We start from the raw sequence: 90,000 nt of genomic DNA, 5'->3' as shown, positions 1-90,000 counted from the left end.
GAAAATACCGCCTCCTGCAACGTAGTCTTTGATTTTATCACCGAAGGATGCGTGAGTGGAATAGAGGTTTGGCGCAATGACAAAGGGATAGGCGCTGATATCTTCATCTGGGTGTACAAAGTCGACAGCTAGATTTAAACCTCTCAAAGCTTCATATAATCGGCTTAACTGATGAATATATTTCAAGGTGCGGGGTTTTGCGTCCAATTCCAGCGCCCACCAGTTCTCCCAATCAAAAACGACCGCTATATCAGCTATGAATGATGTGCCGACAATCGCTTGTAATTCCTTTAGCTCATTGCCCAACTGACAGCTTTCTTTGAACACACGACTTTCGCTCGGTTGACCGTGGGGAACGACAGCGCTATGAAATTTTTCAGCACCACCTCGTGATTGACGCCACTGAAAGAACATGATTCCGTCTGCACCATGGGCAATCGCTTCATAACTCCATAAGCGCATTTGGCCGGCTTTTTTGGCACCGTTGACTGCGCGCCAGTTTACGGCACTAGGTGCTTGTTCCATGATCAAAAATGGTTTTTTCTTCAAACTGCGGGTCAGATCGTTGGCAAGAAATTGCGGGTAGGGCATGTCGGAAAATGGATTTGGATAACTGTTCCAACTTACAACATCCATTTCAGGAGCCCATTGAAAGCCGTTAACATATTTGTGCAGCCCCATGAGATTTGTCATAAAAGGGATATCCCTTGAGTAAGCTGCAATCGCTTCTTTTTCGATTTGATAGATTTCAAGATTCATTGCTGAAATAAAGCGGCGATAATCCAGTTGTTGGGCAGGATTTTTGAAGGTTGGCATTTGTTCAGGCAGATAGATTTCATGCCAATCACCATAGCTCTGACTCCAAAAGGTTGTCGACCATGCACGATTCAATTCGTCGATCGTCTGATACTTATCCTGGAGCCATTGTTGAAACCTTGAGCGACAACGATCACAATAGCATTCGTGGATGTGGCAAGTATACTCATTATTGATATGCCACATGACAATGGCTGGATGCTGATGATACCTTTTGGCTACTGCAGTGGACAACGTGGCAGCGTAGCGGCGATAGATCTCTGAAGTTGGACAATAATGTTGGCGGGAACCATGGACCAAACGATTGCCGTGAACAGTCATAGGCATCATATCTGGATATTTATTGACCAACCAGGCTGGTGGGGAAGCAGTGCCATTTGCCAAGTCGATCATGATGTTGTTTTCATGTAATAAATCAATCAGCCAGTCAAGAAATGTAAAGTCGAATGTGGTTTCATTCGGTTGGATCGATACCCAACCAAAGATATTGATACTGACATAATTGACGCCAACTTCCTTCATCAAAGCCATATCTTCTAAAATGATCTCTTTCGACCATTGTTCAGGATTGTAATCCGCACCATAGTACATCTGTGTTTGTTTCTTCACCATTTGTTCACCTCATAGGAAAGATAGTTGATAGGTTTATGATACCAAAACTAGCAGTCGTTGTTAGCGCTATCAATAAAATGCTTTAAATGTTGCAAAAATAGAAAAATTGTTCAAAAGTTTTATTCGTGATATCTGCTGTCAACAATGATTCAGATCTGGCTGATTCATCAAACTTGCTGTTCTTTTATTAAAGATATACAATGAATGATAGCTTGGAATAAGAGTTTATACGTGAATATGAAATTAAAATGTTGTTTTTTTATTTTGTTGTTTTGATTGAATATAAGGTATTTATTTTGATTATGAGCACAAAGCGAATAAATGACAAGAATCGATTTCAAATATGCATATTTATTATGAATCTGATCATCGAATGGAGCATTTTCAGTTATTCTATCAAAGGAGCGAATAAAATGACCAAACCTATCCAACTGTTTTCTGAAATTGGTCGATTGAAAACAGTGATGTTGCATCGACCAGGAGTGGAACTTGAGAATTTGATGCCTGACTATCTGGATCGATTTTTATTTGACGATATTCCTTTTTTACAACAAGCACAAAAGGAACATGATTTCTTTGCAGATACATTGAGAAAGAATGACGTTCAGGTTTTATATTTAGAAGATTTGGCCGCAGAAACATTGGTCTCATCTGAAGCGAAGGAAATGTTTTTGAATAGCTATTTGGACGAAGCGATGATCCAAGAAGATTTTATGCGTAAAGAAGTCTTTGATTTCTTTATGTCGATCAAAGATCCTCGGGTATTGATCGATCATACGATGGCTGGGCTGAAAAAGAATGAGCTAACAATTCCGCCACGCTTGAATTTAACTTCTCTTACTTCTCTTGTTGAAGAATCCTATCCATTTCTAATCGATCCGATGCCCAATCTTTATTTTACCCGGGATCCTTTTGCTACGATTGGCAATAGTGTGTCGATGAACCGTATGTACGCACCCACACGTAGAAGAGAAACCCTCTACGGCAATCAAATTTTTCATCACCATCCACTATTTGCAGAAAATCAAACCAATTTCTTGTATCATCGTGATGACACGACCCGTATTGAGGGAGGCGATCAATTGATTTTATCGGATAAGTTGGTGGCTATCGGGATTTCTCAACGGACGGAAGTGGCTTCAATTGAAAAAATAGCCCAGACCATTTTTGACACGGAACCAAGTTTCGAACATATTTTGGCTTTCAATATTGGCGAAGAGCGCAAATTCATGCATTTGGATACAGTTTTTACAATGGTGGATGTCGATAAATTCACGATTCATCCCGAAATAGAAGGGGAGCTTTCAGTCTACTCGATTAGCAAACATCAAGGTGGCGTCCAAATTTTTGAGGAGCGAGATACTTTGGAGAATATCTTGTGTCGTTATTTAGATTTGCCAGAAGTTGCGTTGATTCGCTGCGGAGGGGATGATCTAACTGCAGCTGCTAGAGAACAATGGAATGATGGGTCAAACACACTGGCGATCGCACCCGGAGAAGTTGTCGTCTATGACCGGAATATTGTGACCAATCAGCTGCTAAAGTCAGCAGGAGTCAAACTGAATGAAGTGCCTGGCAGTGAATTGGTGAGAGGACGTGGCGGCCCCCGTTGTATGAGTATGCCATTTGTACGAGAGGTTTGAATTGTCTGTTATTTAAACCTACACTTTAATGATCTGCAAAAATCAATAGCTAAGAAATTGCATAGAAAAAAATAAAAGAAAGATTTGAAAGGTTGCGGCTTTTCTCATCTTTCTTATTTTTTATTAAAAACCTCCCTTTTGAATTGAAAAGGATTACTTTGCGTGAATTTGTGTAGTTTTTGTGACTTTTATATGTAAAGACTATAAAAAAACAGAGTAAACCTTGTTCTGATAAGAAATCTATGGTACGTTTATATTAGAAAACGTGAATAGGTGAAGGTATTTGCCACTTATTGATTTTTGACACCCTACGATCAGCGAATGCCACATGCATGATTTGTAGTGGTTTTTTTTGTGGGGAAAAAGAGAAAGCAGGTGAGAAAATGGCAGTCGATGCAATTCGCTTATTACAAGAAGCCGAACAGTTTGCAGAAGCGAAAAATAAAGAAGCGGAAGCGGATAAAAAACAATTAGCTGAGGAAAGAGCGCTTCGATTGGAGTCTTTTCAAGAGGAGTTAGCCCAAAAAGAAGCACAGGATAAAGCACAGATCAAAGAAAAGATTGCTGCAGAACTGATGCAGTCGAAAGAACCATTGATGGAAAAAACACAAGCGGAAGTGCAAACCCTCCGTTCAGTGCCCGAATCATTGAAAGAAGAAGCATTAGCAATAATAATAAATAAGGTTGTGACATAAATGGCAATTGCAAAAATGCAAAAGTTCAGTCTGTTGACCTTTTACGAACAGAAAGAAGCTGTGTTATCACAGCTGCAAGACTTTCAAGGCGTAGAATTGCTCGCTTCAGAGAAGTATTATGCTGCTGAAGAAACAACGGGTGTATTGACCGCTATACGCGAGGAACAAGCAGAAGAACTAGAAAATCAGTTTGGCCAAGTCAACTGGGCTTTACAATTTATCGAAGAGTATGTACCAAAACAAAGTATGCTGACTAAACTGCGTCAGCCTATCAAACAATATACCATTCAAGAATTGGCGCATGTCGCCCACACCTATCCTTGGCAAGAACTTTGCCAAACCCTTCGTAAACATGACAAACGTCTTCGATTGATTGATCAAGAAAAAAGAGATGTATTGGCACAAGAAGCAGAGTTGTCGATTTGGAAGTATTTTAAAGAACGGCCCAGCGTGCTGAATGACTTACAAAAGGCTGGCGGACAACTAGGAATGATCCCAAATACTGAGGTGGACGCGTTTCTTCAAGAAAGTGAAAACATACCGCTGCTCTATGTCGAAACGATCTATCAGTCTCAATCAACAGCTTATATCTTGGTTCTTTTTCATAAAGATATCAAAGACAAAGCCAATAGCCTTTTGAAAAAAGCGGCTTTCGAACAGTATATTTACCCATACGCAGGAATCCCCGAAGAGGACTTGGCGACGTTAAAAAACAAATCCCACACATTGATCGATGAAGAAAAAACCATCAAATCTACATTACAGGCAATGGTTTCAGAGCAAGCACAATTAAATATCGTGGCTGAATATTTAGATGGTGCCATCAAGCGGGCAAAAAGCAATGAACTGCTCTTGCGCTCAACCCATGCTGTTTCAATTTCCGGCTGGATCCCTGTAGATGCGGTCAAATCTTTGGAAGCACGAATAAAGAAGGGCACCAATGAAAACTATTACCTCGAATACCAAGAAGTGACAGAAAAAGAAGTGGCAGACGTGCCGATATTACTGGAAAATGCACGTTGGGTCAAACCTTTTGAAGGACTTGTTCGGATGTACAGCTTGCCGCAATATGATGAGTTGGATCCGACACCATTTATGGCACCATTTTATATGGTGGCATTCGGGATGATGGTTGCTGATTTTGGTTATGGGTTGCTTTTGTTCTTGGCGACAGTGATTGGTAAGCGTGTCTTTCATTTAAGCAAAGGCCTTTCCGAGAATTTGACGTTGTTCCAATTGTGTTCCATTCCGACGATTATCTGGGGCTTGATCTATGGCAACTTCTTTGGATTTGAATTTTCATTCCAATTGTTATCTGCCCAAGATGATGTCAACCAGATTTTGGTGCTGTCCGTGATCTTTGGTTATATTCAAATCATGTTTGGTTTGGCATTGAAATTTTACGTATTGTGGAAAAAGAAAGATCAAAAATTAGAAGCATTGTTCCAAGCTGGATCATGGATGGTCTTTCTTGTCAGTGTGGTCTTTGTCGCTTTAGGCATGATGCTTTTCCCGAATACCCCGATGCAAACAGTCGGCTTGGTCTTATTGACTGCGAGTTTAGTGGCAGTCGTGATCGGTGGCAGTTTTGAAGGCAAAACCTTGGCTGGCAAAATCGGTACTGGTTTGTATAGCTTAATGGATGTCACCAACTATGTCGGCGATTTGATTAGTTATACGCGTCTGATGGCATTAGGTGTGGCTGGCGGTAGTATTGCTTCGGCTTTCAACTTGATCATTAGCTATTTACCTGTACCAGCACGCTTTACTGTCGGCATCTTGTTGTTCGTAGCATTGCATGGCTTAAATATCTTTTTGAGCTATCTAAGTGCCTACGTTCACGGTATTCGCTTACAGTATTTAGAGTATTTTGGCAAGTTTTTTACCGGAGGCGGACGTGCCTTCGATCCCTTTAAATCAAATGAAAAATATGTAGAAGTTGTCTCAGAACATGAGATACAGGAGGAAAAGAATGGAAAATTGGATTAGTTTCTTTTATGAGTATGGCGGCATCGTCTTTGCAGCCTTAGGTGTAGCAACGGCTACAATTTGCGGCGGGATTGGTTCAACGATCGGTGTCGGAATGACCAGTGAGTCAGCGGCAGGATTGATTGCAGAACAACCAGAAAAGTTTGGGCAAGCATTGATTTTAGAATTGCTTTCAAGTACACAGGGATTATACGGATTCGTTATTTCCTTTATGATCTTTGGACAGATCAGTGGCGGTATGGCTTTTGAAAGAGGATTATACTTGTTTATTGCTTCATTACCAATTGCATTGACTGCCATCGTAGCAGGGAAATGGCAGGGAAGAGCAGCTAGTGCAGCAATGCAGATTTTGGCTAAGAAACCAGAACACGTGACCAAAGGGATTATCTTTGTGGCGATGATGGAAACGTATTGTATTTTAGGGTTCGTTATTTCCTTCTTGCTTGTCTTAAATTAAGAGGAGGGAAAATGAATGTCTGATATTACAAAATTGACGGATAAAATAAAAGCGGATGCCGAGAAAAAGTATCAACTGCAAATCAAAGAAGCAAAGAAAGAAAATGAGCAGCAAGAACGGATTCGCCGCGGTCAAATGGAACAGGAGATGGCGGATAGACTGGCTTTTTATGAGAAAGAAAAGCGAGCAGCGATGTTCTTAGAAATTTCTGATGTGCATATCCAATCGCGAAACAAAGTGTTGTCAGCCAAACAGGCGGTCTTAGATGAGTTGTTTGCAGAAGCATTGGAACGACTAAATCAAATCGACGCAGCAGGATTTGTTCGTTTTGTGGAAAGTGGCTTGAAACAAGCCAATCTAACTGGAGAGATCGAACTTGTCTTAGGTGAAAAAACAGCGAGTCTTTTAGATGCTACTGCCGTTTCAAATCTGAAAGCAAATCTTAGCGACAGCCAGTTGCAGGTTTCATCAAAGCAAATTCCCCGAAAAGGCGGCTTTTTGCTGCGGCAAGGGGCGATTGAAATGAACTTTACTTTTGACGCATTACTTGATGCCAACAAAGAAGAATTGAGCAATACATTACTGCAAATGATTTTTGAACAGTAAGTAGGTGGATGAAGATGAATGACATCAAATACAACACCCTCAATACACGGATTCGAACCTATGAGTCTCAGTTGTTTGATCGAACCCGTTACGAGCGGATGTTGAGTGCGAATGCTGCTGAGGAAATCTATGGAATGCTGCAAGAAACCGTCTATGGTGATTTTATCAATGAGGATGATCGTGTCCATGATTTTGAACAAGTATTGACCGCAGAATTAAAGCGTGTCTATGAAACCATGTATCAATTGGCACCAGATCGTAGGATCATTGACTATTTTGCATTGAAATATGACTACCAGAACTTAAAAGTGCTGGTTAAAGCCAGTTACATGCAAACCGATTTTTCTTCATTTTTGGTACCGATCGGCACACAACCATTGTCAGTCTTAAAGGACTTAGTGGCCACAAGAAAAAGCAACCAAGTTGCACCAGAAATGGTCGCTTGTATCGAAGAAGTTTTTTCTTATATTGAAAACTATCATGAAGTCCAGTCGATCGATATTATTTTCGATAACCATTATTGGGCGCAGCTATGGTCATTAGGCAAGGACTATGATGATGAAACGCTGCAAAAGCTGATCCAAAGACAAATCGATATCTTTAATATTTCCACGGTTTTAAGGAGTTATGCTATGAAGCGCAAACGTGGGTTTATCAGTGCGGTGTTGGCTGATAACGGGACTTTGCCTGCCAGTGAATTATTGACTGAAATCACTACGTCTTTAGAGGCATTTGTCGCTTATTTACAAAATACGCCGTATAAAAAATTGATCAATGCAAGCTATGAAGAGTTGATTGAAAAGAAAACATTGAATACCTTTGACTTGCGCAAAGACAATTTTTTGATGGGAAAACTGAAAGAACAAAAAATCGTTCCCTTTGGGCCAGCGGCTTTGATTGGTTATCTGTATGCCAAAGAAATCGAGAGCAAGAATCTGCGGATTCTCTTGATTGGCAAAATCAACAAAGTACCTGAAGAGATTTTAAGAAGTCGGGTGCGTGATAGTTATGAATAAGAAAATCGCTATGATGGGTGGTAAAAATTCGATCCTGCCGTTCAAAGGACTTGGCATCGATATTTATCCAGTAGATGATCTGCAACAAGCTGCCCAACAATTAGAAGCAATGGCTGATGATTATGGCGTGATTTTTTTGACCGAGCGGTTGATTGAGCAATTAGAATCGATCGTTCGCCGTTATGAAGAATTGCCAACGCCAGCAATCATTCCGATCCCCAGCAGTACTGGCAGCTTAGGAATCGGTATGGCAAGGATTCAGCAAAATGTAGAAAAGGCTGTAGGAATGAATATTTTAGATTCCTGACAGACCAGCTAGCCAGCTAGGAGGAATGAATGTGGCATTTGGCACTATTGAAAAAGTTTCGGGACCATTGGTCACCGCCTCAGGATTAAGCGGAGCAAAAATCCATGAAATATGCAAAGTCAGTGATAAAGGTCTGATCGGAGAGATCATTGAAATCAAAAAAGGACTTGTTTCTATCCAGGTGTATGAAGAAACCGCAGGAATCGGTCCCGGTGAACCAGTTGAGACAACCGGTGCGCCATTGTCTGTAGAGTTGGCGCCAGGGTTATTGGCGCAAATGTTTGATGGTATCCAACGACCATTGGATACATTTATGAGTCAAACAGAAAGTGATTTTCTGGAACGTGGCGTAACTATCGATCCGCTGAATCGACAAAAGAAATGGACCTTTGTTCCACAAGTCCAAGTCGGTGATGCAGTGCAAGGGGGAGATATACTCGGATTGGTGCAAGAAACATCTGTGATTGAGCATCGAATCATGGTTCCACCTGGTATAAGCGGCACGGTCAACGAAGTCATGGTGGGGAACTTCGCGATTACTGAAGTGATCTGCCGATTGGATACACCAGAAGGCGAAATGCCTTTAACAATGGTTCAAAAATGGCCCGTGCGAAAACCGCGGCCAGTATCGACAAAACTCAATCCTGGGGAGCCTCTCGTCACGGGACAAAGAGTCATCGATACGTTTTTCCCTGTTGCAAAAGGCGGATCAGCAGCTGTACCTGGACCTTTTGGCGCAGGTAAAACAGTCGTGCAGCATCAGATTGCGAAATGGTCTGATGTAGATATCGTTGTTTATGTGGGTTGTGGTGAACGTGGCAATGAAATGCGAGATGTCATGAATGAATTTCCTGAGTTGATCGACCCGAATACGGGAGAGTCGATCATGGAACGGACGGTACTGATCGCCAATACATCAAACATGCCTGTGGCAGCCAGAGAAGCATCAATTTACACGGGGATCACGATTGCCGAATATTATCGGGATATGGGCTACAGTGTCGCGATTATGGCCGACTCCACATCACGTTGGGCAGAAGCCTTGCGAGAAATGAGTGGGCGATTGCAGGAAATCCCTGGTGATGAAGGCTATCCGGCGTACTTAGGCAGTCGAATTGCTGAATACTACGAACGGGCTGGACGTTTCCAAACATTGGGCACGACACCTCGTCAAGGCAGTATCACCGCGATTGGCGCTGTTTCACCAGCAGGCGGAGATATTTCTGAACCTGTGACACAAAATACATTGCGCATCGTCAAAGTTTTCTGGGCTTTGGATAGTACATTGGCGCAAAAACGTCATTTTCCATCGATTAACTGGATGAATTCTTATTCATTATATGAAGATCAGATCAATACCTATCTCAATCAATTGTTGAGCAGCCGCTGGTCTGAATTAGTCAATGAGGCGATGTCCATTCTGCAAGAGGAAAGTCGTTTAGATGAAATCGTTCAATTGGTAGGGATGGATTCTCTTTCACAAAAAGACCGCTTGACCATGATGACCGCCCGCTCTTTAAGGCAAGATTATTTACAGCAAAATGCCTTTGACGATGTTGATACATATACATCTAGAACCAAACAATTTAAAATGTTGGAAAATATCCTGTTGTTTGATACGCAAGCCAAACGCGCCCTTCAATTAGGGGCATACCTTGATGAGATCATCAAAGGAACGGTTGATTTGCGTGAGCGGATCGCCCGCAGCAAATATGTACCTGAAGAAGAATTGAATCGAATAGATGAAGTCAAACATGACATCAAAGAAATCATGCAAAAAATCATTGAAACTGGAGGTGTTCATTGATGTTAAAAGAATATCGTTCAGTTTCCGAAATCGCTGGTCCTTTGATGGTGGTCGAAAATGTCAAAGGCGTCAAATTTGATGAACTTGTTGAAGTACGAATGGACTCAGGGGAAATCCGTCAGGGACAAGTATTAGAAGTCAGTGATGATAAAGCCGTTGTTCAGATTTTTGAAGGAACCAGTAATCTAAGTGCTGAAGAAAGCAAAGTTCGCTTTTTGGGAAATGGGTTAACATTAGGCGTGTCTTTGGATATGCTTGGACGGGTGTTTGACGGAATTGGCAAACCAAAAGACAATGGGCCGAGAATTTTACCAGAAAAACGATTAGATGTGAATGGGGAAGCCATCAATCCAATGGCCCGCGACTTCCCAGATGAATTTATTCAAACAGGGATTTCAACCATTGATCATCTGAATACCTTGGTGCGGGGACAAAAGCTGCCGATCTTTTCAGCTTCAGGTCTGCCCCATAAAGAAATCGCTGCGCAAATTGCTCGGCAAGCAACGGTGCCAAGTCAAGAAGGTAATTTTGCGATTGTCTTTGCTGCCATTGGGATCCCCTTTGAAGAAGCGGAATTTTTCGTAGATGAATTTCGAAAAACCGGCGCATTGGACCGTTCTGTTTTGTTTATGAACCTCGCCAATGATCCCGCCATCGAACGGATCGCTACACCGAAAATGGCACTGACTGCTGCTGAATATTTGGCCTTTGAAAAAGGCATGCACGTATTGGTGATCATGACGGATATGACGAACTATTGTGAAGCCTTGCGGGAGATTTCTGCTGCCCGCAGAGAAGTTCCAGGTCGTCGTGGTTATCCAGGTTATCTGTATACCAATTTGGCGACACTGTATGAGCGAGCAGGTCGTTTGACCGGGAAGGAGGGATCTGTCACCCAGATTCCGATCCTGACCATGCCTGATGGGGATAAGACCCATCCAATCCCTGATTTGACTGGTTATATCACGGAAGGACAAATCATTTTATCTCGTGATCTCTATAAGCGAAATATCAACCCGCCAGTCGATATTTTGCCAAGTTTATCTAGGTTGAAAGACAAAGGGACTGGTGAAGGCAAGACCCGTGGTGACCATGCAGCAACGATGAACCAAATATATGCTGCCTATTCTGATGGAAAAGCAGCGAAAGAATTATCGATCGTACTTGGAGAATCAGCTTTATCTGATATGGATAAGAAGTATGCCCGTTTCGCTGATCTTTTCGAAAAAGAATATGTCAATCAAGGGTTTGAAACCAATCGAACGATTGAAGAAACGTTAGATTTAGGCTGGAAACTCTTGGCAACTTTACCGAAACAAGAATTGAGCCGTATCAAAGAAGAATATATCGACGCCTATTATCCAACCTCTGAGGATGTGAATGCTTAATGGCGATTCTGAATGTCAATCCTACGCGTATGGAGCTAAGTCGTTTAAAAAAACGACTAACGACCGCAACGCGAGGACACAAATTACTAAAAGACAAGCAAGATGAATTGGTGCGCCAATTCATCCAGCTAGTCAAAAAAAATCAAGAACTGCGGAAAAAAATGGAAACAGCGCTACAAGCCGGGATGGCTGAATATGTTCTGGCTTCCAGCAGTATTCCAGATGTGGTGTTGCAAGAGGCCTTTATGATTCCGTTGAACAAAGTGACACTAGATATTCAAAGTCGAACGATTATGAATATGGATGTGCCTGTGTTGAATGCAGTCTATGAAGAAGAAAGTACAGATGATGACTTTTCCTATGGCTTTGCTAGTACCACGAGTGAGCTGGACTTGTCTTTGTCCCACTTAGATCAAATGTTGCCAGTGATGCTCCAATTGGCTGAAATCGAGAAAACATGTCAATTGATGGCAAATGAGATCGAACGAACGAGACGCCGCGTGAATGCGCTGGAATATATGACGATTCCTAAATTAACGGAAACGATCCAATATATCGAAAGCAATTTGGCGGAAGATGAGCGGGCAACGTTGACCCGCTTAATGAAAGTCACTGACATCATTGCTGAAAATGAAGCAGATCAAGCATAATCTACAACCTAAAACATAAAAGACGCGCTGCCAACCATGATTCCGGTCGGCAACGCGTCTTTTATATTAGGCTTTCAATAGTAGTTGATCATCTTTTAATTCAGCACCACTATTTTGATGGAACATATCCATTAATTCTGGTACCGTTAAGTGTTGTTTTTGTTCGCCATCAATGTCGACAACGATTTTGCCCTGATGGAGCATGATCAGCCGATTGCCATATCGAATGGCATCTTCCATATCGTGGGTGACCATAAATGCCGTCAATTGCTGGGTCCGGATCAATTGGTCAGTCAATGCCATAACGGTCAATGAGGTTTGCGGATCAAGAGCTGCCGTATGTTCATCAAGCAGAATCAATTTTGGTTGTTGCAGGGTGGCCATCAATAACGTAATGGCTTGTCGTTGACCACCAGATAGCAGACCGATTTCTGTTGTCAGACGATTTTCCAGTCCAAGATTTAGGCTAGCTAATTTTTCTTGGAAGAAGGGCCGATTTTTACTTTTGACACCTGTTGAGAATCCGCGGGCTTGGCCTCGTTTGTATGCAAGAGCCAGATTTTCTTCAACGGTCAACCGAACAGCGGTCCCCATCCGCGGATCTTGAAAGACCCGACTGATGGCTTTCGATCGTTTCGTCACGGACAGACGAGTGATGTCTTTGCTGTCTAATGTGATGCGACCTTGAGTAGTTGGAATCGTGCCAGCGATACTATTCAATAGGGTGGATTTCCCAGCACCGTTGCCGCCGATGATCGTAATGAAATCACCTTGGTTCATCTTCAAGTCGATGCCTTTTAAGACATGATTTTCATTGATCGTTCCTTTTTCGAATGTTTGATGCAATTGCTCAATCGTTAACACTGGATTTGTCATGATTGGCCTCCTTTTGTTTTGAGTCCCAATTTTTGTAAGCCTAATTTATTTCGTAATTGAGGCAATGACAGACAAATCACCAATACGATTGCTGATGCCAATTTGATATCATTGGCTTCAACATTGAATTCAAAGACAACTGCCAAAATGAAACGGTAGACGATGGCGCCAATCACGATCGTGATCAAACGAACCAATAAAGATTTATTGGCAAATAGTACTTCTGCGATAATGATAGAGGCGAGACCTATGACGATTGTACCGATACCAGAATTCAAGTCTGCAAACCCGTTGTTTTGCGCCAACAATGCGCCGGAAAGGGCAATACAACCATTCGAAATCATGTAACCAATGATTTTCATATTGTCGGTGTTGATGCCGTTGGCTTCGCTCATCGCTAAGTTATCACCAGTGGCACGCAATGCCAAGCCGATTTCTGTTCTGAAAAAAAGAAACAACAAGAGAATCACAATAGCAGCAAAGAGAAAACCTGCGATGATGACCGCATTATTTTTGGCTAAGCCCATTTCTTGAAACGTTGTAAAGACTGTATCTTGTCCCAATAAAGCAATATTAGGCGCGCCCATCACGCGATTCGTGATGGAGTAAAGGCCGGTCATTGTGATGATCCCAGCTAACAGTGCGGGGATTTTTAATTTCGTGTGCAGCAAGCCAGATACAAGTCCAGCCAGTAGTCCGCCGCAAAAGCCGAATAGACTTGCAACGATAGGGGAGAACCCATTGGTAATCGTAATAGCAGCAATTCCTGCTCCTAAGGGAAAACTTCCCTCGGCAGTCAAATCAGCAATATCCAAAATGCGAAAGGTCAGATAAACGCCAATCGCCAATAGTGCCCAAAGGACACCTTGAGAAGTGGCAGATTGTAATAAGACCAAGAGTGTGTTGAATAAATTCATATTGTTTCCTCAAATCTATGATTTAATTTTTGTTATTCAGGTGCGACAATACTTGATGGATCAATACCTAACGCTTCAGCCATATCTTCATTGATGACCAATTCTAAGTTTTCTGCTGTTTCAACTGCAGTCGTGGCAGGTTCTGCATCGCCGTCTAAAATTTTCGCTGCTAATTTTCCGGTTTGGATACCTAATGATTTATAATCGATACCGTAAGTTGCTAGAGCACCGTCATTGACTTGGTCAACGGAACCTGCAACGATGGGTGTTTTGGTTTCTTTTGCTACTTCACCCACGATGGCAGCAGCAGATGCGAAGGTATTGTCTGTCGGTACATAGATTCCATCCACATCTTTGGCTAAACTTGTCGTGACTTGTTGCACATCATTGGTGGTGTTGGCAGTCAATACTTTCACATCAACGCCTGCTTCTTTCAATGCAGCTTCAGCAAGATCTGCTTGGATCTTAGAATTGGCTTCACCAGCGTTATACATCACACCAATGGTTTTGGCGTCGGGTACGATACTCAATAAAAGAGCGATTTGTTGTTCGATAGGTACCATATCTGAAGTACCAGTGATATTGCGGCCTGGGGCTTCATTTGAATCTGCTAATTTTGCTTCAACCAAATCAGTTACAGCTGTGACGATGATAGGCACATCCGTTGTTTCATTGGCCAAAGAAACAGCGGCTGGCGTTGCAATACCTAATAACAAATCAGGATTGCCTTTTAGCAATTTTTCGCTCATACTTTTTAGATTGTCTTGACTATTTTGGGCATTTTGATAGTCGAATGTGATATTCTCGCCTTCAGTGTAACCAGAGTCTGCCAATCCTTCTTTGAATCCTTCATACGCGGCATCTAATGAGCCATGCTCGACCAATTGCAGTACGCCGACGGTTTTCATATTGTCGTTATCTGCTGACTCGTTGCTGCTATCGCCGCAAGCTGCCAATGCAAGGACGCTCGCTGCTAAAATTCCTGATGTGATCCACTTCTTCATGTTCATGATGATTCCTCCTAAAATATCCTTTTTTCTTTTTGTGTGACCTGAACAAAAAAATCCATTCAGACAATCGTCTAAATGGATGAATAAAATACCAATTGAAATGACATTCATGGCAACCATTTAGAAGAATTTCTACATGGCTGCAAGTTCAAGGTAAAATGCTTTAGCCATCATAGATACAAACAAAACTCGTTTTGTGGTTTGCATCCATAATGAATATGAATACAAACTATCTAAAGTAGCTAAAGTAAAAACTATTCAGTTGTGGGGTACTTGTTGATAATAACATCGTTTGTTCCTCCAAACTTGAATTGTTTATAGTATAGTCAAAAAAAAGAGGGCTGTCAACGGAAAAAAGCAATTATCTGAATATTTTGGAATAACAAGATTCCTTTTTTATTGTTATGGAAGCGGTCCATGTATAGCGAAATCAATAAAAAAAACCTTGATCCAACAAGTAGGGTAGACTTGTTGGAAATCAAGGTTTAATCAATAATTATTCATTTCCGTCCTTATAATAACGAATCGTATCTTTGATTTCATGGATACTATACAATAAATCATCGGTGAAAGTTTTGTTTGTATCGATGTCGATCTTTTCTTCAAACAGTTGTTCATAGGCTTCAATAGATAATTTTTGCCGGGCATCTAATAATGCCTCATGGCTTTTTTTGTTCAGTTGCTGCTGATAGCCCTCAACCAATCGTCCGCTAAAGAATTCGGCAACTGCACCTGATCCATAACTGAAAAGACCGATGCGGTCTCCTTCACTTAGCGTTGTGGCATTTTCAATCAATGATATCAGGCCCAAATATAGGGAACCCGTATATAAGTTACCTACACGGCGACTATAGGTGATCGATTCCTCGTAACGTGTCAATAGACGTTCTTGTTGTACTTGATCTTCCGTTTCAAAGCCCGCCAATAAAGCTTTTTTGCCCATTTTTGTATAAGGAATATGAAAACAAATGGCGGCATAATCAGCGGCAGTTCGCTGGTGTCTACGACAGCTTTCTTGCCAGACTTGCTTGAAAGAATTGATATAGACTTCATTTGATAGATGACCGTCTACCACAGGGTATTGGTGACCGACTGGACGCCAAAAATCATAAATATCTTGCGTCAGCATCACATTGTCATTGTCAAAGGCTAAAATACGTGGTTCTGCTGTGATCAATAATGCTACGGCGCCTGCTCCTTGAGTCGGTTCACCGCCTGAGGCTAAACCATAACGGGCAATGTCAGAAGCAACGACCAATACTTTGCTATCTGGGTTAGCCTGGATATGATTTTTTGCGAATTGGACGCCAGCTGTTGCGCCATAACAAGCCTCTTTGATCTCAAATGAACGAGCAAAAGGTTGGACCCCCAATAGTCGATGCAAGACAACTGCAGAGGCTTTTGATTCATCAATACCGGTTTCCGTCCCCACGATCACCATATCCACCGCAGCTAAATCTTCTTTTGTCAGCATAGGTTTCGCTGCATGCATGGCAAACGTCACGATATCTTGTGTCACTTTACTGACAGCCATTTGGTCTTGACCGATACCAATCGTAAATTTATTTGGATCAACTCCCCGGGCATGAGCCAAATCAACCATATCTATATAATGAGGTGGAACAAAAAAATTAATTTTATCTATACCAACGTTCATCTTGACGCTCCTTTATGTACTTCGCGTTATTTTTCTCACTCTCTTTAAGTTATCACATTTTGTGAAAAAATAAAAAAAGAATTGATTAGAATTTAAACTTTATTAAAGAATCAAAAAATGCCTGCATGATGCTGTCTGAGGTATTCTTTTTTGGAGCATTTAATGATATATTGCAAGAGGAGGTGACGTACGTGGAAGAAGTTGTCATAATCGACGCAATCAGAACGCCAATTGGCAAATACCATGGGTCATTAAAAGAATATTCAGCGGTTGAATTGGGAACTGCTGCAGCAAAAGCAATTTTAGCACGCAATCAAGGGTTGCAAGAAGAAATCAATCAAGTGGTCATCGGCAATGTCCTGCAAGCTGGAAATGGACAAAACCCTGGCAGACAAGTCGCCTTAAAGAGTGGATTATCTGCTGAGATACCGGCGTCAACGATCAATGAGGTCTGTGGGTCAGGTATGAAAGCTATTTTGATGGGAATGGAACAGATCCAATTGAACAAAGCAACCGTTGTATTGACCGGCGGGATCGAAAGTATGACGAATGCACCGTTGTTTAGTTTTTATAATAAAGCGGAGGATCAATATTCAAAACCTGTATCGACCATGATGCACGATGGCTTGACCGATGCCTTCAGCAGTCAACCAATGGGACTGACTGCCGAGAATGTTGCAGAAAGATATGGTGTATCCCGTGAAGAACAGGATGCGTATGCCTATGCTTCACAAATGAAAGCAGTTGCTGCACAAAAAAACAAGCAATTTGCCAAAGAAATTGTTTCTTTGACGAACAGTGAGCGGATAGTTGATCAAGATGAAGGGATTCGTCCTGGGACGACCATTGACCAATTGGCTTCATTAAAAACCGTCTTCAAAGAAAATGGCACGGTCACAGCCGGCAATGCGTCAACTATCAACGATGGGGCAGCGATGGTGTTGCTTGCCTCCAAATCCTATTGCGAGGCACACCAAATTCCTTATCTTGCTGTAGTCAAGGGCATTGTGGAAGTTGGCTATGATCCAGAAATTATGGGTATTTCCCCAATCAAAGCAATCAGCAAATTACTGAAAGAACAACAGGTTTCAATCGACGATATCGCGATTTTTGAGATCAATGAAGCCTTTGCTGCTTCTTCGATCGTGGTGGAAAGAGAGTTAGGGCTAGATCCGAAAAAAGTCAATCGCTATGGCGGCGGGATATCCCTTGGTCATGCGATTGGGGCGACGGGTGCGCGGATTGCAACGACATTGGCTTACCAATTACAAGATACCCAACAAAAATGGGGTGTGGCGTCACTATGTGTCGGCGGTGGCCTTGGCTTGGCCATGTTGTTAGAAAATCCAGCTATTGAAGGACAGTCAGAAACAGAGCAAGTAAAAAAAAAAGCCAAGTTTTATGCGCTAAGTCCTGATGAACGATTGGCACAATTGGTTGATCACCAACTGATCACACCAGAAGAACAAGCAGTTTTCAAGACAATGGCTTTAAACGAAGATATTGCCAATCATTTGATTGAAAATCAAATCAGTGAAGTAGAAATTCCTTTAGGTGCGGGTATAGGGCTGACGGTTGATAGCAAAGCGTATACAGTCCCTTTGGCTACCGAAGAACCCTCGGTGATCGCTGCAATGAGCAATGGTGCTAAGATGGCAGGGGGGATCAAAACGACGGCAACAGAACGGTTGCTTCGCGGTCAAATCGTCCTCATGGCTATCCAAGATAGCGATGCTGTCATTGCGCAAATCCATCAAGCTGAAGCAGCCATCTTTACAGCGGCAGAAGAAAGCTATCCGTCGATTTATAAACGTGGGGGCGGCTTACGACGTATCGAGGTGCGCTCCTTTGACGCAGCCGATTCCAGTCTTAACACCAATTATCTCTCCATTGATTTATTGGTCGATGTCAAAGATGCCATGGGCGCCAACATCATCAATACGATTTTAGAAGGTGTGACGAAAAAAATACGCGAATGGTTTCCTGATGTAGACGTGTTGTTTAGTATTTTGAGCAACTTTGCCACAGAATCATTGGTGACAGCAACATGTGCAGTGCCTTTCTCGGTTTTGTCTAAAACTGGAAACGGTGCAGAGGTTGCAGCAAACATTTGTCACGCGTCAGATTTTGCGCAGCTTGATCCGTATCGGGCTGCCACCCATAACAAAGGTATTATGAATGGTGTCGAAGCTTTGATTTTGGCTACTGGAAATGACACCAGAGCAGTTTCTGCAGCTTGTCACACCTATGCGTCAAGAAATGGTCAGACCCGTGGCTTGGCTACCTGGCGCATGGAAGATACACATTTGGTGGGGGAAATCACCTTGCCATTAGCGATTGCAACAGTTGGAGGCGCCACTCGCATTTTACCAAAAGCTGCCGCAGCCTTGGCATTGACCAACGTTCAGTCCGCTGCTGAATTGGCATCGTTAGCCGCCGCTGTCGGCTTGGTGCAAAATTTGGCTGCCTTACGGGCGTTGGTCTCAGAAGGGATCCAACAAGGGCATATGCGCATGCAAGCGAGAGCCTTGGCCATCGCTGTTGGTGCTGCTGGTGCTGAGATCGATGCAGTGGCGCAAGCATTAGCTAGTGAGAAAATGGATCAAGCCAAAGCGTTGACCATTCTGGAACAGTTACGAAAATAAACCATACAAACAACCCCCAAACCAAATCTGGCTCGGGGGTTGTTTGATCAAGATGATTATCGTTGATTCAACGCAGTAGCAGCGTATGCTTCAATCAAGGGAATCACGTCTAATTTGATTTTATATTTACGTTCCAAAGCACTCGTGATGTCAAATTGATTTGCTTCACCTTCAGAAATTGTTGCCAAAATCCGTTGTTCTTTCGGTGTTTGTTCAACGACCGTTGTTTCGTCGTCTGTTCTTTCCACACTAAATTTAGGGAAAGCCGCAATTTTGTCAGCAAAATCAGTAAAGGACAATCCTGCTACTGTACTTTGTTGAGGTGCTGCAGATTCATTGGTCATTGCTTTTTCAGCAGTTGCTGCATCATCAGCAGCAGGTGCATCAGATGAATCCTCTTCTGGCGTTGATTTCGTCTCAACAGCAGGTTGTGGGGTAACTTGCAACCAATAAGCTGCAATCTCATCCACTAAGTTATCACTAAAACGATCCAATAAACCAGCTTCTTGACGTTGGATCCGTTTGACTACGATTTTAAAATTTTCGTCTAAAGGAACGGCGATTTTTTGTTCTTTCTGGGTTTCTTTCAATAACTCAATCAACAGTTCGTCTTGGTTTTTTGGGTTGATATAGACAGTTGTTGGCAAGTCATGGTTGGCCGCCGTTTTTGCCTCGATAGCAGCAAATAGTTGTTGACGTGCCGTTTCATAAGACGGACGGAATTGTTGTTTCAATTTAGCTAATTGTTTCTTTTTCATAATCTTCTCCTCTCGATCACTATCGATTATAAGGAAAATTGATGCAAATGAACAGAGATTATCATGAAAAAATCAAAAAACTTTTATTTCATCTATCAAAAAACACCTCATCAGTTCAACTGATGAGGTGTTTTGGCGAATGCTTCTAAGTCATGATATTTGGGCATGAGGACCAGTAAATCAGTTGCCCCTCGTGCCACAAGCATCTCTTGCCAGATGAATAAGTCGTAGGAAGAGCCTAATTTTTCCTCCAGCATCTGCTGATAAGCTGTCTCTGACCATTGTCTGGCAGGAAAGTGTTGAATCTTATCAGCAGCGATCAGAAAAACGAAATCTGGATCAAATGTTTGTTTGACTGCTTGTGGTAACGCATCTAAATCTCGTATCGTCATAAGTACTCCTTTTGGCTTGCTTTAGAAGCCTGTGGTATCTGGATTCGAAGCTTTACCCACGACACCATCTAATTGATCGATCGTTTCGATGTCATCGGCGGACAATTCAAAGTCAAAAACGGCTAAGTTTTCTTCGATGCGGCTTGGTGTAACAGATTTTGGTAAAGGCAAGAAGCCGTGTTGCAAGGACCAGCGCAAAGCGATTTGGGCAATTGTTTTGTCGTATTTTGCAGCGAGTTCTTTCATTTCCGGCACATCAAAGATTTTACCCGTACCTAAAGGGCTATAGGCTTCCAATAAAACATTGTGGTCTTGACAGTATTGAACCACTTCAGGCTGCAATTCACCAGGGGCCAAGAAAATTTGATTGACCATTGGGAAAACAGTGGCTGTTTTCTTCAGTTCTTCTAAGTGATGCGGCAAGAAATTGCTGACGCCAATCGCTTTGATCTTGCCTGCTTGGTATAACTCTTCGAAGGCACGCCAAGATTCAGCATTGGCTGTTTGCCAGTTTTCACGAAATGCAACGGGATTTGGCCAATGGATCAAGAACAAATCAACATAATCTGTTTGTAATTTTTCTAAAGATTCTTCAAAAGAAGACATCACTAGATCGTAAGAATGGTTGCCATTCCATAATTTGGTGGTCAAAAAGATTTCTTCTCGCGGAATTCCGCTTTCTTTGATTGCTTGTCCGACACTGGCTTCATTCTTGTACCCTTGGGCGGTGTCAATGTGACGATAACCGGCAGCCAGCGCTTTTTTGACTGAGTCTACAGCCACCTCGCCATTTGGTGTTTGCCATGTGCCAAAGCCTAACTCGGGGATGGTGACATTGTTCGATAATGTATAGCTGTTCATGGATTTCCCTCCTAATATTGTTGGTAACTTTAGTGTAGCAGAGCTGCTGGCATTTTCCAACGGAAGCAACTTTCTTTTGTCCGGATCGAAGAAACTTTATTTGCGCATCTACTTGTCAGAGTGGGTGCTTTTTTTGTACACTAGACGAATGGATAAGGAGCGAAAACAATGGATATATATTTGAAACATGCAATTTTACATATTGTCGATCGGCAGACAGGGGATCCGGTATTTTCGCAAGTTGAATTAGATTTAACGACTGAATATGTGCGGGATTATTTGACGAAAAAGATTCAAAAGCTGGCCAATCCGCAAACGAAAACTGGGAAATTAGTTGAATCATCTGCAATCGCTCAGTTGGTCAAAACTGCAGAAAATGATTTCATTACTGCGAGTGAAGGTATCGTGCAGCGGTGGTATGAGGCCTACAAAGAAAGCGAGGACGCCCCTAGTAGTGATGCTTTCGTGGTTTTGTATGAATTAGATACCAATCTACAAGTTGCTTTTTTGAAAGTCAATTATCAAGATGGCTATACCCATTTTATCGATAATGGTGAAGCGGGGATCGAAAACACATTGATTCTTCATCGGGCGTTATTGGCCGGCAAAACCCAAAAAGCCGATGAAGGCATCACCATTGATGTCAACACTCTGAACTTTGAATTGATTGAAAAAAAATACAGCTTTTCTGGAGAAAAACAATTGTACTTCTCGACAAAAGTCATCGAGACTGAACCACTGCCTTCTTTGGAAGAAAATGTCAAAGTCATCAAAAAAGTGGCTGAAAAAATCGGTGAGAAGTTTGAAACACCATCTTATCACGTGGTGGCAGATTTGAAAGAAGCCGTCTATGATACGATCGAAGAATCTGGTCATATCGATGTCCAAGAAATCGCTGAGAAAGTCTTCAAGGACAATATCACTGCTCAAATGAGTTTCAAAGAAGAAGTGGCGGAAAAAGGATTTGTCGATCAAGCACCGATGTTAAGAGATGTTCGTGAAATTTCTGAGAAAAAATTCGGCAAGCAAAAATTGAAACTGTCTAATGGCATCGAATTGATTGTGCCGCTAGACGTGTATCGTGATCCGAATCTAATTGAATTCATCAATAATCCAGATGGAACGATTTCGGTCACCATCAAAAACGTTGAAGAAGTCATCAATCGTATGTAAAAAAACTGTCCGTACAAATCTGTACGGACAGTTTTTTAGTAAGAAACGATTTTATTTAGTCATTTCAGTTAGTGCGGGTTGCGGTACTTGCTCCTTATCGATTTCTTCCCAGCGCAATACACCTTTACTAGGATTGACGACTAGCTTCAAATAGGCGCCTTCCTTCAAAGGCGTGGACCGATACTCTTCCATTGTGACTGCCTTACTGTCACCTTGGGCATTATACGCAGTTTGTTCATACCGATAGATATTTTCTACGACCCCATCGTTGCTGATTGCGGAATCGTGGTCGCCAGCAGTTGTGATTTGGGTATAATAGTCGCTGCCACCATAATAATACTGATATGTGAATAGGCAACCGCCAATAAAAATTGCTGCCGTCAAAAGACTGGCTATGATTTTTTTCAAGAACACTCACCTCAGCTTCTATTATTCACAAGAATGATGGCTACGTCCAATTCTTAAGAAAAATGAAAGGAAATCTTAGAGTTTAAGAGGAGAGACACATTTCTTGATTTTGACTAATTTTGACCTATAATAAAGGTAGCTTCAAACTTACAAAAGATAAGTAAATAGATTGTTTATCTTTTTAGAAGCAAATCGTTGAATCGATTCTATTCGATTCATTTCTCTAGGAGGGGAAATTATGGCAAAACAACATTATGATCGGACCAAACCACATGTCAATATTGGCACGATTGGACACGTCGATCACGGGAAAACAACATTGACGGCTGCAATCACAACGGTTCTTGGGAAGAAAGGACTTGCCAATCCGCAAGATTATGCAAGTATCGACGCGGCTCCTGAGGAACGAGAACGTGGGATCACCATCAATACTGCCCATGTTGAATATGAAACTGAAAAAAGACACTATGCCCATATTGATGCACCGGGACATGCGGATTATGTGAAAAATATGATTACTGGTGCTGCCCAAATGGATGGCGCGATCTTGGTAGTATCCGCTACGGATGGTCCGATGCCGCAAACCAGAGAGCATATACTTTTGTCACGGCAAGTGGGTGTCAAACATCTGATTGTTTTCTTGAATAAAATCGACTTGGTGGATGATGATGAATTGATTGACCTTGTAGAAATGGAAGTTCGGGAATTGCTTTCTGAATATGATTTTCCAGGTGATGATATTCCAGTCATCAAAGGTTCTGCTTTGAAAGCTCTTGAAGGAGATGCGGCTGCAGAACAAGCCATCCTCACCTTGATGGATACAGTCGACGATTATATTCCAACACCTGAACGTGACACAGACAAACCATTGCTTTTGCCAATCGAAGATGTCTTTTCCATCACAGGTCGTGGGACAGTTGCTTCTGGACGTATCGATCGTGGTACGGTCAAAGTTGGAGATGAAGTCGAAATAATTGGTATCAAACCAGAAACCCGAAGTGCAGTGGTGACGGGTGTGGAAATGTTCCGCAAAACAATGGACTTTGGTGAAGCTGGAGACAACGTGGGTGTATTATTGCGGGGCATTACCCGTGATGAAATCGAACGGGGTCAAGTGTTGGCAAAACCAGGTTCAATTACGCCCCACACAACATTCCAAGCAGAAGTATATGTTTTGACTAAAGAAGAAGGCGGACGTCATACACCATTCTTTAATCAATACCGTCCGCAATTTTATTTCCGGACGACTGATGTGACGGGAAATATTACACTCCCTGTAGGAACTGAAATGGTTATGCCAGGGGACAATGTCACCATCGACGTGGCGTTGATCCATCCAATCGCTGTCGAAAACGGTACAACGTTTTCTATTCGTGAAGGTGGTCGTACAGTCGGTTCGGGGATCGTGACAACCATCGAAAAATAATGTTTTATACAGTGCTTCCATGTTTTTTTGGAAGCACTGTTTCTTATTGCGAAGGGTTTCTGCCATTCGATAGGCAAACATTGTCTTGTTTTTTTCTAAATAATCTTGTGATTTTATTAAGTATTTTGGGCAGAATAAAAAGTGCTAGTCACTCGCAAAAATTCATAGTACGATAGATGCTGAATCACAAATAGATGGGATGTATTTGATGAGAAAAATTCGACGTTTCCTGAAAGTGATATTCACCGGAATCTTGATTCTTGTGGTTTGCGGTGCACTCTTTTGGGGCTATCGCAACTACACAGCATTAAAGCAAGTTTATACGTATGAATCGTTGATTACGCAAGAGGCTGCAGATAATGATATTTCTGCATACAGTTCTTTGGCATTAGCCATCATGCTGACAGAATCAAAAGGACAAGGCGATGATCCAATGCAGAGTTCAGAAAGTGTCTATGGACAACAGAATCAATTCGATTCACCTGAAGACAGTATTACCCAAGGGGTGGCCTATTTGGCAGAATTGATTGAGAAAGCCGATGCACAAGGCTGTGATCTCTGGACAGCTGTCCAAGCATATAACTTTGGCACAGATTATATTGATTATGTAGCCAAAAATGGCGGTGTGAATACGTTAGAATTGGCTGAGTCCTACTCGAAAGACGTGTTATCTCCATTACTTGGCAATGAGGACCAAACAACGTACCGTTATTGGGGCATTCAGTCGTTCTTTTATAATGGGGGTTACCTATACCACAATGGCGGCAATCTTTTTTATGCCGATATCGTGAAAATGAATCAGTGGAAAGTCACAACCACGGCGGGTTTATTTAGTTGATAAATAGATATGAAAATAAAGTGAAAATACTTGAAATTTAAAATGGATATGGTAAACTCAGTATGAGTGATTCCGTCTAATTATTTATCGCACTAATGTTTATTGGTGCGATTTTTTACCTAGTTATATATGGATGCTTACCAATTTGGAGGTGAGTGGATGGCAAGAATTCCTCAAACTGTGATTGATGATATCCGCGAACGCAGCAATATTGTAGATGTTGTTGGTCAATATGTACAACTAAAAAAATCAGGCAAAAACTATTTTGGCTTATGTCCTTTCCATAATGAAAAATCGCCCTCGTTTTCTGTTGCAGAAGACAAACAGATTTTTCATTGTTTTGGTTGTGGACGTGGCGGCAATGTCTTTGGTTTCTTACAGGAGTTAGAAGGTATCAGTTTTCCAGAAGCCGTGGTCAAGACAGCTGAGCTCAATGATATTCCTCTTGATCCGGCTTATGCACAAGCAGAAACGGTAGACGCCAACAGCTCGCAAACAAGTCAGTTGATTGCATTACATGAAAAAGCCCTTGATGTCTATCATCATATGCTGGTCAATACAGCTGCGGGGCAAGAAGCATTGGATTATTTGCTGGGGCGTGGCCTAACAATGGAGCTGATCGATACATTCAAGATCGGCTTTGCACCAAACGAGCGCTCTTTTTTGGAAAAAGTTTTTTTGAACGAAAAGGCCAATGCTGACTTTTTTCCTGATACGGGATTATTCGTTCAGCGAAATGATGGCTCTCTAGCTGACCGATTCTATCAACGAATCATGTTTCCAATCCGCAATCCGCAAGGCAAAACCATCGGCTTTTCGGGGCGTTGGCTCGCCAGTGAAAAAGTGGGCGATCAAGATCAACCCAAATATTTGAATAGTCCGGAAACACCGCTTTTCAATAAACGCGAAGTCCTGTTCAACTTTGATAAGGCCCGTCGTGTGATGAGAAAAGATGGGCAGGTCTTTTTATTTGAGGGATTTATGGACGTGATCGCTGCCTGGCAAGCGGGCATTGAAAATGGGATTGCGTCAATGGGTACTAGTTTAACAAATCAGCAGATTGCTGCAATTGAACGGGCCGCAGAAGAAGTCGTATTATGTTATGACGGCGATCAAGCGGGTGTCGAAGCCACCAATCGCGGGATTGATCTGCTGCAAAGCAATAGTCGCTTACGCATGTCAGTGGTCCGAGTACCTGAACGATTAGACCCAGATGAGTATTTGCGGAAATATGGTCCGGAAGCATTATATAAATTGGCCGTCCATGGCAAAGAAACGGTGTTTGCCTTCAAAATGGATTATCATCGGACCAATCGCAATTTGGCGAATGAAAAGGAACAATTGGATTATGTGCAGGTCGTATTACAGGACTTGCAAAAAGTTGATTCATTATTGGAACAAGATCGCTATTTGACCCAATTGTCGACTGAGTTTCAGATCAGTCGGGAGACGTTGCAGCAGCAATTGCGACAGTCTCGCAAAGAAAAGCCGGTTCAACCGATCCAGCCGATCCAGCCGCCGCTTGCAGATACGATGGTTTTCCAACCTCCGGCGCGCAAGCAAGTCAAAACACAAGTTGAAAAAGCACAAGAATTGTTGCTTTACCGCTTATTTCATGATGAAACCTTGAATCATCGGTTTCGCACGACGGGTATTTCCTTTATTCATGATCGATACCAACAATTGTATCTATTATTTGATGCATTTATGGAAACAGAAGAACAGTTTGTCTTGGCAAAGTTCTTAGATTTTTTACAAGAAACAACAATGAAAAACATGGTGATAGAGATTGCAGATTTGAACGTTTCCGATGAAGGAACTGATCAGGAATTTCAGGATATACTGCAGGTCTTCCAAAAATCGGGCATTGCTGAAGAAATCAATCAAAAAAGAATCCAGCAGCAAGAGGCCCGACAAAAGGGAAATCAGCAATTGGAACTTGAACTTGCAATTGAAATCATCGAATTGACCAAACGATTGAAACAAGCGAATTAGCGAACTGAAAGGGGCTTTCTTTCATGGCAGAAGAAACAAAAAAAACGTACGACAAGGCAGTTGCCGAATACATTCGAGAAAACAAATCTAAAGGACAAGTAGTTTACGACGATATTACCAATCGTTTGGCGACACCATATACTTTAGATGCTGATGCAATGGACAAATTGATCCAAAAATTAGAAGATGCCGGCCTTAGTGTGGTAGATGAAAATGGCGAACCGTCTGTCCATAGCTTAAAGAGCAATGAAAAAAGACAAGATACCCAACCACAAGAAGATTTATCTGCGCCAACAGGTGTGAAAATCAATGATCCGGTTCGGATGTATCTTAAAGAAATTGGCCGTGTGCCATTATTGACTGCTGAAGAGGAAGTTGCTTTAGCACTGAAAATCGAAGAAGGCGATCAAGAAGCCAAACAGCGTTTAGCTGAAGCCAACTTGCGTTTGGTTGTCAGTATCGCCAAACGTTATGTAGGACGTGGCATGCAGTTTTTGGATTTGATTCAAGAAGGCAATATGGGCTTGATGAAAGCCGTAGAAAAATTTGATTACCGCAAAGGATTTAAATTTTCAACATATGCAACTTGGTGGATTCGCCAAGCAATCACTCGTGCGATCGCCGACCAAGCAAGAACGATTCGGATTCCAGTCCATATGGTGGAAACAATCAACAAACTGATTCGTATCCAACGTCAATTGCTGCAAGATTTAGGGAGAGAACCAACACCGGAAGAAATCGGTGCTGAAATGGATCTGCCAACTGAAAAAGTACGGGAAATCCTTAAAATCGCGCAAGAACCAGTCTCATTGGAAACACCGATCGGTGAAGAAGATGATTCGCATCTAGGTGATTTTATCGAAGACCAAGATGCTACAAGCCCAGCGGAGCATGCGGCTTATGAATTATTGAAAGAACAGTTGGAAGATGTTTTGGATACGTTGACTGACCGTGAAGAAAATGTCCTTCGTTTGCGATTTGGGATCGATGATGGCCGTACACGGACATTAGAAGAAGTAGGGAAAGTTTTCGGGGTAACCAGAGAACGGATCCGCCAAATCGAAGCAAAAGCATTACGGAAACTGCGCCACCCATCTCGTTCAAAACAATTGAAAGATTTCTTGGAATAAACCAAGATTTATCGGACTTTTCAAAGCGATGCTTTGGAAAGTCCGATTTTGTTTGTTATAAAAAAAACGATCTTTTGTAAGATAACTTAATAAAAACGTAACCAAGCAAGTGTTGGCTAATGGGGTAGAATGTGATAAATTTAAATTTGTGAATTCAATTTTTCGCCTTATTCAGATGTTAAAAAGGAGCAAATACAGCCAAATGGAAAAGATATGTCCTAATTGTGGATTTCAAGCAAGTGAAATAACCCCTGTTTGTCCTAATTGCGGATGCAAATGGGCAGAAATAGAAGATACGTCAACGGATGCACTGACGGGTGATCAGCCTCTTGGTAATGAGAATGATGATATTCGTTGGTCAGATTATAAACATGTGTCGATTGGTGAAATGGAAGAGCAATTTGGTGAGAGTCATCGTGATCCAAATGAGAAAAATAAAACAACGACGCGCGTTACTGGCTTTCAGTCCAAAGAGGATGTTTCTGAAGAGGATGCAGGAACGCCTTTGTTTGCCCGCAAGCAAACAGAAGAGGATACAAGTGAGACAAGTGAGACAAGTGAGACAACTGAGGCACAAACGGAAGCTGAACAGCTAGCCGCTCATGATGCCGAGATTTTATCCGCCTATATTCGCCGACATAAAGGCGAAGAGGACCTTGATTCGATGGATGCAGAGCCAGCAGATCAACAAGCTGACATTGCTGAAGATGCAAAATCAGCTGTCAAAGACGAACCAGAAGAAAGTGATCAAGCAACGTCAACGAAAGCAGCCAGCACGCTGCCAACTGAAGCACCAACAGCTGAGCCAGTCGCTCCTGTTACAGATACGCGTGACAGTCAAGCAACTGATACTGCAACTGCTCCAAAGAAGAAATCAAAGAAAATCGTCTATCTCGCAGCAGCTGTTTGTTTGATAGCTGCAGGCGGTGGTTGGGTCTATTATCAACAACAGCAAACTGCAGCGCAAGAAGCACAAATTGCCCAAGACACAGCTGATTTAGACCAAATCGAACAAGCCTTGAATGCTATGTATTCAGACCAAGACCATGTCTATTTGAATAGTGATGTGACTGCCGAATCTGTAGAGGCATTGCAGCAGCAATTGACTGCTTTTAAGGACAACGATCGCTACCAAGATTTGGCAACAGAAGCGGACACGATCGCTGATAAAATTGCTGCTCTGAAGGAAATCAACGGCTACTTTGCTGAACCAGCAGTGGTTGAAGATCAATTGAATCAGGTATCATTGAAAGAAGCAGCCGCTATTTCGATGGCCAAAAGAGATGAAAAAGACGGCTTTGATACATTGGTCAATCAAGCAATCACCATGGGACAAACGGAGTACCAAGAAATTCAAGAAGTTCAAAATGCTGTCAAAAGCATGACCGCCTTGATCAAGGATGGGGAAGCACCGGACAGTATCACGCGGTCGAACTACAATGAATTGATGAAGAAGGTCCAAGCATTGCCAATTGAATCAGAGGTGACCACTTTATCGGACTCTCTCAAGACAGTTGATACAAGTTTGACCAAAAGAGAAACTGCAGAAAAGGCCGCCGCGGAGAAAGCTGCAGCCGAGAAAGCCGCCGCGGAAAAAGCTGCTGCTGAAGCAGCGGCTTCCGCTCAAGCTGCCCAAAGTGCAAGCAGCAGCACAACACAAAATGCTTCCGAAGACGAATATGTGTTGTCGCCGAATACCCCTACAAATACCAATAATCAGCCAATTATTCCAGCCCGTCAAAGCGACTTGGCCGATACCACGAACAGTGCATGGAATTGGGCCGATGGTGTGAAAGAAAAAATCATCGCGACAGCGATCGCCAGAGGCTATGTAGTTGAAGGCGGCTATACCTTTGAGCGTGTGCGGATCGTTGATGGGGAAGGTTATTACAACTTCTATGCCACCAACGCAGAAGGCAGTTTACTAAAAGGAACCGGAGACTCGGCCTTGCCAATGTATTTGTTTACTGTGAATGCCAAAACTGGCTATTTTAGAGGCAATGGGAACGATCATACCGTTCGTTAACACAAATTTATCGCCACATACAACCTAGAGATACCATAGAGATGTGAAAAACACTTGTTTCTCCTCCTTGATTTCGATATGATGTAAGATAATCGTTCGCTCAAGGAGGTTTTTGTGTGCAAAAAATAGAAAGATATGATCGGTTTGAAGATGGCGTGATTGCATGTATACCAACAATTTTAGGCTATCTAGGGATTGGTTTTGCAATGGGTGTCGTGGGAAAAGGCATTGGCTTATCGATTATGGACATTATCATCATGTCCATTATTGTCTATGCCGGCAGTGCACAATTTATCATCTGCGCATTATTGGCGATCAATGCCCCCATGACCACGATCGTGGCCACTGTCTTTTTGGTGAATCTACGCCATTTCTTGATGAGTTTATCGGTGGCGCCTTATTTCAAACAAACCCCATTCTTATCCGCAATCGGTATCGGCTCTTTGTTGACAGATGAGTCATATGGTGTGCTGACAACGGCGCTGCAGCAACACAAGCCTGTGACTGCCAAGTGGACCCATGGACTAAATCTGATGGCGTATCTCAGTTGGATCTTTGCAACATTTTTGGGCGGTTTACTAGGTTCATTTATTCCTGATCCTGAACTGTTGGGATTAGATTTTGCATTAGTTGCGATGTTTATCGGTTTGTTTTTATTTCAAGTAGAACGGCCCTTGAAGAAAAAAACCAGACAAACTCTTTTGATTTTGACAACTGTGGTGGTGATATTGGTGGTCAGTATGGTATGGACGACGGCAGAAGTCGCCGTGATCATTGCCACCCTTGCTGGTTGTTTGGTTGGGACGGTGACACATCATGGGTGAGTTTGTTATACTGATGGTAGCTTGCGGTATCGTCACGTGGGTGCCAAGGGTCCTGCCGTTTATCTTTTCTAAGAAAATGGCGTTTCCAGAAACATTTACAGTATTTTTGAGTTATTTGCCACTATGTATATTGGCAGCACTGCTTGTACAGAATTTGTTGGTTTTTCGGGAAGGGCAGTGGCCTTTATTAAAAATCAAAGAAACATTGGCCTGTTTGCCAGCACTGGCAGTTGGGTATTATACGAAAGATCTTATGAAAATCGTTGTGACTGGAATCATCACCATGGCATTGATTCGGTTGGTATTTCCATGAAGAACATTGGCTTTTATTGAAGGAGGAACACATGAAAGATTTATTAGCGTCCGTTTTCAGCGGGCTGATCATTGATGAAAATGATCAAAATTATTTTGTTCAAAAAAGCGGCGTCACATTCCGTTTAGCAAAAGAAGAAGGCGAACATCATTTAGGTGAAGCAGTAGAAGGGTTCGGCTATCAAAACCAAAAGCAGGAAAATGTCATGACGACGGTCATCCCTAAAAGCCGCAAAGGACACTATGCATTCGGTACCGTCACCGGCAGTCGGCGGGATCTAGGTGTATTCGTTGATATTGGTTTGAAAGACAAAGATATGGTCGTTTCATTAGATGAATTGCCAACGATCAGAGAGTTGTGGCCCAAAAAAGGCGACCGTCTGATGGTCAGTCTTCATGTAGATGAGAAAGACCGGATTTGGGCAACGTTAGCAGATGAAAAAATCTTTAAAGCACTTAGCAAAAACGGCAACGAAACAATGAAAAATCAAGACGTCGCAGGAACGATTTATCGTTTGAAATTAGCCGGAAGTTATCTATTGACGGAAGATTTTCATGTTGGCTTTGTACATCCTTCCGAACGCTACCAAGAACCGCGCTTAGGAGAAGTTGTCAAAGGCCGAGTGATTGGTGTGCGTCCAGATGGTGTGTTGAACATATCCTTGAAACCACGCGCATATGAAGCTATATCAGATGATGCAGCTATGATTTTGACTTTCTTGGAACGTGCTGCGGATCATCAAATTCCTTTTACCGATCACTCATCACCAGAAGAAATCTTACAAACATTTGGTATCAGCAAAGGCCAATTTAAACGGGCAATCGGAAATTTATTCAAACAGCGCTTGATTGAACAAAAAGATGGTTATACAAAGTTGATCAAAAAACCTAATTGAGAATGCTTGTATCTTTTCTCGTTCTAATTTATAATGATTACAATAAACATCGAGGTGGTTTCTACCTAGATTATAATAATTATAAATTAGTTATGTGTGGAGGCAGCCATGAATACAACAGCAGCTTTGAAAAAGACCAAAAAGCAATTACATGAGTCAGGTTTTAAATTAACCCCGCAGCGTGAAGCCACGCTGCAGGTTTTGTTAGAAAATGAGAAAGATCATTTATCAGCAGAAGAGATTTTCTTTTTTGTGCGCAAGAAAAACGCTGAAATTGGCTTAGCAACGGTCTATCGAACATTGGAGATATTGACCGATCTGCGTATCGTTGATAAAGTCAGTTTCAATGATGGGGTAGCGCGCTACGATCTGCGTAAAGAAGGCGCCAAGCACTTTCACCACCATTTATTGTGTCTGGAGTGCGGCAATATCGAAGAGGTGGAAGAAGACCTCTTGGGACAGGTGGAAGAAATTGTTGAACAGAAGTATCACTTCTTAGTCAAGGACCACCGTCTGACTTTTCACGGTGTCTGCCAAAATTGTCAGAACAAAGCATAACCCTGTCAAAACAACGTCCGTATGCGTCAGTGACCGAACTATAGTTGGATTCTTGCAGCAAGACCATTCTTGCACGCTCGTTTCATGCTATGCGTCGGTCTTTTTGTTTTTGTGTCGGGATTGCCTTCACCACCTAGCATAACGGGCAAGAATTTGATATGATAAGAAAGTTGAACGAAGGGGTGCGAGATGGAAGAACAAATCATTGATTATCTGCATTATTTAACGATCGAACGCGGTTTATCTCAAAATACCCGCGTCAGTTATCAACGCGATCTAATGCAGTATGCTGCTTTCTTGAGCACACAACAGGTAACGCAATGGCAGCAAGTGGATCGAGTGATTGTATTGACCTTTTTGCAAAGCTTGCAAGCTGCAGGAAAGTCCTCTGCAACAGTCATTCGTATGGTGTCGAGTTTGAGACGATTCCATCAATACTTACGCCAAGAAAGAGTGACGGATCATGATCCGATGCAGCACATTGATTCGCCAAAAAAACAACAAAAATTACCGGATACATTAAGTCTAAAAGAAGTAGAACGCTTGATTGAGTCACCTGACACACGAGAAGTATTAGGTATTCGCGATCGTGCCATTCTGGAAGTCATGTATGCCACCGGATTACGTGTCAGCGAGTTGATCGGCCTAAAGTTAAAAGATCTGCATCTTAGTATGGGGCTATTGCAAACGACAGGTAAAGGGGATAAAGAACGCATCGTTCCTTTAGGTGACTTGGCGATTCAGTGGATCGAAACCTATTTGAGTGACGCCAGACCTTATCTGACCCGCAAAAATACGGAGGAGACCCATCTGTTTGTCAATAATCACGGCCGTCATTTGTCTCGGCAAGGCATTTGGAAAAACCTCAAAAGTCTTGTTCGGCAAGCTGGCATCAACAAAAATGTCACCCCCCATACGTTGCGTCATAGTTTTGCGACGCATTTATTAGAAAATGGCGCTGATCTGCGGACTGTTCAAGAATTGTTGGGCCATGCAGATATATCAACGACGCAAATATACACCCATATCACTAAGAAACGCATGACAGAGGTTTACAAACAGCATTTTCCCCGTGCATAGAAAAAGAGGACCAAGATGGAAGAAATCAATATTAAATTGGCTGTCTTTGAAGGACCGCTAGATCTGTTGCTGCACTTGATCAAGCAATTAGAGATCGATGTCTATGATATTCCAATCGCAGCCATAACTGAACAATATATGGCCTATATCCATACGATGAAGTATTTGGCCCTTGAGGTGGCCGGTGAATATTTAGTGATGGCAGCTACTTTGATGGCTATCAAAAGTCAGATGCTGCTGCCAAAACAAGAATTGGCCGTTGAAGTCGAAGAGTATGAAGAAGATCCCCGCGATGTCTTAGTGGCGCAACTGTTGGAGTATCGCAAATATAAATATGCCGCGGAACAACTGTCAGAAAAAGCAGAAGAACGCAGTTTGTATTACACGAAAGAACCAATGGATGTGGATGAATACAAAGCCCAAGACGATCATTTGACAGCCAATCAATTCAATACGATCGATTTGTTCATGGCGTTTCAAAAGATGATTGAAAAAAAGAAAAATCGCCAAGTCTTAGAAACTAAAATCACCCCAGATGAAAATACCATTGATGAAAAAATGAACACGATCCAAATGGAGATGGCGCATGTCAGTGCCAAAAAAGGCCGGACTTTTGATTCATTTTTTGAATCATACAACAAAAGTGAAGTCGTGGTTACCTTTATGGCTTTGCTGGAATTAATGAAAAAAGGAACGATTCGGGTAGAGCAGAACGATAACTTTTCATCGATCATGCTCTATCCAGCAGGTACAGAGAATGAATAAATTTAGTGAAATCGAAGCGATATTATTTGTCGTTGGTGACGAAGGAATCGGTTTGGAAGAACTGAGCTATCTCGTCAAGGACAGTACAGCAAATGTCTATCAACAAGTGCAAGAACTGAATCAACGCTATCAAGAAAACACACAGACAGCCTTACATATTTTAGAAGTGGGCAATCATTTTATCCTTTCTACCAAGAAGGTCTTTGCCCCTTTGCTCAAAAAATATGCCGAGTCGCCAATGGGCAGCTCGTTGTCGCAAGCAGCCTTAGAAACATTATCGATTATTGCCTACAAACAGCCAATCACGCGGATGGAAGTTGAAGAGATTCGCGGCGTCCAATCCAGTGGGTCAGTGCAGAAGTTGACGGCAAAACGGTTGATTGAAGAAAAAGGCCGCGTCGATGGACCAGGGCGTGCGATCTTATATGGCACCACAGATTATTTTATGGATTATTTTGGCTTAAAGAGTTTGGCTGAGTTGCCAGATATCCAGTCAATGGAAGATGAACTTGAAGAAGATGCCCCTTTTGATCTTTTTTATGACCGCTACAAACAAGTAGAAGGAGAATGAAGATGGAACGTTTGCAAAAAGTGATTGCGCACGCAGGAATCACCTCAAGAAGAAAAGCAGAAGGATTGATCACCGCTGGCCGTGTTCGGGTCAACGGCGAAGTCGTGAAAGAATTGGGTGTCCAAGTCAGCAGCAAAGATACCGTAGAAGTCGATGGTGTACCGATCGAACAAGAACAACATGTATATTATGTATTTTATAAACCCCGCGGCGTCATTTCCGCTGTCAGTGATGACAAAAAACGAAAAGTTGTGCTGGATTATTTTGAAGGTATAACTGCTCGGATCTATCCAGTTGGACGTTTGGACTATGACACGTCAGGGCTATTGTTGTTGACCAATGATGGAGAATTGTCGCAAACACTGATGCATCCAAAACATGAAGTGGATAAAGTCTATGTCGCCAAAGTCAAAGGCGTTGCAGACAAGAAGCAATTGCTGCCATTATCAAAAGGTATTCGGATTGAAGGACGAAAAACTGCGCCTGCACGTTTTGAGATTCTATCGACAGATATGACGGCCCAAACCAGCATCGTCCAATTAACGATCCATGAAGGCCGTAACCACCAAGTCAAGAATATGTTGAAAGCTGTAGGACTGCCTGTTCAAAAGCTAAAACGTGAACTATACGGACCATTGACATTAGACGGTCTGAGACCAGGTGAGTTTCGCGAATTGTCTAAAAAAGAAGTCAGTCAACTGAAAAATAGTGTCAAATAACGATTAAACAAACCAAAGAATTGTCAAACAAAAATGAAAAAAGTCCCAAAGTTGGGCTAATATTAGCCCAACTCTATGTTATACAAAATGTTAGACTTTTACGGATTGGAGAAATCCACTTCTTTATTATAGGACAAAATTAAATAAGAGAATATTCTTATAGCAGCTTTACGAAATTGAATAGAATTCAATCAGTTCAGTTTCTGTTTATTCAATTAATTTCCATAAACTTTCATTAAATAATTATTTCTGAAAAATAGATTGTTGATACTTATCGAAGTTTGGATACAATAATATTAATAAAGCAAGAGCTCATAGAGTTCATTTTAAAAGACAGAGTATATCCTACAAATACTGAAATATTCTTATCTACGATTACCAATGTATACAATCAATAAATGTTTATTAATTAAACTTAGCGAGAAAGGACTAAGTGAGTATGGTAGAAAATAAGACATTCTCTGAAAAAGTACTTGAGTTCAACAAGCAACTTTCACAAAGTTCAATTAGTATGCCAGAAGGATTCAGCCTCATCAATCCTTTCAAAGAAAGTCAAAAAAATCAAGTGAATAAATTGGTAGTTTCTTTTTATTCACATTATTACAATGACGAACTGCCTAGAAAAATGATATTAGGGAGTTCACCTGCGCGTAGAGGAACAGCAGTGACGGGAGTTCCATTTGAAGAGTTAGATCATCTTAACGAACTTGGAGGACTGAATATTAAAGGCTTTTCTGCTAATCGATCTTCATCAGATTTTCTGCAAAATGTAATTGTTAACTATGGTGGTAGAGAAAAATTTTATTCAGATTTTTATATGGGATTTGTTTGTCCTTTAGGAATTACAAAGACTAACTCGAAAGGTAAAGAGGTTAACTATAACTACTATGAGAGTAAGAGAATCGAGGAAGTCCTGTATCCACTAATTTTGAAGTCGATTGAGGAACAGCTCAATTTTGGAATTGACCAATCAACTGGTTATTGTATTGGAAGTGGGGAGAATTTTAAGTTCTTAAATAGAATAAACAAAAAATATCAGTTTTTCGAAGAAATAATACCATTAGAGCATCCTCGATTCATAACACAATATAACTCAAAACGTAAAGACTACTTTATGGATAAGTATTTAAAAGCGTTTTCGAAAAGAGGGAGAGAGTAGTAAGGAGAAAAAACGTTTAGGAAATTTTCTGTTTCGATACACCTAAGACATTTTCGCTTTTGAAGTATCAAATAACGATTAAACAAACCAAAGAATTGTCAAACATTATTTTTTGTGTATAATAGATATGTAACATAAAATAAAGGTTCGTCTTCAGGGGCAGGGTGCAATTCCCGACCGGTGGTAATAGTCCACGACCTATTTCCTAGAAATAGCTGAATCGGTGAAATTCCGATACCGACAGTATAGTCTGGATAAAGAAGATAGAGCGTATTTGATTTGCCTATGGTTATTTCGAATGCCCTCTTTTTTCCCTGTGGAAAAAAGAGGGCATTTTTTGTCAGGCGCCGACAGGAAATGCCAGTGGAAATTTAATAGGTTCGTTTGAAGAGGAATCCTGAACTTAGGAGGATTTTGTACTGATGAACAACAAGACAAGAAAAATGGTAACAATCGCGATGTGTGCAGCAATGGGAACGGTTTTGCAATTTATTGCTTTCCCGATTTTTCCCGCATTCAGTTTTTTGAAAATTGATTTTAGTGACATCCCAGTGATGATCATGATGTTTCTTTTTGGCCCGTTAAGTGGCGTGTTGACTGCATTATTGCGTTCAATATTGCATTTGTTTTTATCTGGATTTTCGCCAACCGATTTAGTAGGTGATACAGCGAGTTTCTTCGCAACTTGCGCGTTTACATTGCCAATGTACTATTTTTTCCGTAAAGGGATTCACCGTAAAAACAAAACAGTTGGCGTGATCAGCGGTATTTTATCGTTAGCGATATTTATGAGTATTGCCAATTTATTTGTGATTACACCGATATACTTGCATCTCTTTGGCATGAATGCCGATCAGTTCTTAGGTATGTCATTGGCTCGTTATGTAGCGATTGGTATTTTCCCGTTTAATTTAATCAAAGGAGCCATCGTCAGTGGGGTCTTTTTGGTTCTGCATGCGAAGTTATTGCCATGGCTGGCACGAAAACAACCACATCATGCAACCGCTCGAAAGTAACGAATGCAAGAAAACAAAACAACCTGCCTATCATCGCCGTACAATACGATGGAAGGCAGGTTGTTTTTTTACTTTTCTAAAAGAATCGCGCGTGTGGGGCATTTGCGATAGGCGGTTTGGACTGTTTCTTGTTCTTCATCTATGATAAACTGTTGGCGGGCGGTGGGTTCTTGAGCAAATAAGACGATTCCGTCTTCATCATAATCGAAAATATTCGGTGCATAGAGGGCACACAGCCCGCAAGCAATACACCGTTCTGGCACGATTTTACAACGTTGTGACATCAGACTTTCCTTTCTGGAGGTACTTATGGATGTATTTATTTTAGCGCTCTTTGCGCATACTGACAAGTTGCGGCCATCCACACTTTATCAATTGTTGATTGGCAAACGTACAAGCTCTGTGTTGAGTTATGGCTGTTTTTATGACCGATTGGGTCTCTTTCAAGCGCTCCCTGATTTGGCTGAGGAAGAATTTAAGCAGCGCATCGATACGTTGCTTCAAAAAGGCGATTTGCTGGCTGATCAAGCGGGGTTGATTCACACTGCAGCGCCAACGGCAGACAACCTTTCCCACTACAAACGACTCATTGAAAAGGCGTCGTTTTATCGATACGGCAGAACTTGGCAGGATTCTTGGCGTGCGCTGCGTTTATTGACTCAAGCGGCTAGCTATCAAGGGGTAACCAATCACTATGTGCCGGTAGAAAACACGCCGATGTATACGGAACCTGTGCGCGCAGTATTGCGCCAAGTCCCCAACCTAAAGGATGACTTGTTTCAAGAACTATGGCACACCTTCGAACAGATGCCTGCGGAAACTGCCGACTTCTTGGCAGGGACATTGACAGGCCCCCAAACATTGGGCAAAACTTTTTTTCAGCTGGTACCGGATGAGTACCAACAAAAACCGTGGGTCCAACTATACACAGCGGTAGCAATCCAGCAATTTCTTGCGTTGATCGAGGAGAAGCAAACATCGATTCTCTATCAAAGTATGCTGCCTTTTTTGCAGCGCAATGCCAATCAAAGTATGTTGGAAACAAAGCGTTTGTTCCAAATGGGTTTATCCGTTAAGGACATCATGGCCCAAAGACATTTAAAAGAAGGAACCGTCAATGACCACTTGATTGAATGGGCCTTGCTAGACAAGGACTTTCCCTATGCGCGGTTTGACCGCCAAATATACCAGCTATTACCCGCAGCCTCATGGCACTATCGCTATCAAGTATTACAGCAGCAGCTGGCTGCAGATTTCTTGCCGATTCGGCTCTTTCAAATTGCACAAAAAAGAGGGATTCTATGTTAGAAAAGGCATTACTGCATTACTTTGGATTGACGAACTTTCGTCAAGGTCAAAAAGAGGTCATCGAAAGTGTGCTGCAACAGCAAAATACCTTGGCAATCATGCCGACAGGTAATGGTAAAAGTTTGTGCTATCAACTGCCAGGCTATCTGTTAGAGGGACTTGTTGTGATTGTTTCGCCGCTGGTCTCATTGATGGAAGATCAAGTCTACGGGTTGCAAAAACAAGGAGAAAAACGCGCCATTGCGTTTAACAGCCAGCTGACGGGTGCGGATCGTCAGTATGTGCTAGACCATTTGAAGGCATACAAATTTTTATTTTTAAGCCCGGAGATGCTATTGCAAGAAGCAGTGCTCAATCGTTTAAGCCAAGTGTCCATCGCTTTATTCGTGGTGGACGAAGCCCATTGTGTTTCGCAATGGGGCATTGATTTTCGTCCGGAATATCTCGATTTGGCTTATGCGAGAAATAAACTGCATTCTCCTACCACACTCGCACTGACGGCAACAGCGACCAAAGAAGTGGAAGCAGATATCCGCCACTATCTTTTGCAAGGTGAGGTTGCTGTGTTTCGCTATTCAATGAATCGCAGCAATATCGGCTTGATCGTTGAGAAGACGACAGATAAGCAAGCAACACTACGCAACTATTTGGCTCGCTTGAATGGCGCTGGAATCATTTATTGTGCGACACGAAATCAAGTTGAAGAGGTCTATCAGTCTCTGAAAAACGATTTTGCCGTTGGATTTTATCATGGTGGACTTGCCAGTGATCAACGGAAAATGCTGCAGCAGCAATTCTCTCAAAACCAATTAAAGCTCTTAGTGGCAACCAATGCATTTGGCATGGGCATCAACAAAAGTGATATCCGTTTTGTCATCCACTATGATTTGCCTGATTCTTTAGAGAATTACAGCCAAGAAATCGGCCGTGCTGGTCGTGATGGCTTGGCAAGCTGTGCTATTTTACTGTATCAACCCCATGATGAGCAGATCCATTATTTCTTTCAGCGGGAAACACAGGAGCAAATCAATCTGTTGCTTGGTGGGCAAGATAAGAATCAAGCAGCATTGACACCATTGCAAGAAAAATGGCTGCAAAAATCCCGCAAGATAGGCGCAGAAAAGTGGCAACAAGTTGTCATCCAAAATGAACAAAACAAACGAGCAAAATTGAGAGAAATGTTAGGTTATATTCACTTAGATACATGTCGCAGGACTTTTTTGCTGCAGTACTTTGGTGAAAAAGCCCAATCAGTCGATCCCTGTTGCGACAATGATGGCTTAGTGGTTGATCATAAAAACGAAACAATCATTTCAAATCAAAAAATGACATGGCAAAGTCTTTTACTAAAAATCTTTAAAGATGTAAATTGATTTGGATTTTGCAGGACAGTTTTCATTGACCTATGGTATAATACATCGGAAAGATAATAGGAGGGAATACGAGTGAGCAAGAAAGACAACAACTACCATTCAGAAAATCAAGAACCGTGGGAACAACCAATATATGATACAGAGTCTGAAGATTCTGCATCAAGATCTCAACATCGACAACAAAAACGGGGGAATTCACTCTTTTTGACGATCGTACTAGTGTTGCTTTTTTTGATCGTAGCAATTCCAGTAGGTGCAGGAATCTGGGTCTTGAATCATAACAATGATACTGCAGTAGTGGCTGATAGCAGTACGTCTGAAAGTACATCTGTATCCTCAACAACCGAATCTTCGACGACTGAATCATCTACAGCATCTTCAAGTACGTCGACAAGCGAGTCATCAAGCTCGTCTAGTTCATCAAGTTCGTCAAGTACATCTTCTAGCAGCAGTTCCGCGACGACGCCATCAAGCAGTGCGTCTTCTGAAGAGCAAAACAATGCGGCTGATGACAATACGCAAACGGATCAAGGAACGACTGAACAATATACGACTGTTCAATCTGGTGAAGGTCCAGAGCAAGTGGCAGCTCGTAATGGTATCTCAGTTGAAACTTTATATCAACTGAATGGCATCGATCCTAATAACTTTATGCTATACCCAGGTGACACCTTACGAATTAAATAAAAAACCGCTTTGGCGGTTTTTTTTCTTGAAAGAAACGAGTGAGCAATGATCAAGGTCCGAAAACGGGTCAATGTATAGAAACGAGGGGCAATCAACAAATGAAAAAAATCAATATTGCGATTGATGGACCAGCTTCATCAGGCAAAAGTACCGTTGCAAAAATCATCGCCAACGATTTAGGGTTTGTTTATACTGATACAGGAGCAATGTACCGCAGTATTACTTATTTGGCATTAAAAACCGGTTGTGGACTCGACGATGAAACTGCCATTGCGGCATTGATTGATCAGTACCCCATCACATTTAAGCCAAAGGAGAAAGGTCAAGATGTTTTCGTTGGCGCAGAAGAAGTAACAGAAGCGATTCGTCAACCGCAAGTCACGAATGCTGTATCTGAAGTATCGGCACATCCTGCAGTACGAAAGAAACTTGTCGAACAACAGCAAGCGATCGCTGCTAATGGTGGTGTTGTGATGGATGGCAGAGATATCGGGACCGCGGTCCTTCCACAAGCAGAGGTCAAGATCTTCTTGGTTGCCAGTGTGGAAGAACGGGCGCAACGTCGCTTTAAAGAAAATCAGCAAAAAGGGATCGATACCACGTTTGATGTGTTGAAAGAAGAAATCCAACAACGGGATTATTTAGACTCCCATCGTGAAGTTTCCCCTTTGAAACAAGCAGATGATGCTGTACGTATCGATACATCTGGGATGTCAATCAAAGAAGTCGTGGCTGCCATCAAACAGACGATGACAAAAAAAGGATATTAAAAAAATAAGTGGGCGTTTCCCACTGTTTTTTTATTTCTGGAAAGAAAAATCGAGAAAATCGAGAGAAAACTGGCGTAAGCAGATTTTTAAGAAAAAAACACAAGAGTTTTTTATGAAAATAAGAGAAATCGCTTTATTTTTTTTACATTCTAATTTAAACTAAAAGATGTAGTGCAATTATGCAGAATTGTTGGTTAGGAGGACATGAGAGATGACAGATTTTGAAAATAAACAGGTTGATAACGGAAATGAATCAATGGAAGCTGCTTTAGATAATTTCCAAGAAGTAAATGTTGGGGATATCGTAAAGGGCGAGGTTTTAGCCATTGAAGATCGCCAAGCGGTCGTTGGGATCGAAGGCGCTGGTGTTGAAGGCGTTGTTCCAGCAAAAGAATTATCTACTGCACCTGTTGAAGACATCAACGAAGTAGTAAAAGTGGGCGATGTCTTAGAATTGGTTGTGATCTCGGCAATCGGTAAAGACAAAGAAAATGGCAGCTATCTTCTATCTAAACGCCGCTTAGATGCCAAGAAAGTTTGGGAAGATATCGAAAAAGATTTCCAAGATGGCAAAATCATCGAAGCGCCTGTGACAAATGTTGTCAAAGGTGGATTGGTCGTAGATGTTGGTGTGCGCGGTTTTGTACCAGCATCAATGGTGGAAGATCATTTTGTAGCTGACTTTGAAGAATATAAAGGCAAAACATTGACCTTTAAAATCGTAGAGATCGAACCTTCAGAAAACCGTCTGATTCTTTCACATAAAGCGGTCGTTGAAGCGGAAAAATCAAAACAAAAAGAAGCCATTTTGGCTGATTTATATGAAGGTCAAGAAATTGAAGGGAAAGTCGCTCGTTTAACTGATTTTGGTGCCTTTGTAGATTTAGGCGGCATCGATGGCTTAGTGCATGTATCAGAAATTTCTCACGGTCACGTAGGCAAACCTTCTGATGTACTGTCAGTTGGCGATAGTGTCAAAGTCCGCGTTTTATCTGTGGATGCCGACAAAGAACGCGTATCCCTATCGATCAAAGATACGTTGCCTGGACCTTGGAACGATATTGAAGAACAAGCAGCTGTTGGCAGTGTTCTGACTGGAACCGTGAAACGCTTGACTAGCTTCGGTGCGTTTGTGGAAGTATTCCCAGGGGTTGAAGGATTGATCCATATCTCACAAATTTCGCACAAACATATTGCGACACCGCATGAAGTCTTGCAAGAAGGGGATGAAGTTCAAGTGAAAGTACTTGAAGTCAATCCTGCTGAACATCGGATCGCCTTGAGTATCAAAGCCCTTGAAAAAAATGAGAAGGCTGATACACAAGAAGACACGTATGAAGAAGATTACCAATTACCGGAAGAGTCAACTGGTTTCACGATGGGTGATATCTTAGGTGATGCGTTAAAAGACAGCGACGAAGAGTAATCGTACGCAGACAGCTTATAACGATTCGAAGTTTGAATTTGTTATAAGCTGGTTTTTTGTTTGCTTAGAAAGCTTGCAACTTTGCGTTCCTTTAGGTAAACTAAGTAAGATTGAATACAAAACCGCATGCAGTTCTATATGCAGGTTTTTTTAATGGAGGGTAAAAAATGTCAAATCCAACAATAGCGATCGTTGGGCGTCCGAATGTGGGTAAATCGACCATTTTCAACCGGATAGCAGGAGAGCGCATTTCGATCGTTGAGGATACTCCAGGAGTGACCCGAGATCGTATATATGCCACAGGTGAATGGCTGGGCAGAGATTTTAGTGTGATCGATACTGGCGGGATCGATTTAGGTGATGAGCCATTTATGGATCAAATCAAACATCAAGCAGAGATAGCAATCGACGAAGCAGACGTCATTGTTTTTATTACAAGTGCCAGAGAAGGCGTCACAGATGCCGACGAAATGGTGGCGCGGTTGTTATATAAGAGCAACAAACCAGTTATTTTGGCTGTCAACAAAGTAGACAATCCCGAGATGCGTGCCGATATTTATGAGTTTTATACATTGGGGCTAGGCGATCCATATCCGATTTCCGGGAGCCATGGTCTAGGCATTGGAGATGTTCTTGATGAAGCAGTCAAACATTTCACCAATGAAGCGGAAGAAGAGGATGATTCAATCATCAAATTCAGCTTGATCGGTCGTCCCAACGTCGGCAAATCTTCGTTGATCAATGCCATTTTAGGTGAAGAACGTGTGATCGTTTCTGAAATAGAAGGAACGACCCGCGATGCCATCGATACCCATTTCACGAGTGAAACAGGGCAAGAATTCACGATGATCGACACGGCAGGTATGCGCAAAAAAGGCAAGGTCTATGAATCAACGGAAAAATATAGTGTGATGCGGGCGATGCGGGCAATTGAACGCTCGGATGTCGTCTTGATGGTCTTGAATGCGGAAGAAGGTATCCGCGAGCAAGACAAGCGTATCGCCGGTTACGCCCATGAAGCAGGGCGAGGGATCATTATTGTTGTCAATAAGTGGGACACATTGAAAAAAGAAACCAATACTTTACGTGATTTTGAAGAAGAAATCAGAGAAGAATTCCAATATCTGGATTATGCACCGATTATTTTCGTTTCAGCAGTCACGAAACAAAGATTGAACAAATTACCTGCATTGATCGAAGAAGTCAGCATGAATCAAAACATGCGTATTCCTTCGGCATTATTGAATGATGTCATCATGGATGCTGTCGCAATCAATCCGACACCAACAGATAAAGGGAAACGTTTGAAGATTTTTTATGCAACACAAGTCGCAGTCAAACCGCCTACTTTTGTTATTTTTGTCAATGAAGAAGAACTGATGCATTTCTCTTATGGACGCTTTTTGGAAAACCAAATTCGCAAGGCATTCACCTTTGAGGGAACACCAATCAGAATCATTCCTCGGAAAAGAAAATAAGAATTCTAACATACTTTGTTTCTTTTTACAAAGAAATCTGTCCTTTTCTAGAAAAAAGCAAAAAAACCAAAAAAAAGCAGGTCAAAAACGTTAAAATCCTTGATATTACAAGGTTCTTATGATAACGTTATATCAGAATATTGATGGTAATCAATATTTGACAAAAACCTTGGACCACTCAAGATTTTTGTTGATGTATGACATCAAAAAAAATATCAGGAGGTGAAACCATCCATGGCAAATAAAGCAGAATTAATCGAAAAAGTTGCATCAGCTACTGATTTAACTAAAAAAGACGCAACTGCAGCAGTTGATGCTGTATTCTCTACAATTCAAGAGGCTTTAGCTAACGGTGAAAAAGTTCAACTAATCGGCTTTGGTAACTTTGAAGTTCGTTCTCGTGCGGAACGCAAAGGACGCAACCCACAAACTGGTGAAGAAATCAAGATCCCTGCTAGCAAAGTACCTGCATTCAAACCAGGTAAAGCTCTTAAAGACGCAGTGAAATAATTTCATTAAAAACCCGTTGGGGCTCTAGGGCTCTAACGGGTTTTGTCTTTTACATATAGCTTAAAGGGGCAATAAGGGGGCAATAAATTGTAGTTTAAAGTCCATCCTTTTCCAAATCTTCCAATATATTTGCGCGCATATTTCTAGTGACGTGTGTGTAGATTTGATTTGTAATCTTGGAATCTTCATGACCAACTCGATCCATGATCGCTTTTAACGGATATCCTTTTTCGGCAAGCCAAGAAATATGAGTGTGGCGAAAAATATGTGAGGATAAATTCTTGTGTTCAAGTCCAACTCTTGCTCCAGCTTTTTTCAAACCAAGGTTGAAAGAATTGATTTGGACTGGAATGCCATTTTTGGTCACAAACAGATAGTTTAGTTTTTCAAATTTTGGATTCTCAATAGCATCCAAACTCACTTCATCAATGGTTCGTTGAACGAGATCGGTTGTCCGTTTCGTGATATCGATCGTTCTGTAAGATGCATTTGTTTTAACAGGTCCTTTGATACCTTTGCGATATCCTTGAGTTCGGTCTATTGATCCATTTACATGCGCTTGGCGATTAACCAAGTCGAAATCATTTGGCTGCATTGCTGTAGCTTCACCAACACGCATCCCCGTTAAGAACATAAATTCTGCCAGTCTAGCCAAACGATAAGTTGATGGCCTACGATAAAGTTCTTCGATCAGCTTCTCCGCTTCTTCACGTTCTAAATATTTGTTTTCAAGCTTCTTGAAGTCTTCACGAGTCTTTGGTCTCTTCTTGATAATCACGTCAGCCATTGGGTTAAAATCCACGTAGCCCATTCTACGAGCGTATTCAAACACCATGTTGAATATAGATTTTATTGTACTTAGATACTCGTCTGAGTAATCAAGTTTGTTGAATACAGTCTGAAGAAGGGGAGCGTCAATGTTGTCCGCCCATACATCCGCACTGATCATACCCTTAACTGATTTTATTGTTGCGTTATATGCCATTTTTGAACTATTTCTAAGCGGCTTTTTATGCCCTTCATACCATTGATCAATTGCATCATGGAACATGATCCGCTCTTTTTTCTTCTCATTAATCGCTTCGTTAATCTTTTTATCTAATAGCTTACGTGCCTTATTAGAGGCTTGAGCAGAATCGCTTGTGAGTATAACACTCTTCTTTTTGGTCTTCTCAGAATACGGATCTTTATATCTTTCCACATACTTGAATTTTCCATCCGCTAGTTTCTCAATCCACACTTTTAACAACTCCTATAATTTGATACAATAGGCATAGCAAATAAGCCTATTTGTTTATTGCTTAGCACGCTCTCGTCCGCCAAGATAGAGGGGCGTGTTTTTTATTCAGTTAAGTTCAAAAGAATCTACTACTACAGCAGGCACTGTAATTTCTCCGCCGATAGCAGAAGAATAAGTATACTCGCCATAAGAGACACCTCGGATTGCAATGTAGTCATCTTCTAATAGGCGATTGTTTGACAACTGATCCTCTGATATTTCAATCAAGATAACTTGATCGTAATTATCATCTATGGCAAATCTAAATTGAGAAACATCTTCTCCTTTAATTACTTGAATGATTTTTCCGTAAAATTTAACTTTTTCAAGCATATACGTATCAGGATTCCTTGCTAAGTTTTCATAAGTAATACCTGTGTCATAACTTGCTTTCTCTTCTTCAGCGGCCTTTCGTTCAGCTTCTTCCGCCTCTTTCTTTTCCTTTTCAGCAGCAGCTTTCTCTTCAGCTTCTTTGGCAGCTTTCTCTTCAGCAGCTTTTTTATCTGCTTCTTCTTTCTCTTGCTTTTGTTTCTTTCTAGTTGCTTCAGCCTCAGCAGCAACTTTCTCTAATGTCGCCTTTGACTTTACAATCACTATTTTCGTTTCTTTCCCGTTTGAAACTTCGTATGTGGTATCCTCCGTCTCTGGAAGTGGAGCTGTCATGCTAAAAGACCCAGAAGCAGTTGGCTCGATTTCTTTTACTAATTCATTGCCTTGATTTACAGTTATTTTACTTTCTGGATCAGCTTTTCCGGACAAGTTAAAATTATTGTTTTCCAAGTAATGTTGAGGTTGGTACACACTAAACTCAATTTTTTCTTTGGTACTTGAAATAGTTGTAGATTCCACATCCTCGCCACTTGCCACAGAAGATTTTTCCGATGCACATCCAACAAAAAATAAAGTGCTAAATAGTAACCCGAAAACTATTCTTTTCATTATTTTTCCTCATTTCTTTGATATAATATATTTGTACAATCTCAGAAATGAGTAGCCCTTATCGGAGCGGTAACTTCGGTAGGGGTATTTTTTATGCGTAATTGCTCATGCTCTCTCGAACATATCCTTCTAAAGTCCACGGAATATTGTAATACTCCATAAATTTAACCGCATTCAATTGCTCTTTCTCAAAATCATATTCGTTTGACCAAATATATAGTAGAATTTCAATCGCGATTCTATTGGCTTCGAATTCTAGCTTCTGTCTTCCATAGTCAGTAGCGTTGTAGTAATCGGATAATTCTTCATGCTTCTTAATACAATGACCCAACTCGTGTGAAATTTCAAAGTCAGAATTCTTTTCGAGTAATCTATTGCTTAAAAAAATTGTTTTTTCACTAGCATAATATATACCGCTTCGATCCATATTGACAAAGATCAAATCCAAATCCATATCATTTACTATTTTTAATAAATGATGATTAACCTCACTCATATACACATCACATCACTTTACTTTTTTTCAGCAGCACGCTTAGCAGCAAGAACTGATTTCAAAAATTCTACTTCTTCATCGGTTACGGGCTCACCGTCAAAAGCGAAGATGCCGTGTTTTTCTGCTAAAGAGTCTCTATCTTCTCTGCCTAACAAATAATCAACAGAGACACCAAAGTAATCAGCAATTTCTTGTAACCTTTCGGCCGAGGGGTTAGTTGTCTTTAATCTATAAAGAACGTTTTTTCCGTACCCCAATTCTTCTTCCACGGTATTTAATGATTTTCCTTGGTTCTTTGCTAAATTTTTTATTCTCTCAAACGTTGTCATATCAATATTCCTTTCATTCAAGAAAAAATATTTAACAAAAAATGTTAAAACAGTTGCTAATTTTAACATAAGGTGTTAATATAATTCTTGTAAACAAGTTTAACGACTACACGGACAACAAAAAACACCATTGATGATTAAACGCCAACCGCCAAGAAAGCTTTAAAATCAATTGTTTTATGTCTTATTTAACTATGGACTAATTTTAACATTAGGTGTTAAAACAGTCAACAAGTTTATATATAAGTTGTTAAATTTGTTTACGAAATATGTGAAAGGAGATTTAGATATGGCAGACATTGCAGAAATTACACAAAAAGACAGGGAAAAAATCAAACGATATGTTGAGAGTTCTAATTTTTTAACTTACACAATGCTTGCGAACAGATTCAATATCGATAAAAGTTACTTGTCTTTGATTCTAAGCGGCAAACGGACTTCTGCGGAAGCAAACAAAATTATTGATTCGATCATCGCAATGTATGAATTGTAAAGGGGGAATCAAATTGAAAAAGCCGACTTTAAAAGAATTGATCATATCTGCTGAAAAAGAAACAAATCCAGACGATTGGTATCGGCAAGGACTTATCCTAGAGAGATTTCATGGAATGTCAAAATCGACTTTGTTGCAATACTGCAAGGAGATGGACGAAATTCCTGAATTCGCAGAAGGCTTGCTTCGCCCGGGGCCTTCAACCACGTTCGTTCATTACCAAACATTCTTATGGTTCTTAAAGTGGAAAGATACTAACAAGTATCTAATCAATAAATTATCGCCTCACGAGGTGCTAGGCGGTGTTACAGCATGACATACACCATACAACAAGAATTGACCATCCACGACCTAGCAAAAGATAAAATCAGATCACTACATGACGAACTAAACGACAAGAAAGTCTGCCTAACCGATCACCAACGAGATCAATTGCTGCGTGAACTGCAAAGGTACCAGGAACTACTGTATGCCAACCGAATTATACGAGTGAAAGAAATGGGGTTGAGCAAATGAAAGGATTAAGACGATCAGCATTCTTGATCACCATATTTTTCTTCGGTGTTTGGGTTGGTAACAATCGTCAGTTACCTGATTGGGCAGTATTTATTTTACCTGTATCGGTTATGTGGTGGTTAATCAAGTATGACGAGATAGCTTATAAAAGGCGGTTGAGGAAAGGGGTATAAGAAATGGAATTAGAGAACGCTATTGATAGCCGAGAAGTTGCCAAAATGGTTGGAAGAAATCACAAAGAAGTTTTGAGGGATATCAGAAATTTAATTAGTTATCTAACAAGCGCAAAATTACAACCCGTTGAATTACTTAAAACATTACCGACCTCAAAGGATGTGATTAATGTAGCGGATTATTTCATTCACAGCGAATATCTGGATGCAAAAAAAGAATATCGTCCTTGTTACCTGATAACAAAAATAGGTTGCGAGTTATACGGCACCAGGATGACAGGCCAGAAAGGTATACATTTCGCAATAGCATACATTGATCGATTCAATCAAATGGAAAAGCATATTCAAAAAGAAGTGACTCATCTGTCAAGTACAAAAGTTCAATTAAAAGCTTTGCTAGAACACGAAGAAAAATTAGAACGCCTTGAAGAAGATGTTACAGATCTAAAGAAAGAAATTGATTTGACCAGAATACAAAAGAAACAATTGTCAGATGTAGTGAAAAGAAATGCTATGAAAGCAGTAGGAGGAAAAAAATCAGAGGCATATAAACCTTTTTACAAAGTTGCGATTGCTGAGAACTGGAGATCAATAAAGAATTACTTTGATGTGGCAAGTTATGAAGAAATACCTCGATTGCGGTTTGAAGAAGCTGTTGAATTAGCTGAGAGTTGGTCGCCATCTGCAGAACTGAAAATGAATATAAAAAAATGCTTACAACAGCTGCAACTGATGTAAGCAAAAATATGAATGTCAAGGAGATTATAACACCATGAATGAAAAAATTACAAACTTAATCACTGCATTAGCACTGGAATGCCGCGCGAATAACGTCACTTTATCACTATGTGCATTTAACGATAAAGGGCTAGCATCATTATCTCAAGTAGGATCGAATACTCAGATTGAAATGTCTATCTTTAATCAGCTTGCCCAATGGGAAGAAAATTTGAAACTTTGCGACTGCCGAGAATGTAAATCTAAGTTATCCCAATTACAGGAAGATGAACTAAAAATTGCAGAAGAAGATAAACAGATAGATTCTAATGATATCTCCGAAAAACTCGCAGCATTCTTCCGAGGTGATCTTGTATGAAAAAAATCACATTAAATAGTTTATCACTTAAACACTTCAAAGGCTTAGATTCTTTTGAGTTTGAACCGTTAGGCAAAAATGCCATGGTAAGTGGTCAGAATGGATCAGGAAAAACAACATTGGCCGATGCCTTACTTTGGCTGCTTTTCGGTAAAGATACTCGAGGAGCAAAATTAAATCCTAAACCTTTGGACGGAAACAATAAGGAAAAACTAGGGTTAGAACCGACTGTTGAAGCAGAAATTGTCATCGATGGAACTACGGCCATTTTAAAACGGGTCCAAGAAGAAAAATGGAACACACCGCGGGGACAACTTGAAAAGGTGCGAGGTAGCGACACAACTAAATACATGATTGACGGTGTTCCGACCATGGAAAAAGAATGGAAAGCATATTTTGAAAAAATTAGTGCTGAAAATATTCTTCAGATGCTTTTCGATTCTACTTTCTTCATGAAGATGAACTGGAAAGATCGCCGTGAGATTCTTGTTAACATGACAGGTTTGACTGATGAAGAAATCATTGCTAAGGATCCAGGGTTGAAAGGAATTGAAAAGATCATAAAGGACCATTCAATTGATGACTACCGCAAGATCCTTGCCTCTCAGAAAAAAGAATTGAAGCGGCAAATTGATGGACTGCCAGCACGAATTCAAGAAGTCACTGATATGTTTGCGAAAGCTAAATCTGATATTGGCGATCTATCACCGGAAGAGATCCAGGAACAAGTTTTTGAATATGAAGCAGATGTATCTAATCTACAGAATAAATTAAATAGCTTTGCAGCAGGCAGCGCATCACTCGATTTTCAACAAGAATTGTCAAGTCTTAAAGTGAAGTTAGCTGAAGCCCAATCCGCTTATCTATCTAGCACAAACATGGAGACAAGATCGCTGCAAGACGACCTAAACAAGCAACAGCGAATCGTAAACGAGATTCGATCGCTAAGGGACGAAGAAGAAAACAAAAAAGACAAGGTGATCAAGCAGTTTTATGAATTAGAAAACTTTCTAACTGAGCATCGAAATAAGTACCGCACTTTAAAAGAAACTGCTTTTGATGAGCATCAAAAGGTATGCCCTACATGTTCTCAAGAACTACCTGCCGATCAAATCGAGGAAATGATTTCCAGATTTAACCAGCAAAAAGCAACTGACATGGAAAATAATATCGCTGAAGGAAAAGCTGCGAAAGAAAAATTACTTTCTTTCAAAGCCACAATTGCTGATCACGAAAAAGAAAGTGTTCGTTTAGAAAAAAGCTTATCTGCAGCAGAAGACACACTAAACAAAATCAATGCTGAGTTAATTTTCATCGAAGGTTCTACAAAGAAATTCGAAGATACTGCTCAGTTTAAAAAGATTCAAGATGAAATTAATATCACTCAACAAAAAATACTGAATGCGACTTCTGATACTGCAGCAGAAGAACAAGAACTAAAAGAACAGATTCGTCAAAAAAGGGTGTTGATTGCCGAAGCACAAGCAAAATTCCAACGACTGGCTAGCTTGTCAGATTACGAAGATCGTATAGATGAACTCAAGCAAGAAGACAGTAAGCTGAAGGCACAGAATCAAGATGTGGAACGATATTTGTTCTTGTTGGATGATTTCACGCGCAATAAAGTGAAATGCCTTGAGGAGTCAATCAACAGCAAATTCGAATTGGTCAAATTCAAACTGTTCAACATTTTGAAAAACGGCGGTCTTGAAGAAGTCTGTGAGGCTACCTATAACGGTATTGAATACGGAACAAGTCTTAACACTGGTGCCAGAATCAATTGCGATTTGGATATCATCAATACTTTGAGCAAAGAATTCGGGTTGAGCGTTCCAGTGTTCGTGGATAATACCGAATCAGTAAATGATCTACATCCAATCAATTCGCAAATGATTGAGTTGCGTGTAACGAAAAATAAAAATCTGAAAGTCGAGGTATCGGAATGAACGAAGTTATTGTATACGCAAAGGTAAACAATGAAAAAGCGCTGATTGGTACTTTTGAATCCACAGAGAATATTTATGATGAAGTCGAAGCAAGACTCGATTCTTTAAATCTATCTTACATGATGGAACGAAGATACTATATCTATGTTCGTACAAGTTTTGATGATTATCGCATGATTTGGGGCGAAAAAAATATGCAAAAAAATGAAAGCCAGATAGGAGAATAAAAAATGACAAATCAAAACTTACCATCAAAGGTGTATAAATCACAGTTAGCAAAAATAAATGACACGTATATGCCGCAAATCGAAAGCCAGTTACATGGCAATGGTATTCACATGACTGAATATCAACGCACTTGTGTAATCAATTCGATTTCATCAATCAACGAAATGCTTGTCAAAGAAGGCATCAGTGTCGGAGATGTTGATCAAAGTAATTTGACACAGACATTAATGCACGTGGCGGCTTTACAGTTGAATGCAACTGCTACTCCGCGTGAAGTGTATTTCATCAAAAGAAAACAAAAAAATAAAAATGGAACGGAAATTCAAATCATCGAAATGGGCATTGAGGGTGATGGAAATGATGCTATACTTTCTCGCTTTGGTAGGAATGTAAAAACTGTCCATCGTCATTGGGAAGTACGAGAACATGATGAATTCACTTATCCAGGATATGCTGGCTTGGCAGTGACGCCTCCGAGTTGGACGCCAAAAGGAAAAGGTAAGGTAATCCGCGTTGTTTATCCAATCGAGTATATCGATGGCCAAGTAGAGTTTTTTATAGCAGAGCGTGAGGATGTTAAAGCAAATTTATTGGCTCATATGTATAACAACTTAATGTGGGACAACAAAAAAACTGAAAAGAAAGAAAAAATCAAAGAATTTTCCGAGGTGCATACTCTTGATGAAATTCTTGATAATAGCGAGATGCAAGAGATAGGCAAAATAAGCCCAGCATGGAAAGAACCTCAAAGTAGAGAATCAATGATCGTACGAAAAATGAGAAACAGAATTGTTAAGAAAATACCTAAGGATTTTTCTAATGCTTATATCGAGTCGATTATTGAATCTGCTGAAGATGATTACCAAACGCGGCAAATGAACCGTAAGGAAGCTGAAATAGTCGATGAAATCGATAAGAATGCAAATTCAGAAGTTTTTGATCCTAAGCCAATCGAGCCTGAAAAACGTCCACAAAACGTGACTGAAGATGGTGAGATTCAAGAAGGGGTATTTACAGAAGTAGATCAAGAAACTTTTGATCTCGGAGAGGATGACCCGTATTGATTTCCATTAAAGTGTTTGGTTCTGGCAGTAAAGGGAATGGCTATCTAATTGATGATGGACATTCCCAACTAATTATTGAGTGCGGTGTCCCATTTACTAATGTTCAACAACAAATGGGACATGATTTTTCAAAAGTAGTAGGAGCACTCATCACACACGAGCATCGAGATCACTGCAAGTATGTGAAGAAATTAATCGATGAGACCAGTGTTTCAATCTTTGCCACGGAGGGAACAACGCAAGCAATGTTCGCCGATGAAAAACTTAGGCTAAAACAATACGATTCTTATCGATTTAACCCACTTTTATACAAAGAAACACAAAAAATTGGTACATGGTACGTAACACCTTTTGAGACGAAGCATGATGTTGCTGAACCGTGTGGCTTTCTAATTGATAACACAGCTGGAGATAGATTGGTTTTTGTCACGGATTCCTATTACGTGAAGTATCGCTTTCCTAATGTTACCCATATGATGATCGAAGCCAATTACTCTAAAGAAATCGTTGATCAGAAAATGAATCGTGGCTTTGATATTAAGCGAAAAGAACGGCTACTTGAAAGTCATTTCGATTTTGATCGAACACTTGATTTCATCAAAACAAACAAAAGTGATCGGCTGCAAGAAGTGTGGTTACTGCATTTATCTGATAGCAACAGCCACGAACAAAAATTCAAAGAGGACACGCAAATGCTTGTTGGCGTTCCTGTTTATATAGCTTAGGTGGTGATAACGAATGAACCTAGGTTATATCAAGCTTTATCGAAAAGTGACTAGTTCATTCGTATGGGCTAACCCTAGCATGTTAAAACTTTGGTTGCTTTGTTTAATGAAAGCTAGTCATGAAGGAAGAAGGTTTTTATTCAATGGGCATGAAGTGTCGTTGTCCAGCGGTCAATTCGTCACAGGGCGCGACGCACTGGGAAAAGAATACAACTTAGGTGCTCCGAGTGACCAGGTCATTGTCAGCCGTACGTTATGGAGATGGATGAAAAAATTCGAGAACGAGGAAATGTTGTCCATCACTTCAACCCCTAAATACAGTGTTATATCAATAAAAAATTGGGATGAATATCAATCGAGTGACCAGCAGTTGTCCAGCGGTCGTCCAGCACCTGTCCAGCAATTGTCCACAAACAAGAATGATAAGAATGATAAGAATGATAAGAATAATAATATCGTGTCGAAGAAATCCAAAAAACGGATTTATCCAGACGACGACCCAAATAAAAAATTGGCAGTCTTATTGTTCAGAAAGATTTCTCAAAATCAAAACATCAAAGAACCTGACTTAGATAACTGGGCCAACACTATTCGTTTAACAATCGAATCGGATAAAAGAGCTGGTAAAGAAGTTCAAGACATGATCGTATGGGCTACACAAGATGAATTTTGGAAAGGGGTTGTTCTTTCAGCTTCAAGCTTGAGAAGAAACTTTGACAAAATGAATGCCCAGATGAATAGGCAGCCAGCGAACAAAAAAATAGTACGAGAAGAAAAACTTCCGGACTGGGCTCAAGGGGAAGTACAAGAAGCTCAAATATCCCCAGAACGCCAAGCTGAAATAGATGCCAAGCTAGCAGCGTACCTGAACAAAACAAAAAAGGAGTGATCCAATGGCTGGTCCTACAGCATTAAATAAACGTGGAAATAAGGTTCATATGGATGGATATGTCTTCGATTCAGAAAAAGAAGCACAGTTTTATCAAAGATTTGTTAAGAATTCTGGTTTTCCATATGAGGTGCATCCGAGATTTAAGCTCACGGAATTAACCGAATTACCAGGGGGCGGAGGAAAGATTTCTCAGATTGCTTATTCCCCAGACTTCATTATCAAAAATTATGATGGTAGCTGGTTGCATGTGATCGATGTGAAAAATAGTCATGGGATGTACGGAATTGATCAATCAAACAAATTACGTTTCAGACTTTTCGCTATCAGATATGGCCATCCGGTAGAGGCGGTGGTTATTCGCAGAAATGATTTCAAAGTGATCACTCAAGGCGTAACCAAACCTTTGAATGATAAGCAACCGTTTATAACCAGAAACTTTAATTATCATTGGAAAGATGCAACTAACTATTAGGAGGAAAAATAAATGACAGTAGAATTTCGACCAACAATCAAATCAATCAATATCGCAAGTGAAGATCTAACCAAAATTACTCTTGAAGTGAAAAATGGATCTTTAAACGGGAAATATGACGCTTTACGAGCATTCTCAGGGAAAACAGTAAATATCACAATCGTTCCTGAATATTACCGGTATTCAATTCCTTTTGATAAAAGTACGAACGCACCTACACAAGAATATGTTGTGAACAATGACGGTACGATTGATTTTGTACAAAAAGAGCAAACGCAGCTAGAAGTTGACGATCAAGGAAATATCGATATTGAAAACCGTCCGTTTGAAGTCACAAAAGATATCGTTGATGAATTCATTCGCGCTGCGAAGTCTTTAGAATTCCCGGGTCACATTAATCCAAGAAGCGTTCTTATCCGTCTAGATGACGGCGAACCAGTTGAAGAAGTAGCGGAAGATTATGAAATGTCAGCAATCACCGTTTTAAATGAACTTGAAAAAGCACGTGAATATTATGCGCCTTATGCTGCAGCTTGGGACAAAAAGCGGAATGAAGTAATCTTTATTGAAAGTGAGCCTGAAACTGACGATTCTGGTGAATCAGAAGAAGATAGCGAGGATGTTTCGGATGAGTTGCATAATGAGCCAGAAATAAACGAAAACCTCTCAGAAGTCGAATCAGATGACAATGAAGACATTTCCGGAATTGACGAAGAAGCTGACGGTGATTTATTAGGACAATCAGATCCTTATGGAAACGAGCCGCCGGAAGATGATGGGGAGGATGATCCTTATTGACCTTCGATGACGGCAAAATAATCATCTTGGAAGATGCTAAATTCTATTGGAGCGTTGGCGTGATCAACCAGGCAAAAGATTTGTTCTTAAAAGGATTTAAGCCCAGCGAAGTTGCTCAAATCATGAATGAAGATCCAATTGACATTGGATTGTTGTATCTGCACTTACTGAAGTCTAAGCAACTCAAGAAGGTGTTTTGATGAAATGTTATCGATGTAAAGGCGAAAGAATTGTTTGGAAAGAAGATAAATATGGTCGGGCAGTAGCTAATAGCTGCCCGATCTGCAACAAGAATGGCATACCAATCAGAAAGGAAACGAGGGATCTCAAGAATGGACATCATAGAGATATTTTGGACCAACGTTGAATGGCATATGAAAAATAAAAATCTTCCGCTCAGGCAATCGCACGAAAATGCTTTAAAGAAAAGAGCAGGGATCCAATTAAGGACAGTTGAGGAAATAGCCAAATGCCTGAAAATAGATGATTACTCAGTTTTGTTCGAAAAGGTAGATTGAGTCAGTAATCGGAAGAAATAACCAAATGAGGAGTGAAGCTAGTGCTTCAAATTTTAGAATTGTTCGGTGGCATTGGCAGCCCTCGAATTGCGTTAAGAAACTTAGGAATACCGACCAAATCTATTGATTATGTGGAGATTGATCAGAAGGCAGTTGATAGCTACAACGCTATTTTTGCAAATGAACTGCCTTTTAAAACTCAATCAGTAATCAATTGGAATCTCAAACCAGATATTTTGATTCACGGATCACCTTGCCAGGATATATCTATTGCTGGGCAAAAATTAGGTGCTGATAAAGGTAGTGGCACACGCTCGAGTTTAATGTGGGAGACGCTGAACATTATCAAACAAATGGGAATTTGGAAGCCAAGGATTGTGATTTGGGAGAATGTCAAAGGTGTGCTACACAAACACATGCGTAAGAATTTTAATCAGTATCTGGATGAAATGGAGAAGCTTGGATATTCAAATAACTTTGAAGTGTTGGATGCAAGAGAGTTTGGCTTACCGCAGTTTCGTCAACGAGTATTTACTATATCGATTTTAGGCGAACCGTTTAATTTTAACGTACTGAAAAGGCAACAGATGAAATCAATACACGAGTTTTTGGAAAACGAAGTATCAAGTGAGTACACGATCAATCAGCCAAGCATGCTAGCCAAAATAAACAACGATTCAACAGGTTTTGGCGGACGACTGAAAAAGATAGATGAATACGCCTGGACAATTACTACTAAACAATTAAGATGCCCGAATTCAGGCATAGTTGATATTGGAGATGGAAAATTTAGGCTGCTAACACCAAAAGAATGCTGGCTACTGCAAGGGTACGATGTGCAAGACTACGAAAAAGCGAGCAAAGTAAATGGAAAAACAGCGTTATACAAACAGGCTGGGAATAGTATTCCAGTTGGGATATTTGAAAGCTTGTTCGAAGTATTGATTTAAAAAGGAGCGAAGCCAATTGGCGATTTACGGAGTATATGAGCGAGATCAATTCGTTTTCGAAGGAACACCGCAACAAGTGGCAAAACGGCTAGGAATCAAGATTGACACTGTTTTGTGGTATAGCACGCCGACTGGTATTGCGAGAATGAGCAAACTTAAGAAGAGACGGCGTGAGATTGTGAAGCTGGAGGATTAGCATGAAAATTTTAGATGCATGTTGTGGTAGCCGATTGTTCTGGTTTGATAAAGAATGCAACTTTGCTACTTACATGGATATTAGAGAAGAAGAATACGAAATTTACGGTAAAAAAGTAAATGTTAAGCCTGACGTTGTCGCTGATTTTAGGGATATGCCTTTTGCAGATTGTACGTATGATTTGGTTGTTTTTGATCCGCCACATTTGAAATGGGCAGGGCAAAAATCAATTATGAAAGGTCAATATGGCCAGCTTGATAAAGATAACTGGCCAGACGATATCAAGCGCGGTATGGCTGAATGTATGAGAGTTATTAAACCTAATGGGACTGTCATTTTCAAGTGGAATGAGAACCAGGTAAAGCTAAAAGAAGTTCTTAAAGCTATAGAACCATTTAGTCCATTATTTGGCAATAAGCGATCACAAACACACTGGCTTATTTTTAACAAACAAGTCAGCTATCCGACGAAATAGCAGAAAGAAAGCGAGGAACTCAATTGGAGTGGAAAGATATGGTTAAAGAATATGTACGACTGAAAAATCGGATGGATACTTTGAAAGAATTGAAAAAGTATTTTGATCGCGGCTTTCGATATGTTGTCCGTGATTTAGAGGGTGAGTGGTTGGTTCTTTTTTCCTTGAAGCCTAAAAGGTACATGGATTTAGAGGCATGGGGCTACGTCAACGAAGACGATCCAAAGGCTCGTCCTTGCCAGATAATCAGAAACTTGGATATTACAGAAATAAATTGGAAAAGCAGAAACGCAGTCTTGATTGAGGATTTTTTAAAAAATAATGGGATAGCAGAAAGCGAGGAATGAATGTGAACGAATTATTAGATGCAGCGATTGAAGAAATCGGTCGAGTGTTGATTGGGAATAAAGATCGAAATACCGAAAGAGTTTATCTAAAAAATGCTATTAGGCACATCCGAGAATACGGCAGTCAACCGCAGCTCGACAAAAGACAATTGAAAATGCTACATGATCTTAGGGCTAACTACAGATGTCATAATAATTCAGCGGAATGGGCGATTTATAATTTTTTAGTGGAAGATGAATTTGGAAAGATTCAAAATAATGATTTATTTGAAGTATTGGATGCATTTAAAAAATGGGCACAGGAACAGGAGGGATCAATGTGAGTAGTTTAAAAGAAAAAATAGTAGGAGTGATAAGCAAACATCTTGGTCTTGATGATACTTATACTTATGAATTAACAAGAGACAAATCAGGATTTACAGTGGGAACTGTTGATATAGAGGATTTTGAGGAATGGACAGAAGAAAATGTTGGTGATTTAGCAGATTCTATTGTTGAGACTTTACAACAGCAACTCAACCAGAATCAGCAGATTGTGTTGGAGTGGTTGAAAGGGATAGCCGTAAAAGCTGACAATGCTCCGATTGTGACTTTTTCAGCTTTCGGATGGCAACACTTTGGCGCAGAGCTACCTACTGATGTTGAGCAAGCTTATCGATCGATGGATGGAAAACAGGATTTAGTGGTTATGAGCGCTTATGTTAATTGGGCTTTGGAACAGGAGGCAGAGTGATGAAAAGCTGTAGCCTTTGTAACGATGAACAGAAACAAGCAACTGTATATGATAGTCGGGGCAGAAGTGTGGCAATAGATGGTAGTAGTTTGGTTTTTGTGGAGAATTATCGTGAATATGCGGGCGGAATGCTGCAGACACAACAGTCTTCGCTGCCAATCAATTACTGTCCGATGTGTGGCAAGCGATTGGAACAGGGGGAAGAGTGATGAAACTATTTATTTGGTACGGAGATGGCGTCTTACAAAGTTGGTCCAGTGGGCAAATCGCTTGTATAGCAAAAGATTTATCAACTGCTTTACAAGTAATTGATGAAGAGATGGGGTACGAAAGCGAGTCGTTTCCTAGAGAAGATCCAACAGAAGTAATAGAGCTAGGCATTGAAGAAACTCAACAAAGAGCATGGATAGTTTGGGGTAGTGATTAATTCCGCAATCGTCAGCGATAAAGTAACAGGAGGGATAAGATGAGCAGAAATGATGTCACTAGAAGTCTTAGTGATCTTGTGCGTAAGAAATTGACTAATAACTGTACCTTTTGGGCAGAAGAAGTTGAATTAGATTTTGGTAAAGCAAGAATAGATTTTGTGGGATTCAAGCCGTTTAATATCATGCAAAACGGAATGAACGCGGCAGCCATTGACAAAGGTACGTTCAGCTTCTACGAAGTAAAATCTTGTATGGCTGATTTCAATTCGGGGCATGGAAAAACATTTCTGGGTGATGAAAACTATCTGGTATGTGAGAGAAGCTTGGCAGAGGAATTATACCAAAAAGGTTTACTACCCAATGGTGTAAAAGTGTTAGTTCCGAATAAAGCTAGAACAGGATTGATTGTAGCATTTGACACTTCTGGAAGTTTCGGAACATGGTCAAGGCGCACGAAATCGTCTAGCGAATTATTGTGGAATATGATCAGCGCCAGAGTTAGCAACAAAGTAGAAACGGTCGTCTGTGAACTATTGGAGCCAGCCAATGAAAGTTAATCATTATACGGTACTGGCTATTGTATCAATACTGCTGACAATCGTTGGCCTAAGTTGGCTATCCTATACAATTGTGGACCAGCAACAGCAGATTATTAAACTAGAACAAAAGCTGCAGCATGAGCAACTAAAATACAAAATGCTTTATCGTGATCCAATTGTGCGTGAAGCAATTGAAAGTGGAGGGTGATTATGACAGTAGCAATGTTTATGTTCATAGGATTTGTGGCTGTTGTATTCATAGGAGTCATTATAGGCAAATCAATAGATGAAAGTGAGGATAAGTATATTGGGAAAGACTAAATCAAAAGTGAAAAAGAAGAAGCGGCGGCTTCAGGAAAAAGCCAAAGCAAACGGCACGGCCAACAGGAAAGTGCTGGGGAATGACCTAAAAAGTTTAATTATGGATGAAGCAAATGGATATGCGGCTCATTTTGACAAATAAAAAAAGCCACTACCTTTTGAGTAAGTGACCTACGACAAGATTATTTTACCATAAAAGGGGTGGCGTTTGTGAGGTTTCAATGGCTTAAAAACTATCAAGATTTAGAAGAACAAATTCTCTTCATGAAATGGAATCTTAACAAGAGTAAATTGGAATTAGATCGATGGGTCAATGGCGACTTAGCAAACGTACGCCTAGAAAAGAACTCAAGATCATCATCACTTGAAGAGAGCATAGAAATAATCGAAAGAGAGATATCAGTCCTAGAATGTGAGAAAGCAGAACTATTGGAACTGATTGACTCATTCAGCGGCACTGATAATAAAATCGTCAAATTGAAATACATTGAGGACATGGACGTATATGACATAGCAGATGAAACAGGTTACAGCGTGTCGTACATCCGCAAGAGACATACAGAGATTCGTAAGACACTTTCATTCGTTGATGAATATGAATCAAGACGAGAGGAACGCTTGAAGAAGCAAGAAGAAATGGACTACTATTCAGCAGACCAAGATCAACTAAGCTTGTTTTGACATTGTCACAAAATGCGACCTCAATCACTGTGTATATTTCTTGATTTAAACGAGTTATAGTAATAGCGTAGAAGAAACGGAGAGCGTCGGTTTGGGCTACTCACACTAATCCAAATACCGAAAGGAGGCAATCTCCTTATCGCGAAACTTCTTTGACAGGAATAGAAAGACAGCACAATTTTTTTGGAAGAGGTGAAACCCCTTGTTTCGAAATTCGCTAGTGCTGTCTTTTTGTTATTCACTTTTCCCCCATTGTTAGGTATGATAATTGTATCTAATAAGAGGAGAGTGTCAAAATGGACTTAAATTTTTTAAGCTTTGCAGCAGGGGTTATCTCAAGTATATTTATTCCGTTTATCGTTTATTTAAAGAATCGTATTGATGATAAATGCGCAAGAAAAAAATTTAGATTAATGATATACAACGAATATGTTGAACCTATATTAAAGTTAAATTTTGATAATGAAACATATTCAACTATGAGAGAAAAAGCTTTGAATGAAGTTCATTTAAATATAAAGAAACTTGAATATCTTAAAGAAAAGGAATTAACTTACTTATCATCAAATAATCAATTTTACTTTCTAAGGGTAGTCGTATGTACCAATATGTTGCTAAAAAAAATTGACGTACTTTTTAATTCTTATGAATTCGAGGATCCTTCACTCACTGTTAGAATTGAAGATGATGAAAAAATCAATTATAAAAATAAGATTAATTCGTTTATAGATTATTACAAGAGCAATATAGATAAATATGCTGATTTAAAAATCGATAAATTTCAAACACCTGACTAACCTTAGGTGTTTTTATTATGCCCAAAAGGAGCGATAGAAATGAAGAAACCACAGGATCACAAAAAGAAATTTGTTCCAGAAAAGCAAGACGACTTCATCAAGATGCTAACTCAGTTACGAGAAGAGAAGGATATGGATGCTATTGCTGATCTGTTCTGGAAAGTAATCACGGCGTACGGGCTGAAGGTAGATGAACTTGCAGCACTAAACTATTACATGATGAAGCGATCGCTTGAGGCACCTGTTAACGCAACGTTTATAAAAGAACATATGAACCTCGATGTAACACAGCTTGGAGTAGACGGAATCTTGCAAGTGCAACGAGCCTTGGTAAATGTTTATGTTGAACAGTTAGCCAAAGAGCAATGATACCTGTTGTCAAAACCAAGGCGGATCGTGCTAGGTTTTATGGATCGACCAAGTGGCGCAACCTAAGGCATGTCTGTCTCTTATACACATCTAGATGTGTATAAGAGACAGATATTCAACTATGAGAGAAAAAGCTTTGAATGAAGTTCATTTAAATATAAAGAAACTTGAATATCTTAAAGAAAAGGAATTAACTTACTTATCATCAAATAATCAATTTTACTTTCTAAGGGTAGTCGTATGTACCAATATGTTGCTAAAAAAAATTGACGTACTTTTTAATTCTTATGAATTCGAGGATCCTTCACTCACTGTTAGAATTGAAGATGATGAAAAAATCAATTATAAAAATAAGATTAATTCGTTTATAGATTATTACAAGAGCAATATAGATAAATATGCTGATTTAAAAATCGATAAATTTCAAACACCTGACTAACCTTAGGTGTTTTTATTATGCCCAAAAGGAGCGATAGAAATGAAGAAACCACAGGATCACAAAAAGAAATTTGTTCCAGAAAAGCAAGACGACTTCATCAAGATGCTAACTCAGTTACGAGAAGAGAAGGATATGGATGCTATTGCTGATCTGTTCTGGAAAGTAATCACGGCGTACGGGCTGAAGGTAGATGAACTTGCAGCACTAAACTATTACATGATGAAGCGATCGCTTGAGGCACCTGTTAACGCAACGTTTATAAAAGAACATATGAACCTCGATGTAACACAGCTTGGAGTAGACGGAATCTTGCAAGTGCAACGAGCCTTGGTAAATGTTTATGTTGAACAGTTAGCCAAAGAGCAATGATACCTGTTGTCAAAACCAAGGCGGATCGTGCTAGGTTTTATGGATCGACCAAGTGGCGCAACCTAAGGCAATCAATACTCGAACGAGATCACTATGAATGCTTGTGGTGTAAAGCTGAAGGCAGACTGACAACACAGTATGATTCGATACTGGAAGTCGATCACATCAAAGAGTTGGAAACAAATCCAGAGCTGGCATTTGATCCTGACAATCTAAGAACACTATGCAAGGACTGTCACAACAAGCGACACGATCGAATGAACTATCGTGGCCAACCAAAGAAGAGAAAGTGGGATGATGAATTTGACATCTTATAATACACTAAAGGAATACGTTGAAGACGGAAGGTACACTATTGTTGTCGGTCCAAGAAATAAATCTTTATTGACTAGAATTAAAAAACTATATCCCGAAGCAATAGTAACAACCTCTAATGCTGATGGTATTGATGGTAAAAAACTATTGGTTGATAAATTGGCAGCGGATGGACTAGGTCTTAAGTCAGCATTGCTTAAGTACAAAATCGTAGATGTAGTTTACGAAAACTTCACTAAGCAATTCGTTGAAGGCGGCAATGTGACTGTTAACTTTTCTTCGAAGGGATGCGAGGAATGGGAACAGGCACTCAATCAAGCTATGTTAGGTAAACCATTAACCAGAGAAGACGTTAGCTTCGATTTGAATGGGAAAGTACCTAAGCTTTACATCAAAGGCCAAGAGGTTGGGGTTGTATCTATGACAAATCACTATGTAACAAGCTGCGCATGGGGTGAAGGAACTAATGTAATCACATTTGTTTATATGACCAAAGATGATCCTAAACAGAAAGTATTATCTATTAATAGAATCACTGGGGAGGTAATGAATCAATGAGTAAAGATACAATAGCAAACAAGAAAGAACTTGATCAGAATTTAATTGACAAAGCTATTGGTAAGTTGCATGGGTTAAGATCAGCAGTAACCGAGGGAAGTATATCACTGGTTGATGGACGAGTCGAAGATACTTGGAACTTGTTGCGGTCTGATGAGCTTGTATGCAATGTACTATCGATTGACATTGAGTATACTGATAATTTACCTAAAGAACCGAATCCCAAAAATGAATAGAAAATCAAACGAAAGTGGGGACTAACATACCCCCGGTCGAATTATTTTGGGGTCAAATCCCAAAATTGGGAACCGGTGGATGGGGTCAACTGTCCAAATTTATGACTAAAAATTTTTTGCTAGGGGGGTGAGAGCCTTTGAAGATGTCAGATTTAAAGAAACAGTTGCTGAGACAAATTGACGTTAACGATCAGATGGAACTTGAAAAAGTTGAGAGATACCTTGATTTAGTTAGGCTTTATCGAAAAATGGATAAAGCTGTTAAGCAATACGGCCCGATTGTCGAAGGTTTCAATGGCACTCAAACGTATCTTAAAACTAACCCAGCAATCGCTCAAAAAGTTACGATTTCTCGTGCAATTATTGCGCTCGGTAAAGACCTTAACCTGGATGATCTAAACGGAAAAGTAGTTACTGACAATCAAGATGATTATGATGAGAGTGATTTAACATGATTCATCAAAAGCATGTCGATTATTATATTGAGCAATTCAAATCAGGGGAAATAAAGTTCAATAAAGAGCGGAAAGATTTAATTGAGTATGTCGAACGTGATGTCCTTAGTCGTGATGATGTTTACTTCGATGATGTGATGATTGATAAGTGCATTGCTTATGGTGAGAAATGGTTTTTCCCAATGCAGCCATTTCAAAAGTTCTTGATCGCATTCATCTTTTTTTATTTCAAGAAGAATGACCGGAATGTGTATCGTAAATTTCTTTGGATGTTTGGTCGTGGTGGAGGTAAAAACGGTCTGCTATCAGTCGTTTTGAATTTCCTTCAAACCGAAATGCACGGCATCATGGACTACAATGTTTCGATCGTTGCTAATAGTGAGGATCAAGCTAAAACATCATTCGAAGAGATATACAATACAATCAAACGTAACAAAACACTGCAAAAAGCCTTCGAATATGGCAAGTCAGTGATCACCAGCAAAAAGACTGGCAGCAAGATAAAATTTCGTACCAGCAACGGCGATACAAAAGACGGATTACGTGATGGAGCAGTAGCTTTTGATGAAATCCATCGATACGAATCGAACAAAGATGTAAAAGTTCATATCAGTGGGCTTGGCAAACGTCCGAACCCGAGGGAGTTTTATGTAGGTACTGATGGTTATGTTCGTGAGGGATTCTTGGACAACATGAAAGAAAAAGCGAAAAGAGTGTTGAACGGTTCAGTCCGTTTCAATGCTCTTTTCCCTTTCATTTGCAAACTTGATTCAGAAGACCAGGTCAATGATCCTGATAACTGGGAATTAGCAAACCCTATGTTTCATCAGCCACTATCTGAGTATGCGGACAATCTCTACGAAACTGTTATGGAAGAATACGAGGATTTGGAAGACGATCCAAGCAACCGAGAAGAGTTCATGACTAAACGTATGAATTTACCTGTCACAGACTTAGAACGATCGGTGGCTAGTCGTGAAGAGATTCTGGCAACCAACAGACCATTCCCAACAAACCTAATCGGCAAACAAGCCATTGGTGGTTTAGACTATGCCAGTCTGCGTGATTTCGCCGCTTGTGGGCTTTTGTTTCGTGATGGGGATGATTATGTATTCAAGACCCATTCGTTCGTTAGAAAGCAATTTGTGGACATTTACTACGGGTATTCTCGTAAAGCTTCTGAAACTACAAAAGAAAAATTTGCACCGATAAGGGAATGGGAAGAAAAAGGATTGCTGACGGTCATAGATGGTCCCACAATCGATCCTAAAACAGTTGTCGGCTGGTTTGTTGAGCAACGTGAGAAATACGGCATAACGAAAATAGTAGCCGATAATTTCCGGATGGATTTATTGCGACCATTGTTTTTGGAGGAAGGATTTGAAATCGAAGTGATTAGAAATCCAACAGCTGCTGATAATTTACTAGCGCCAAGGATTGAAGATGCATTTGCCAATAATCACATTATCTTTGGTGATAATCCTCTCATGCGCTGGTACACAAACAATGTACTAGTTAAGACTAACGGTGATGGGAATAAATCATACAAGAAGAAAGAAGAGGTTCGTCGTAAGACAGACGGCTTCAAGGCTTTTGAATACTGTCTATGGCGTGCTGATGAAATCATTGACTACGACTATGATGATGCATTTGACATGTTGGATGAAATTGAGTTTTAGAAAGCGAGGCTAGGTTATGTTCAGTGATTGGATTCATTTAACCGAAAGAGAATTTTTTATTAAATACTGGTATATTCTGATACCGATATTTTTGTTTATTTTATTTATTGCAATATTGATTGAATGGGTTTCACGCAGAAAGTGAGTGATCATTATGTATAAACCGCAATATCTAAACGTTGAGCGAAAAACAAAAAACGTAATGGCTGGTAACACCGTTTATTTCACTACAGTAACTACAACACCTTTGGGTTACAAGAAGAAACCACCTGAAAAGATCCAAAATAAATCAGGTAGGCGATTTGCCGGAAAGTGAAGGTGATCCATATATCTAATCCAATTGAAAGGTGGTGATAGTTTTTGAAATCAATTGTATACGAAGAAATAACTAACTTAGAGGCGATGGCTTTGATTGATCGTAAAGATACTTCTAAATTATACTTTGTTGAATTTTACTACGAATCGAGCGATCCTTACGGAAAGAACGGATGGACTATTCACTGCCCTACGCCAAGAGATTTAAAACAAACAGAACCTATCCTTTATCATTCTAAACAATTGTTGAAGAGCAATAATCTGTTTAGAAAATACAGAGAAGTATTAGCGGAACCAGATATTTTAATTGTTAATACGCCATATCGTATCTATAAAGATCATAAATGGGTAATCAAAAAATCATCCTATGAACGGGAGTTTTATTCTCATACTCGCAAGAAATAGATGATTGTTTTTGACATTGAAAGGTGGTGAAAATATGTGAGTTTATTTGATGTCTTTAAGCAGTCCATACGTAATGAAGAACCTTCGGACTGGATTCCTGATCTCGTCTATGGTGATGATGAATCCGCTCGAGCATATCTAAAAATTATGGCAAAGAACACAGTGCTAGATTTTGTCGCAAGGACAATGTCTACACTGGAAGTAAAGTTCAAAAACAAAGATGGTACTGCTGATTGGGAATACATTTTGAATGTTCGACCCAACAATGATATGTCTGCTGCAACGTTCTGGGAAAAGTTTTTCTATCGACTTATGGACGACAACGAAGTGCTGGTCATTTTTACTGAAGATAACCAATTGTTGATAGCTGATGATTTTTCTCGTACAGAATATGCCGTTTATGATGATGTGTTCACTGGCGTAACAGTAAAGAACTATGTATTTCAAAAAAGCTTCAATATGTCAGATGTGATCTACATTGAATACAACAATGATAAACTTGATCGTTTTACAAAGGGCTTGTTTGAGGACTATTCCGAGTTATTTGGGCGAATCATTGAAATTGCAATGCGAAATAATCAAATTCGTGGATCGGTGTCTATCAATGCAACTGCTACTGCCAACGAAAAGAAAGATGAAAACGGCAAGACTCGAACAGAAAAACTTCAAGAATATGTCGATAAAATCTATCAAGCCTTTAAGACAAAATCAGTTGCGATCGTGGCAAAGGTGAAGAACATTGATTATGAGGAATACACCAACAAACAAGGAGTTTCGAATCAATCTCTTGATGAGCTGAACAAAATGAAAACATCGTTGATCGATGATGTAGCCAACGCCATAGGAGTTCCTACGGCGCTTATTTATGGTGAAAAAGCTGATCTTGATTCTAATCTAGATGCTTTTCGTAAACTTTGTATCGCACCACTGATGAAGAAGCTTCAGGACGAGTTGATGGCCAAAATCATTACAAAAAAAGAATACCAAAATGGTGAACGAATTAAAGTTTCTAAAGTATTGCCTGTCAGCATTCTAGAAAATGCTACTCAAATTGATAAGATCGTTTCTTCCGGAACGTTCTTGCGTGATGAAGTGCGTGAAGTGACCGATTACGACCCGTTGCCAAATGGTGAAGGCCAGCAATTGATTATGACTAAAAACTATGAAAAATTGAAGGGAGGTGAGAACGAAAATGCCGAAAGTTAAAAAAGTACCTTTTCAATTTACCAACGAGATTCAAAATGGTAAGCACATTCTCACCTTGAGTGGCAATGTCCAAAAGAAATATTGGCGTGATGATGATGTTATTAATGCGAAAGATATCCGTGAATCACTGGATACAGTCACAGATGATATCGTGATCAAACTGAATAGTCCTGGCGGCGATGTGTTTGAAGGGATTGAAATTTACAATTATCTGAAAGATCATCCGTCAAACGTCACTGTCGAAGTGACTGGTTTGGCAGCCAGTGCCGCAACTTTCATCATTGCTGGCGCTGACGAAGTGATCATGAATGTTGGCACTTCATTGATGATTCACGAAGCTTCAACATTCGCTTGGGGAAACAAACAGGATATCCAAAAAACTCTGAATGCTTTGGAGACCATCGATGATTCAATTCTGGCAATTTATTCTGATAAGACCGGTCAATCAGCTGATCAGTTGCGTGAATGGATGAATGAAGAAAAATGGTTCACGGCAGACGAAGCAGTCGAATTCGGATTTGCTGATTCTGTAAAACGTGCCGAACCTCAAGAAGAACCGCAGGATATTGCTTCTATGATCCAAAACGCCGTGGCTGTTGCTATGTCTAATTTAAGCCAACATGTAACAAATGAAGTGGAACAAAAACCAAAACAAAAATCATTAATCGCACGATTGCGAAAAGGAGAATAAATTATGTTAAAAATTACAGACAAAACTGCAGATGCGAAGAAAATCTTTAACGCTATTTCTGCAAAAGAAGATGCAACACCTGAACAAGTAAACGATGCTTTAGAAGCTTATGTGACGGCTATCGCTGAAGATGCTGGCAAGCAAGTCAAGGCTGAATACGACGAATTAAAAAATGTTACTGATAATCGTGTGTTAGAAGCACGCGGCATTCCAACATTAACTGCAGAAGAAACTAAATTCTATAACGAAGCAGTTAAAACTGGCGGGTTTGATTCTGACTTGGTTTGGCCAGAAACAATTTTGGAACGTGTTTTCGAAAACTTGCAAAAAGATCATCCGATTTTAGGCATCATCAACTTCACGCCTACTGTTGGACGTGTGAAAGTCATTCGCGCTCGTCGATCAGGTGTTGCGGTATTTGGGCCACTACACAAAGATTTAGAAGGACAATTGGACGCTAAGTTTGGTGCAGCTGAATTTGTTCAACTTGCATTGACTGCTTTCTTCTTGATTTCAAACGATACTCTCGATTTGGGACCTCGTTGGATTGATCGTTTCATCAACATCTCTTTAACTGAAGCTGTTCGTGATATCTGGGCAGAAAAAGTTATCACTGGCACAGGAAACGATGAACCTGTTGGATTGTTGAAAGACCTAGACGGTGCAGTAACGGGTGGTGAATATCCTGATAAGGCAGCAGCCGGAACTTTGACATTTGCAAAAAATACCATTGTTTCCGAACTAGCTGGCGTAATGAAGAAATTGTCTAAGTACACTTATAAAATTGATAAAAACGATGCTGGAACTACTGAATATCGAAAAGTATCTGGGAATGTCTATTTGATTGTTAATCCAGTCAACTACTACGATATTATTGCTGCAGTGACTTTCGCCAACCTTAACAACGTGTATGGATCAAATATGCCTTTCATCAACGTTGATCATATTATCGAATCTATTGATGTACCAGAAAATAAATTAATCGCATATGTTGGCGGCGAATATGAAGCGACACAATCTCGCCCAGAAAAAGTGTACGTCTACAAAGAAACGTTTGCTATGAAACGCGCAACTCTTTACGCGATTGATATGCTTGGCAATGGTTACCCAACGAACAACGATGCTGCTCAAGTTTATGATTTAAATTTTACACCTGAAACTACACCAGAAGGGTAGTGAATACTTATGGCCAAATATAAAGTTTTGAAGAAGTTTCGGGACACCAAGACGAAAGATATCTACGAGATTAACCAAATAATTGAAATGACTTTGAAAAGAGCTAACGAGGTTGAAAAAAATCTTGATAACTCTTTTCTTGAACGGATAGATGATACAAAGAAATGAGGGATGATGAATGATTAGTCAGAGTTTTATCGATGAATTCAAGGCTAGATTTCGTATATTTCATTCCTCAGAAGATGAAGATATTGGTAAGCAGTTAGAAAGTGGGTTTGCCGATATCAAATCAATAATCGGAGAGTTTGATCCGCTCATCTACGAAAAGGGCAAAGAACTAGTTTATGAGCGCACTCGTTATTTAAGAAACGAGGCGCTCGAATACTTTTACGATAACTTTCAAACTATGATTATGGATGCTTCAATAGACTTGGTAGGTGATCAAGTTGCCGATTAAAACAAAATATGAAAGACCTGAAATTGTAGCCGGTGATTTGAACACGCCAGTTGCTTTTTTTGAATATCAAGACAGTGACGGTCCTGATCCTGGTGAACAGGAAAAGAAGAAGTTGTATAAGTGCACGTGCTTGGTGTATAACCCTTCTTCAAAGGATAGGGATATCCTTAGCGGCAAAGGGACAAAGAAAGCTGTCACAATCAAGATACGGGACCCATATACGGACTACTTGCCTGACAATGCGCATAAAGTAGTCTTAGATGATTTTCGATACAAAGATGATGTATGGGATATTGTAGATTTTGCACCAGATTTGGAGAACAACGACTTTCTCAAGATTATTTTGGGGGTGACTTCATGAGTTTTTCAATTGAGGGTATGGACGAAATTCTAAAGAATATCGAAGCTAAAATCGGCCCAGCAAGAACCACTCGTGTAGTCAACAAAGCACTTAAAAATTACGGTAACGAATTGAAGCAGGATGTCGAAGCGGCAGCGGCAACATATATGGATACAGGGGAAACCCACGATACAGTTATTGTTTCTAGCGTCAAGAAAGGACCGCCCAAACGAATTGAGGTGGGTTGGGGCCAGGGTTCTCGATGGCGATTAGTCCATCTAAGTGAATTCGGCTATACACGATTTGGCAAATATGTCAGCCCTAGAGGGATGGGTAAACTTCAAGGCGTGGTTGATAAAACAGAGGGTTCAGCACTTCAAAAATTGCGATCAGACATGGAGGAGTTAGCACGATGAAAGATATGATGATGGAAGTCTATAGTGTTTTGTCTGCTGATCCTACGATTGCAAAAGAGGTTACTGCAAAGAACATCAAATTCTATGAAGTACCTGAAAGCTTCGATTCGACCAAACCTTTTATTATTATCGACACACCTCTTGGACCGCCGACTAGTGCTTACTATGCAGCCAATAAAGAGATGTCACAGACATTCAGTTATCAGATTAATGTCGAAACTCAATCTAGGATTTTGACGAAAGAAATTGCTAAAGCAGTGAAAGCTGTGATGTGGAAATTCGGATATGCTCAGTTAAATGGTGGACTTGATGAGTATTTCTCAGAAACAAAACGCTTTGTTGATGCAAGGCGGTATCGAAAAAACACACAAATTCATGACACTGATTATTAATCGGTGTCTATTTTATTAGGAGGAATTTATAAATGGAAACTTATGGCTTTGATAAATTATCGGTTCGAAAACTTACTACAGCTTTAGAACCAGATACAACAGCGGAAATTCACATTTTAGAAGGTAAACAAAAAGAAGGTGGACCTACTGCCTTCGACTTAACAGGGCTATCCAAAGAAGCGGTGAAAGTATTTGCCGGTAACGTTGAGTATTACTTGTCCAAAAAAGGTACCGGATCAGTAGCTGCAAACTTTGGTTTACTGGATGTGCCTGTAGAAGTTGAACAAGAAATCTTAGGATTGATCAAAATGGCGGAAGGTATTGACGGTTTTGGTGATGAAACGGATCCTCCTTATATGGCTGCAGTCGCTGAAGCAGAAGATTTATATGGTGAACCAGTTGCTTTTGCTATGGTAGCAGGTTCGTTTAATCGTGATGGTTTTTCATTGGCTACGAAAAACGATGAAGATTTTACACCTGAAGCGGGCGAGTATGTTTACAACGCAATCTCTCGAAAAATTACTATTGGTGAAAATGATAAAACTGTTAAAGTCTTACGTGCATTTGGGACGGCCGCAGTCGCTCAACTAAAAACTGCCGTTCTTGGTGGTGCTGTTACTCCTCCAAGTGGTGGTGGACAGTAATATGACAAAGGTTAGTCTTCGGACTAGCCTTTTTATTTTTTGATTAATAGGAGGAATTATACATGTCAGAAATTGGAAAAGAAATCAGATTGGATCTAATGATCAATGGAACAAGAAAGACCTTCACACAAAGCCACGTACCGTATTCAAAAGCTTTAGATTACACGGATGGTGAAGCAAAACTTTTCAAGAAGGATGAAGAAGGCAATGATGTTGCTCCTCCAGCCAGAGTGCTTACTGAATTCCGTGCTGAGTTTGTAGCCGGCTTGTTTGATGATAAAGATTTAACCGGAACTGTCCTTTTAGATGGTATCGATGCATGGGACAGAGATTTGATCATGGAAATCATTATGTACCGTGTCTTAGGTTACGAAAAAGACGTGGAAGAATCAGATCCAACAGATAAGAAAGACCCAAAAGGAAAAAAGGACGGAAAATAAGTTCGTCCGATCATCATGAGTTACAGGTAGACGTTGTTAGATCGATATTGAGGATTTATCCCAATTGGACGATCAATGATGTTCTAAATACAGATACGCTGTACCTTTATGAAATTATGTTTAAACAAACGCCAAAAGGAAAGAAAAACAAAAAACGCAAAGAAATTAAGCCGTTGGCTGATTTAGTGAAAGGGGGCGGATGATTTGGCTGGTGCAACTCCATTAGGAAATATGGTCATAAAGCTAGGTTTGGATGATGCTGATTTTGGGAAAGGCGTTGCTAATTCTAAAAAGCAAGTACAATACCTAGCAAAAGAAATGCAAGCAAATATGAAAGTAGCTGATTTGGCAGGAAACAAACTTGGTAAATTAGGTACTCGATACGATGGTTTAACACAGATTATTAAAGCACAAGAAAATCAAGTTTCCGCCCTCAAGAAAGCCTATGACGAGTCTTTTGTTGATGGAAAAGCTACTGATTCAACTAAACGTCTTGCGGCTCAACTACAGGATGCTAATGGCAAGCTTGCTAATTACAAGACGCAATTGCAGAATACTGCTGGGGCAATTGCAGAATACAAAGTTAGAAACGAGGGCTTGACTGGTTCAATTAACAAGACCAGTGATGCTCTAATTAAAAACGGTGAGAATCTAAGTAAATTGGGTTCAGCGATGACTAAATCATTGACTCTCCCGATTGCAGCAGGGGCAGCGGCCGTCACTAAAGCTGCTATTAGTTGGGAATCCGCTTTTGCTGGAGTAAAGAAAACATCTGATGAAGTTGTTGATAGCAACGGTAATGTTGTTTATTCCTACGACGATTTAGAAGCAAGTTTGAGAGGTTTAGCAAAAGAATTGCCATCTACTCACTCTGAAATCGCAGCAGTAGCAGAAGCCGCTGGACAATTAGGTATTCAAACGGACAATGTCGCAGCCTTTACTAAGGTTATGATCGACCTAGGTGAATCAACGAATATGGGTGCTGAGACGGCAGCTACCGAATTGGCCCGTTTTGCCAACATTACCCAAATGTCTCAGGACAAGTTTAGCAACCTTGGTTCGGCGATTGTTGATCTGGGTAATAACTTCGCAACTACCGAATCTGAAATATCGGCAATGGCATTGCGCTTAGCTGGTGCTGGTTCACAAATTGGAATGTCCGAAGGCGATATTGTTGGTTTTGCGGCTGCACTATCATCTGTAGGTATTGAAGCTGAAGCAGGTGGATCAGCCTTTTCTAAGGTCATGGTCAACATGCAACTTGCGGCTGAAAAAGGTATGGGTTCCTTCGATGAGTTAATCGAATTAGGAAAACAAAGTGGCGTTTCATTCGAATCAATGGTAAAAGCTGTTCAAGATGGCGGGAAAAACCTGAAATCAACAGCTGGTGAAATGGGATTAACTGGCAAACAGTTAAAAGCTATGTATAAAGAAGCAGATGAAGCGGCAATTTCTTTACAACAATTTGCAGATGTTGCAGGTATGACCAATTCAGAATTTGGTAACTTGTTTAAAGAAAATCCTGCAGAGGCAATCATGGCTTTTGTCGATGGACTGGCTCATGCTGAAGAAAAAGGCAAATCAGCTATTGCAGTGCTCGATGACATGGATATTAAAGAAGTGCGTTTGCGAGACAGCTTGTTACGTGCCGCTAATGCTAGTGGTGTTTTTGCAGGTGCAGTTGAGATGGGAAATACTGCTTTTGGTGAAAATACAGCTTTAGCAGAAGAAGCCGGCAAACGTTACGAAACAACCGAATCAAAATTGAAGATGTTAAAAAACGAAGTCGTGGATGCGGCTATTGATTTAGGCGGTCCTTTCGTAGATGCACTTAGAGAAGGACTGGAAACAAGCAAACCCTTTGTAGAGCAGTTAGGAAAGTTAGCTCAAGCGTTTAGTGATGCGGATCCGAAAACACAAAAAATGGTCATAAGGTTATTAGCAGCAACAGCTGCTGCCGGACCTTTATTATCAATTACAGGTAAGTTGAGTAGCGGTGTTGGAAAACTTGGTAAGTCATTCATTGACTTGAGTGCAAACATGGCTAAGAAAAAGGCCATTGATGAGGTGAAAAAGTCTTTTGCTGATGGAGACATTTCCGCAGCAACCTTTCTTAAAACTTTATCTGGAGGATCGGGAACGGTCACGAAATTCGGTGCTGCTGCAAGTGGCGCTGCTGGATCAAGTGGTATAGGGGCTATGGCAGCAGCGTTGGGGCCATTAGGTCCGCTTATTCTTGGTATCGTTGGTGTTGGTGGTGCTCTTGCAGTCGGGTATGGTGCATGGAAATTATTCGGTGAAGAAGCTTGGAATTCTAGTCAACGAGTTCAACGTTGGGGGGCTGATGTAGGAGAAGCGGTCGATGGCACCTTAACGAAGGTTCAGAATAGTACACAAAAAGCATCAGGGCAGTTTGGATTAATGGCTGATGGATTTACGACTAATTCTGATTCGATGATTTCAAATTTTGAAAAAATTGGACAAACAATTGAAGATAGTCTTGTCAAGAAAGTTGAAGGATTGGACAAACTGATCAAAGAACTACCGAATTCAGTAAATTCATCTGTAAGCGAAATGGTTGAAGATGAGAAGGCTAAAGCTGAATCGGCTTTGCAGACAGTCCAAGACAACACTAGCCGAATTACAGAAATCAAGAAAGCTGCTTCTAATAGCAATCGAGAAATTAGTGTATCTGAAGCAAAAATAATTCAAGACCTAGCGAAAAACACAACTCAAGCTTATGTAGAAACTCTGGATGTATCTGCAAGCGAAAAGAAAAAAATATTATCTGCTATGAACGCTGATGTTGCAAACGCCACGCAAGAAGAAGCGAAACTGTGGCTTCAATCATTAGGAGAGCAAAGAAGGGCTGCACAAGAAAATGCAACCCTGAGCCGGCAAGAAAAAGAGAAATACCTTGAGGATTTAGGTTATAACCTTGATGGTGAGTTTGCTAAGAAATTCCTATCTGCTTGGGATGAAATCAATGCCACTACTGTGCAAGGTTTCGATTCTCAAATGGAAACCATTTTAAAGAAATACCCCGAGTTACAAAATGAAGTCTCCTTGGCTAACGGTCAATTGATATCAAGTATGGGTGATTATGCAGATAGTGCAATTGCTGAAAATGAAAAGATTCTAAAAAGTGCATCTGATTTATCAAGAGAATTAGCGTCGAATGCTGAAAAAAACGCAGAAAAACTATCTTGGACTGCATCTGAATCAAGCAAGGCCGGTAAATTAGCAGCACAAACATGGAATGATTTAGTGTTCGACGAAAAAACAGGGGAAGTCAAATCTAATGTTGCAGAAGTTGTCACCGAAGCAACAAAGGATTCAACAACTTGGAACAATTTGAAGCTAGTCGTTCATGATGCTGATTTGGATAGCAACGCTAAAGATGTGGTAGGCGAAGCAGCAATTGCCAACGGTTGGTGGGACGGCATGGCTTGGTCAGATAAAAAAGCAATTCTCGATGACGAATTTAGTCAAACCATGTATAAAGCTCTAGAAGATTCTGGTAAATGGAAAGAAATGTCATTCGATGAAAAGAAAGCATTCCTTTATTCAAACACTCCAGAAGTTATGGCTGAAACCATGTTGCAATTAGGTTTGTGGGAAGAGTTTCAACCGCAAATCAAAGATTTGAAAGCAGATAATTATGAATTGTTAAATGCTTTGAGTTTCTCGAAAACTTCCTTGAATGAATACAATGCGCTAGATCCTGAAATCAAGAAATTGATTGCAGAAGACCCAGCTACGCTTACAGTTGAGCAATCAAAGAAGATGTTGCAAACGTATAACGATCTTTCGCCAGAACTGAAAAGACTTCTCGGAGAAAACACAAATGTTAATTCTATTTTGACGAATTCTCAAAAAAAGATAAATGATTACAATGCGACTAAAGTTGGTGCTAAACATCTACATGCAACTGCGGACTATAGCGAAGTCGAAAGAGCCAAACAGGCAATCGCTCAAGTTTATAGCAAAAACGTTGTAATCGATGTTGAATACAGAGGTCGTAGAACAGGGCAGACAGCAATTCCAAACGCCTCTGGTACAAATTACCACCCGGGTGGAGATATGATCGTCAACGACCAATCTGGGCCTTTGTACAAAGAGATAGTGCAATTCCCTGGGCAAGCGCCGTTTATCCCGCACGGTAGAAACGTCTATATACCTAATGCACCTGTTGGGGCTAAAGTTTATAAAGCAAGCCGCACCAAATCGATCATGCGGCGCTTGGGCATTCCGAAGTATGCTGACGGCGTGGGGATTCCGGAAGATTCTTCTCTAGTTAGAAATCTAAGGAGCCTGACGCCTGCAATCGAATCAAGCTCAATTAAATTCCGTACACAGGATTACTCGAAGCAATTTGAGATGCTGATAGATATCATGTCAAACTTCGGTGATGACTTGAGAAATATGCAACTAATTCTCGATGGACGAAACGTAATGAAATCTATTGAAACTAGACAAACAAATCAACAAAAACTAAATGATATCAAAGCAGGAAGGAGAACGATATGATTAGCGATTTAGAGATTAAATTAAATGATGTCAGCTTGTCAGATTACTTTGATTTAACCGATGAGCCAGATCGTGGTCTCTTTCCTGAAGTGCAGCATGATTTGGTTCAAATGGCACGTGCAAATGGATCTCGTGCAACTAACAAGCGGCTTTCCCACAGGATTATTACATTGCCGCTATATGCGCTGAGTGGTAATTTCAGGAAAGCTAAAGACGACCTAGCAAACGTTCTGTTTTCAGAAGAACGACAACGACTTTGGTTTTCAGACGAGCCGGATCGTTATTGGTTAGTTGAACTTACTGGCGAATCAAGTTGGAAACGATCGCTCGAAAGCAGAGGGGAAGCTTTTGGGGAGTTAAAGTTTTTATGTGAAGATGGAATTGCCCACGCACTAGAAACAAAAGAATACAAATTTCTCACAACAACAGAAGGAACGATCGCATCCGTTCAAAATAACGGGACATATCAGACACCGATAGACATTGACGTCACTTTTACGAGTGATGCTAATTCTATCGGTTTTGTTTCGCCAGATAGGATAGTTCAACTTGGAATGTCAATTTCAGAAGACGCTGACCCTGTAAGCCCGACTGAAAAAGTTATGAATGATGCTATGGGATCTGCTTCAAGGAATCTCTGGTCACAAAATACAGGCCGTCCAAGATGGCGCTTTGACGATGGCGATCACACCTCGAAAGTTGAAGGTTCATTGACTTGGGGGCCAGAAGAGGTTTATCCAGCTTCTTATGGAACGTGGAATAAAGAAACCACCGCGGGCTATTGGCACGGGCCGACAGTTACAAGGCTGTTCACTGAACCTCTTTCTGATTTCGAAGTGTTCCATCGTTTGGAATTTAAACCCACAGGGAACGCTAAACAAAAACCGACGTGCCAAGGGTTGATCGAAATCAATTATTCTGATGCGGATAATAACTTTATTGTAGGTTTTGAAATGAAAGACAATACGAATGTCGCCGATGCAGTGACGTTTTCGTTTTTTGTTGGTGATTATCGGATTTACGAAGCCAACTTACCGAAAAGTGTAATTAACTACAACGGCGGATTTTTTGGATCGATCATGATGAAAAAAATCGGTAATGAGTTTACTTTCAAGCTGGCCAGAATTAATGGATCCACATGGAAAGAAACGTGGAGTGAAACAAAATCGTGGTTCAACGAAAATGTAGCTATGTTATCTGCAAGTGTGATTAATTGCTACATGGCGCAATGGAGAGATTTCAGACCAATGAACGCAAGGCTTACACATACTAGGATCACTAAGTACAACACAGAATCAGAAACGATCATTCCAAAAGCTTTCTATGAAGGAGATATTTTGAAAGTGGATGGAGAAACGAACCGCGTTTATATAAACGGTATCCGAGATGACAGTTATCGTGTGGTTGGCAGCAGTCAGTTTCTTCTGGCTGAAAAAGGAGACAACGAAATTATCGCTATTTCTGATGGTACTTTTGATGGCGGATTAACGATAAGGGAGAGATACCTATGATTTACCATTTTTTAGATAGACAATTTAACCCTTTGACGTTTGTTGATACCGAGGCCTCTGATGGCATTGCTATTCAAGATGATATTCATACAGTGGGGCTTACAAATGGCACGCTACTAAACACGCTAACCATGGATGTACTTAAACAAACTGGTCCAAGAATAAATGATTATGATCCAAACGCACCTTATGAATCGTCTTTGATAAAAGAAGGAGTCAATGTGGTTTTCCAGAATGACCATCAAGAAGATGTCTGTCTCTTTGTCAGAGCCATAGAAACCGAAGACGAGAACGTAAGACCTATTTCTTGTATAGATATCGGTACTGAATTAAGGAATGGATCAGCTAGCTTATTTACAAGCACAAACCCACAGTACATTGAGTACTACGTGAACCGTGAACTTTACGACACAGGGTGGTCTATTGGGTTGAATGAGCTAGGAACGGACATCAAGCGGTTAGTTGACACCAGTGTAGACGAAACGCCGCTAGCGCGCCTACAGAGCATCTGCAAAGCATTTGGTTGCGAGATGACGTTCACTGTAGATTTTCAAAATATGAAAGTTCTGCGTAAATTAGTTAATATCCGTTACAAAATCGGGTCTGACAAAACAGATAAGGTTCTATACTCTGGTGTCGATGTGATATCAATGCAAAAATCAGTTGATATTGATAACGTGATTACAGCTATCAAAGATACTAATCAAGGCTTTAATGATTTGAGTACAGGCGATGGACGTTTCCTCACTAGAAAAGGAGAATCTATCGTCTACGACCGGGAAGCAAATGCTTTGTACGGCCGAGGAAATACTTTTATCGAACGATTCAGCGGCTGGATCACAGGGAATTTTGCTAGTGATAGCACTGCTCAAATCGAAAATTATAATCAGGCCGTGGCGATTTTGAAAGAAAGAAGCCAACCGACATTTTCAGCAGAAGTCGATTTGCTTTTTAATGATGGCGATTTTGAGATTGGCGATTGGTTGACTTTTTTGGACGAGGATTATAATCCAGCGCTACGTTTAAAAGCAAGGGTGTTATCAAAAGAAATCCACCGAAGCAACCCGTCTGAAAATAAAGCGGTTATTGGCAACTATCAGTTACTGCAAAGCTTGATCAGCAGCGACCTGTTGGCGCAACAACAGCAGATGAATAAGCCGGATAGCATGTACCTGGTCAAGCTAAGTTCTGACAACGGAGTCAGCTTTGTAGACGGTGAAGAAAAAACGACAACGATCAACGCAACTATCTTTAAAGATGGTGTCGATATTACATCTAGCGTTTCAGCAGAAGATATCTTATGGTTCAAAGTGGATAAAAACGGCAATCACGATATCGCATGGGAGAATTTGTATAAGAATGCTGGATCAACGGTACGAGTATCCGCTACAGACTTTACAGAAGTTTCAAGCATAAGATGTGCTTTGACAATATTTGATAATAGATTCGTACAAGCGATTTACTTTTTAAATGGTCTGAAAAATGCAGCAAGGAAAGTACTGCGATTGCAGTCAAAGGACACGATCACCAGTATTCACATTTCTGATACTCACTTTGCTACAGATACAATCATTCGTGACGATTTAGAAAACTATGGGCGAAGCAATAATCACATCAAAAATGTAGCTGAATTTACAAATTTCGTGGATGTTGATTACGTTGTTTTGAATGGTGATACGCATGATGGAACTACTGCAAACAAATCAATTGCATTATCTAATTACAAACAAGCAATCAGTACATTAGGGATGTCAGGCACATCTTATTTTGTGGCTTGGGGTAATCATTGCAACAACAACTGGGGAGATAATCGTACAAACTCAATCAACAAGACAGTGAAAAATTACGGAGCCGCAACTCCACAAACGGCCTTGCACGGTATGTTGAAGCAAGTAATTAACAATAATGAGATGTATGATGTCGCAACACGTCCAAGTACTATTTTTGGTATCGTAGAAAATCCAGCTGACAAGTTGGGGTATTACTACTATGATGTACCTGGTAAGAATAATCGTGTCATTATCCTAAACCCGCAAGATGTACCTTTGTTATTGGATGATGATGGCTACGCTAAATATATCGGCATCAGTGTTTCTGGATATCGGCAAGCACAGATAAAATGGTTTTATGATGTGTTAAAAAATACACCAGCAGATATGACGGTCTCTATCTTCCAACACTTCCCATTCGGTAAGCGATACGGAAACTTGAGCTATTACCCCTACAATTACGAAATGATTGATGGGATTATCGATAGTTTTGTCACTGGTGGAACCTACAACCGTTCTTATAATTCGAATCCAGATTTTACAGCAAGTATCTCAACTGACTTTTTGGGTCGGAAAGGGAAGCTTGCTTTTTTGGCGCATGGACACATGCATGTGGATCGGATTACAAAAGATGCAAACGGAACCGTAAATTATTCAATTGGTTGCTCAGTTAGTCGACCAAAAAAGGAACAAGACGACCGTCCGCTTGGTGTTTTGGAAGAAGACCTGTGGGATGTGATCGTATTGAACACAAAAACGAGGCATGTTGATCTGATCCGCTTTGGTAAAGGCGCCGATCGGTCATTTGATTATTAGGAGGTGGTATTTTTGGCGATAGTACAAGATGAAGTTAGCTTAGTTCAAGTTTCTAATGGCAAACCTACAGGTGTGGTCAGTCAGCCAACGGTTCCTACTGATCCTTACGACGGCATGCTTTGGCAAAACACGGGCGCTGCAAACTATGTCATTGGTGCTACATATAGTTGGAATGGGACCATGTGGAATTTGTATCTTTTCATGGCAGAAAATATCCTAGTCAATACTTTGAATGCTATCACAACAAATACGGGCGCTTTGAATGTTACTGGAGATTTAACAATGGCTACAGATAATACTGTGATCAAAGGATCGTATGATTACGGTGATGCTTTAGGTGGCGCTTTTAATTCACGCTGGTTCGAAGGTAGTTTTTCACTTGGTAGGCGATTTAATAGTTACTTAGGGGATGTCTTTAATCTAAATAGTAGCGGCGGTAAAGGATCTTTTATGCACTACGCTGAATCATATTACGGTTTAGATTATTTTAAACTGCGCCAATACACCAGCAGAACTGACAAAACATTGCTATTTAGGACAGACATAGACGCATCGGGAATTTCGATGGGGACAACATTCGGTTCTGAAAATGTTGCGATAAGTCCTGATCTAGGTGGGTATATCAAAACAGGAACCCTAAATACTAAATCCGCAAATGTGTCAGAAACAGTAACCACTAATGACCTTACGATGAATGGCATCGGTCGGTTTTACGGACAACTGATGGCGGGCAATATTGATGCAGATACCAACCGTACTCAACTATCTATAAATTACAATCGTGATTTAGGCAGGATGTTATTTTCTAAAGACGATACAGGCAGATACGCACTATCAGATACAATTTACGAGCGAACGTATTCCTCTCAACCAGCAGTTTGCATTACTCCTGCTGGGACTTTAGGTAGATTGACATCTGCATCAAAATACAAACTCAACATATCCGAGATTAGTAGTTTATATGAAAAAGGGATTAGCCTTCTGACAATCGATCCTAAAAGATGGAACGATAAAACTGAAACTGAGAGTTTAGTAAATGCATTAACGACGGGTGAGAGTGAAACTGTTGATAATGTTAAATTGACTCAATACAACGGCTTGATTGCAGAAGACCTGTCGGCCGCTGGTTTAGATGATTTTCTTTTTCGAAATGAATCAGGGGAAGTCGAAGGTATTGAATATGACAAGCTTTGGACTTTGTTGATACCCGTGATAAGAAGCCAACAAAAATATATTGCAGAACAAAATGCAGTTAACCAGCAACTGTTTTCTAGATTGGGGGAATTAAGGAATGAATGAAATAATTATCAGTCCGATTGTTAAACAAGCAGATGGTACCTTCAAGTTGAGTTATCAAGCGACTTGGAAATCGGGATCACATACATCTGGTTTCGTTTTCGTGTCAACCAGCGAGTTTGAAACAATGAACTACGAAAAGATGCAAGATTACATTGCTCAAAGCGTTATAAAAGAAATGTCAGATTTGTTGGAGGGAATTAGTAATGGAAGTTGATGTTCAAATGGTTATTCAAAAATTATTAGAAAAAATTGCCCAAATAGAACTTGAAAATGCTCAACTTAGAGTAGCGTTTGAAACTGCCGTCAAATCAAATGAAACTTCTGCTATAGAGGGGGATAACTAAATGGAATTTATCAAGCAGCAAACAACCGAAATAATAGAAATAAATTCTAAATTTCCAGAAAAAAAACTCAACGCTGAATGGATGTCGTACGACAAAAACGTGCACAAAGTAGTGGTGCCGGTCAGAACACAATCCGGTATTGCTTTCCAAATAGATGAAATCGAAGAAGTGTTGGTCTATTTGAAATATTCAAAGGGATCGTTTGGGCCTTTTGATGGGAAAGTAGAAGACGAAGAACAAATGACAGTATCTTTTGAAATACCGGATGAAGTTAGGGGTCAGACCGGCACAGTAAATATCTCTATGATGCTGAATCTTTCGGATGGACGCCAGGTTGATTTAGTTAAGTTTACGGCTACCGCGCGTCTATCGGCGGTTGATGCTGAAGCTCCAGCAATGCAAGAGTATTATCTGCCGATGTATGAAGACTTAGTTGCGGATATTGAAGTGCAAAAAGAGAAATTTGATGCTGCTAGCATCTACAACAAAGCGGAAGTTGATAGCAAGGTTAACCCTTTGGTAAGCGGGAAAGCAGATAAAACTTATGTTGACAGTATGCTATCATCGATTGCTCAAGGCGGTCCAAGAGAACTTTTTTACTCTTTGGCAGCATTGAAAGCTAAATACCCAAACGGAGCCGATGGAACTTACTTAGTTTTTGATAGCGCAACTACTGATGGTGCGCATTCTTATATATGGGATTCAAGTACAAGGGCATGGAAAGATTTAGGTGTTTATCAAGCAGTGATGCTAGATAATTTCGTTGCTAATAATTTAATAAAAAACGGAAATTTTATGTCTGGATTGACAGGTGGTTGGGTCGCGTCTGCTGCGACGCACGCTGTGTCAAATGGGACTTTGACAAACACCGCGGACGGTTCACAAATTTACGGTATTGAGCAGCAAGCGATTAGCGGGCTTGCAATAGGAAACAAGTATTATGTTAGACTATTCATGACACCGAAAACCGCAAAAACACAATCGCTTAGAATGCGCATGGTTTACGCCAACGAGCCATATATTGTAGTTAGCAATCCAGTAAAAGATAGAGATTATAATATATCTGGTATTTTTTCCGCTACCGAAAATCTATCAAATGTACAATTTTCACATTATTATAATAATTCCACTGACGCAAACGGCTCTTCTGTCACAATTACAAATGTTGTAGCAATTGATTTGACTGCGGTTTTTGGACACGGCAATGAACCAAGTGTTAGCGAAATGGATAAGGTAATGAGTTATTTTCCTCAATTCTTTTTTGACGGAACTACGGGAACGCTAATCGACAACCCAGCGTTGTATGATTTAATTTATCAGCTACGGAATAATAGTTTAGCAACAAGGTCAATACAAGGGACTGGTCAACAAATTACAGTAGAAAACCCTGATGGCAAGAACGGAAATCCTAAAATTTCCATACCCAAAAACCCAATGTTAATGCAACCGAATGTAACAGCGACTTCGTACGGTCCAGAGATGGCTCCAACCATCGGTAGTTGGATTGGAAAAAACGGGTCTAGTTTTAGCAATGGCGCATGGACAATACCAGAGTTAGGTATGTTAGAGTCAACGTTTAGCGTCGAAAAAGATAGTGAATACGAGATAAGCTTGACATGGACATCGACAGATGATTATACAGCGCTCAATATCCCGAAATTAGTTGTGTCACTTGGTGCGGTTGTTTCCGAAAAACAATTTACGGGTTATTCCGACGCACTTTATAAGTTAACGCTAACCGCTAACGAAACAGGTAATGTTGTATTGAGGCTCGGAAATGGAATAGAAAAATGGACAGCAACTATCACAGAAATATCTATAAAAAAAGTTACTGGGAAAGTAACACCAGCTGGAAAACTCGGGATAGGGTCATTTGATATAACTACATCTGGAGATAACTTTGCTATCGGGAACGGACTACAGAAACGCACAAGCGGTCTTGCAAATGTCGGGTACGGTTTAGGTGCGCTTCGTGATGTAACTGTTGGCAGATATAATAATGCGTTTGGTACGTATGCCTTAGAAAAATTAGATACTGGTTTAAATAATGTTGCTGTCGGACACGCTGCCTTACGTAACCTAAAATCCGGATATTATAATATCGGAATTGGTTATTCCGCTATGCTCTCAAATGTAACTGGGAGCTGGAATATTGCAATTGGTAACGAATGTATGCGCAATTTAACTGATGGGATTAGAAATACTGTTGTTGGTTCGCGAGCATTTAATGATATAACTACCGGTAGTCGCAATGTTGGTATGGGGCGAGAAGCTGGATTTTATCCAGCAGCAGTTAATCGACCAACAACAACGGGATCGGATAATGTGTTTGTTGGGTTTAGATCTGGACAATCAACACTCGATCAAGCTGACAGGAGTGTAGCTATTGGATCATATGCCACCGCTACTACTGATTCCGTTGCAATTGGGGCGAATTCACGAGCAGCTAGTAAAAATTCTGTTGCGATTGGTGCCGGTAGTGTAGCTTCCGAAGGACAAATTGTTCTTGGCACTAATAGTAATTCGGTTTACGTTCCGGGTAAACTCATTTTAGCAAGATATACTCCTACGGACGATGATGGAGAGATAGGCTCTATTGTGATAGACGACAATAACGTTTACGTAAAAACAGCAAACGGATGGAAAAAAGCAATTTTACAAGCGCTAGATTAGGATTGTTTTTATCGGAAAAAGATACAAAAATTTGTAGAGTCTATCAGATGATAGGCTCTTTTATTTAGTTGGTGAGGTTTGGCGTGATGGAGACGTGTTGAAAATAGCCTAGAGAGGTGAACATTTATGACGACAATTGAAGATTTCTTTTCATTCCCCTATAATAAAGAGAAAAATGCAGAGGGGAAATATATGAAACCCAAATTATTCATTAGTCATATTACAGAAGAAAAAGATTTAGCAAAAATTTTGAAAGATGATATTGAAAGAAGATTTATGGGAGCAATTGAAGTCTTCGTATCTTCTGATGGAAAAAGCATTGCAGCAGGATCGGAATGGTTTGATACAATTAAGCAAGGTTTAAACAATAGTGACTTAATGTTAGTTTTGTGTAGTACTAATTCAGTCACAAGGCCTTGGATTCCTTTTGAATTGGGCGCTGCTTGGATGAAAGGCATCAATCCAATACCAATTTGTCATACTGATATGTTGCCAGGGCAATTACCAAGTCCCATCAATATGTTACAAGGGATCAACTTGAGCGATAATGAAAGATTCAAGGATTTAGTTGATATTCTGCACGAAAGAACTGGCTTAAAAATTCCAGAAGAGTCTTTGTATGACTTCAAAGCTCTAAATGAAGCCGTTTGTAGATTTGAAAGAGAATACGGAGTTAATGCAAAAGCAAACAAGGCGCTTGCAAATATTCTGAAGAGTTTGCCTTATTTAAAAGAATTATTTCAAGAAGGTAATATGTATAAAACCCTAATATGTCGGCTACCAGAATATGATTTCAAACAGTTAAAAGCTGAGTTTGATGTATTGGTTTTATTGGATATGTTAAGTTATCAAGAGATTCAAAATAACAATATATTCATCGGCACAACTGGATTAACGGCAGGTTCGGAAGTGCAGGTTAGTTTTATTTTAAAAGAGAATATAAAAAGAATTCTTTAGAGTCTATCAGATGATAGGCTCTTTTATTTAGGAGGAAAACAAATGAAATATAATTTAAATGACAATGAAATGAACTACATCTTAGATTTACTAGCAGATCGACCATATAAGGAATCAGCGCCTCTTATTGTAAATATTCAAAATCAATATGAAGATCAAATCCGAATTAACCAAGAAAGTCAAATGAAAAAAGAATCTGAACAATTAGAAGTTATAGAAAAGGCTAAAAAGTATGATGAATTAGATAAAAATAAAAAGTAATTTTTAGCAGACAATCATCATCGGTTGTCTGCTTTTTTGGCTAGTTGTGTTGCGGTTTATATTTTAGGAAAGTAGGTGGCATATGTTAAACGTAGGGGAGTTAGCAACTTGGGCGGGTTGGATCATGACGATTGTCGGGATGCTGGCATTTGTAATCAAACCAGTCATGTCCAATTTTACAAAGATTGCAGATAATCTGACCAAACTCGCTCATAATCTTGATTTATTGACCAGAGATTTAGAAGCAAGTAAATCTGATCGTGTTGCAATTCATGATGAATTAAAGAGACATGACGAGCGCTTGGATAAGCATAACGATCGTTTGATTGAACACGGTGAACAATTAAAATCTTTATGGAAAGAAAGAGGGAAGTAAAATGGATTTATCAGTAATTACAGAAAACTTTGTACCAGTAATTTTAGTCGCATGTTTAGTTGTGGGGTATATCATCAAGAACACTCCTGTCTTAACAAGCAAGGTAAATGATTATATCCCGTTGGTTGTCGGCTTGTTAGGTGCAGCATTAGGGCTTGTGATGAACGGATTGACAGTGGAGTCAATTGTTTACGGTGCGGTTAGCGGATTAGCATCCACAGGCTTACACCAAACATTCACACGAATCATTAATTCTGGAGCGGCTGAATAAGCTGCTCTTTTTCTATATACAAAATTGGAGGGATAAACATGAGTTTTATCAAATATGAGTACATCAATATCAACAAGTTTTCTCGACCAGGAATCAAGAACTATGGCATTAAGGGCTTGATCATGCATTATACAGCAAACAACGGCGGTACCGCACGCAACCACAAGACCTACTTCAATAACCTAAACGGCATCTACGCATCTGCTCATTTGTTCGTGGACGATAACGAAGCTATTTGTATCATTCCGTTAAATGAGGTTGCTTACCATGCAAACGACACGGTAAAGTACAACTCTGACGGCACGATTTACAAACCACTATATTCTAAGATTGGGAATGCTAACTACGGCGCTATTGGCTTGGAAATGTGTCTGGACAAGAACGGGAATATCACCGAAAAGACTTTTCAAAATTCCGTGAAAGCTGTCAAAGAATTGGTTGCCAAGTATCCAGCAATCACAAGAAATACAATCTGGCGGCATTATGATGTAACTGGAAAGAATTGTCCAGCACCTTGGGTAAGCAAGCCTAGCGAGTTGGCGCGATTCAAAGAAGCGGTGTTTGGGAAAAATAGCAGCAGCAACAACAATGCATCCACAAGTAAGCCAGCTGCTTCAACAAGTTTTAAAGTGGGCGACAAAGTTAAAATCACTGATGCGCTATACAAGGATAGTACAGGTGCTGGTCGGTCGACTGCTAGTCGTGGTAAAACTGGCACAATCAAGCGAGTTGTGAGTGGCAACAAACCGTATTTGATTGATAGCCTTGGTTGGGCCCACAAGAACGACATTCAACTAGCTACTAGCTCAACTACAACCGCTACTAAAAAAGTAGGCGATACAGTGACAGTACAAAGTCACGCAACCCAATATCAGACCGGGCAAAATATCCCGTCGTGGGTTAAAGGTAAGAAGTATAAAATCAAACAGATTAAATCAGTTAACCAATCTAAATCTAAAAAAGCATACTTGCTGGAGGGAATCAATTCATGGTTCTTGGAGCAAGATGTCAAGTAACACAAACACCCCTTACTCGGTTGAGTACGGGGCTTTTTTTGTGAAAAAAATATTTTTTACTAGATTTTCCGGCATTTCACTTGCACAAAGTAAGCAACTAATATAATATTTGATATGCAACATGTACAAAAAAAGAAGAATGCTAGGATAAGATGAAATTTTGGGGAAGCCATCTTATCACGTCTAGCACTCTTCTTTTTTTATTTTAGCATTATTCTTTTCTAATAGATATTATTATTTGAATTTTTTTATTAACAAGAATACTATTCTAATTAACCTGAGAATTATCTTTTT

General features: G+C 40.3%; 104 protein-coding genes and 1 riboswitch (1 of these 105 only partly in view). Of the genes, 90 read left to right on the top strand and 14 right to left on the bottom strand.

The window, feature by feature from the left end; translation table 11 throughout:
• Nucleotides 1-1,425, bottom strand: the 5' portion of a protein-coding gene (locus A5886_RS11210; protein WP_086276045.1) for a beta-galactosidase. 588 nt of this gene lie to the left of the window's left edge; the window shows 1,425 of its 2,013 coding nt (coding positions 1-1,425); the start codon lies at nucleotides 1,423-1,425; the stop codon falls past the left edge of the window.
• Between the two features lie 416 nt (nucleotides 1,426-1,841).
• Between A5886_RS11210 and arcA the strand changes: the two genes are divergently transcribed.
• From arcA to A5886_RS11160, 10 genes are all read left to right on the top strand, one after another.
• On the top strand, nucleotides 1,842-3,071 hold the full coding sequence (gene arcA / locus A5886_RS11205; protein WP_086275223.1) for an arginine deiminase: 1,230 nt from the start codon (nucleotides 1,842-1,844) through the stop codon (nucleotides 3,069-3,071).
• A 383-nt stretch (nucleotides 3,072-3,454) separates the two neighbouring features.
• Nucleotides 3,455-3,766 (top strand): hypothetical protein, encoded by a 312-nt coding sequence (locus A5886_RS11200; RefSeq protein ID WP_179190030.1) that lies wholly within the window; start codon nucleotides 3,455-3,457, stop codon nucleotides 3,764-3,766.
• The gene (locus tag A5886_RS11195; RefSeq protein ID WP_086275221.1) at nucleotides 3,767-5,755 is read left to right on the top strand and encodes a V-type ATP synthase subunit I; all 1,989 of its coding nucleotides are present in this window, start codon (nucleotides 3,767-3,769) and stop codon (nucleotides 5,753-5,755) included. It begins immediately after the preceding gene.
• Nucleotides 5,739-6,212, top strand: a complete 474-nt coding sequence (locus A5886_RS11190) for a V-type ATP synthase subunit K (protein ID WP_086275220.1) — start codon at nucleotides 5,739-5,741, stop codon at nucleotides 6,210-6,212. Before A5886_RS11195 ends, A5886_RS11190 begins: the two co-directional genes overlap by 17 nt.
• A 15-nt stretch (nucleotides 6,213-6,227) precedes the next feature.
• Entirely contained in the window at nucleotides 6,228-6,818 is a 591-nt protein-coding gene (locus A5886_RS11185) for a V-type ATP synthase subunit E (protein ID WP_086275219.1), read from the top strand.
• Between the two features lie 14 nt (nucleotides 6,819-6,832).
• Nucleotides 6,833-7,834: a V-type ATP synthase subunit C gene (locus tag A5886_RS11180; RefSeq protein WP_086275218.1), complete on the top strand. Its 1,002-nt coding sequence runs from the start codon at nucleotides 6,833-6,835 to the stop codon at nucleotides 7,832-7,834.
• A complete protein-coding gene (locus A5886_RS11175) occupies nucleotides 7,827-8,141 on the top strand; it encodes a V-type ATP synthase subunit F (protein ID WP_086275217.1) in 315 nt (104 codons plus the stop codon). Before A5886_RS11180 ends, A5886_RS11175 begins: the two co-directional genes overlap by 8 nt.
• A gap of 31 nt (nucleotides 8,142-8,172) precedes the next feature.
• Nucleotides 8,173-9,948 carry a V-type ATP synthase subunit A gene (locus A5886_RS11170; protein ID WP_086275216.1) on the top strand — a complete coding sequence of 592 codons (1,776 nt, stop codon included), beginning with the start codon at nucleotides 8,173-8,175 and terminating at the stop codon, nucleotides 9,946-9,948.
• Nucleotides 9,948-11,336 carry a V-type ATP synthase subunit B gene (locus A5886_RS11165; protein WP_086275215.1) on the top strand — a complete coding sequence of 463 codons (1,389 nt, stop codon included), beginning with the start codon at nucleotides 9,948-9,950 and terminating at the stop codon, nucleotides 11,334-11,336. The genes A5886_RS11170 and A5886_RS11165 overlap by 1 nt, the downstream gene beginning before the upstream one ends.
• Nucleotides 11,336-11,986: a V-type ATP synthase subunit D gene (locus tag A5886_RS11160; protein WP_086275214.1), complete on the top strand. Its 651-nt coding sequence runs from the start codon at nucleotides 11,336-11,338 to the stop codon at nucleotides 11,984-11,986. The genes A5886_RS11165 and A5886_RS11160 overlap by 1 nt, the downstream gene beginning before the upstream one ends.
• Before the next feature lie 66 nt (nucleotides 11,987-12,052).
• Here the strand turns inward: A5886_RS11160 and A5886_RS11155 are convergent, their stop codons facing one another.
• The 4 genes from A5886_RS11155 to A5886_RS11140 form a co-directional block, all read right to left on the bottom strand.
• Nucleotides 12,053-12,862, bottom strand: coding sequence for an ABC transporter ATP-binding protein (locus A5886_RS11155; RefSeq protein ID WP_086275213.1), 810 nt, complete (start codon nucleotides 12,860-12,862; stop codon nucleotides 12,053-12,055).
• Nucleotides 12,859-13,779, bottom strand: coding sequence for an ABC transporter permease (locus tag A5886_RS11150; RefSeq protein WP_086275212.1), 921 nt, complete (start codon nucleotides 13,777-13,779; stop codon nucleotides 12,859-12,861). The genes A5886_RS11155 and A5886_RS11150 overlap by 4 nt, the downstream gene beginning before the upstream one ends.
• A gap of 32 nt (nucleotides 13,780-13,811) precedes the next feature.
• A complete protein-coding gene (locus tag A5886_RS11145; RefSeq protein WP_086275211.1) occupies nucleotides 13,812-14,789 on the bottom strand; it encodes an ABC transporter substrate-binding protein in 978 nt (325 codons plus the stop codon).
• 496 nt (nucleotides 14,790-15,285) lie between these two features.
• On the bottom strand, nucleotides 15,286-16,446 hold the full coding sequence (locus A5886_RS11140) for a hydroxymethylglutaryl-CoA synthase (protein WP_086275210.1): 1,161 nt from the start codon (nucleotides 16,444-16,446) through the stop codon (nucleotides 15,286-15,288).
• Nucleotides 16,447-16,637: 191 nt separating this feature from the next.
• Between A5886_RS11140 and A5886_RS11135 the strand changes: the two genes are divergently transcribed.
• A complete protein-coding gene (locus A5886_RS11135) occupies nucleotides 16,638-19,091 on the top strand; it encodes a hydroxymethylglutaryl-CoA reductase, degradative (protein ID WP_086275209.1) in 2,454 nt (817 codons plus the stop codon).
• A gap of 56 nt (nucleotides 19,092-19,147) precedes the next feature.
• Here A5886_RS11135 and A5886_RS11130 read toward each other — a convergent pair whose 3' ends face one another.
• From A5886_RS11130 to A5886_RS11120, 3 genes are all read right to left on the bottom strand, one after another.
• Entirely contained in the window at nucleotides 19,148-19,849 is a 702-nt protein-coding gene (locus tag A5886_RS11130) for a hypothetical protein (RefSeq protein ID WP_086275208.1), read from the bottom strand.
• 110 nt (nucleotides 19,850-19,959) lie between these two features.
• A complete protein-coding gene (locus tag A5886_RS11125) occupies nucleotides 19,960-20,241 on the bottom strand; it encodes a hypothetical protein (protein ID WP_086275207.1) in 282 nt (93 codons plus the stop codon).
• A gap of 21 nt (nucleotides 20,242-20,262) precedes the next feature.
• Nucleotides 20,263-21,102, bottom strand: a complete 840-nt coding sequence (locus A5886_RS11120; RefSeq protein WP_086275206.1) for an aldo/keto reductase — start codon at nucleotides 21,100-21,102, stop codon at nucleotides 20,263-20,265.
• Between the two features lie 168 nt (nucleotides 21,103-21,270).
• On the opposite strand from A5886_RS11120, the gene A5886_RS11115 reads away from it, so the two are divergent.
• The gene (locus A5886_RS11115) at nucleotides 21,271-22,275 is read left to right on the top strand and encodes a nucleoid-associated protein (RefSeq protein WP_086275205.1); all 1,005 of its coding nucleotides are present in this window, start codon (nucleotides 21,271-21,273) and stop codon (nucleotides 22,273-22,275) included.
• Nucleotides 22,276-22,326: 51 nt separating this feature from the next.
• On the opposite strand, the gene A5886_RS11110 is transcribed toward A5886_RS11115, so the two are convergent.
• On the bottom strand, nucleotides 22,327-22,683 hold the full coding sequence (locus A5886_RS11110) for a YxeA family protein (protein ID WP_086276044.1): 357 nt from the start codon (nucleotides 22,681-22,683) through the stop codon (nucleotides 22,327-22,329).
• Nucleotides 22,684-22,921: 238 nt separating this feature from the next.
• Between A5886_RS11110 and tuf the strand changes: the two genes are divergently transcribed.
• From tuf to A5886_RS11035, 15 genes are all read left to right on the top strand, one after another.
• On the top strand, nucleotides 22,922-24,109 hold the full coding sequence (tuf, locus tag A5886_RS11105; RefSeq protein WP_086275204.1) for an elongation factor Tu: 1,188 nt from the start codon (nucleotides 22,922-22,924) through the stop codon (nucleotides 24,107-24,109).
• Between the two features lie 208 nt (nucleotides 24,110-24,317).
• Entirely contained in the window at nucleotides 24,318-24,947 is a 630-nt protein-coding gene (locus A5886_RS11100) for a lysozyme family protein (protein WP_086275203.1), read from the top strand.
• 159 nt (nucleotides 24,948-25,106) lie between these two features.
• Nucleotides 25,107-26,942, top strand: coding sequence for a DNA primase (gene dnaG, locus A5886_RS11095; protein ID WP_086275202.1), 1,836 nt, complete (start codon nucleotides 25,107-25,109; stop codon nucleotides 26,940-26,942).
• 23 nt (nucleotides 26,943-26,965) lie between these two features.
• Nucleotides 26,966-28,072, top strand: coding sequence for an RNA polymerase sigma factor RpoD (gene rpoD / locus A5886_RS11090; RefSeq protein ID WP_086275201.1), 1,107 nt, complete (start codon nucleotides 26,966-26,968; stop codon nucleotides 28,070-28,072).
• A gap of 202 nt (nucleotides 28,073-28,274) precedes the next feature.
• Nucleotides 28,275-30,098, top strand: a complete 1,824-nt coding sequence (locus tag A5886_RS11085) for a cell division site-positioning protein MapZ family protein (RefSeq protein WP_086275200.1) — start codon at nucleotides 28,275-28,277, stop codon at nucleotides 30,096-30,098.
• A gap of 116 nt (nucleotides 30,099-30,214) precedes the next feature.
• Nucleotides 30,215-30,922 carry an AzlC family ABC transporter permease gene (locus A5886_RS11080; RefSeq protein WP_086275199.1) on the top strand — a complete coding sequence of 236 codons (708 nt, stop codon included), beginning with the start codon at nucleotides 30,215-30,217 and terminating at the stop codon, nucleotides 30,920-30,922.
• Nucleotides 30,915-31,235, top strand: a complete 321-nt coding sequence (locus A5886_RS11075) for an AzlD domain-containing protein (RefSeq protein ID WP_086275198.1) — start codon at nucleotides 30,915-30,917, stop codon at nucleotides 31,233-31,235. Before A5886_RS11080 ends, A5886_RS11075 begins: the two co-directional genes overlap by 8 nt.
• 31 nt (nucleotides 31,236-31,266) lie before the next feature.
• The gene (locus A5886_RS11070) at nucleotides 31,267-32,130 is read left to right on the top strand and encodes a CvfB family protein (RefSeq protein WP_086275197.1); all 864 of its coding nucleotides are present in this window, start codon (nucleotides 31,267-31,269) and stop codon (nucleotides 32,128-32,130) included.
• Between the two features lie 108 nt (nucleotides 32,131-32,238).
• Nucleotides 32,239-32,688 (top strand): ferric iron uptake transcriptional regulator, encoded by a 450-nt coding sequence (gene fur / locus A5886_RS11065; RefSeq protein WP_086275196.1) that lies wholly within the window; start codon nucleotides 32,239-32,241, stop codon nucleotides 32,686-32,688.
• Between the two features lie 189 nt (nucleotides 32,689-32,877).
• Entirely contained in the window at nucleotides 32,878-33,768 is an 891-nt protein-coding gene (gene xerD / locus A5886_RS11060) for a site-specific tyrosine recombinase XerD (RefSeq protein ID WP_086275195.1), read from the top strand.
• 15 nt (nucleotides 33,769-33,783) lie between these two features.
• Nucleotides 33,784-34,533 carry a segregation/condensation protein A gene (locus tag A5886_RS11055; RefSeq protein WP_086275194.1) on the top strand — a complete coding sequence of 250 codons (750 nt, stop codon included), beginning with the start codon at nucleotides 33,784-33,786 and terminating at the stop codon, nucleotides 34,531-34,533.
• Nucleotides 34,526-35,104: an SMC-Scp complex subunit ScpB gene (gene scpB / locus A5886_RS11050; protein WP_086275193.1), complete on the top strand. Its 579-nt coding sequence runs from the start codon at nucleotides 34,526-34,528 to the stop codon at nucleotides 35,102-35,104. Before A5886_RS11055 ends, scpB begins: the two co-directional genes overlap by 8 nt.
• Nucleotides 35,105-35,106: 2 nt before the next feature.
• Nucleotides 35,107-35,823 carry a pseudouridine synthase gene (locus A5886_RS11045; RefSeq protein WP_086275192.1) on the top strand — a complete coding sequence of 239 codons (717 nt, stop codon included), beginning with the start codon at nucleotides 35,107-35,109 and terminating at the stop codon, nucleotides 35,821-35,823.
• 439 nt (nucleotides 35,824-36,262) lie between these two features.
• Nucleotides 36,263-36,982 (top strand): uracil-DNA glycosylase family protein, encoded by a 720-nt coding sequence (locus A5886_RS11040; protein ID WP_086275191.1) that lies wholly within the window; start codon nucleotides 36,263-36,265, stop codon nucleotides 36,980-36,982.
• 145 nt (nucleotides 36,983-37,127) lie between these two features.
• A riboswitch (FMN riboswitch) is annotated at nucleotides 37,128-37,251 on the top strand.
• Nucleotides 37,252-37,404: 153 nt separating this feature from the next.
• Entirely contained in the window at nucleotides 37,405-37,998 is a 594-nt protein-coding gene (locus A5886_RS11035; RefSeq protein ID WP_086275190.1) for an ECF transporter S component, read from the top strand.
• A gap of 68 nt (nucleotides 37,999-38,066) precedes the next feature.
• Here A5886_RS11035 and A5886_RS11030 read toward each other — a convergent pair whose 3' ends face one another.
• Nucleotides 38,067-38,282, bottom strand: a complete 216-nt coding sequence (locus A5886_RS11030; protein ID WP_086275189.1) for a ferredoxin — start codon at nucleotides 38,280-38,282, stop codon at nucleotides 38,067-38,069.
• A gap of 25 nt (nucleotides 38,283-38,307) precedes the next feature.
• Between A5886_RS11030 and A5886_RS11025 the strand changes: the two genes are divergently transcribed.
• From A5886_RS11025 to hbs, 7 genes are all read left to right on the top strand, one after another.
• Nucleotides 38,308-39,306, top strand: coding sequence for a helix-turn-helix domain-containing protein (locus tag A5886_RS11025; RefSeq protein ID WP_086275188.1), 999 nt, complete (start codon nucleotides 38,308-38,310; stop codon nucleotides 39,304-39,306).
• Nucleotides 39,300-40,679 (top strand): RecQ family ATP-dependent DNA helicase, encoded by a 1,380-nt coding sequence (locus tag A5886_RS11020; RefSeq protein ID WP_086275187.1) that lies wholly within the window; start codon nucleotides 39,300-39,302, stop codon nucleotides 40,677-40,679. Before A5886_RS11025 ends, A5886_RS11020 begins: the two co-directional genes overlap by 7 nt.
• Nucleotides 40,680-40,751: 72 nt before the next feature.
• Entirely contained in the window at nucleotides 40,752-41,366 is a 615-nt protein-coding gene (locus A5886_RS11015) for an SAG1386/EF1546 family surface-associated protein (RefSeq protein ID WP_086275186.1), read from the top strand.
• Between the two features lie 98 nt (nucleotides 41,367-41,464).
• Nucleotides 41,465-42,136 (top strand): (d)CMP kinase, encoded by a 672-nt coding sequence (cmk, locus tag A5886_RS11010; RefSeq protein ID WP_086275185.1) that lies wholly within the window; start codon nucleotides 41,465-41,467, stop codon nucleotides 42,134-42,136.
• A 211-nt stretch (nucleotides 42,137-42,347) separates the two neighbouring features.
• On the top strand, nucleotides 42,348-43,562 hold the full coding sequence (gene rpsA, locus A5886_RS11005) for a 30S ribosomal protein S1 (protein WP_086275184.1): 1,215 nt from the start codon (nucleotides 42,348-42,350) through the stop codon (nucleotides 43,560-43,562).
• Between the two features lie 167 nt (nucleotides 43,563-43,729).
• Nucleotides 43,730-45,040, top strand: coding sequence for a ribosome biogenesis GTPase Der (der, locus tag A5886_RS11000; RefSeq protein ID WP_086275183.1), 1,311 nt, complete (start codon nucleotides 43,730-43,732; stop codon nucleotides 45,038-45,040).
• Nucleotides 45,041-45,274: 234 nt separating this feature from the next.
• Nucleotides 45,275-45,550: a non-specific DNA-binding protein Hbs gene (gene hbs / locus A5886_RS10995; protein WP_054116463.1), complete on the top strand. Its 276-nt coding sequence runs from the start codon at nucleotides 45,275-45,277 to the stop codon at nucleotides 45,548-45,550.
• Between the two features lie 94 nt (nucleotides 45,551-45,644).
• On the opposite strand, the gene A5886_RS10990 is transcribed toward hbs, so the two are convergent.
• From A5886_RS10990 to A5886_RS10975, 4 genes are all read right to left on the bottom strand, one after another.
• The gene (locus tag A5886_RS10990) at nucleotides 45,645-46,790 is read right to left on the bottom strand and encodes a tyrosine-type recombinase/integrase (RefSeq protein ID WP_086275182.1); all 1,146 of its coding nucleotides are present in this window, start codon (nucleotides 46,788-46,790) and stop codon (nucleotides 45,645-45,647) included.
• A gap of 105 nt (nucleotides 46,791-46,895) precedes the next feature.
• Nucleotides 46,896-47,768, bottom strand: a complete 873-nt coding sequence (locus A5886_RS10985) for a hypothetical protein (RefSeq protein WP_086275181.1) — start codon at nucleotides 47,766-47,768, stop codon at nucleotides 46,896-46,898.
• A gap of 91 nt (nucleotides 47,769-47,859) precedes the next feature.
• On the bottom strand, nucleotides 47,860-48,264 hold the full coding sequence (locus A5886_RS10980) for an ImmA/IrrE family metallo-endopeptidase (RefSeq protein ID WP_086275180.1): 405 nt from the start codon (nucleotides 48,262-48,264) through the stop codon (nucleotides 47,860-47,862).
• A gap of 17 nt (nucleotides 48,265-48,281) precedes the next feature.
• Nucleotides 48,282-48,593, bottom strand: coding sequence for a helix-turn-helix domain-containing protein (locus tag A5886_RS10975; RefSeq protein WP_086275179.1), 312 nt, complete (start codon nucleotides 48,591-48,593; stop codon nucleotides 48,282-48,284).
• A gap of 289 nt (nucleotides 48,594-48,882) precedes the next feature.
• Between A5886_RS10975 and A5886_RS10970 the strand changes: the two genes are divergently transcribed.
• The 56 genes from A5886_RS10970 to A5886_RS10700 all read left to right on the top strand — a co-directional run bounded on the left by A5886_RS10970 (nucleotide 48,883) and on the right by A5886_RS10700 (nucleotide 89,706).
• Nucleotides 48,883-49,086 carry a hypothetical protein gene (locus A5886_RS10970; protein WP_086275178.1) on the top strand — a complete coding sequence of 68 codons (204 nt, stop codon included), beginning with the start codon at nucleotides 48,883-48,885 and terminating at the stop codon, nucleotides 49,084-49,086.
• A gap of 13 nt (nucleotides 49,087-49,099) precedes the next feature.
• On the top strand, nucleotides 49,100-49,402 hold the full coding sequence (locus tag A5886_RS10965) for a hypothetical protein (RefSeq protein WP_086275177.1): 303 nt from the start codon (nucleotides 49,100-49,102) through the stop codon (nucleotides 49,400-49,402).
• Nucleotides 49,399-49,602, top strand: a complete 204-nt coding sequence (locus A5886_RS10960; RefSeq protein ID WP_086275176.1) for a hypothetical protein — start codon at nucleotides 49,399-49,401, stop codon at nucleotides 49,600-49,602. The genes A5886_RS10965 and A5886_RS10960 overlap by 4 nt, the downstream gene beginning before the upstream one ends.
• Before the next feature lie 176 nt (nucleotides 49,603-49,778).
• A complete protein-coding gene (locus A5886_RS10955; RefSeq protein WP_086275175.1) occupies nucleotides 49,779-50,513 on the top strand; it encodes a Rha family transcriptional regulator in 735 nt (244 codons plus the stop codon).
• A gap of 34 nt (nucleotides 50,514-50,547) precedes the next feature.
• Complete coding sequence (locus A5886_RS10950; protein WP_086275174.1) at nucleotides 50,548-50,871, top strand: hypothetical protein; 324 nt, start codon at nucleotides 50,548-50,550, stop codon at nucleotides 50,869-50,871.
• Nucleotides 50,868-52,817, top strand: a complete 1,950-nt coding sequence (locus A5886_RS10945; RefSeq protein ID WP_086275173.1) for an AAA family ATPase — start codon at nucleotides 50,868-50,870, stop codon at nucleotides 52,815-52,817. Before A5886_RS10950 ends, A5886_RS10945 begins: the two co-directional genes overlap by 4 nt.
• Nucleotides 52,814-53,044 (top strand): hypothetical protein, encoded by a 231-nt coding sequence (locus tag A5886_RS10940; protein ID WP_086275172.1) that lies wholly within the window; start codon nucleotides 52,814-52,816, stop codon nucleotides 53,042-53,044. The genes A5886_RS10945 and A5886_RS10940 overlap by 4 nt, the downstream gene beginning before the upstream one ends.
• Nucleotides 53,045-53,047: 3 nt before the next feature.
• A complete protein-coding gene (locus tag A5886_RS10935) occupies nucleotides 53,048-54,109 on the top strand; it encodes a recombinase RecT (protein ID WP_086275171.1) in 1,062 nt (353 codons plus the stop codon).
• Entirely contained in the window at nucleotides 54,106-54,834 is a 729-nt protein-coding gene (locus A5886_RS10930) for an MBL fold metallo-hydrolase (protein WP_086275170.1), read from the top strand. Before A5886_RS10935 ends, A5886_RS10930 begins: the two co-directional genes overlap by 4 nt.
• 13 nt (nucleotides 54,835-54,847) lie before the next feature.
• On the top strand, nucleotides 54,848-55,723 hold the full coding sequence (locus A5886_RS10925; protein ID WP_086275169.1) for a phage replication protein O: 876 nt from the start codon (nucleotides 54,848-54,850) through the stop codon (nucleotides 55,721-55,723).
• 4 nt (nucleotides 55,724-55,727) lie between these two features.
• Nucleotides 55,728-56,198 (top strand): DUF1064 domain-containing protein, encoded by a 471-nt coding sequence (locus A5886_RS10920; RefSeq protein WP_086275168.1) that lies wholly within the window; start codon nucleotides 55,728-55,730, stop codon nucleotides 56,196-56,198.
• 12 nt (nucleotides 56,199-56,210) lie between these two features.
• Nucleotides 56,211-56,996, top strand: a complete 786-nt coding sequence (locus tag A5886_RS10915; RefSeq protein ID WP_179190029.1) for a hypothetical protein — start codon at nucleotides 56,211-56,213, stop codon at nucleotides 56,994-56,996.
• The gene (locus tag A5886_RS10910) at nucleotides 56,993-57,196 is read left to right on the top strand and encodes a hypothetical protein (RefSeq protein ID WP_086275167.1); all 204 of its coding nucleotides are present in this window, start codon (nucleotides 56,993-56,995) and stop codon (nucleotides 57,194-57,196) included. Before A5886_RS10915 ends, A5886_RS10910 begins: the two co-directional genes overlap by 4 nt.
• 359 nt (nucleotides 57,197-57,555) lie before the next feature.
• Nucleotides 57,556-58,464: a DNA cytosine methyltransferase gene (locus A5886_RS10900; protein WP_086275165.1), complete on the top strand. Its 909-nt coding sequence runs from the start codon at nucleotides 57,556-57,558 to the stop codon at nucleotides 58,462-58,464.
• A gap of 16 nt (nucleotides 58,465-58,480) precedes the next feature.
• A complete protein-coding gene (locus A5886_RS10895; RefSeq protein ID WP_086275164.1) occupies nucleotides 58,481-58,660 on the top strand; it encodes a hypothetical protein in 180 nt (59 codons plus the stop codon).
• A 1-nt stretch (nucleotide 58,661) separates the two neighbouring features.
• Nucleotides 58,662-59,135, top strand: coding sequence for a class I SAM-dependent methyltransferase (locus tag A5886_RS10890; RefSeq protein WP_086275163.1), 474 nt, complete (start codon nucleotides 58,662-58,664; stop codon nucleotides 59,133-59,135).
• A gap of 23 nt (nucleotides 59,136-59,158) precedes the next feature.
• Nucleotides 59,159-59,482 (top strand): hypothetical protein, encoded by a 324-nt coding sequence (locus tag A5886_RS10885; protein ID WP_143353788.1) that lies wholly within the window; start codon nucleotides 59,159-59,161, stop codon nucleotides 59,480-59,482.
• Between the two features lie 2 nt (nucleotides 59,483-59,484).
• Nucleotides 59,485-59,805: a hypothetical protein gene (locus A5886_RS10880; RefSeq protein WP_143353787.1), complete on the top strand. Its 321-nt coding sequence runs from the start codon at nucleotides 59,485-59,487 to the stop codon at nucleotides 59,803-59,805.
• Nucleotides 59,802-60,215 (top strand): hypothetical protein, encoded by a 414-nt coding sequence (locus A5886_RS10875; protein WP_086275160.1) that lies wholly within the window; start codon nucleotides 59,802-59,804, stop codon nucleotides 60,213-60,215. Before A5886_RS10880 ends, A5886_RS10875 begins: the two co-directional genes overlap by 4 nt.
• Entirely contained in the window at nucleotides 60,215-60,424 is a 210-nt protein-coding gene (locus A5886_RS10870) for a hypothetical protein (protein WP_086275159.1), read from the top strand. Before A5886_RS10875 ends, A5886_RS10870 begins: the two co-directional genes overlap by 1 nt.
• Nucleotides 60,424-60,642 (top strand): hypothetical protein, encoded by a 219-nt coding sequence (locus A5886_RS10865; protein ID WP_086275158.1) that lies wholly within the window; start codon nucleotides 60,424-60,426, stop codon nucleotides 60,640-60,642. Before A5886_RS10870 ends, A5886_RS10865 begins: the two co-directional genes overlap by 1 nt.
• A 39-nt stretch (nucleotides 60,643-60,681) precedes the next feature.
• Nucleotides 60,682-61,200 (top strand): hypothetical protein, encoded by a 519-nt coding sequence (locus tag A5886_RS10860; protein ID WP_086275157.1) that lies wholly within the window; start codon nucleotides 60,682-60,684, stop codon nucleotides 61,198-61,200.
• Entirely contained in the window at nucleotides 61,190-61,390 is a 201-nt protein-coding gene (locus tag A5886_RS10855; RefSeq protein WP_086275156.1) for a hypothetical protein, read from the top strand. The genes A5886_RS10860 and A5886_RS10855 overlap by 11 nt, the downstream gene beginning before the upstream one ends.
• A 99-nt stretch (nucleotides 61,391-61,489) precedes the next feature.
• Complete coding sequence (locus tag A5886_RS15885; RefSeq protein WP_179190028.1) at nucleotides 61,490-61,645, top strand: hypothetical protein; 156 nt, start codon at nucleotides 61,490-61,492, stop codon at nucleotides 61,643-61,645.
• A 68-nt stretch (nucleotides 61,646-61,713) separates the two neighbouring features.
• Nucleotides 61,714-62,184 (top strand): hypothetical protein, encoded by a 471-nt coding sequence (locus tag A5886_RS10850; protein ID WP_086275155.1) that lies wholly within the window; start codon nucleotides 61,714-61,716, stop codon nucleotides 62,182-62,184.
• A 296-nt stretch (nucleotides 62,185-62,480) separates the two neighbouring features.
• Nucleotides 62,481-62,981, top strand: coding sequence for a hypothetical protein (locus A5886_RS10845; protein ID WP_086275154.1), 501 nt, complete (start codon nucleotides 62,481-62,483; stop codon nucleotides 62,979-62,981).
• A 39-nt stretch (nucleotides 62,982-63,020) separates the two neighbouring features.
• A complete protein-coding gene (locus A5886_RS10840) occupies nucleotides 63,021-63,350 on the top strand; it encodes a hypothetical protein (RefSeq protein ID WP_086275152.1) in 330 nt (109 codons plus the stop codon).
• Between the two features lie 121 nt (nucleotides 63,351-63,471).
• Nucleotides 63,472-63,789, top strand: coding sequence for a hypothetical protein (locus tag A5886_RS10835; RefSeq protein WP_086275153.1), 318 nt, complete (start codon nucleotides 63,472-63,474; stop codon nucleotides 63,787-63,789).
• Between the two features lie 39 nt (nucleotides 63,790-63,828).
• A complete protein-coding gene (locus A5886_RS10830; protein ID WP_086275152.1) occupies nucleotides 63,829-64,158 on the top strand; it encodes a hypothetical protein in 330 nt (109 codons plus the stop codon).
• Nucleotides 64,155-64,475, top strand: a complete 321-nt coding sequence (locus A5886_RS10825) for an HNH endonuclease (RefSeq protein ID WP_086275151.1) — start codon at nucleotides 64,155-64,157, stop codon at nucleotides 64,473-64,475. The genes A5886_RS10830 and A5886_RS10825 overlap by 4 nt, the downstream gene beginning before the upstream one ends.
• Complete coding sequence (locus A5886_RS15880; RefSeq protein WP_256926206.1) at nucleotides 64,453-65,031, top strand: hypothetical protein; 579 nt, start codon at nucleotides 64,453-64,455, stop codon at nucleotides 65,029-65,031. Before A5886_RS10825 ends, A5886_RS15880 begins: the two co-directional genes overlap by 23 nt.
• The gene (locus A5886_RS10815) at nucleotides 65,028-65,267 is read left to right on the top strand and encodes a hypothetical protein (RefSeq protein ID WP_086275150.1); all 240 of its coding nucleotides are present in this window, start codon (nucleotides 65,028-65,030) and stop codon (nucleotides 65,265-65,267) included. Before A5886_RS15880 ends, A5886_RS10815 begins: the two co-directional genes overlap by 4 nt.
• A gap of 143 nt (nucleotides 65,268-65,410) precedes the next feature.
• Entirely contained in the window at nucleotides 65,411-65,722 is a 312-nt protein-coding gene (locus tag A5886_RS10810; protein ID WP_010736761.1) for a P27 family phage terminase small subunit, read from the top strand.
• On the top strand, nucleotides 65,719-67,401 hold the full coding sequence (locus tag A5886_RS10805) for a terminase TerL endonuclease subunit (protein WP_086275149.1): 1,683 nt from the start codon (nucleotides 65,719-65,721) through the stop codon (nucleotides 67,399-67,401). The genes A5886_RS10810 and A5886_RS10805 overlap by 4 nt, the downstream gene beginning before the upstream one ends.
• 360 nt (nucleotides 67,402-67,761) lie before the next feature.
• Nucleotides 67,762-68,121, top strand: coding sequence for a hypothetical protein (locus tag A5886_RS10800; RefSeq protein ID WP_086275148.1), 360 nt, complete (start codon nucleotides 67,762-67,764; stop codon nucleotides 68,119-68,121).
• 36 nt (nucleotides 68,122-68,157) lie between these two features.
• Nucleotides 68,158-69,327 carry a phage portal protein gene (locus tag A5886_RS10795; RefSeq protein ID WP_086275147.1) on the top strand — a complete coding sequence of 390 codons (1,170 nt, stop codon included), beginning with the start codon at nucleotides 68,158-68,160 and terminating at the stop codon, nucleotides 69,325-69,327.
• On the top strand, nucleotides 69,314-70,018 hold the full coding sequence (locus A5886_RS10790) for a head maturation protease, ClpP-related (RefSeq protein WP_086275146.1): 705 nt from the start codon (nucleotides 69,314-69,316) through the stop codon (nucleotides 70,016-70,018). Before A5886_RS10795 ends, A5886_RS10790 begins: the two co-directional genes overlap by 14 nt.
• Before the next feature lie 3 nt (nucleotides 70,019-70,021).
• Nucleotides 70,022-71,194 carry a phage major capsid protein gene (locus A5886_RS10785; protein WP_086275145.1) on the top strand — a complete coding sequence of 391 codons (1,173 nt, stop codon included), beginning with the start codon at nucleotides 70,022-70,024 and terminating at the stop codon, nucleotides 71,192-71,194.
• A gap of 178 nt (nucleotides 71,195-71,372) precedes the next feature.
• Nucleotides 71,373-71,651, top strand: coding sequence for a hypothetical protein (locus A5886_RS10780; RefSeq protein WP_086275144.1), 279 nt, complete (start codon nucleotides 71,373-71,375; stop codon nucleotides 71,649-71,651).
• Nucleotides 71,632-72,012 (top strand): phage head-tail adapter protein, encoded by a 381-nt coding sequence (locus A5886_RS10775; RefSeq protein ID WP_086275143.1) that lies wholly within the window; start codon nucleotides 71,632-71,634, stop codon nucleotides 72,010-72,012. The genes A5886_RS10780 and A5886_RS10775 overlap by 20 nt, the downstream gene beginning before the upstream one ends.
• Nucleotides 72,009-72,407 (top strand): HK97 gp10 family phage protein, encoded by a 399-nt coding sequence (locus A5886_RS10770; protein WP_086275142.1) that lies wholly within the window; start codon nucleotides 72,009-72,011, stop codon nucleotides 72,405-72,407. The genes A5886_RS10775 and A5886_RS10770 overlap by 4 nt, the downstream gene beginning before the upstream one ends.
• Complete coding sequence (locus tag A5886_RS10765; protein ID WP_086275141.1) at nucleotides 72,404-72,799, top strand: hypothetical protein; 396 nt, start codon at nucleotides 72,404-72,406, stop codon at nucleotides 72,797-72,799. The genes A5886_RS10770 and A5886_RS10765 overlap by 4 nt, the downstream gene beginning before the upstream one ends.
• A 32-nt stretch (nucleotides 72,800-72,831) precedes the next feature.
• Nucleotides 72,832-73,443, top strand: a complete 612-nt coding sequence (locus A5886_RS10760; protein ID WP_010749279.1) for a phage tail protein — start codon at nucleotides 72,832-72,834, stop codon at nucleotides 73,441-73,443.
• Between the two features lie 62 nt (nucleotides 73,444-73,505).
• Nucleotides 73,506-73,883, top strand: a complete 378-nt coding sequence (gene gpG, locus A5886_RS10755; RefSeq protein WP_086275140.1) for a phage tail assembly chaperone G — start codon at nucleotides 73,506-73,508, stop codon at nucleotides 73,881-73,883.
• Between the two features lie 204 nt (nucleotides 73,884-74,087).
• Nucleotides 74,088-78,413: a phage tail tape measure protein gene (locus A5886_RS10750; RefSeq protein WP_256926204.1), complete on the top strand. Its 4,326-nt coding sequence runs from the start codon at nucleotides 74,088-74,090 to the stop codon at nucleotides 78,411-78,413.
• Entirely contained in the window at nucleotides 78,410-79,924 is a 1,515-nt protein-coding gene (locus tag A5886_RS10745) for a distal tail protein Dit (RefSeq protein ID WP_086275139.1), read from the top strand. The genes A5886_RS10750 and A5886_RS10745 overlap by 4 nt, the downstream gene beginning before the upstream one ends.
• Nucleotides 79,921-82,509, top strand: coding sequence for a metallophosphoesterase (locus tag A5886_RS10740; protein WP_086275138.1), 2,589 nt, complete (start codon nucleotides 79,921-79,923; stop codon nucleotides 82,507-82,509). Before A5886_RS10745 ends, A5886_RS10740 begins: the two co-directional genes overlap by 4 nt.
• Before the next feature lie 12 nt (nucleotides 82,510-82,521).
• Nucleotides 82,522-83,808: a hypothetical protein gene (locus tag A5886_RS10735; RefSeq protein ID WP_086275137.1), complete on the top strand. Its 1,287-nt coding sequence runs from the start codon at nucleotides 82,522-82,524 to the stop codon at nucleotides 83,806-83,808.
• Nucleotides 83,801-84,022, top strand: a complete 222-nt coding sequence (locus A5886_RS10730) for a hypothetical protein (RefSeq protein ID WP_086275136.1) — start codon at nucleotides 83,801-83,803, stop codon at nucleotides 84,020-84,022. The genes A5886_RS10735 and A5886_RS10730 overlap by 8 nt, the downstream gene beginning before the upstream one ends.
• Nucleotides 84,012-84,152, top strand: coding sequence for a hypothetical protein (locus A5886_RS15875; protein WP_179190026.1), 141 nt, complete (start codon nucleotides 84,012-84,014; stop codon nucleotides 84,150-84,152). Before A5886_RS10730 ends, A5886_RS15875 begins: the two co-directional genes overlap by 11 nt.
• Entirely contained in the window at nucleotides 84,153-86,825 is a 2,673-nt protein-coding gene (locus A5886_RS10725) for a BppU family phage baseplate upper protein (RefSeq protein ID WP_086275135.1), read from the top strand.
• Between the two features lie 126 nt (nucleotides 86,826-86,951).
• Nucleotides 86,952-87,782, top strand: coding sequence for a toll/interleukin-1 receptor domain-containing protein (locus tag A5886_RS10720; RefSeq protein WP_086275134.1), 831 nt, complete (start codon nucleotides 86,952-86,954; stop codon nucleotides 87,780-87,782).
• 42 nt (nucleotides 87,783-87,824) lie between these two features.
• Nucleotides 87,825-88,043, top strand: a complete 219-nt coding sequence (locus A5886_RS10715) for a hypothetical protein (RefSeq protein WP_086275133.1) — start codon at nucleotides 87,825-87,827, stop codon at nucleotides 88,041-88,043.
• 82 nt (nucleotides 88,044-88,125) lie between these two features.
• The gene (locus tag A5886_RS10710; protein ID WP_010749285.1) at nucleotides 88,126-88,419 is read left to right on the top strand and encodes a hypothetical protein; all 294 of its coding nucleotides are present in this window, start codon (nucleotides 88,126-88,128) and stop codon (nucleotides 88,417-88,419) included.
• A 1-nt stretch (nucleotide 88,420) separates the two neighbouring features.
• Entirely contained in the window at nucleotides 88,421-88,690 is a 270-nt protein-coding gene (locus A5886_RS10705; RefSeq protein ID WP_086275132.1) for a phage holin family protein, read from the top strand.
• Nucleotides 88,691-88,728: 38 nt separating this feature from the next.
• The gene (locus tag A5886_RS10700; RefSeq protein ID WP_086275131.1) at nucleotides 88,729-89,706 is read left to right on the top strand and encodes an N-acetylmuramoyl-L-alanine amidase; all 978 of its coding nucleotides are present in this window, start codon (nucleotides 88,729-88,731) and stop codon (nucleotides 89,704-89,706) included.
• The last annotated feature ends 294 nt before the right edge of the window (nucleotides 89,707-90,000 follow it).

Source organism: Candidatus Enterococcus testudinis, from assembly GCF_002140915.1.
Taxonomy (GTDB): domain Bacteria; phylum Bacillota; class Bacilli; order Lactobacillales; family Enterococcaceae; genus Enterococcus_D; species Enterococcus_D testudinis.
Note: the sequence above shows the minus strand (reverse complement) of the source record. Positions and strands in the feature narration are given on the sequence as shown.

Excerpts from the sequence above, each read along its gene's own strand:
- arcA (WP_086275223.1), top strand. The coding sequence starts at position 1,842 with ATGACCAAACCTATCCAACTGTTTTCTGAAATTGGTCGATTGAAAACA.
- A5886_RS11200 (WP_179190030.1), top strand. The coding sequence starts at position 3,455 with ATGGCAGTCGATGCAATTCGCTTATTACAAGAAGCCGAACAGTTTGCA.
- A5886_RS11195 (WP_086275221.1), top strand. The coding sequence starts at position 3,767 with ATGGCAATTGCAAAAATGCAAAAGTTCAGTCTGTTGACCTTTTACGAA.
- A5886_RS11190 (WP_086275220.1), top strand. The coding sequence starts at position 5,739 with ATGGAAAATTGGATTAGTTTCTTTTATGAGTATGGCGGCATCGTCTTT.
- A5886_RS11185 (WP_086275219.1), top strand. The coding sequence starts at position 6,228 with ATGTCTGATATTACAAAATTGACGGATAAAATAAAAGCGGATGCCGAG.
- A5886_RS11180 (WP_086275218.1), top strand. The coding sequence starts at position 6,833 with ATGAATGACATCAAATACAACACCCTCAATACACGGATTCGAACCTAT.
- A5886_RS11175 (WP_086275217.1), top strand. The coding sequence starts at position 7,827 with ATGAATAAGAAAATCGCTATGATGGGTGGTAAAAATTCGATCCTGCCG.
- A5886_RS11165 (WP_086275215.1), top strand. The coding sequence starts at position 9,948 with ATGTTAAAAGAATATCGTTCAGTTTCCGAAATCGCTGGTCCTTTGATG.
- A5886_RS11160 (WP_086275214.1), top strand. The coding sequence starts at position 11,336 with ATGGCGATTCTGAATGTCAATCCTACGCGTATGGAGCTAAGTCGTTTA.
- A5886_RS11155 (WP_086275213.1), bottom strand. The coding sequence starts at position 12,862 with ATGACAAATCCAGTGTTAACGATTGAGCAATTGCATCAAACATTCGAA.
- A5886_RS11150 (WP_086275212.1), bottom strand. The coding sequence starts at position 13,779 with ATGAATTTATTCAACACACTCTTGGTCTTATTACAATCTGCCACTTCT.
- A5886_RS11145 (WP_086275211.1), bottom strand. The coding sequence starts at position 14,789 with ATGAACATGAAGAAGTGGATCACATCAGGAATTTTAGCAGCGAGCGTC.
- A5886_RS11140 (WP_086275210.1), bottom strand. The coding sequence starts at position 16,446 with ATGAACGTTGGTATAGATAAAATTAATTTTTTTGTTCCACCTCATTAT.
- A5886_RS11130 (WP_086275208.1), bottom strand. The coding sequence starts at position 19,849 with ATGAAAAAGAAACAATTAGCTAAATTGAAACAACAATTCCGTCCGTCT.
- A5886_RS11125 (WP_086275207.1), bottom strand. The coding sequence starts at position 20,241 with ATGACGATACGAGATTTAGATGCGTTACCACAAGCAGTCAAACAAACA.
- A5886_RS11120 (WP_086275206.1), bottom strand. The coding sequence starts at position 21,102 with ATGAACAGCTATACATTATCGAACAATGTCACCATCCCCGAGTTAGGC.
- A5886_RS11115 (WP_086275205.1), top strand. The coding sequence starts at position 21,271 with ATGGATATATATTTGAAACATGCAATTTTACATATTGTCGATCGGCAG.
- tuf (WP_086275204.1), top strand. The coding sequence starts at position 22,922 with ATGGCAAAACAACATTATGATCGGACCAAACCACATGTCAATATTGGC.
- A5886_RS11100 (WP_086275203.1), top strand. The coding sequence starts at position 24,318 with ATGAGAAAAATTCGACGTTTCCTGAAAGTGATATTCACCGGAATCTTG.
- dnaG (WP_086275202.1), top strand. The coding sequence starts at position 25,107 with ATGGCAAGAATTCCTCAAACTGTGATTGATGATATCCGCGAACGCAGC.
- rpoD (WP_086275201.1), top strand. The coding sequence starts at position 26,966 with ATGGCAGAAGAAACAAAAAAAACGTACGACAAGGCAGTTGCCGAATAC.
- A5886_RS11085 (WP_086275200.1), top strand. The coding sequence starts at position 28,275 with ATGGAAAAGATATGTCCTAATTGTGGATTTCAAGCAAGTGAAATAACC.
- A5886_RS11075 (WP_086275198.1), top strand. The coding sequence starts at position 30,915 with ATGGGTGAGTTTGTTATACTGATGGTAGCTTGCGGTATCGTCACGTGG.
- A5886_RS11070 (WP_086275197.1), top strand. The coding sequence starts at position 31,267 with ATGAAAGATTTATTAGCGTCCGTTTTCAGCGGGCTGATCATTGATGAA.
- fur (WP_086275196.1), top strand. The coding sequence starts at position 32,239 with ATGAATACAACAGCAGCTTTGAAAAAGACCAAAAAGCAATTACATGAG.
- xerD (WP_086275195.1), top strand. The coding sequence starts at position 32,878 with ATGGAAGAACAAATCATTGATTATCTGCATTATTTAACGATCGAACGC.
- A5886_RS11055 (WP_086275194.1), top strand. The coding sequence starts at position 33,784 with ATGGAAGAAATCAATATTAAATTGGCTGTCTTTGAAGGACCGCTAGAT.
- scpB (WP_086275193.1), top strand. The coding sequence starts at position 34,526 with ATGAATAAATTTAGTGAAATCGAAGCGATATTATTTGTCGTTGGTGAC.
- A5886_RS11045 (WP_086275192.1), top strand. The coding sequence starts at position 35,107 with ATGGAACGTTTGCAAAAAGTGATTGCGCACGCAGGAATCACCTCAAGA.
- A5886_RS11040 (WP_086275191.1), top strand. The coding sequence starts at position 36,263 with ATGGTAGAAAATAAGACATTCTCTGAAAAAGTACTTGAGTTCAACAAG.
- A5886_RS11035 (WP_086275190.1), top strand. The coding sequence starts at position 37,405 with ATGAACAACAAGACAAGAAAAATGGTAACAATCGCGATGTGTGCAGCA.
- A5886_RS11030 (WP_086275189.1), bottom strand. The coding sequence starts at position 38,282 with ATGTCACAACGTTGTAAAATCGTGCCAGAACGGTGTATTGCTTGCGGG.
- A5886_RS11025 (WP_086275188.1), top strand. The coding sequence starts at position 38,308 with ATGGATGTATTTATTTTAGCGCTCTTTGCGCATACTGACAAGTTGCGG.
- A5886_RS11020 (WP_086275187.1), top strand. The coding sequence starts at position 39,300 with ATGTTAGAAAAGGCATTACTGCATTACTTTGGATTGACGAACTTTCGT.
- cmk (WP_086275185.1), top strand. The coding sequence starts at position 41,465 with ATGAAAAAAATCAATATTGCGATTGATGGACCAGCTTCATCAGGCAAA.
- rpsA (WP_086275184.1), top strand. The coding sequence starts at position 42,348 with ATGACAGATTTTGAAAATAAACAGGTTGATAACGGAAATGAATCAATG.
- der (WP_086275183.1), top strand. The coding sequence starts at position 43,730 with ATGTCAAATCCAACAATAGCGATCGTTGGGCGTCCGAATGTGGGTAAA.
- hbs (WP_054116463.1), top strand. The coding sequence starts at position 45,275 with ATGGCAAATAAAGCAGAATTAATCGAAAAAGTTGCATCAGCTACTGAT.
- A5886_RS10985 (WP_086275181.1), bottom strand. The coding sequence starts at position 47,768 with ATGAAAAGAATAGTTTTCGGGTTACTATTTAGCACTTTATTTTTTGTT.
- A5886_RS10980 (WP_086275180.1), bottom strand. The coding sequence starts at position 48,264 with ATGAGTGAGGTTAATCATCATTTATTAAAAATAGTAAATGATATGGAT.
- A5886_RS10975 (WP_086275179.1), bottom strand. The coding sequence starts at position 48,593 with ATGACAACGTTTGAGAGAATAAAAAATTTAGCAAAGAACCAAGGAAAA.
- A5886_RS10970 (WP_086275178.1), top strand. The coding sequence starts at position 48,883 with ATGGCAGACATTGCAGAAATTACACAAAAAGACAGGGAAAAAATCAAA.
- A5886_RS10960 (WP_086275176.1), top strand. The coding sequence starts at position 49,399 with ATGACATACACCATACAACAAGAATTGACCATCCACGACCTAGCAAAA.
- A5886_RS10955 (WP_086275175.1), top strand. The coding sequence starts at position 49,779 with ATGGAATTAGAGAACGCTATTGATAGCCGAGAAGTTGCCAAAATGGTT.
- A5886_RS10950 (WP_086275174.1), top strand. The coding sequence starts at position 50,548 with ATGAATGAAAAAATTACAAACTTAATCACTGCATTAGCACTGGAATGC.
- A5886_RS10945 (WP_086275173.1), top strand. The coding sequence starts at position 50,868 with ATGAAAAAAATCACATTAAATAGTTTATCACTTAAACACTTCAAAGGC.
- A5886_RS10940 (WP_086275172.1), top strand. The coding sequence starts at position 52,814 with ATGAACGAAGTTATTGTATACGCAAAGGTAAACAATGAAAAAGCGCTG.
- A5886_RS10935 (WP_086275171.1), top strand. The coding sequence starts at position 53,048 with ATGACAAATCAAAACTTACCATCAAAGGTGTATAAATCACAGTTAGCA.
- A5886_RS10925 (WP_086275169.1), top strand. The coding sequence starts at position 54,848 with ATGAACCTAGGTTATATCAAGCTTTATCGAAAAGTGACTAGTTCATTC.
- A5886_RS10920 (WP_086275168.1), top strand. The coding sequence starts at position 55,728 with ATGGCTGGTCCTACAGCATTAAATAAACGTGGAAATAAGGTTCATATG.
- A5886_RS10915 (WP_179190029.1), top strand. The coding sequence starts at position 56,211 with ATGACAGTAGAATTTCGACCAACAATCAAATCAATCAATATCGCAAGT.
- A5886_RS10890 (WP_086275163.1), top strand. The coding sequence starts at position 58,662 with ATGAAAATTTTAGATGCATGTTGTGGTAGCCGATTGTTCTGGTTTGAT.
- A5886_RS10870 (WP_086275159.1), top strand. The coding sequence starts at position 60,215 with ATGAAAAGCTGTAGCCTTTGTAACGATGAACAGAAACAAGCAACTGTA.
- A5886_RS10865 (WP_086275158.1), top strand. The coding sequence starts at position 60,424 with ATGAAACTATTTATTTGGTACGGAGATGGCGTCTTACAAAGTTGGTCC.
- A5886_RS10860 (WP_086275157.1), top strand. The coding sequence starts at position 60,682 with ATGAGCAGAAATGATGTCACTAGAAGTCTTAGTGATCTTGTGCGTAAG.
- A5886_RS10855 (WP_086275156.1), top strand. The coding sequence starts at position 61,190 with ATGAAAGTTAATCATTATACGGTACTGGCTATTGTATCAATACTGCTG.
- A5886_RS10845 (WP_086275154.1), top strand. The coding sequence starts at position 62,481 with ATGGACTTAAATTTTTTAAGCTTTGCAGCAGGGGTTATCTCAAGTATA.
- A5886_RS10840 (WP_086275152.1), top strand. The coding sequence starts at position 63,021 with ATGAAGAAACCACAGGATCACAAAAAGAAATTTGTTCCAGAAAAGCAA.
- A5886_RS10835 (WP_086275153.1), top strand. The coding sequence starts at position 63,472 with ATGAGAGAAAAAGCTTTGAATGAAGTTCATTTAAATATAAAGAAACTT.
- A5886_RS10830 (WP_086275152.1), top strand. The coding sequence starts at position 63,829 with ATGAAGAAACCACAGGATCACAAAAAGAAATTTGTTCCAGAAAAGCAA.
- A5886_RS10825 (WP_086275151.1), top strand. The coding sequence starts at position 64,155 with ATGATACCTGTTGTCAAAACCAAGGCGGATCGTGCTAGGTTTTATGGA.
- A5886_RS15880 (WP_256926206.1), top strand. The coding sequence starts at position 64,453 with ATGATGAATTTGACATCTTATAATACACTAAAGGAATACGTTGAAGAC.
- A5886_RS10815 (WP_086275150.1), top strand. The coding sequence starts at position 65,028 with ATGAGTAAAGATACAATAGCAAACAAGAAAGAACTTGATCAGAATTTA.
- A5886_RS10810 (WP_010736761.1), top strand. The coding sequence starts at position 65,411 with ATGTCAGATTTAAAGAAACAGTTGCTGAGACAAATTGACGTTAACGAT.
- A5886_RS10805 (WP_086275149.1), top strand. The coding sequence starts at position 65,719 with ATGATTCATCAAAAGCATGTCGATTATTATATTGAGCAATTCAAATCA.
- A5886_RS10790 (WP_086275146.1), top strand. The coding sequence starts at position 69,314 with ATGCCGAAAGTTAAAAAAGTACCTTTTCAATTTACCAACGAGATTCAA.
- A5886_RS10785 (WP_086275145.1), top strand. The coding sequence starts at position 70,022 with ATGTTAAAAATTACAGACAAAACTGCAGATGCGAAGAAAATCTTTAAC.
- A5886_RS10780 (WP_086275144.1), top strand. The coding sequence starts at position 71,373 with ATGATTAGTCAGAGTTTTATCGATGAATTCAAGGCTAGATTTCGTATA.
- A5886_RS10770 (WP_086275142.1), top strand. The coding sequence starts at position 72,009 with ATGAGTTTTTCAATTGAGGGTATGGACGAAATTCTAAAGAATATCGAA.
- A5886_RS10765 (WP_086275141.1), top strand. The coding sequence starts at position 72,404 with ATGAAAGATATGATGATGGAAGTCTATAGTGTTTTGTCTGCTGATCCT.
- A5886_RS10760 (WP_010749279.1), top strand. The coding sequence starts at position 72,832 with ATGGAAACTTATGGCTTTGATAAATTATCGGTTCGAAAACTTACTACA.
- gpG (WP_086275140.1), top strand. The coding sequence starts at position 73,506 with ATGTCAGAAATTGGAAAAGAAATCAGATTGGATCTAATGATCAATGGA.
- A5886_RS10745 (WP_086275139.1), top strand. The coding sequence starts at position 78,410 with ATGATTAGCGATTTAGAGATTAAATTAAATGATGTCAGCTTGTCAGAT.
- A5886_RS10740 (WP_086275138.1), top strand. The coding sequence starts at position 79,921 with ATGATTTACCATTTTTTAGATAGACAATTTAACCCTTTGACGTTTGTT.
- A5886_RS10730 (WP_086275136.1), top strand. The coding sequence starts at position 83,801 with ATGAATGAAATAATTATCAGTCCGATTGTTAAACAAGCAGATGGTACC.
- A5886_RS15875 (WP_179190026.1), top strand. The coding sequence starts at position 84,012 with ATGGAAGTTGATGTTCAAATGGTTATTCAAAAATTATTAGAAAAAATT.
- A5886_RS10725 (WP_086275135.1), top strand. The coding sequence starts at position 84,153 with ATGGAATTTATCAAGCAGCAAACAACCGAAATAATAGAAATAAATTCT.
- A5886_RS10720 (WP_086275134.1), top strand. The coding sequence starts at position 86,952 with ATGACGACAATTGAAGATTTCTTTTCATTCCCCTATAATAAAGAGAAA.
- A5886_RS10715 (WP_086275133.1), top strand. The coding sequence starts at position 87,825 with ATGAAATATAATTTAAATGACAATGAAATGAACTACATCTTAGATTTA.
- A5886_RS10710 (WP_010749285.1), top strand. The coding sequence starts at position 88,126 with ATGTTAAACGTAGGGGAGTTAGCAACTTGGGCGGGTTGGATCATGACG.
- A5886_RS10705 (WP_086275132.1), top strand. The coding sequence starts at position 88,421 with ATGGATTTATCAGTAATTACAGAAAACTTTGTACCAGTAATTTTAGTC.
- A5886_RS10700 (WP_086275131.1), top strand. The coding sequence starts at position 88,729 with ATGAGTTTTATCAAATATGAGTACATCAATATCAACAAGTTTTCTCGA.